This window comes from Roseivirga misakiensis (genome assembly GCF_001747105.1).
Lineage (GTDB): Bacteria > Bacteroidota > Bacteroidia > Cytophagales > Cyclobacteriaceae > Roseivirga > Roseivirga misakiensis.
On record NZ_MDGQ01000002.1, the window covers coordinates 1 to 115,343 of the forward strand.

The window sequence follows — 115,343 nt, forward strand, 5'->3', positions numbered from 1 at the left end:
GCAGATTTCAACTTAGATGGAGAGATTAATGCGGTAGACCGCAACGATTTTCAACAAAAGAACACCGGCAAAACCAGACAAGTACCAACCACCTAGGGCTATGACAGTAATAGAAAGACAACTGGTTGAGCATTTGATCTCAGAGTTACAAGGTTCCACATCAAGCTGGCAAAACCAGATAAAACAAAGATATCCTAACCTGACGGCCTACGACCTCCGGCTATGCACCTACCTGAAGACCAACCTATCGACCAAGGAGATCGCCACCATCCTCAACATCACCCCAGATAGTGTCAAGAAGGCCAAACATCGGTTAAGGAAGAAGCTCAAGATGTATCCCAATCATACCTGGGGGGTATTCTTATCAGACTAAAGCTCATTCAAGCCTTGCAAATACTTGATTAGGTTTTGCTCCTTTTCAAGACCTAATTTCTGCCTTAATCTATACCTAGCGGTAGTAGCACTGCTCGCCTCAATACCGAGAAAGGAAGCTATTTCCTTCGTGCTAAAGTTAAGATTGACTAGCGCACAGATTTGTTCCTCTCTCGGGCTCAAGGATGGATGAAGATCTCTGAGGTTTTTATAAAAATTGGGATTGGTTTCTTCAAACTGTATAGTAAATAGTTCCAGCTTCTTTTCAGAGTTGATTCCCTCTTTTGCTAGTCTGATAAGTTTGGATAAGTCAGTGTTTCTAGAAGTCTGGATAATTTTCGTTTCTGTCAGCAACGAATCCAAAACCTGGTTTTTACGAGCGTCCTGTAAGGCTTTGGTCGTGAGCTGTCTATTCTTTTGTATTAACTCATCTTGAAGTTTTTCTGATTCTAATTCTTTAAGTTTCCGCGATGACTTGAGTTTTCTAACACTCAGCACCGCGATCAGCACCATAATCATGGCAATTGATCCAAATGCAATTGTCAGTAGCTCATTTCTGGACTTTTTCTCTTCAATTTCTATAGTTAGCAATTCGATCTCGCCTTCTCTTTTTTCTATTTCAGCTTGCTTATTCGCAGTTTCGATCTCAGATCCTAATCGAATTAAATCACCTCTTTTTTCTAAGTTTCTAAGACTATCTCTCAGATTGTTACTTCTTTCTAAAGCATCTAAAGCATTAGTTAATTCACCTATCTCACGATAGTACAAGTACTTCATGTATGATACCTCGGCACGCTGCTTTGGTCCCAAGACCATACTTGCTAACGAATCAGCTTTAACCAAATAATCGAGGGTCTCCATATGTTTTCCTTCTAAGTTTTTGAGCTTTACTCTCAAAAGAAGGTTGCTGAATTTTGGGAAGTTTCTTTCATTAATTAGGGCAAGACTATCCGATATATTCAAGTAAAAAAGGGATGAATCTATATCATTTTTCTCTAACCAAAGCTTAGATAGGTTATTGGTTATACTGGATATGTTTGCTGCCTTTAAACCTAAACTCTTCCCTCTATTGTATGCAGCGTTTGCAATGACAATAGCATTATCGAAATCCTTTTTTTGGTTGTATGCCCGAATTAACTCTAATTCTACTTTTATCGTTCTTGTTGGATTCCCTAATTGTTTTTCTTCTTCATAAACAGGTAAAAGTCGATTTATTGCTAGATCAGCGTTGTCAATCGCCGAATAGACTCTAGCAATACCTAATTGACTGTCTATTTCTACTGGTCTATAGTCCATTGCTGTGGCTATTTCGAAAGCTTTTTTATGCGCATCTAAGGCTTTAGGATAGTCATAAATATCAAAATATGCGCTCGCCATATTATTACTAATCACTGCTGTAAAGCCAGGCAATTGAATTCTTTCCATAGTTTTAAGCGCTTTGTCCCAATAGAAAAAAGCCGAATCATAAAGTAGATCATCATGAAAAAAACTAGCTCGATTTATATTCAGCCGTGCATTAAAGTAATCTGAATATTCATTGGTTTTTGGAGCTAATTCATAGCCCATTTTGAAATATTCATCTGCTAGTTTTGAATCTCCTTTTTCCCTAGTTGCTACGATTAATTCAATTAAGATTAACATTGAACGTACAGTGTCTCCTGAAACTAAGGCTTCTTCAAAAGCACCTTGATATGCGTTTATCGCTCGATCAATCTCTCCTTTAAAAGTATATGCTGCTGCCAAAGACTGTTTACTATTTAAAATGCCAAAAGAGAACTTCAGTTTCTCAGAGAGTTCAATGCTCCTTTCTAGGTAGAGTACCGCAGAATCTAGGTCTACCCTGAGATAGAAACTACCCAGACGTGACAAAACTCGAGCCCCAGCTGTATCCTCTTTGATATGTGGAAGTTGACTTAGTAAGGTATCAATGTTTTGTCTTCGTGTTTGTTGTGCTTGAGAGAAAACGCCTATCAATAAGAATAAGAGAACTATAATATGTTTTTTCATCTTACTGCTGAATAGTATAAACTCTTGATGGTTGGTGAAATAGAATCCTATAACTGATTCAAGCCTTGCAAATACTTGGTCAGGTTTTGCTCCTTTTCAAGACCCAATTTCTGTCTTAATCGATACCTCGCAGTGGTGGCGCTACCAGCCTCTATTCCAAGAAATGATGCGATTTCTTTTGTGCTAAAATTCAGATTTACCAACGCACAAATTTGTTCTTCTCTTGGACTTAAGGAAGGATGAAGATCTCTAAGGTTTTTATAAAAATTGGGATTGGTTTCTTCAAACTGTAGAGTAAATAGTTCCAGCTTTTTTTCAGAGTTGATTCCCTCTTTTGCTAGTCTGATAAGTTTGGATAAGTCAGTGTTCTTAGAAGTCTGGATATTTTTCGTTTCTGTCAGCAACGAATCCAAAACCTGGTTTTTACGAGCGTCCTGTAAGGCTTTGGTCGTGAGCTGTCTATTCTTTTGTATTAACTCATCTTGAAGTTTTTCTGATTCCAATTCTTTAAGTTTTCGAGCAGATTTTAACTTTCTAACTCTTAGAATAACCATCAATATGGCGATGACTGCTGTGCATATTAAGACGATGGTAACCTGAGCGTTTTTAGACCTTCTCTCGTCAATTTCCATTGTCAACGTCTCAATCTCACTTTCCCTTTTTTTGATTTGTGCTTGCTTGTTAGCTGTTTCTATTTCTGATCCTAACCGAATTAGGTCACCTCTTTTTTCCAGGTTTTTAAGACTATCTCTAAGATTATTACTTTTTTCCAGTGCCTCCAAAGCACTTGTCAAATCACCTACTTCTCTGTAGTACAAATATTGCATATAGGATACCTCTGCACGCTGTTTTGGTCCTAAAACGTTACGAGCCAGTGAGTCGGCCTTTTCTAGGTATGCAAAAGTTTCACTATGCTTTCCAGATAAGTTTTTATGCTTTGTTCTGAGAATGAGGTTTCTAAATTTTGAATAGTCTTTCTCGTAAAGATTCGCAATACTGTCCGATACATTTAAGTAAAACAGAGAAGAGTCAAGTTGATTAAGTTTAAGCATAATATCAGCCACTGTGTTGGCAGACCTCGATACATTGCCATCTTTGGCTCCAATTTTGAAAGCTCGCGTATAGGCCGACTTGGCATATATTAGAGCATTTTCATAGTCTTCTTTCTGGTAGTATGCATTAGCTAATTCCATTTCGACAGGTAACATTCTAAATGGATGCCCGTATTGTTTTTGCTCCTCATAAACTGGAATCAATGTTTCAATAGCCAAGTCAGCATTATCTATAGCAGCGTATACTCTGGCGATTCCTCTCTGTGCTTCTAGTTCAACCGGCCTGTAGTCAATCGCTGTGGCCAATTCTAGAGCTTCTTTATTTGCTTTAAGGGCATTAGGGTAGTCGTACAGGGCAAAATAAGCCGTTGCCATATCATTGGTGATAATGGCTCCATAAGCCCTGAAATTAATTTTCATCATGTAGTCCCGTGCTCTCTCCCAATAGAAAAATGCGGAATCATATTTTGCATAAGAATAGTAGAGTTTTGCATGTGTGATATCATAGAGAGAGATAAAATATGAGCTATCAGAATCTACCTTTGGAGCAAGAGCATAGCCCTCTCGGAGAATAGTCTTCGTTTTGAGTGAGTCCCCTTTTCTGTTCACATTTACCATTAAATCATTCAGTACATAAAGAGCCCCATAAAAGTTTTCGGTTGTGAGGGCTTCTTGATAAGTTTCTTCATAGATGGCTATGGCTTTATCAAGGTCACCAATGTATCCGTATGTCGTTCCTAGCCCCTTCTTAGTAGCTACAATATTTTCTGAGTACTCGAGTTTCTCTGATAGTGCTAAGCTCTTATTAAAAAAGAATAAGGCCGAATCAAGGTTTACGTCAATGTAGCGGGCACCTAGTAAGTATAAGATTTGTGCACCAGCTTCGTCTTCTTTTAGGGTTGGTAGTTTCTGTAAGAGCGTATCAATTTTAATTCTCCGAGTTTCCTGAGCATGGGCGTTGGAGGTCACTAGAATAATAAGCCCAGCTATTAAAAGTGCTAATGCAGTCTTTTTTGTCATGATGTGAAATTATAGAAAACAACATATTGTCTATATAAAATGTGTCCCCTTGTTTGCCATGTTCATTTCATGTCTATATGAATTTCAAGGGATTTGATACGCTAAAATACTTATTGCAGTAGTTCAAATTCTGTGATATATGCATCGAAAGTTATTGATTTTCAAAAGATTACTAGTGCCGTTCTTTTTTTCATTCCTATGTGTTCCTCTTTTGTATGCACAAGGCCTTTCTAAAGGAGATTTAGTCGTTGTGGGTTTTAATGGAGATGCTGATCCGGATGAAATCGCCTTATTGGCACTAGCAGATATTAGTACTTCGGAGACCTTTTACCTTACCGATTATCCTGTTACCAGTACTGGAGGGTTCACACTAGATGTCTCGAATGGAACGAATGGATCATTGGGTATAACTCCGACTTCAACCATTACCGCAGGCACTATTTTCACAATCTCAATTGCTAGTGGCACCGCTTCAGTTTCAGTATCGGGAGCGTCAGTATCGACAACAATTACAGGGTGGACGAGTACGAGCTCTGCTGCTCCTTCAGGTAATGCAGGTGATGCTTGGCATCTATTTCAAGGATCTGGACTGACAAGCCCAACTAATTTTATATTTGCTTTTGCAAATACTTCACCTCATAATTCTGTTTGGAATCCACTTTCGTCAGGAGGCTTTGCTAGTACAGAATCTTACTTGGGTAATGGCCTTACCAATGGGGTAAATGCGATTGATATCGGTGGCTCTAATCATACAGATAACCTTTACTACTCCGGTTCATTTGCATCGGGTACTGCCGCGGATATTCTGGCCAGAGTAGTGAATACAGGTAATTATACAGGTGACAATTCCACTACTTTTGACATTACTGTAGATGGATCTAGTGTTTTTAATGGGGGAGGGGTAACTAGCAATCCCGGTTTTACCATTTCTGGAGGAGCGCCAACCTCCCTTGCTGTAGCATCAACAGTATTCCTAGAAGGGGCCTATAACGGTACCAACCTAAACACAACAATCAACAGCCAAATCCCTGACCAACAACCCTACAATGGTGTAAACAGTCACTCCCAAAGTACAACAGGGACGAGTATCCCATCAGGAGCAGTAGACTGGGTATTAGTAGAGCTAAGAGAAGCAGGCACAGCAGCAGGAGCAGTAAATAGCACGAGGAAGGGATCAACGGCAGGCTTTCTGATGAATGACGGAACGATCAAGGCAACAGATGGCACCAGCAACCTAACGATCAACCTAACGGGTAATACAGGCACAGCTTACTATGTAGTGGTCTACCACCGGAACCACCTACCGATCATGTCAGCCAATGCGATAGACGGTTCAGGAGGAACGCTAACAATAGACTTCACCAGCAACTCAGCGAACACCTACCAGACGACGACCGCCCTAGCAAGCCTAACCAATAACAAGTTTGGGATGCCATCAGGAGATGTGAATCAGGATGGTAGTATCAACAGCACAGACCTGAGCACATGGCGCACCAACAACGGAGCAGCCTATAGCTACTCAGGCAACGGCAGTGCCGACTTTAACCTAGATGGAGAGATCAATGCGGTAGATCGCAATGATTTCCAACAGAAGAATACAAGTAAGACCAGACAAGTACCAACCACCTAGGGCTATGACAGTAATAGAAAGACAACTGGTTGAGCATTTGATCACAGAGTTACAAGGTTCCACATCAAGCTGGCAAAACCAGATAAAACAAAGATATCCTCACCTGACAGCCTATGACTTGAGGCTATGTACCTACTTAAAGGCCAACCTATCGACCAAAGAAATAGCTACGCTACTGAACATCACGCCCGACAGTGTGAAGAAGGCCAAACATCGCTTAAGAAAAAAAATCATCATGAGACCAGAAGACTCATGGGGTGACTTCCTTTTCAGGTACTAATCCTTTTTTGCCACAATAGAGCCCCATTTATTCAATGAATAAGAAAACTACTCAATTACCTGATGATAGAATTTAACTTAATCAGGACGATGACTTGTGTCCCGTATCATTCTTTGATTTAAGATAGGTCTACATGATTTGACGCTGTCAGGGGGACAGGTCTTGCTCTATTTTTACTTCAAGTTTATATATTGGGGGACATAGTTTAAGTAAATCCTTAATGAAAGGTTGTTTAACCGTATTCCTTTTCCTGTTTGTATTCATAAACAGTCAAGCGCAGATAAATGTCGATAGTTTAGAGTTGGTTATAGAGAAACGACCTGGTACAAGTCGGGTCGTTTTCTTAAATGAAACAGCTACTAAATTATTCAATCAAGATCCGCTGCTCTCCGAAAAATATGCTAATCGCGCACTTTCGCTTGCCAAAAGACTGGATTATAAAGAAGGTCAAGTCGAAGCTTTAACCGTATTAGGAGCCCTCTGTAATATTAGGTTTCAACTGTCCGAAGGCAGAGAACTCTTGAGTCAGGCTTTGGCTCTGGCCGAAGAAATATCCTATGATAAAGGAATAAGTTCTGCTAACTATAGTTTAGGTTCTAATTATATGAAATCTGGATTTTATGAACTAGCAATAGAATGCTTCATCAAAGGTTTAGAGGACGCAAAGAAGAAGAAAGACTTCTCCCGAGAAATGCAAAATTTATTGGATTTAGGGATAGCAAAAACGGTAATAGGGGAGTTTGATACGGCTGAAAAGTATTTCAAAGAGGGTATTGACAGGATAAAGTCAAAAAATTCCTCTTCGAAGCCGATACATTTTATGGGTAGCCTGGGCAATCTGGAAATGGCCAGAGGTAACTACGGTTTAGCAGAGAATTATTGGTTAGAAGCGTTGAATTACATCAAACAAAGCAAAGCGGAAAGGCTATTGATTAACTGTTGGATACAACTTGGCACGATCTATTCAAAGCTTAGCTCCGAAAAACTTGCTATACAATACCTTGACAGTGCTCAAGTATTAAGTTCTGAATTAGGTTTAGTCAGCGAGAGGTTGAATATCATGCGAAGTAAGGCTAGAGTTTATCTGGATTATGGAAATATAGATAATGGTATTAAAGTTTTGGATAGTGCGATCGCTTTGAAATCGGGGTATCGGGAGGACCCTAGGTTTAAAATGGGACTCTATTCGTTGAAGGCAGATTTTAATGAAAGAATAGGGAATTATCAGGAAGCGTTTAATGCCTACAAGATTTTCACTAACATAAAAGATAGTCTATTATTTACACAAAACTATGAGAAGATAGCCGAGGTAAATGCCAAATATGAGTTCGATCAACTTAAGAGTGAGGCTGAGGCCGAAGCACAGCTAAACGAAATAAACCAGTTAAGGATTAACCAACGAAATCTGGTGATTTTAGTCCTCTGTATTCTCTTTATGGTGAGCATATTAATCTTTCTTTGGAATAAAAAGAGGCTTGAAAATCGACTTTTACTAACCCAAAAAGAGCAAGAAATCCTTGAAAGAGAGTCTGCTTTAAAAAACCATGAAATAAAGGATCAAGGAAAACGCATATTAGATTATAAAGAAAAGCTAGAACAAGCCGAACAACAGGCAGTTAAAGAGGGCCAAGAAGATAAACTAGTTGATTTTTTGAGGACAAGTAGTATGCATGCTGTGGATTGGGTAGCCTTTAGAATTGCATTCGATGAAAAATTTCCTTCTTTCTTTAACGCACTCGAAGAACACGTGCTCACTGTAAATGAAGAACGTCTTTGTAGTTTGATTAAACTTGGGCTAGTTACAAGGGAAATTGCAGAACTACTGGCCATAAGTCCAAATAGTGTCATCAAAGCTAAGTCTAGACTAAACAAAAAGATGAAACTCACCAACAAACAGCATTTAGATACCTATCTAAAAGAAGTCGACTTAGCCATAAAATAGCTCGATTTAGCCTTTTTATTGAAATGTCATGGTTTTTCATGGCTTATGTGATTGAAATGTCACACCTAAACTCACTCTACCCAGTAGATCATCAAATAGATTAGTCAAATAGAAAAGAATACTTGCCGTAGAGGATTCGATAGTTTTTGTGGACATGCTATTTGAGCGGCTGATTGTGATTTCTAAAAGCGAATCGGGAGTATTCATTTCTATTTAATTGATTGATGATGATTCGAAATAAGAAATGGATTTTAGGCTTTGGACTCTACTTAGTGGGGTCACTTAGTTTGTTTAGTCAAACCGATTCTAATGATAATTCTTCCAGTCAGGGCATCAGACTTAACGAGGTAGAGGTTGCTTTCTCGTCTGATGCCCTTTATGTCTCTCCAGTGAGTGAATTTAATATTGTTTCTGATCCAGAAGAGAAAGAGATATCTGGCACAATTTTGTCAGCAAGAGATATCTGTGTTTTTGAGCTCGGTGCGGATATTACGGATCAATTTCAGTTCATCACATTTGTAGATATTGCTGAAAATACTGTCATATATTTTTCGGCGGTAGGAGTTAATGCTTCGGGAGTATTTCAAGCTGGGAATACAAGCTCCAGCGATGGTACTTTTGCTTATACGGTTCCTGCTGGGGGGTTAAGTGCAGGAGACATTGTAAAATGGGTTTTGGGTGCGAATTCCCCAAACTTTTCCGTATATACTGATAATATTAGTACGAGAACAGCTGAGACTAACCTTAGTTCAGGAGGGGAAAGCATTATCGTTTTTCAAAAAAGAAACGCACCACTTGGAGGTGCTAATGCTTTATCAGATCCAACGTTCATATCTATAACTTATACAGGTTCTACACAATTTGGAGGTGATCCTTCCGATACTAATGACACACATCTACCTTCTGGATTACAGACTTCTACTCCGGTCAGTGCAATGGCATTTGGTGTAGGCCCAAATCCTAGTGACGAGTATGATAATGTTATTTACAATGGAGGTTTTACATTCAATAGTGTCGATGAAGCTAAGGATGCTTTTTTTAATACCAGTAACTATCTGCCAAGTCAACTTAATAATTCATCAACTTACATAACTGCCAAAAACAATGTGCCCTCAAGAATTACATTGGCTGTGGCTGACACCGACCCTCCCACCTTCGACGTAACTCCCTCAGTGAGTTCAGTGACGAGTTCAGGTTTTATGGTAGGAGCCAGCATTGATGAAAGAGGAGATATTTACTATGTAGTAGTAGCAGATGGAGCAACAGCTCCTACATCAGTCAATGTAATCGCTGGTCAGGCCAACGGAGGAGGTTCGCCTATCGCTTCAGGCAATGGTCAAGGGCTAACAGATCCCTTTACCCTGTTTTCAGCAGTAACAGGCCTTACTGCTGGTACAGCCTATGATGTTTATGTAGTGGCTAGAGATGACGAAGGTACACCCAATGTACAATCATCTCCAATTAAAGTAGATGTGACTACCCTAGCTCCAAGTTCATTACAAATAGCAGCCACAGTATTCCTAGAAGGCGCTTATAATGGCACCAACCTAAACACTGCAATCAATAGTAGCATCCCTGCCCAACAGCCTTATAATGGAGTCAATAGCCATAGCCAAACAACCAATGTAAGTATACCTGCTAATGCAGTAGACTGGGTGTTGGTAGAACTAAGAGAAGCAGGCACGGCGGCTACAGCGACAAACGGAACAAGAAAGGGCTCAACAGCTGGTTTTTTGATGAATGATGGGACGATCAAAGCGACAGATGGTACCAGCAACCCAACGATCAACCTAACAGGAAACACAGGGACAGACTACTATGTGGTGGTCTACCATAGAAACCACCTACCGATCATGTCAGCCGCTGCGATAGATGGTTCAGGAGGCACACTGACCATAGACTTCACCAGCAACTCAGCGAACACCTACCAGACGACGACCGCCCTGGCAAGCCTAACCAACAACAAGTTTGGGATGCCATCAGGAGATGTGAATCAAGATGGCAGTATCAACAGCACCGACCTGAGTACTTGGCAAACTAATAATGGTGCTGTTTACAGCTACTCGGGAAGTGGCATAGCAGACTTCAACCTAGATGGAGAGATCAATGCCGTCGACCGCAATGACTTCCAACAAAAGAATACCAGCAAAACGCGACAAGTACCAACAAGCACTTTATGACAGTTCAAGAAAGAAATATGGTGAATAACTTAGTTTTAGAGCTTCATGGAAAATACACCACATTGCGCCAGAAGCTATCATCTAAATATGCAGCACTGACGGAATATGACCTGCGATTATGTATAATGCTTAAAGCAAATATTCCCACAAAGGATATCGCTCTTCTATTAAACATTACACCGGATAGCGTTAAAAAAGCAAAGCATCGGCTAAGGAGAAAAATGAAAATGCATCCGAGGCTTTCCTGGCATGAGTTTTTGGATTCTATTAACTGACCCAAAATTCCATGAATGTTTGTAATTGTTTTTAATCAAGAATAAGTATTTAAATAATTATTTTAATACGACTTGATTAAAAATTAAATACAGAAATTAAGCTTCATGTTGTATTTCATAATTTTGAATTCCTATATTTATTTCGTTATTACAAAGATACAGTAATACGAGTAACAACAATTATGTGGTAAAGTAGACTGTTTTACCGGCTGGCGCCAAGTTGTGAAACTCTAGGATCATCGATTGATGAGCAAGAGTTGAAAACAATTACCAAAGGGCCAGTGAAAAGCTTAGAGATTCTTTCAAGGTTATTTTTAATTCATTCCGCTAGGAGTCAAAGCGCTGTTTTATCCAGTATACAGGGTAGCAAAGCTATACTTAGATCGGTTGAATTTCATTTAGAACCCTATTACCTCAAGCGCACTTTTGCGAGGAGTCTATTCTTCTTTCGTGCTTCACTTCCTACCGAGTTAAAGTCATTACCATCAGGAGAACTTTCTAAAATGAGCCTAATAGCCATTGATGAACCATTGTTTTTTGAAGGAAATGGACGAAGTACGAATTATAAAGAATTGCAAAATGACTCCAATTACAGAAGATAAATCTGAAAAGAGATTTACAAACATCTGGGGTTTTGCCTATCAAGATAATACCTCTCTTTCCTATCAAATCCGTCGAATATGGCGGCCACTTTTTGAGTTGATTGGCTTAGAAACAAACCTCACTATTCAGCTCAATAATCTAGTAGACTTCAAAATTGAAACAGGCCGGTTCGGCTCCCGATTGATAATCCAAACACATCTGCATAAGTCTAATAAAAAGATTAACCCGATCGAATCTAACCCGATTTGGCTTCCAGATGAGAAATTTCTTAATGCTCTGACTGATAAGTTTGAGTACATGATCGAATTAAATAAGCAAGGAAAAAATATCGCACTAATCTGTGTTAATCCTTCAAGTATCAGCGAATTCTACGAGGCTAGAGACTCAAAACTGGAGAAGTCAAAGGTTTCAGAATTTGCAAGTTATAAATCTTCAAAACAGCATAAGAGAGCATTCGAACTCTCTATAAAAAGTGAAAAGAAACTGAATGAAATGTTTAGGTAGTTCGAACATGTGAATCGTCAATTCAAAGAATTGATTTGCAAATTTCCGGGAGACGCCTGGTTTAAGCAAGAGTAATTGTTAGGGTTACTGGTTTCACATTTACAAGCAAGAAGGTCTTCGGAGAGGAACATATAGATCTTCACTTGTCGGTCGAATTCGATTTAGAACCCCACAGAGATGTGGGGTTTTATTTTTTACATGATTCATAGTCTAGTGACGACCAACAGAATGGAATGCAATCGAAGTTCTAATTTTCTTGATTCTGTAAGCGTTAGTCTTTTGAACTCAATTATATTTGAGCATAACTCAAAGCAATCATGAGAAAGAAGATAATCGCTGGAAACTGGAAAATGAATAAGAACCTAGAGGAAGGCCTTGCGCTAGCTTCTGAGGTAGTGAACATCGCAAAGGATGAAGCACCGAACGATGTCACAATTGTAATGTGTACACCAGCTATTCATTTGTCGCAAGTAAGTGCTATGACCGCCGATTCTGCCAATGTATTTGTAGGCGCTCAAAATATGAGTGAACATGAATCAGGTGCTTATACAGGCGATCTAGCAGCAGATATGATCACTTCTACAGGTGCATCTTATGTTATTATCGGTCACAGTGAAAGAAGAGAGTATCATTTTGAGACAAACGAGCAATTAGCAGCTCGAGTAAAACTTGCCCTTGCAAAAGGATTAACGCCACTATTCTGCTGTGGTGAATCGCTTGAAGTTCGTGAAGCAGGAAATCACGTTGAATTCGTGACTAATCAGTTGAAGGAGAGCCTATATGACTTTGGGGCTGAAGATTTAAAGAAAGTTGTTATTGCTTATGAACCAATCTGGGCTATCGGTACAGGAGTAACCGCAAGCGCTGAACAAGCGCAAGATATGCACAAGAGTATCAGAGCTTCCTTGGCTTCAAACTATTCAGATGCCGTTGCTGCCGAAATCTCTATCCTTTATGGAGGAAGTATGAAGCCAACTAACGCGCAAGAACTACTCGGTCAACCAGATGTAGATGGAGGCCTGATTGGCGGGGCATCTCTAAAATCTAGAGACTTCATTGATATCACTAAATCCTACTAATGGATTTTATCCAAATTAATGTTCAATGCGATGCCCCATTCGGCGAAATACTCACTGCCGAAATGGGTGAACTGGGGTTTACGTCTTTCGTTGAGACCGAACTTGGATTTGAAGCCTATATAGAAGAAGAGGAATTCAGTCACCCTGCAGTTCAAACACTTTTCAACAATTACCGAAAGCAAACCAGAATTTGGTATGAGTTGAAAAAGATTCCCAAGGTGAACTGGAATGAAGAATGGGAGAAAAATTACGACCCCATAAACGTAGATGACAAAATTTATGTGAGAGCTACTTTTCATGAGTCAAAACCAGCGTTTGACTATGAAATTGTAATTAACCCCAAAATGTCGTTCGGAACAGGCCATCATGAGACTACTCATCAGATGCTGGCCCTCCAATATGATATTGATCACAAAGACAAAAGCCTGATCGATATTGGATCAGGAACCGGTATTTTGGCCATTATGGGAGCAAAACTCGGTGCCAAAAGTGTAGCTGCCACCGATGTAGACGAGTGGTGCATTGAGAATTCGCAAGATAATTTTGACTTAAATGAAGTCAAGCCTGAATTCATTAAAAAGGGTACAATTCATCAGCTTGCATTAACAGAAACATACGATATAGTACTCGCGAATATCAACACGAACGTGCTGCTAGAAGAAATCCCAGAGTATGTGAAAATACTCAATTCAAAAGGCCATCTTTTCTTGAGTGGATTTTATGAAACAGACCTCCCGCAAGTAAATGCGTTAGTCTTGGAACACGGTTTAGTAGAAGTTAAGCATACCACTCGGAAAAATTGGGTGGCGATAGTCTATCAGAAAGTCTCTTAACTTTTCACTATTCTCCCCATTTCTTCGTTCATTTATTAAGTCAAGGAAGATTTCATCTGATATGCTTACTGGTCAAAAGTTCATCTTCGGGATATTCGTACTCTTTTTTTTGTGTGGTTCTCTCCATTCACAAGACACCCCCTCAGCCCCTGTTGAATTAACGCCAAACGTAAAGGCAATCTTAAAAGATAACGATGTTGCTGACTTTGCCCCAGAATATAAATTCTTTATAGAAAACTACCGACAAGGCCGTTTTTCACCAGAGGTGAAAGAAGATTTCAAGATCAGTCTTCTCAAATTAGAGGCTATGAGAATTCGGGTTCGCTACGATCTGCGTGACCTTTTTGAAGCCATTCAATTTGCCAAAGAGAAACACAAGTTTGATGGAGAGCAAATGAAGAACCTATCCCACGCGATCAGAGGGGCGTCGGAGCAATTTAATCGGGTGAAATTTTTAGCTTATCTCAAAACGCTCCATGGCTTTATGAAAGATACAGCCATATATACCGATCGCTACCAATCTGTATACTTTAGAAATGCTACTTATCAGGTATTACTCAATGAAGATGGTACGCAGAACGACGAGGTCTTGGTTGTAAAATCAAGTTCGAATCTGACCGTCGAAGAGGCCTTAGCAAGGTCAAAAGCAGGGTATAAAGCGCCTGAGCCAAAACCAAGAGACCCAATGACAGAAGAGTTGCCCGAGCAATTCAAAGAGTTTGGCCAAGTAATTCACCTAATAAAAGGAGATTTGGTATTGGCAAGCACTACGGATACCGCCGTAATTGAAGGAACATCAGGATATTTCAGGTTCGACAAAAATGTCTTTATCGGCCAAGATGGACTCGTTGATTGGTCTGATTTAGGTATGCCGCAGAGCGAGATGAAGGTGCGACTTAGAAACTATGAGTTAGCAGTAAACCAACGGTCGTTCAAGTTTGAAGACGTTCTATTTAATCAACCTGCCAAAATAGAGAGTCCAATCGGTGGAGAATTATACCTAAACATTCGTCCGTCAAGAAACGAAAGAGGAACCTACCCGAGATTCGTTTCTTATAATGCAAATACACCAATTAAAGGGCTAGGATCAGAAAAAATAACATTCAAAGGAGGTATAAATTACGAAGGGCTTGATTTCTATTCTCGATCACTTTATGAGGAAACAGCCGTTATTACGGGTACAATTGACGGAGTTAAGCGTTTTACAGCACGCAGTAAGGACTTCACTTTTAACAATAATGATTCTACAGTTTCTTCAAAAGATGCTGAGCTGACTATATATCATATGTCGGACTCCGTATATCATCCAGCAGTAGAATTTGACTACGACTATGAGAAAGATCTACTACAACTTGAAACGAGTGTAAAAGGCTACAAAACTACCCCGTTCAGGTCTTCATATTACAACATGGATATCTCCGGTGACGCGTTAAGTTGGGACCTCAACTCCGACTCCCTCAACTTTGCGATTAACTCCGCTCGTGCCGATGTTCCTTTGATGCTTGAGTCGAAAGACTTTTATAGCAATGCAAAGTTTGAGGACTTAGCCCAAATATTCAATTTCCACCCCTTACTGATGGCGGTAAATATGGCCGAAAATGCTAAGGGAGATGTTTTTTATACCAGCCAAATGGCTCGCGATAAGAACTTGGACGAATCACTTGTGAAAAAGACCATGGAATTGTTGATGTCACGAGGTATGGTCAAATTCGATCGGCTTACGGGTAGAGTAGAAGTACTCGAAAAAGGCTATCACTATGCAGCGGCAGGTAGAAAAGACCCCAATTACGACGATATTCTAATTCCTTCGATTATTGATAATGCACCGAACGCCACCATGAGTTTCAAAGATTCTGTTTTAACAGTAAGAGGCGTTCAGCGGTTCGTAGTTAGCGATTCCTTAGATGTTCTTATTGCACCTGAAGACGGAGTAATGCGTGTTTTGAAAAACAGAGATATTGAGTTTAACGGATCACTAAATGCTGGAAACTTCCAATTCAACGGAACCAATTTTAGGTTTAGATATGACAGTTTTTTAGTGAATATGGAAAAGATTGATTCCATTAAACTACAAGTGATTAATGAAAGAGGCCAGCGAGAAGAATTGAGCAATAAACTAGTTGGAACATCAGGGAAGATTTTAATTAATGAACCTGATAATAAATCCGCTTTCAGATCACTACCCGAATATCCCATCTTTTCATCAACCAAAAGTGCCAACGTGTATTTTGGTAAAAAGGACGTTCTAAAAGGAGCCTACGACAGTACCGTTTACTTTGATGTACCGCCATTTGTTTTGGACAGTGTAGCCGACGCAGACCCCTCCAAATACGCCTTCCAAGGAACCTTCTATTCAGGTGGAATTTTACCCGTATTCGAGGAGAGCTTAAAACTTATGAAGGATAAGAGTTTTGGTTTTCAGCATGCTATCCCAGATAGTGGTTATAACCTCTACAGCCAAGGGGCGCGACTTTATGGAGATCTGAAGATGGATGAAAACGGATTGTCTACACCAGGAAATATAGAGTATTTGACGGGTACATTTACCCAAGAACGAGCCACCCTATTCTTAGATTCCTTAGTAGCACCAAAAGGTATTAAGGCGACCCTTACAAGAGGTATTGTTGATACCGTTTCCTTTCCGTCCATGAGTTTGGAGGCTTATGATATGAACTTCTTGGCTAAGCGCGATAGTATGGTCTTAAAAAACCTGGAATTCAAGAAACCTTTCCAAATATTTGACAATCAGGCCCAGCTGAGGGGGGAAATGGTCTTAAGAAAAGTAGGCCTATTTGGTGCAGGCGAAATGGAAATTAATGGTGCGAAACTTACATCAGACTCTATTTCATTTAACGCAGATTCATTTAAATCTAGGCACACGGAATTCACCTTGGCGGCCCCAAATACCCGCAAACCCATATTGACGACTAGTAACTCCAATGTAAATTTTGATGTTGACAATGCCCTAGCGACAATTGAACCGGGAATTGCCGGAGAAGCATCTTTAGAATTTCCGTTTGCACAATTTAAAACCTCTATACCAACGGCACTTTGGGATGTAAATCAGAAGTCCGTGACCATGACTAAACCTGAAAGTGTACCCATCGAACAATCGTTCTTTTACTCGACAAATAAACGACTCGATTCATTGGCCTTTAGTGCTACGGCTGGCTTCTACGATATTGAGAAGAAGGAATTAAATGTAAAGGGAATCCCATTCATTAAAGTAGCCGATGCCAAAATTACGCCACAGGGAAATGAATTAACGATATTAGAAAATTCGCGAATTGAAAAGCTCGAAAACGCAGTTATCCTAATTGATACAGCCAATGCCTACCACAGGATATTCAATGCAGAAGTAGAAATTCTATCGAGAACTCAGTTTAGAGGCCAAGGAACTTACGAGTTAGTCAATGCCCAAGCCGATACTTTTTCAATACAATTCGATCAGTTTCAGTTTGTAGAAAATGATGAGGTCCATGGCCCTCACACAAAATCTTCGGGGAGAGTTTTAGCTTCGCAAGAAGTAGTGATTTCTCCAGGGTTTATATATGAAGGAGAGCTTACCATGTATGCCTACAAAAAAGCGCTCGAACTAAATGGAGCCGTTAAACTAGATCTTCAGAAATTATCGGAGCGAAATGTTTGGATAGAACACGCGTCAAATGACGATGTAGAAGAAGTTGTTATTCCATTCGATCAAGCCGTAACACGTGAAGGGTCGCCATTAAATGCTGGGTTGCATTTCGATAGCCGTAGAAATCCATATATGTCATTTATCACTGAAAAACGTGATCCTGCTGACGATGACTTTTTTGTACCAAGAGGAGGTAACCTATTTTATGACAATGATCGAGGAGCATATAAAATCGAAAATCCTGCAAAGTCTCAAAACCCAGAGCTAAACTATGCTGGCAGCATGTTTTCGTATCAAGAAAGTACCCAAGATGTAACTTTTGAAGGTCGACTAAACTTTCTAGCGGGCCCAAAAGGCACGAATGTGCAAGCTTCAGGTAAGGGAGACGGAAACTTAGAATCGATGGAATTTGATCTGGATGCTATGTTTGTGCTCTCTTTTGGGTTGCCAGTGGAAGGTCTGGCAGCCATTGGCCAAAACTTAACGGATATGGCAGAGAACTTAGGGGTTACGAGAGCTTTATCAGATCGATCGGAGCTTATTTACCGAGTTGCTGAGTTTATCGGAGATGATGCCACCCGTGAATGGGACGAAAGCTATGGCACAGTTCCAATTCCTTTGGCTACAGCTTCGCCAAACGGAGAGTTGATCAAAGACCTTGTGATTTCCAATGTGCACATGAAATGGTCTAAACAAACCAATTCCTTTTACAGCGAAGGACCGATTGGTGTCTCCAATGTCTCGAATATCGATTTGAATATGGAACTGCAAGGATTTATAGAAGTTCGCAAAACTAGAGAGGGCGACATCATTACCATTTTACTTCAAATGACCGATGGAACTTGGTATTTCTTTAATTATGATGGTTTTAGCTTTACCTCGTTCTCTTCAAATGAGATTTATAATGCCACGGTACTGAATACAAATAAAGGTAAAACTCAAATTGGGTCGTTTAAAGTATCGTTAGGTAGTATACCTCAAATCAGTAATTGGGCGAGAGATTTCCGAAAACTATACTATGGGATTGATGAGCCTTACAAATTGCTCATGTCCACAGAGTCTAGTCAAACGCTCAAGAAGAAAAAAGCCGTTACAGGCGATGGCTTTTAGCCCTACTACTACCGCCAATTGATTATCCGTAAAGGCATTCGCACTTTGGCAGTTTTTCAAGTAAATTGCTTCAAAATCTAAATGCATGACGGCGATCAATAACTATATAGAATCCAACAAAGACCGATTTTTAAACGAACTATTAGACCTCTTGAGAATACCATCAGTTTCTGCTGACAGTAAATTCAAGGACGATGTTCGGAAAGCCGCTACATTTATTCAAGAGAAATTAATCTCTGCTGGTGCGGATAAGGCAGAAATCTGCGAAACTGCTGGCCACCCGATCGTCTACGGAGAGAAAATGGTTAGTGAAGATGCACCGACGGTTTTGGTATATGGGCATTATGACGTCCAACCTGCCGATCCCTATGAATTATGGGACTCGCCACCGTTTGAACCCGTAATCAAAGAGACAGAATTACACCCGGATGGTGCCATTTTCGCACGTGGTGCTTGCGACGACAAAGGCCAGATGTACATGCACATCAAAGCCTTTGAGACCATGATGGCTACCGGTGCTTTGACTTGTAATATTAAATTCATCATTGAGGGAGAAGAAGAAGTTGGTTCGGATAACTTGGGTATTTTCTTAGAAGAGAATAAGGAAATGGTCAAGGCCGATATAGTCTTAGTTTCTGATACAGGAATAATTGCAAACGATGTTCCGTCGATTACTGTCGGACTAAGGGGCCTAAGTTATGTAGAAGTAGAAGTAACGGGTCCAAATAGAGATTTACACTCAGGGCTTTATGGTGGAGCTGTACCTAATCCGATCAATATTTTAGCTGAAATGATCGCTTCCCTCAAGGATGATAACCAAAGGATCAACATTTTAGGGTTCTACAACGATGTAGTAGAGCTCTCAGCTGAAGAACGCGCGGCCATGGCAAAAGCACCTTTTAAGCTAAGCGAGTTTAAAGACTCAATTGGTCTTAGTGACATAGAAGGGGAAACTGGATACAATACCATGGAACGCGCTTCTATTAGACCGACTCTCGATGTCAACGGTATTTGGGGAGGCTACACTGGAGAAGGCGCCAAAACGGTGATCGCTTCAAAAGCATATGCGAAAATATCTATGCGTTTGGTACCGAACCAAGATCCTGATAAAATCACTAAACTATTCGAAGAGCACTTTAAATCGATCGCGCCAGAGTCAGTCAGCGTGAAAGTGACTCCGCACCACGGAGGTCAGCCGGCTGTAACACCAACAGATTCTGTAGCTTACCAGGCCGCGGCCAAAGCAATGGAAACCACATTTGGCAAGGAGCCTATTCCTTTTAGGGGTGGAGGCAGTATCCCGATTGTGGCGCTTTTTGAACAAATTTTGGGATCGAAAACCGTGCTCATGGGATTCGGTTTAGACTCAGATGCCATTCATTCGCCAAATGAGCATTATGGATTGTTTAACTACTTCAAAGGAATAGAGACGATCCCACTCTTTTTTCAAAACTTTGCAGACATGCAGGACTAGGTTGAATTTCATTAAAATGGATTGAATCTTAACCAAGAAGAATGCGTTCATAAAATGGCCATGAAAAAATACCTCTTTTTACTCATCTTAGTATTTATAAGCATAGATAGCTTTAGTCAGTTTAAACAGACTACTGAATGGACCTTCGATGCAAATAAAAAGCAGGTAAGTGTTGGTGACGAAATTGAGCTAATTTTCAAGGTTAAAATAATCGATGACTGGTACCTCTATTCAAGTGACCTTGAAGAGGATGTCGGGCCGATGCCGACCGAGATTACCTTTGAAGAAAGTGAGTCTTTTGAAATTATAGGTGATCTAATCCCCATCAAAGCCAAGAAAAAGTACGACGATATTTGGAAGGCAGATGTCACCTATTTTACGGGAGAAGGTGAGTTCAGACAGCGGATTAAAGTTCTTAAAAAAGACCTAGATATTGCTGGAGAGCTTTCTTTTCAAACCTGTACCGACGTCAATGGCCTATGTATCCCAGGTTACCAAGACGTCGATTTTTCATTTATCAGCGTGGTCGAAAAGCAGCGCGCCCCTAAACCGATCCAATTAGGTCAGCGCATAGACAAAAGGACAAAATGGTTTTACAGCGCCAGTCAAGAAACCGTTAAAGCTGGAGATGAAATAGACCTCATATTAGATGTGGAAATTGTTGATGATTGGTACTTATACTCCAGTGATATCGAAGAAGGTGTTGGGCCAATCCCAACGACTATTGAGTTTGAAGAGAACGGTACATTTGAGGTAATCGGCGATTTGATTCCTATAAATCCAAAGAAGAAATATGAGGAGGCATGGCAAGCAGAGATCACTTATTTCACGGGAAAAGGACAATTTCGGCAACGTATTAAAGTCTTGAGTGATGATTTGAATATAGCAGGTGAGATTTCCTTTCAGACCTGTTCAGATGTAACAAAACTATGTGTTCAGGGTGATGATACGCTTGATTTTAGCTTCTTAAAAACTGCTGGCGGCAATAGCACTTCTTCAGAAACCACTATTTCCGCTTCGGAAGACTACAGCGAACTATTGAACGCCGATAGCGGCAGCTCGCTTTGGGGGTTTTTTATAGGCGCTTTCCTTTTTGGATTAGCCGCACTGCTCACCCCATGTGTTTTCCCAATGATACCAATGACAGTTGCGTTTTTTACCAACAACTCACAATCAAAAGGGCAGGCAAAAATTAAAGCATTGAGTTATGGCCTTTCAATTATTGCCATATACATACTGATCGGTTTAGTATTTACAAGTTTTTTCGGAGTAGGCCTAGCCAATGATCTAGCGACAGGGGCCATCGCGAACATTATCTTCTTCTTGGTTTTTGTCATTTTTGCCATTTCATTTTTTGGTTATTTTGAAATCAATCTGCCGACAGGTTTTATCAATAAAATGGATAAAAAGGCAGAAAAAGGAGGTTTTCTAGGTGTCTTTTTTATGGCATTTACGCTGGTATTGGTGTCATTTTCTTGTACGGGTCCCATTGTAGGAACGGTCTTGATTCAGTCCTTTCAAGGAGAAGTGATCAAACCAGTCGTAGGGATGCTAGGCTTTTCTTCAGCCTTTGCCATACCATTTACAATTTTTGCCTTTTTCCCAGGTATGCTAAAGGACCTACCTAAGTCGGGTGGCTGGCTAAACTCGGTAAAAGTGGTTTTAGGATTTATAGAACTAGGCCTAGGCTTCAAGTTTTTAAGCGTGGCCGATCAAGCTTACCATTGGGGTTTGTTAGATCGAGAAGTTTACATAGCCATATGGTTTGTGCTGGCCGTACTGTTGGCGCTGTATCTATTGGGAGTGATCAGCTTTCCGCACGATAGTAAAGAAAGACGATTGAAGCCAGTCGCACTGGTGGTAGCCGCTTATAGCATTGCCTTTTCAGTATACCTGTTCCAAGGATTTGGAAATGCCCCATTAAATGCCCTAGCAGGATATTTACCGCCAGAGAAAAGTACGGATTTCTCATTTCAAGAAGCCTTAGGACTGGCAGAGTTTGAAGGTAAAGTGGATGTAGCACCCAAAGGATTTAAAGGAGAAGTGAAATATGCCGACTTTCTTGAGTTGCCGCATGGCCTTAAAGGATTTTTCGATTACGACCAGGCGATCGCTTTTGCCAAATCTGTAAAAAAGCCGCTTTTCATAGATTTCACGGGCCACGGCTGTGTGAATTGTAGAAAAATGGAGCAGAATGTATGGTCGGATCAAGAAGTATTAAAAAGGCTCAAAGAAGATTTCGTGGTCGTGGCGATCTATGTGGATGACAAGACCAAACTTCCCGAAAACGAATGGTATACCTCTACTTTCGACAATAAAGTCAAAAAAACGATCGGTAAGCAGAATTTCGATTTCCAGATCGTTCGATTTAACGGAAATGCTCAGCCCTATTACGTATTACTCGATAATGATGAGCAACCGCTCGTCTCCCCCTTATCCTATGACCCAGACGTCGATAATTTCATCAATTTCTTAGACGAGGCGAAAGCCGAATTTGCGAAACGATAAGCTACCGGTATATGAATGAAACGACCAATTCATATACACTCCCTGTTCAAGGTATGACCTGCGCCGCATGTGCGAGCACAGTTGAGAAAGCCATTAACAAAGAAGAAGGTGTTCAATCTGCCCATGTGAACTACGCAACGCATGCTGTACATCTTGAGCTTTCGGACAACACAAAACTTTCCAAGGTCAGAAAAGCCGTAAAAAAAGCAGGTTATGACCTAATTTTAGATCAAGAAAACGGAGCCAATGACCAAAATCAAGAACTCCGAAAGCTCAAAGCAGATCTACTTATCGCCCTACCGCTAACGATCGTCATAGTAGTGCTTTCTATGTTTGTTGGCGATTTTCAATTCAAAGAATTTCTACTTCTTGGCCTGACAATCCCTGTTTTATTTTGGTCAGGCATAAGGTTTTATAAAAGCGCTTTTCGGCAATTAATCAGAATTCACGCGAATATGGATACACTCATTGCCTCAGGGACAGGGGCGGCTTTTGTATTCAGTCTCGTCACCACGTTTTTCCCCAGCTGGATCGCTTCTCAAGGAGTTGTGCCGCATGTTTATTATGAATCAGCTGCTGTTATTATTGCATTTATCCTATTAGGTAAGTTTTTGGAGGAAAAAGCTAAACGAAAAACGAGTGATGCCATAGAAAGCCTGTATAAGCTCAAGGTAAATCATGTGGTGAGAGTAAACAATGGCGCAACTGAAACCATTAATTTGGAAGAAGTAGTACTGGGGGACACGCTTTTAGTGAAAGCAGGCGAACGTTTTCCTGTCGATGGTGTGATTGTGGAAGGTACTACCACAGTAGATGAAAGCATGCTTACTGGAGAGTCCATTCCTTTGGAAAGAGGAGCTGGTGATGAAGTTAAAGCGGGTACGATTAACCACACAGGTTTGGTACAAATGACTGCCGAACGCCTTGGTGCGGATACAGTTTTGGGTCAGATTATTAAACTTGTATCTGACGCAATGGGAACGAAAGCACCAGCGCAGCAACTTGCCGATAAGATAGCCTCGGTTTTCGTACCGATCGTTTTGCTGTTGGCTGTTGGGACATTTTGTGTTTGGTATTTTTTAGTCCCAGAAACCTCCGTTGGTTTGGCTTTTGTAAACACTTTTAACGTGCTGATCATTGCCTGTCCGTGTGCCTTGGGTTTAGCAACTCCTACAGCCATTATGGTAGGCATAGGTAAGGCTGCACGGCAAGGGATTCTGATAAAAAGTGCTTTAGCCCTAGAGAAAGCACAGAAAATGACACGGCTGTTTTTGGATAAGACCGGGACGGTTTCGAAAGGAAACCTTGAAGTAACTTCCGCTAAAACCTATTTCAATGAGGAACAGTCATTAGAAATACTCAGCATTTTAAATGGTCTTGAATCAAGCTCATCGCACCCAATGGCATTGACCATAGTCAATCATTTAAGTGAAAACTATCAGCTTTTTCCATTTATGATGAAAGCTGTGGAGACACTACCGGGTATAGGGTTAAAAACCACTTTAGACGGTAAAGAGTATACTGTTTCTGGCGCTAAAAATATTGATAGCGATTTAACCAAGCCACAGTTGCAGGATTTGAACCAAATGAAAGAGAGAGGCTTAAGCATTGTTTTATTTTGGGAGAATAAGACGCTGTTGGCCATGTTTGGTTTGAAAGACAACGTAAAATCTACTGCGCCGAGTTTTATAGAAGCCTTAAAAAGAAAAGGCATTAAAACTGAGATTCTTTCGGGCGATCATGAAGCGGCAGTGGCGGCAGTGGCACATGAAACGGGTGTCGATTCCTATCATGCACGATTATTGCCTCAAGATAAGGCACACTTGGTTTCTGCCTCAAAGCAAAAGGAAGTGACAGGTTTTGCGGGTGATGGAATAAATGACGCGCCAGCACTTGCCGAAGCAGATTTAAGTATCGCCATGGGTACTGGAACCGATGTGGCCATGCAAAGTGCGGATGTAACATTGATTCGCGGAGACCTCTCTAAAATTCTCACACTGATCAATATTTCTAGGAAAACGGTCAGAACGATGAATCAAAACCTTTTTTGGGCATTTATATACAACCTAATTGCAATTCCTATTGCTGCAGGGGTACTTATACCAATCAACGGTTTCACGCTAAACCCAATGCTTGCTGGGGCGGCCATGGCCTTCTCTTCGTTAAGTGTAGTGCTGAATAGTTTAAGGCTAAAAGCTGCTAAATAGTGGGATAAAGCTTTTTTTGAATGTTTTACACCTTAAAAATGTTATTTTCGCGTTAAGGCAAAAAAGTTATTCATGAACAAACGTTTGGTCGCTATTATCGGAGTTGCTCTGATTGCCACTTTCACCCTAGTATACATACTCACTCCTTCCTCATCAAACTTTGAGGATAGCGAGGTTTTTCCTGAGGAAACCCTGGTGGAAGAAGCAGCTGAAGGCGAACCATTATTCAAGTATGGCATCCCAGTCGATTTGTTTAAAACCCAAGAGGGGAGAATAAAGCGAAATCAGACATTTGCAGATATTCTTCTTCCATACAACATTAGTCGACAGGATATCTTTAACATGGACAAGATTTCGCGAGATGTATTCAGCGTCAGAAATCTGGTGACTAACAAAAAATACACGGTTTTCTACACCGATGATTCTTTCAAAAAAGCCTCCTATTTTGTTTATGAACCCAACGATTTAGAATATGTCGTTTACCAGCTTACGGACTCGTTAGGCGTATTTAGAGAGTTACGCGAAATAGAAATAAGAGAACGAACTATGGCTGGTGTGATCAGTCAAACATTAGATCACTCTATCCGAGCCGAGGGAGGCTCTCCTGCTTTAGTTAACGCGATGGCTGATATTTTTGGCTGGCAAATAGACCCAAGAACGCTCCGAAAGGGGGATTGGTTTAAGATTATCTACGAGGACAGAATAGTCGATGGAAAGTCAGTTGGAATAGGTAAAATCATCAGTGCTCAGTTCAATCATATCAAAAATGATTACATGGCCTATGGTTATGATATGGGTGATGGCCTAGAGTATTTTGATGAAGCCGGTGAAAGCGTTCAAAAGGCGTTCTTAAGATATCCAGTAGAGTTTTCTAGAATTTCTTCACGTTATAACCCAGCCAGATACCTAAAGATGTACGGAAGAGTAAAACCGCATTTAGGTACCGACTTCGCAGCCAGTAAAAATACACCAATAAAAGCCGCTGCTGATGGCGTGATTGTGGCCAGAGGCTTCACTCGGCCTAACGGAAACTATATTAAGATTAAACACAACGGCACTTACACTACAGGTTATTTGCACATGAACCGCTTTGGCAAGTTTAAGCTTGGTCAGCGGGTTAGAAAAGGACAAACAATTGGTTATGTAGGTAGTACAGGAAGTAGTACGGGTAACCATTTATGCTTCCGTTTTTGGAAAAGAGGAAAGCAAGTAGACTTCTTAAAAGAGAAACTACCTGCTGAAAAACCTTTACCAACTGATGAGTTGGTGCGCTTTAGTGCACTGATGAGTTTGATGGACAAAAGACTTGAGGATATACCAAATACTTGGTCCGATAAGTCTGTAAGCGCAAGCAATCGGTAATTTTTTATAAAAGCTTATTAAGCGGAAGAAACCGTTATTTTTCACTTCCCTTTTCCAATATGAAGACGCTAGCTTCTATAGGATTAATGTTGTTGACCGTCACTATGTCAGCACAGCGTGTTGGGCTGGTATTGAGTGGTGGTGGAGCCAAAGGGAGTGCCCATATCGGAGTGATAAAGGCCCTCGAGGAAAATGAAATACCTATAGATTATATAGTTGGAACCTCGATGGGTGCCGTAGTTGGTGCGCTCTACGCCGCAGGTTTTAGTCCAGAAGAAATGGAGGCTATTGTCCGTAGTCCAGAATTTCAGCACTGGATGAATGGAACATCTACCGAGAAGTATCAATATAATTACACAAAGGCTGAGGACAACGCCTCATGGCTAAGCTTGGATTTGATCATAGACGAAAAGTCTAGAGCTAGTTTCAATACGCCTTTGGCCAATGACTTGATTATCAATTTCGTGTTGAATGAGTATTTAACACAAGCAGCTCAGCAGGCGAAGTTTGATTTTGATAGCCTCTTCATACCATTTAAATCCGTAACAGCCGATGTTTTTACCCAAAAGGCAGTCGCCCTAGACTCTGGCTCATTGATGCAAGCCGTAAGAGCTTCCATGGCTGTTCCTTTCTTCTACAGGCCTATAAAGTACAATAACCAATACCTCTTTGATGGTGGTATCTATAATAATTTCCCAGTAGATATCATGTTAGATGAGTATAAACCAGATATGATTATTGGTTCTAATGTGGCCACTAAAAAGGATAAGTCTTATCCATATGATACGGATGAAGAAGTTATTAATAATGCACTCTTATTCATGTTTTTAGATCGCTCGGACCCTGAAGAATTAAGAGATCAAGATGTCTATATAGAGCCTAATGTAGAGAGTTATACTGCGCTGGATTTCGATAAGGCAGGAACATTAGTTGATATCGGATATGAGGCTACTCAAAATAAAATAGCACAGCTTAAACAGAAGGTCAGTAGGGTTATGAGTAAATCTACGGTCAACTCCAGAAGGAAAGCCTTAAAGCAGTCCTTTTTACCAATGGAGTTTGGGGCACTTGAACTACACGGTTTTGATAATGAGCAGAAAAAATTTGTTCGTAGGTTAATCAATTTTGAAGAGGGTAAAAAGGACCTGGCTTACGTTCGAAAGTCCTATTTTCAACTGGTATCCGAGCCGTATTTTAAAAATGTATACCCAAGTTTTTCTTTTGATAAAGTAGCGGGCCATTTTGTCTTTGGGTTATACCTGAAACCAACGGCCAAAAATGCTTTGACTTTGGATTTTGGCGGAAACATAGCCACAAGACAAGTCAGCGTATTACAACTAGGAGCTAAACTGAACTCGTTTAAGAGAAAGCTAAATACCTATAAGTTGAGACTTTCGACGGGTAGGTTTTATGAGGCAGTCAATTTTGGAACAAGGTTCAATATGAACCCAAAGAATAGATTGTTTCTAGAGCCTAGTTTTACATTCAATCATTGGGACTATTTCAACACTGGCGATGTCCTCGATAAAGATGTGGAGCCAATTGTAGTGAATCGTATTGATAGGAGCATTGGTTCTACATTAGGCATTGGTACAGGAAGTAGAAGCGTAATTACTTTAAACACCAGATTTATAAGAAATACCGATGAGTATGGAAATACTAATGTTGTTTCTTCCAACGATGTGCTAGATAAATTGGATTTAACTTCATTCGTTACCGAAGTAGCTTATGAACGAAACAGTCTCAATAAAAAGCAGTTTCCCTCTTCCGGTACACGTTTCTATGCTTCGGCTAAGTATTTTAATGGGTCATTAAACTACAGCCCAGGGACTACATCAATAATTTTCAATCCAAACGCACCAACTGAACTATCGAGAAATGCGAATTGGCTAGCACTTGACGTTGGCTTTGATGAATATTTTGAAGTAAGCAAGACATACACTTTCGGTTGGATGTTCAATGCACAGTACTCCACATTTGATAGGCTCTATAATTACAGAGGGAGTCAAATGTATCTACCAGTTTTTGAGCCATTATTTGATTCTAAAACCTACTTTTTGGAAAATTATCGTGCTCCAGGATTTTTAGGGGCAGGAATAAGGCAAATATGGAGACCGAAAAGATCACTAGAGATGAGGCTAGAACTCTATGCCTATAGCCCATTTGAACAAATACTTGAAGGACCAAATCAAGAGGCGCTAGTAAAAACAGGATTCGATTCAATATCATTTTTGGGAATGGCGGCGTTGGTTTATAACACCTTACCAGGGCCGATAAGTCTAAGGCTGAACTACATAGAACAGAATAATGTGCCTTTTGGTCTGATGTTATCGTTCGGTTATCTTATCTTTGAGCGTAAATCTCACTAATTGGATTAGATTACCTAGACTATAAGTTTAATTTAGCAAGGAGATTAAGGCTTCTTGCCATACGTTTAAGTACTCTCTTCATTGATGAAGCATATATTCAGACTACTCATTTTCAGTGCAGTAATTCAAACTGCAATGGCACAGACAACCGTTCAATGGGCAACACGGGTGGTAGAGGCGTCATCAGAATTTACGGAACTAGAGCATTCAGCTCGACAAGCCCTTTTGAAACCTAATATTCTACCAAGTGGCGGTGATAACCCAAATGCTTGGAGGCCATATAAGCCAAATACGCAAGAGTTCATTAAGGTAGAATTCGATCTGCCGATGCCAATTGAACAAATAGCTATCGGTGAAACCTACAATCCTGGAGCTATCTCAAAAGTCTATGCTTACGATCCAGATGGTAATGAGTATTTGGTTTTTGAACAAGACCCAGGTCCGATTCGGGAGCTTTGGCGAATGTTTAGAATATTCATCGATGAGACAGATTATAACGTCAAAGAACTCAAAATCGTCATAGAAGGCGCTGCAGTAGATGGTTTTTCGGATATCGATTGTATAGGAGTCTCCAATGGAAAAGAACCTATTCAGGCTAAAATTAACTTAATGCCTGATATCAATACCAAGCTTCAAGTTTATCGCTTAAACGACTTGATTAACAGTGACAAGCGAGAAATTAAACCACTCCTTACAAGAGATGGAAAAACACTTTATTATAGCCGTCGTGGTCATGAAGGTAACGTTGGAGGCCTTGATGATCTTGAAGATATCTGGTATTCAGATTTTGATAACATTACACAAGATTGGTCGCTCGGACTAAACATTGGTGAACCACTCAATAACCTTGATCCTAACTTCATCAGTGGGTTTTTACAAGAAGACGAGGAGTACATAGTTTTAGGAAACGAGTACCTATCTGGTCGAATGAATTACGGAATTTCTAAAAGCCGAAGACTTAACAAAACAACTTGGACATATCCACAAAACATGCGGATATACAATGATTTGAATGTCCATGAGAACGTAAACTTTGGTATAACTACAGATAGTGAAGTGCTGATAATTTCCGAGGAAGGAAGAGGCACCGAAGGGCAAAGAGATTTGTATGTAAGTTTCCTACAAAGAGATGGTTTATGGACCGAACCGATCAGTATGGGACCAATTATTAATACAGCTGGTGAGGAAGAAGGCCCTTTCTTAATGCCGGATAAAAAGACACTTATATTCTCTTCTAACGGGCATAGTGGCTATGGTAGAAAAGACTTGTTTATGACCCGTCGTTTAGATAACTCTTGGAAGAGTTGGACCGAGCCAGAGAACTTGGGTCCGGTGATTAATTCAGAAGAAGATGATATGTTCCTCTTCTTGCCAAAAGATGGTTCTTTTGGGTACTTCTGTCGCGAAGTAGAAGGTAACGACTTAGATATTCACTCTTTAACGCTTCCATTGGTAACAAGACAACTGAGGCTTGTTACGCTTTGCGGAAAAATTACTGACCCCGACAACGGCGATGCGCTGGATTCCGAAGTTGTATTTTCTAGACTCAGAGATGGAGTTGAGGTAGGTCGTGTAAGAACAGATGCCAATGGTAACTACTGTATTGAATTACCAGCAGATGAAATCTATAGTTACAAAGCGGTAATTCCAGGCTTTATTCCAGTAGGGTCAACGATCGACTTATTAGATATTTCCGACCTGAACGTATACGCTGTCAACCTCGATAGACTTGATATTGATAGTACACGATTAGATCTTGGACAACCAATCGAGGTACCAGAAGATGTTATCAAAGCTGTCGCTATTACCCTAGCGCTGCCTGAATTAAAAAGAGATACTTTCGAAATTCTCAATGCTCAACGGCGCGAACTTGGATTACCAGATTTAAGTCCAAATGCTGTAATCAGTGGAGTTCAGCTACCTCAGTTGCCAATATCACCACAAATTGTCAAAGCGGTTCCTGGGCAATCCTTTATCATTAAAAATGTATTCTTTGATTTCGATCTGGCCGTGCTGAAACCCGAATCCTGGATTGAAATACGCAATCTGGCGGAGTTTATGAATGATTATCCGAATGCGATTGTGGAACTTTCAGGACATACTGATGCCTATGGAACGGATGATTATAACATAAGGCTTTCGAAACGAAGAGTGGAAGCAGTGAAAGGAGCGATGGCCTCTTTGGGTATTAGTTCTGAAAGATTACGATTTGTGTGGTACGGTGAAAAGTATCCGATTGCTACTAATTACACAAGGGCAGGGCGGGCCTTAAATCGACGGGTAGAGTTTCAAATATTGGAGCTGGACTAGCGGAGCTTACTTTGTTTGGCTAATTTTCTGCTTTTTTACTCGTGTGATGTATTGTTTTAGGTACTTGTTTTTAAGCTCCTCTTTAATCTGATCGTATTTCAATATTTTATTGATAACTAATTGCATAAGCTTCTCATTTCTTTTTGATGGGTAGCGCTCATAGGCTGCTGAGATCATCTCCATCGACTTTACATATTCTTCTTGAATGTAGTAGCGAACCGACTCGTTAAAGTATTGGAGTCCCGCTAATTCTTGAAGGTTGATCTTAACATGTCCTTCAAATAAGTCCCACTCATCTACACTTCCTTCGCCTACAGTGGTTAACATTGGTAGCTTACGTGGATCAAAGCCAATTTGTTCCATGCTCTGTGCCAATTCCTTGCTTATGCTTTTTAGCCCGCTTTCAGGATCAGTAGATTCGACGATTAGGTCTTGCCCATTCAGCTTCATTTTTATGAACACATGGTTTGGTAGTTCTATTATCTCATAATCATAATTGAAGTGTGATAAAACAAGCGCATAAATGGCGGTTCCAGTAAGGCAACCAAAGTTTCCGGTTGCCATGGTCTCAGACATGGTAGCTTGCTTACTATAATTGATAAGAAGCTTTTTGTGCACTCTGTAGAAAATTGACCTTAAAAAAGCCTTCTCTGATCTTTTCCGTCCCCGAATAACTTCAAGTTTACGGATCAAATCATCATATACTTCAAAATCATTGACTGATTTGAGGCCTTTTTCTTGGGTTTCGTCAGAGATAATGAACCGACTAATTGGGTGTGAATTTGGGTTTATATCAAGGGCGGGTACATTTTCATTCTGCCCGAAACATAACGTTTCTAGGCCGATCAAAAACACTGTTAATATGGTAATTCTTCCCTTCATCAAGTCTTCACAAACTGTCTTTTATAGCTATCCTATAAAGCCAACATAACATTAAGTTAACATTAAGATAACATTAAAGCAAATATGTCAAGTGATTAATACCTAAAACAGCTCTATAAACGATTTATATGTGTGTAGATAACATTATGTTAACATTAAACTTAGACTTGCGCCAAAATGCTTTTTTGTACTTATTGCGCACTGATTCAGAATATGAGCACGAGAACAATTGCGAAGTCGATAAGAGGGTATAGAAAGATTCATCGTTATCTAGGCTTAGGTATTGCTTTACTCTTGGTCATTAGTGCTATTACTGGTATTCTTTTGGCTTGGAAGAAAGATGTCGACTTACTTCAGCCGCCAACCCAAAAGGGAGCGCAATTAGCGATTGCCGACTATCAGCCAGTTGAGGAACTCGCAAATGTGGCGCTAGCCGCAGTAGACTCGTTGAATTTAAGTGCCGATAATCTAGACCGGATTGAGTATCGCCCCACTAAAGGCATCGCTAAGGTAATTTTCGATACAGGGAGTTGGGAGGTACAGGTAGATGCTACTTCGCTCAAGGTTTTATCAGTTGCCAAGAGACACTCTGATTGGATTGAAAGTCTGCATGATGGGTCAATCGTCTCTGATTTCTTCAAACTCCTGTCCATGAATGTACTCGGAATTGGCCTACTTTTTCTGATTGTAACGGGATTTTGGCTCTGGTGGGGACCTAAGAAGATTCGCGGCCTTAAGAAAAATTCCTAGTATTAAATCTTCTTGAAGAATGCCTTGTTATGCGCATAGCCTTCTATAAATTCCTAAATTCGATTAAGCACAATACAGGAGGTTGATGAAAAAGGTTGGCAAAGCATTATTAATCATATTCGGCGTACTTATACTCGCTATTATTCTTATACCAATTTTTTTTAAGGATAAAATCAAAGAATTGGTCATTAGTGAATTTGAAAAAAGCACCGAAGCAGAGCTTTACTTCGGGGATGTGAGCTTGGATTTGTTCAGGAACTTTCCAGATTTCACTTTGGGGCTTTCTGACATGGGAATCACAGGGAAAGGCGTTTTTGAAGGAGATACGCTTTTAAGTGTTTCTAATTTGAGCGCTTCGATCGATTTGCAAGAGGTTTTATTTGGCAGCAGAATTAACCTAAAGTCCATTGAAATGGTTAAGCCTGATATCACGATCATTACGCTGCTCGATGGCACAGCCAATTACGATATCGCTAAAGAAGGTGAGCCTTCGGTAGCGGCAGAGCCATCCGATGAAGAAGCTTCAGAAGTTACTTTCGGAATAAAATCTTTCAGTATAGAAGAGGGAGAATTTGTCTATTACGATCAAACGATCGGGTTCTTTACGCAACTAGGGGATATAAATGTCGAGGGGTCAGGTGATTTTGCCGCAGATATATTCGATCTCGTCACAAAAGGAGACTTAAACCTGATTGATCTAAACTACGAAGGGACGGATTATGTAACTGATAAGTCAGTGGATATTGACGCAACACTATCAATGGACCTGACGAATTCTAAGTACACCTTTAAGGAGAATGAAATCTCAATCAATTCATTTCCGTTGGTCGTCGATGGCTTTTTTGCCCTTTTGGACGATGGTTTTGGCATGGATTTGAAATTTAATGCGCCTAGGTCGGAGTTCAAGCAGTTGCTTTCTTTGATACCAGGTGTTTATAGCGATTCTTTTAAAGACCTTAAGTCAGAAGGTACCTTAACATTCGACGGGAATGTTACTGGCACATACAACGAAAGTACGATGCCCGCTTTCGGCTTGAATCTAGCGGTGAATAACGGAATGTTTCAATATCCCGATCTACCAGATGCAGTCAGCAATGTTCAAATGCGACTTAATGTTGAGAACAAGACCGGAATTATTGAAGAAACTCGAGTCGACCTAAGTCAAATGCATCTTGAAATGGGGTCTAACCCAGTTGACGCGAAGCTACTAATTGAAAACCTGAAGGACTACCGCTTAAACGCTGATATGAAAGGGAAACTCAACTTAAACGAGTTAATGAATTACTTCCCGATGGAGGGCTATGACTTGAACGGTACGCTGGATATTCAGGCACAAGCTGAAGGCGTTTATGATAGCCTGAGGAACCTTATTCCAAGGCTCAATGTGGCTATAGATTTGAAAGACGGCTATATCAAAACACCTGATCTACCATCGCCAATCGAGGACTTTTTGGTAAAAACAAAAATAACCAACCAGAGTGGACAGCTAAAAGATACCAAGGTCATCGTTGACAATATATCCATGCAGCTCGATGGGCAACCATTTCAATCCAACATGACACTTGAGAACCCAGATAACTTAGCATGGGATGTTAAAATGCAAGGAAATCTTGATTTGGATAAGCTAATGAAACTCTATCCGATGGAAGGGATGCAGTTAAAAGGCCAAATTACCACAGCGCTTTCTAGTAAGGGAAAAATGAGTGACCTAGAGGCGCATCGCTATAATAGAATCCCTACAAAAGGATCCTTGACCCTAGAGAACTTTGATTATCAAGGAGATGGAATAGACCAACCGATTACAATTTCCAAGGCAGAAGCAAAGTTTACTAACGAACAGATAGAACTCTCTGAATATAGCGGAACCGCTGGTTCAACACGCTACAATATGACGGGTAAATTGACAAATTATTTAGGCTTTGCTTTGAAAGATGAAGTTTTAGAGGGCGCGTTGTCTGTAACCGCAGATCAATTGGCGATCAGTGAGTGGATGATCAGCGAAGAGGAAGAAGGGACTTCGGTATCGGAAGCTGGCGATGAGCAACCAATGGAGGTAGTAAGAATACCTGAGAATGTTCAATTCAATCTACAGACGTCAGTAGGGAAAGTTACCTATAACAGTCTAGAGATGAATAATATGAAGGGTCAGGTTGTTGTAAGTAAAGGAAAAATAAACCTGAAAGGCGCTGGCTTCAATGCCATGAATGGTCGCGTAGATGTAAATGGAGAATACGATAGCAAACCAGATCAACCGACGTTTGATTTTAAATTCGGAGCGAAGCAAATCTCAATTCCATCCTCATTTCAAGCCTTGGATATGGTACAAAAAATGGCACCAGTAGCTGAAAAAATGACAGGACAGTTTACATCTAATTTCAGCTTAAAAGGAATATTGGGAGCGGATATGATGCCTGATTATACATCATTGACTGGTGGTGGTTTGATACAAATTTTGGAAGCAAGCCTGGGTGGTAATTCAGACTTACTATCAGGTCTATCATCGGTGACCAAGTTGGCCAAAGTTGGTACGGCTACTTTAGATAAAATCAAAATGACTGCTGAAATTAAAGAAGGTAGGTTGTTCATTAAGCCATTTGATGTGAAGCTTGGAGATTATCAGACGCAAGTTTCAGGAAGTACAGGAATAGACGGGTCTATCGATTACATTTTGAAAATGGATGTACCCGCTGGTAAAGTAGGAGGACAGCTAAACTCACTTGTTTCATCCTTTACGGGAGGGCAGAGTATTGTCGGTGAAAATATCACGTTGAACATAGGGATGGGCGGTGTTTTTTCAAAACCTGAATTTTCTCTAAGAAGTGTAAGTTCAGAAGAAGGAAAGAGTGTGACTGGAGCTGTCACAGGTCTTGTATCTGATAAAGTGGATGAAAAGAAAGAGGAGGCAAAAGCCTTGGTTGATAATAAAGTGAATGCTGCAAAAGACACTGCACAACAAGTCATTGAAGCTCAGAAAGATTCCTTAAAACTAAAAGCTGATGCCTTGTTAAAGGCTCAAAAAGATTCTATTTCAGCGCTTGCAGCTGAAAAATTGGGGCTTAATAAAGACAGCACGGACAAAAAATTAGAGGAGGTTAAAAATAAAGCTAAAGGAGCACTGAAAGGATTGCTTAAAAAGAAGAAGAAAAAGGATAACTAACCAAAGAGTTAATCTATTGAATCCTTTACACACCGAAAACCATATTTGATGATGTCCTTCAGCACGGACCGCTCTTGAACTAAGAGTGTTTCGGTGATTTTTGTGTATTCAGAGGCCAACGAGTGAAAAGCGGTAGTCTGAATATACCTTTCGCCATTAAGTATAATTGGGGTAGCCAAAAACTCAGAAACATTACCATATAGATTCTGTATTCCTTGACGGTTTGCTGGTGACGTACTAACATTTTTTAATATACCCGTGGAAAATTTTCTATGCCAGCCATCTTTTTTTGAATTCTGAGCGCTCGCTATCCACTGTTCTAGGGTTGGAAGTTTCATATTGGCCCATTTTGCGTAAGATTTAGCGTCCATCCACGTAATATTTATCACAGGAAAATCCATTTCCGCCTCACTCCTAAGCTCACCGAATTCGTCATGTCGCCAATTAATACCGGATTTTTCTACTAATCGAAATTTCCGTTCCCATCCTTGAAATCGCTTCTTTTTTGCTTTCTTAAACGGCTCTTGTTTTATAGTCTTGAATCTTGTTAAGTATTTATTAGTAGCATTTTGTAATTCTATGACCGACACTTTTAAGTCTTGTGCTTCAACTTCTGTGATATAATCTGTCTCTCTAATAAACTCTCTAAATTGTCTAACCGTAACCTCATTCTTCTGAATTAGAAATCCTTTTACCTGTCTAGCTGTCCCATTAATATTGATAGAAGTTTTTTCAACTTGAATGAGCACTTTTTGAATATATGGTTCGGAAAATACCACAACGACGGCCCCAAGTTCACGAGTATGCTCATCAAGTTGAATAAGGTTTTTACCAAAAAAGTCTATTGAATCAGAACGGATTATTTTTGATTTATAGCTAACATGGGATAATAATAAATTAGAGTTGGCTAGAGTTAAACTGTCAAATGGTAGCAGCGCTATTCCTTGGTCATCGGTTATTGCCTTAAGCCTGAGCTTTACTAAATCGCTGCCCTTAGGAAAAATGCTAATGTGTGCTCCACTAATCGGGGTACTGGTTGATTGATTAACTACTTTTAGCAGTATGTCCTGGCTGTGGATTAAGCTCACATTGCAGAGAATGAATAGTAAAGGAATGAATATTTTTTTCATTTAGACCGCTTAAATTTCTTGGCAATTGATCTTAGATATAAGTCACTGAATTTAGTGGTAAAGAGGGTAGGCTGATATAAGAAATGGGCTGATGCCTGGTCTGTCTTTAAATAGAAAAAGGTAGGTTGGTCAAATAGGCTATCCTCTATTTCTATGACCTTGCCAGCGTATGGAATGATAACTATTCCGTCAAGGTTAAAGCGATAAATAAATGATCGTAAAAGTCTTGAATCTTTAAAGTTTGAGACTAAAATTATATCTGTTTTAAGAAATAGCTTTTCTTTGATTATCTGACTCAGTACCTGCATATTTTTAGATATACAATCCAGACAATGGCTGTCTGAGAAAGCAAAAACTAGTTTGTTTCCTTCAATATTATTTTTCTGAACGAGTCCCGCGTTTACAGGTACTCCATCTAGAGTAATGAACTGATTTAAATGATATTCCAGGTTGGCCAACTCCTCATTAACCGCACTGTCATTTGAACAGCTTAGAAATAAAAAAAAGACAATTAGGAGGTTGAGTTTGACTTTCAATGGAAACTTAATTTCATGATTATTGGATTAGATGATTCAGTAATTGTACTCAGGAGATTTTGAAGTTCACTCTCGTTTTCATTGATTTTGTCTCCGTACTTTTCGAAAACATCTAAGAGTTCTTGAGGGTCTAGAAAAGCTAATAATGTATCGTCTTTCGTACCGACCACATTTATAGGCAGTAGTAGTTCTACACCTATATCGAAAACTATATTTTTAATAACTAGACTTGACTGGCTAGCTTTATTTTGAAGAAAATAATATTGATCGGCTCCATACTTAAAACTAAGGAATAGGCTTGTCTCATTATTAAAGAGGTTATCCATATGATAACAGAGTCGTTCATTCTGAGCTTTGATGAGGAAACCTTCAATTGAACCGAAGTACTTTTTAAGCAAATCTTTTGGTACTCCGAATTCACCAAAGTCAATCTTTAGGTCATTCTCCAATTTGCCCGTACTAGGGTCTACACTCACTATATTAGTTTGACCATAGGAGAGGGCAGATGTGGTTGAATTTGTGATAGAAATGGGTGAATTCGGCTCAAACCAGAACTGTTCGTAAAACTTATTTGGCTTATGTGTTTTGGATATTACGTTGAGACTTAAATCGGTTGTAAAAAGGTCATTACAAAATGTATCATTACATTGATTCGAAGTGGAAAAGATTAGGTGTTCTGAAGGTAGGTAATCGATGAAATCTGCGATTAGGGTCGATTTCGTTTTAGCTAAGAATTTCCCTTGAAGGTCGTACTTCAAAATGGATAGATAACTATTAGCATTGTCGAGCATCCAGACTTGTTCAATGCCCTTGATTGTGGCTATGGTAAAATCGTTTATATCTCCGTAATCAGTAGGTCCGTCACCCTCATTACCTATTTTCCTGACGTAAGCGCCGTTTTCATTAAAAACATATAACCCATTGGTATAATCCTTATCAAGAACATAATAGTGTCCATTTTTAAACAGGACTTTATCAATTGAACCAATAAAGCCATTCTTATTGTCTAGCGCTAGGAAGTTGACTGCTTTGAAAACTTGGCTGATTTGATAATTCGAGGCTAAGCTTGGGTCAATCTTAATTATTTGATTGTAGGAGTTTTCGGTCTCATGACTATTATGACAGGATGTAACTATTTGAATTACCGAAAAGATCAATGCAGCGAATGCTAAATCATAAAGACTTTTTTTCGTGAAAGGTGCCTGTCTCTTCATGAATCTCGAAGTTGTATTTTCTTATTAAGAGAGTTGACAACATAAAGTGTTGCCAACTCTTGATCATTTCTACAGATATTTTTTAGGACATGACTTGCGGTTTCTACTCTTGCAATACCTTACCACCCCTGAGATATTTGTTGATGTACCAATAGAAGCTGATCCACCTTGTTCATTTTCATCTATTTGGACATTGACTTCTACCTTTTTTGTTCCATTCTCTTTTGTTTTCAGCTTATATCCTTGGACTTGCTCTTCATCGTTGCTTTGATAAGCTTGAATACTTGTAAATGCAAAGGCTGTTAATACCAGTGCAATTGACAATAGTGTTATTTTTTTCTTCATGACAATTTATTTAGTATATGATTTATGTTTATAAATATAATAACTAAAAATAGTGAAACAATTAATAATAAATAAAATATAAATATTAAACACGTTACGATCATACACATTGAAGTTGTCACAAGTCTTGTATCTGAGAAGGTGGAAGAAACAGAAGGAGTGGTTATAGCCTTAATTAATCATAAGGAGGATACTGTAAATGGCAATCTGCCTAAGTGATCTATTTGATTATCTAGTTTCTTAACACTACCAACAATTTATTAATGTTTTCTTAAGCTATCTTTTGAGGCTTTAGTCTGTGTTTTCTCCTAGCCTTGTAGTGTGATGAAGAGCGAACACTTACAATCGGATTTGTCTACTGACAGCATTCAAATGTCTCGATTATCAATTGATCAAGCCATCAAACTGCGAAACGCTATTAATTCGAATAATTTAGGTCCAACAACGCCTTTTGGATCGGCTAGTGGAGTTTTTGAGCATGACCAAATCGATTTTTGGATGGATTTTGGCCCGATTGAAAACAATACTGAGATTTAAGCTTTCCAGCCTTTTTGAGCAACCTCATCGATGCTCAGTTCAACCTTATCTTTTAGTGAGGTTTTGTATTCTTGAAGGTGATGCGCTACACTGTCATCTGAGGTTCCAACGATTTGGGCAGCTAGAATTCCAGCGTTTTTGGCACCGTCTAATGCTACAGTTGCGACAGGTACACCGCCGGGCATTTGTAGTATAGATAATACAGAATCCCAGCCATCAATCGAGTTACTCGATTTTACGGGTACTCCTATAACAGGTAGAGTGGTAAGGGATGCAACCATTCCTGGTAAATGAGCCGCTCCGCCAGCACCTGCAATAATTGCTTTGAGTCCTTTGGCTTTTGCGCCTTTAGCATAATCAAACATCCTATCGGGAGTTCTATGGGCTGAAACGATAGTCAATTCAAATTCAACACCTAATTCTTCTAAAACTAATGCCGCCTCACGCATAACACGCAAGTCAGATTGGCTTCCCATAATGATTCCTACGACTGGTTGACTCATGCTTTTACTTTAAGTTGTGCTTTTACGAAGTTAACTTTTTCTCTTAATCGTTCCTTATCCGTATCGGTAATGGTAATGTGGCCCATTTTGCGAAATGGTTTAGTTAGTTTTTTACCATAAAGATGAACATGAACACCAGAAGTAGCTAAAACTTCATCCATACCTTCATACTTCGCTTCGCCTGTATATCCGTCTTCTCCAAGGACATTAAGCATTGCCGATGGGCTTACATTTTCGGTATTCCCCAATGGCCAATTTAAAATAGCCCTTAAATGCTGTTCAAATTGTGATGTTACATTCCCTTCAATGGATTGATGCCCACTATTATGCGTTCTTGGGGCTATTTCATTTACCAATAAAGTACCCTCTTTGGTTAAGAACATCTCTATGGCCAGAAGGCCCACCATCTCTAGTTTTTGAATTAGATCTTTGGCTAATGCTTGTGCCTCGTCTTCTACCTTGCTATCAATTTCGGCCGGAGAAAATAAGTACTCCACTAGGTTTTTCTCAGGGTGAAATACCATCTCAACGGTTGGGAAAGTCTGAATATCTCCCTTTTCGTTTCTAGCTACGATCACAGAAATCTCTTTATCAAAATCTACCAGGTCTTCAATGAAACCTGGTGCGTCGAAAGCCTTACTTAAATCATCCGCCTTTCTGATAACTTGTACTCCTCTGCCGTCATATCCGCCTGTAGCCAGTTTATTCACGAAAGGTAAAGAAGCCTCATTTTTTGCTACATCTTCTCGATTATTGACAACCGTGAAGTCAGCGGTAGGAATACCATTGGCTTTGTAAAATTCCTTTTGATGTAGCTTATTTTGAATAAGCTCTATAATAGCGGGTTGAGGGTAAACCTTTTTGCCTTCGGCTTCGAGTTGTTTGAGCGCTTTCGTATTTACATTTTCGATTTCGATCGTGATCAATTCTTTATCCTTACCAAAGGCATAAACAGTGTCGTAATCAGTCAATGACCCTTTCTGAAAAGTCGTCCCAATGTTTTTGCAAGGGGCATTTTCATCAGGGTCGATCACATGAATATCTAAGTTGAAATCGATGGCAGATTGGATCATCATTCGGCCAAGTTGACCACCTCCAAGTACACCAATTTTTAGGTTAGGATTAAAGGACATAAAGCGTTGCTGTGAAAATTCAAAGTTAGTTAAATAAACTAAAATTGGGACTTACTCAGGTATGTCTATTCCCATCTTTTGCATCAGCTTCGTCGCGTTAAAACTCTTACAGATTCCAGGAGTCAGTTTGTAGTCGAATTTGATTTCATCGCCTGTAATTTCGCTGTTAAAACTATAGTTTTTAACACCATTCAATTCGTTAGTAATGTTGCCCAGTTCTATGTCATGTGTGGACACAAACCCAAAGGCATACGATGCATTGAGCTGTTTAATCAAAGCAAGAGCTCCTTTATGACGATCCTTTGAATTGGTTCCTTTTAAGACCTCATCAATCATAAATAGGATTGGAGTTTCATTGTCAATAGATGCCAATAGCTGTTTTAACCTTTTAAGCTCGGCATAAAATGAGGATACGTTTTCTTCTAGATCGTCTTGACTGCGCATGCTGGTGAAAACATTCAACGGACTCACAGTCATTTTTGCAGCACAAACTGGTGCTCCCATTAGGCCTAAAATACAGTTGACACCCACCGTTCTAAGGAAAGTACTCTTGCCACTCATATTTGATCCGGTGATCAAGCAAATACCACCTTCACCATGAAACTCAAAGTTGTTGGTCACTCGGCTTTCTGATTTGATCAGCGGGTGTCCCAAACTTTCTGCTTCAATATCAAAGTGGTTGGTACTGATTGTTGGGAACTTGAAATCTGGGTTGGAATAGGCAAAACCGGCAATACTTGCAAGAGCATCGATCTCCGATATTGTTTCAAACCATGTCTTGATATCAGCGCTGTTTTCGTTTTTCCAATTGGCAATTTTTATGTACCAGAAGATATCCAAGAGCAAAAGGATGTCTAATACAATATAAAAGACATTGACGCGATTCTGAAGATTGTCCAGAATCATAGTAAGACTCTTAATCGTTTGAGAAGCACTAGTCTTATCGTTTAAGATGGTCTTTTTTAAGTGGGTCAATCTCGGGCTTGAGAATTCGGTGCTTTCAATCATTTGGATTTGGTACCTCATGGCATTCAAAGATTTGTACCCCTCTTCAGTTCGCTGAGTAACATCTCTAACTTTACTAAAAACACCGCCGAGGATAATTAGATTAAAAAAGCCGATAAGAACGGGTATGCCAGATTGCAAGGTGCCCATTGTACTCAAGGCAATAGTGGTAATCATGGCCAAAGGCAACACAGCCAACAAAACTTTGTAAAGACCTATGTTTTTTATGGAAGTATCCTCTTTCAGCCAGTCTAATAATGGTTGATGATCAATATCCGTATCAGCGTTAGCTTTGCCATAAGCTTCAAAATTTTGTCTAAAGTCGAGGTTTGGCGCTAATTCTTCTACGCTCTGTTGTCTGTCTCTTATTTCTTCGACTGACGCACCATAACCGAGCCATTTGGCCAAGGTCTTTTCACCTAAAAAGGTAGATGTCCTATTAATAAGTTGGAACAAAGAGTGTTTACCAAAAACATCAAGGTCTTCATGATAAGGGTGCGAAACATTATAATACTTCTTGCCATCTTCAAACCCTTTCAAATCATTGTCCATCCGTTTTATTTCGTTGGTATTGATCTGCTCTTGAGCTTGTGCTAGCTTTAAATCGAACCTTACCGTGGAGTGCTTTTTTAAAAGTAAAACGTAAGCGACCAACGCAACTACAATTATCGCCAGCATGGAGGCACCATCTTTATTATCGGCAGAAACAATGATACCAATTGTGGCGCCAACAAAAATGAGTACGCGTACCCAAGAAAGAGTTGTGTATTGACTTTTTAGTTTTCCAGCAGATTCAGAGAACTGAGATTGGCGTGATTTATAGTTTTTGTAGATAGCTTCTTTCAAGGCGTCGAGAGTTAAATCCGATTTAACGTAATTATTGAATAAGGGATTTCAAAAAGTCTGCTAAACTAGTGAATTGCCATATTCTTTCTATTTAGAAATTCTTTATATCTTCAAAGCTTACTGAACAGATTATCTGTGGCTATTGAAGAAAGTGAGTTGCTCGAAGCCTTTTCGAAAGGCGATGAAGCAGCTTTTGAAAAGTTATTCTCGGAATATTACGAACCGGCCTGTCGGTACGTGATTCGCATTATTCGCGACCGTGATACGACGGAAGAGATCGTCCAAGCCACGTTTGTCAATCTTTGGGAGAAAAGAGAACTCATTCGATCCGATATAAGCTTTAAATCCTATGTTTTTCGGGCGGCTTACAATACAGCCTTGAATTACATCAAACATCGTAAAGTCGTTTCCACATTTGTGGCCAGAAAACAAGAGCGAATTGTAGAGATTCAAAGAGAATTTGTCAGTCATCAACCCGATTTTGAACTGCAAAACCGAATTAAAGAGGCCTTGAGCGATCTACCACCTCAATGTCAAAGGGTATTTCGGTTAAGTAGGGAAGAAGGGTTAAAGTATCATGAAATAGCTGAAGAGCTAGGTATATCAAAAAAAACCGTTGAAGTGCATATGGGCAAGGCCCTCAAGTTGTTGAGAGCCAGTTTAAAGGACTATCTAGCCTTTTTTCTGCCGATTATCACATTGATGTAGGGGTTATGATAGGCTTGGTTGTTAAGTTTGAGAATAGAAAAAAGTAGAAGATGGAAAAGCTGATGGCCAAGTATTTGGCTAATGAGTTAAGTGAGAAAAAGCGTTCAGAGTTCGAATTGCAACTCGTTGAAGATGAGCAATTAAGAAATGAGTTTGAAGATTATTTGAACTTATGGCACGATTCTGACGGCGCCGATTTGCAATCGTTTGATGCAGATCAGGCTTGGAAGAGTATGTCTATTTCAAAAGCACCGCTTCAGAAAACGGTGCAGCTAGAAAGCAAACCGAAGTATACCTTATTAAAAATAGCAGCCACTTTATTACTGTTATTGGCGGCAGGTTATTTCTTATCGGATACCGTTAAAGAAACATTCTCAAACGAAAGCACTATCAAGACGCTGAGCGAGATTAGTACTGGCGCAGAAACAAAAGAATTCGAATTACCAGATGGATCTTCAATTAGGCTGAACGCCAATTCGAAATTAACCTATGCGCAAGGTTTTGGAGATTCACATAGAAGTTTAATATTGGTTGGTGGTGCTAACTTTGATGTTGAACGAAACGAGAGCTTACCCTTTATTATTAGTGCTGAAACCAGTGAGGTGGAGGTATTAGGAACTAGCTTTGATGTAAATGCTTACCCTGGAAAAGATATCCAATTGAACGTGACTGAAGGCCAAGTTCGCTTTTCATCTAATACGGTAAAAGATCAGAATGGTCTTGTGAAGGCTGGTGAGCGTGCCCAATTGTCTAGTGATGGTACAAGCTTAGAGCAGAGCCAAATGACCGATAGCAATTATGCTGCTTGGTGGACAAGGAAATTATTATTCCAAGAAACTAGTTTCAAGGAAGTTGTAGAAGCTTTAGAAAATACCTATTGGGTTGATATCGAGTTTAGTGAGGCGCTGAAAGGCTGTAAATTGACCTCGACTATCGACAATGAGCCAATGAACACTGCCTTTGAAATCATCAAGGCCTCTCTTCCTGAGAGTCAAATAAATGTCGTTCGTACCAAAGAAAACAAGATAAAATTAGAAGGAAAGGCATGTGCTAATTAAATTGGTACATGCTCAGGAAATTTCTGGTTTCCATTTTATTCCTATCATCTATTCAGGTAATTGCTCAAGAGTCAGGGCAATCGTCACTAGACAGCCGTCTGACGGTACAGTTCAATAGTGTTTCTATACCGAGTGCACTGCGTCAGATAGAAAGGCTGAGCGACGTCAAGTTTTCCTATAACAGTAATATTATTCCAAGAGATATCAGATTCGATCGTGCTTTCATAGATAAGTCAGTGCGCGAAATCTTGGAAGAACTTTTATCTACTGCCAACTTGTACTATCGCGAACTTGGCAGCACGGTAATTATTCTTAAGCGCGTCTACAGCAAACGAAAAATTTCAGGCAGAGTCATAGATAAAGACAGTCAGGCGCCCTTGCCTTATGCGAGTGTTTTTATTGAACGAAGTACTCTCGGCGTAGCCACAGATTTGAAAGGAGAGTTTGAGATTGAAAACATACCTGATATAGGATTTAATCTTGTCATTTCTTATGTAGGCTACAAGCCCAAATCAATCCCGTTTAACTATAAACAGCGAGTCGACAATGTCAATTTTGTGATTAAGCTGGAAATAGATCCAGTTGCACTTGAAAGTATTCAAGTAGTGAGTAAATCTAGAAAGCGGACTACTTACGAAGAGAGAAATCTTCTCAGAAGGTTTAAAACAGCTTTTTTAGGCCGATCAGATAATGCGAAAAAGTGTAAAATCATTAACCCAGAAGTTCTCCACTTTGAGGTGTTGGATTCACTCGGGAATTATAAAGTAACTGCCGACGACATTGTCTTTATCGAAAACCGAGCCTTGGGCTATCGAGTTGGTTATTTGTTGGAAGAGTTTAGGTTTGAGAACGGACTTAAAGTGAATATTGGTAGTGCCAAGTTCGAAGAGTTAGAAGCGCGATCGCGAAAACGATATAACAAATGGGAAACTGCCAGACGCAAAGCCTATAACGGCTCAGTTCAGCACTTTTTAAATGCTATGATTAATGGCAATCCTCAAGAAGAGGGTTTCAGTGTAAACTTAGTCCAGTATGATTCTGTGGCATCCGAATTTACAACTCCGCTAAATCCTCCACCGCTAAATGAAATTATAGAACTCCGAAAAACAGATAAGGACTACCTTTTTACGCTACATGCGGAATCTGATGTGGAGGTTACATACCAAGGAGAATATGAATCTAGCGCGTACAAGAAACTTTATAGAAGTACTTCAAGAAGTGGGAACTATAAGTATACCGATCGGAAAATAAGATCTTCCATAGCACTGACTAACTCGCAAAGCCTTTCGAGTTATCAAACCATTGGTCTTGACGCGAATGAGATTGAGATATTCCAAAAATCGATCATCTTCTTTGTCAATAAAGACACACCAATCGTGTTTCCAGGCCAATTTACAAAACCGCGAGATGTGCTATTCAGTGGCTGGTGGAGATGGGGAGCCTTTTCGGATTTTCTTCCTTTAAATTATCGCCCCGACTAGGAAAAAATATTGTATACCGCCAAGGCTGACAAATAGGCTACTGCAGTCATATAAGCCACCTGAATTAAAGGCCATTTCCAACCTTTGGTTTCTCGATACACTACAGCAATGGTACTCATGCATTGCATAGCAAAGGCATAGAAAACCATCAGCGAAAAACCGAGCGCCATCGTGTACATTGGTTTCCCAGTTTTAGGGTTAATCTCCTTGCTTAGCTTTTCAGTAATGGTCAATTGGTCCTCTTCATCGGCACCGATGCTATAAATAGTTGAGATAGTACCGACAAATACCTCTCTTGCAGCAAATGAGGTGATGAGCGAAATGCCTATTTTCCAATCATAACCAAGAGGAGCGATTACAGGCTCAATAAGTTTACCAAAGGAACCAGCCATGGAGTGCTCTAGTTTGTAAGCATTCAGTTTGGTTTCGAATTCCTGTTCTGAAGTATCATTCGGCAACTCAAGTCTCACGTATTCTTCTGCATTATTAAACTTGTCGCCAAATCCATAAGACGCCAACACCCATAAAAGAATAGAAATAGCGATAATTACTTTTCCCGCCTCGAATACAAAAGTCTTAGACTTTTCAAAAATGGTTAGACCAACATTCTTCCATTTTGGCACTTTATAGCCTGGCAGTTCCATTATGAAATAGCCTTTATGCTTGGTCTTAAGGATTAATTTCATGCCCCAGGCAGAAATTAAGGCTGCAAAAAAGCCTAGTAAATAAAGCGCAGTCAGTACTAGCCCTTTCATGTTGAAAATACCGAGTACGGTTTCATCGGGTACAACCAGTGCAATTAAGAGCGTATATACTGGTAGCCTTGCCGAGCAGCTCATAAAAGGCGTCACGAAAATGGTGATGAGCCTGTCTTTCCAGCTTTCTATATTTCGTGTGGCCATAATAGCAGGAATAGCACAGGCCATGCCTGAAACTAGTGGAACGACGCTTTTACCACTGAGGCCGAAATTCCTCATGAGCCTATCCATTAGGAATACAGCTCTGGACATATATCCCGATTCTTCCAGCAGGGATATGAAACCGAATAAAAGTGCAATTTGAGGGATAAATACAAGTACTCCAGCGAGCCCCGCTATAATTCCATCTGTCAATAGATCATTTAAAACTCCTGACGGAAGACTGGTTTTTACAAGCTCACTTAGACTCCCCAAACTAGCTTCAATCCAATCCATCGGTGTATCTCCCCATGAGAAAATAGCTTGGAAAATGAGCATCAGGATTGCCAGAAAAATTACGTAGCCAAATACCTTATGAGTCGTAATTCTATCTATTCTTTGGGATAAAGTGGCGCGTTTGCTCGGCTCGGATTTCTTGATATTTCTGTCGACTATATCAGAAATTAGCGCATATCGATCGAGTGTTTCTTGGGACTGAGTCGGCAAGTCATAGAAACCATTTTCACGCTTAACGTCCTCTATTTTTGCCTTATTCTCTTCGCTTAAAAACTTTAGTCGTACATTTTGTTGGGCAAATTGATAAGCTCGGTAGTCATCTGCGATATCAAATTCAGCCTTTATGGCATCAATGGTATTCTCGGCCAGGGGTCGAACATCGTAAAATGGGCGCTTTGGTTTTACCAAGGATTGTGTGATTACATCCTTTAAAGTGTCAATGCCATCGCCAGAATGAGAATTAGTAGGTACTATTTTTACACCAAGGTCGATAGAAAGGCCACGTAGATCGATTTTTAGTGCCCTTCTTTCCGCCACATCCATCATATTCAATACAAGAATGATAGGAATATTCAAGTCTCGAATCTGTGTGAATAAAAGTAAGTTTCTTTTGAGGTTAGAGGCGTCTGCTACAATGATGATTAGGTCAGGGTGTTGCGCATGATCGGTATCTAATAGGATTTCTTGTACTACCTGTTCATCCAAGGTTTTTGGATAAATACTGTAGGTGCCTGGTAAGTCAACTAATTCAGATCGTTCGCCATTTGGTAAGTTCAAACGGCCCGACTTTTTGTCTACTGTAACTCCTGGGAAATTTCCGGTACGCTGCTTTAGGCCAGTGAGCAAATTGAAAAGTGTAGTCTTACCTGAATTTGGGTTTCCAACTAAAGCTATTTTCAAATCGCCCTTGGTCGACATATTACATTTCTTCTAACAGTATACAAGAAGCCTCACTTTTTCGAAGAGAAAGCTTATAACCAGCTACTTCGATGGCAATAGGGTCGCCTAGAGGTGCTATTAATTCTAAAGAGATTTCTGCGCCTGGTAAACAGCCCATTTCCATAAGTTTTACTGACAAGGTTTCGTCCGTAAACCCTTTAATGGTTCCCTTTTCTTGGATTTTGAGATGCGTCAGGTTTCGCAATTCTTATTTAGATTAATTATAAAGAGGCGCAATTTAGTCGTCAGAATCTGCTTTACAAAGGGTTGAGACTTATTTGTCAGGTTCTAAAATCCAATCTGCATGTTTTAAAGACTGCCATTTGACTTTGGATAAGTCAACGGAGCTATCGACCAGTTGAAATTTGGGTTGATTATTAAGTTTGGCGTAACCCTCTGCTCTCACTTCAACATCACCAAAACCTTCCTTTTTGTACTTTTTATCAAGGTATTGGGCAAACTGCCAGACCAAGTCTGGTTTGCCAGGCAAAGCTGCTGCCTGTTTTCTGGTAAGGAAATCTCTCGGTTTTACTACCCAAGTAGAATCTTGGGAAGTGATATTATAATTGAGTCTACCAGACTTGTAGCGCAACATCATTCGCCAGGCTAGTCTATGACCCTCTTCAGTGTAAAAGACATCCCCTTTATACAAATGATGACGAAGTGGTAAATAAATTTGAAAGCTGAAATAAGCTAACATTAATAAACAGGTGGCCAAACTTCTTGCCCCAAGGTTCGGTAGGGGAAGGGCATCGTAGTTTACGACAGGTTTATTTTTGAAGAATATCCGCCTAATGGTTTCTTGTTCAAAGAAGAATACACTCAATCCGATCATTAAATAGGGGAAAATGCCTATTTGGAATACTACTGAGTTAAAAAGATGGAAAATCAGTGAAATGATAAAGGCCGGCATTCTAGTTTTCTTAAAAAGTAGAAAATAGATTATCAGCCCGTCGAAAGCGATGCCCCCATAGACGACCATTTTTTGAAGCCACTCTTGAGTGAGCGCGCTGCCAATGAGCCAGTAGTTGGATTTTCCCGCGAAGTTCATCGCTATAAACTCACCTGAAACCCAGCCCGGATAGAACTTGTGCATGGCCGCAAATGTGTAGACAATCCACATTTGCAAAATGAAAATATTGATACACCACCTGGGGCAGGTAGTAGAAACTACCGAATTCTTTCGCCTGGCATCTAATGAGGCATAAGCATGCGCAGGAACTATCAGCATGAATACGCACAGTAAGATCAGGAAGTAGTAATGATTGTTGTAAGATGTTTTTTGCATCCAATACACACAGGTCCATAGTATAGTGAACATAGCCAGTGAGGCACGATAGTAAAAGCCCAACATTACACCAATACCACATAGAGCCATTACACCGAAATAGATGTACATGCTGTAGTTATCGTCTGGAGGTTGAAGCCAGTTGAAGCCAATAAGTGTAAATGTAAATTCAGGCTCTATTAAAACGCGGCGTACCCAACCCGTGAGGATAGCACCGAAAGTTTCGGCGAATAATAAAAACCCAAAAACAATCCTAAATAGAATTAAGGGGGCATTATCTACTGGTTGAAACTGCTTTTTTAGCCAGATCACTAAGTGTGTAATTGAATTTTATGATCTAATTTAATGTTATAAGCGCATGACAAACAAGAAAAAAAAGGCAATTCGACCAACTGATAAGTCTAAAGGGAAGGTAAAAGAGCCTACCAAGACGACCGAGAATGAAGAAATAGACGCCTTTGATTTTGGTGGCTTTCCAAGTGATGTAGATCTGAAAAAGAACCTCGGGTGTGGTGGTTGATTACTCCGTGTAGAATACACGCTTAACACGATTGCTCACGTTGGTCAAGATTTCATAAGGAATTGTTCCAGCCCAATCTGCGAGTTGACTAACCGATGGGTTTTCACCAAAAACAACTACTTCATCCCCAACATTTGCATTCAAGCCAGTTACATCGACCATTGACATATCCATACAGATATTACCTACCGTCTTAGCCTTCTGCCCCTGTATGACCACAAATGCATTTCCATTACCAAATACGCGTAAATAGCCATCGGCATAGCCAATAGCAATTGTTGCGATTTTCATGTCCTTTTTGGCAACACCACTTCTTCCGTAGCCTATCGTTTCACCAGATTTTACATACCTAATTTGTGAGATTACAGTTTTAAGATAGGCCGTATTTTGAAGATCGCCATCCTTTAGGTGGCTTACTTCTATCCCATGCAAGCCGATTCCGAGCCTAACCATATCTTCTTGAAATGAATTATGACGCACAATACCGCCAGAATTTAGGATATGCCTTATCGGTTTATAAGCCAATGCATCCTCTATTTTTTGTGCACCAGACCTAAATTTATCGACCTGATCTTTTGTGAAATCACTATGTTCCAATTCTTCAGAAGCAGCTAAGTGTGTGAAAACACTTTTTACTTTGATTGACTTATTCGAAGTGATATAATCAATGAGCTGATCTAAGTCCTCTGGATTAAAACCGAGTCGGTTCATGCCAGTATTCAAAATCAAATGTGCCTGAAGCTCTCTATCGGCCAAGGCATAGGCTTCGGTAAACGATTTAAGTTGTTCTAGACTGAAAATTTCAGGCTCCAGATTAAATCGCATTAAGTTAAACGGATCGTCATCCGAGGCATTCATAACCATAATGGGTAACGTAACTCCGTTTTTCCGTAGCGCGACACCTTCATCCGCGTAGGCCACCGCTAGGTAGTCGACTTTATGAAATTCCAGCATCTTGCTTACTTCTTCACTGCCAGAACCATAGGCTAGTGCTTTCACCACCACCATTATCTTAGTATCTGGCTTTAATAGACTTCTGTAGAAATTTAAATTATGAGTAATAGCGTCCAGATTCACTTCCAAGACCGTTTTATGACCTTTTTCGGCGAGTAGTTTCGATACCTTTTCCAGGGCAAATTGTCTGGCACCTTTGATCAGGACCAATTCATTTTGGAATTGGTGTATTTCATCCGACTGTAAAAAGCTTTCGGTATTGGTGTAAAAGGTAGCAGGCAGATCAAAGACCTGTTTATGCTGAGATAGTTGTGGCCCTATACCGATTAATCGATTGACATTCTTTTGAAGGAGCAGTTGATTGAGTTCAGTATAAAAGGTTTTCGAATGTTTATTCTGTATGAAATCCGAAAGAATGATCGTCTTGTTGCTTACATGCTTTTGCTGATCCATAAAGTCCAGCGCTTTGTGTAACCCAGCCACATCGTTATTATAAGTGTCGTCGATCAAATAGGAACGGTTAATTCCTTTTTTGAGCTCTAACCTCATTTTGATCGGTTGAATTCTATCGATCCCTTCTTGAATATCTTGAGTCTTGACTCCTAACACTAGGGATGTAATGATGCAATGGACAATATTTTCAAGTGATGCTTTGTCCTTTAAGTTCACACTAAAAGTATATTGTTCTGTCCCTTTTCTGATCGCTAAATGGTGCCCCTCTTTCAATTCTACATTATAAACTCCTTTGCCATTAAACGACCATCCAATCTTTTCACCTATAAATGATTCATTGATTTGACGAGCAATGAGCTCGTGGTCCATACAAAAAACGAGCGCTTCGCTATCCTTGAAAAGCTTCAGTTTTTCTGAAACTTTCTGGTTTTGAGAATCAAAAAACTCTTCGTGAGCTGTTCCAATGTTTGTAAATATGCCGATGGTTGGGGATATGATGCTCGCCAACTTTTCCATTTCTCCAGGCTGGGATATACCAGCTTCAAAAATGCCCATATTAAATTCTGGACCAATTGGCCAAACTGAAAGAGGTACTCCAATTTGAGAATTATAGCTTTTTGGGCTCTTTAAGACAGAGAAACGAGTTGATAAAATATCATAAAGCCATTCTTTAATGATTGTTTTACCATTGCTCCCAGTAATACCGATTACCGGGCTGATAAATCTTTTTCTCTTTACCGTGGCCAAAGTCTGCAGTGCCTTGACACTAGTAGTCACTTTTATAATGTTGATATTTTCGACGGCCTCAACATCTTCCTCAACAATGAAATTTTTAACGCCTTTCTTAATGAGTTCAGGAATAAAGTCATGCCCATTGTGGTTTTGTCCTCTAAATGCTATAAACAAGTCATAGGCGCCATATTCATTCACTCTACTATCAATTGAAATATGATCAATCTCGACGATCGGGCCATGAGATAAAAATCGACCACCAGTAGATTCTGCTATGTGCTGTATGTTCAATTTAGAAGAGTTTAACCCCATTAGGAACTTTTGTATCAGGAGTGCAAAGTACTACTTGTCCATCTGAATTCGGAAATCCAGTAACCAATACTTCAGACATGATTTTTCCGATTTGTTTGGGGGGGAAGTTCGTGATGCAAACGACTTGCTTCCCTAAAAGATCTTCTGGTTGATAAAGTGCTGTGATTTGAGCACTAGACTTTTTTACCCCCAACTTTTCACCAAGATCCACATGTAATATGTAGGCAGGATTCCTAGCTTCGGCATACGTTTCAGCCTTTATGATTGTCCCTACTCTTATCGAAACTTTCTCGAAATCTTTCCAGTCAATGAGGCCCGTCATATGGTTTTGTAAATTAAAATTGACCTAATAAGAAACCTTTTTTTGCTCCTGCCGTAAGGCTAGTTACAAAATTTTGTTATTTTTATGGCCCTTTACTGAGTAAAGTATGTTGAAAAAGGTCTCTATATACGTAGCTAGTTCACTCCTTGGAATGTGTTTTTTGAGCGTTAACGCTCAAGCACAAGAGGAAGGTGGAGTAGAAGAAAGAGTGGTGCCGATAGTCGTAAATAATGACTCATCGACCGTAGAATCAACAATGGAAGACGGAAAAGTGGAAATGACGCCGACTTCTGAGGAGATTAAAGCACCAAAAAACGAAACACTTTCAACTATCCCAATTAAAATCAATACCGTTCCCGCCAAACCATCTGCAACACCGGTTGACAGCGATAAGACGAAAGTCAAAGAAGGAAAATCCGATATTTCTTTCAATATCTTTTATTTACTCTTCTACAAATTCAAGCAAGTCGATATTACCGACTCCTTTTGAGTCTTTTCAATACCGTTTAAATTTATAGTTTGCAATGATGTTGCAAAAACATCTATTATTGCAAAATGTTAGGACGCATTCTCACATTCTTTTTAACCTTTTTGCTATTGGGCTTTGTGTCTAGTGGTCAAAAGTATTGTGACTATGAGATTTCAGGGGTAGTTCTTTCCAGCGAAAATGGAGAGCCTGTGCCTCTGGCCACAGTAGAGATTATTGAAGGCAGCTCAAAACAAACCTTAGTCAATGAGATAGACGGAACTTTTGAAGTCCCGAAAGTATGTGCTCAGAATATTTCGATAATCGTCCGATTTGTAGGGTTCCAGAAATTTGAAAAGACCTACAAACTAAAAAAAGGAAATAATAAGATTGAAGTTCGCTTGGCTGTAGATGTTAAGAACTTGGGCGACGTAACAGTTGAAGAAGAAAAGGTCGAAGAAATAGCCACACTAAAAGTCTCCGAATTAGATGCAGCAGCCTTGGATAGAACGGCAGGAGTTTCCTTGGGAGAGGCTTTAACTAACATCAGTGGTGTAAATATGTTGCAGACAGGCCCTACCATTGCTAAACCTGTAATTCATGGGCTTCACAGTAACAGGATTTTAATTCTTAATAATGGTATCAGGCAAGAAGGTCAGCAGTGGGGCCAAGAGCACGCACCAGAAATTGATCCTTTTGTAGCGAATAACTTGAGTTTAATAAAAGGTGCAGCAGCTGTAAAATATGGTCCAGATGCGATCGGTGGTGTTATTCTAGTGAATCCTTCAGAATTGCCTAGAGAAGCCTCTTTTGCTGGAAAGATCAATGCTGTAGGTGCTTCGAACAGCCGTTTATATGCGACTTCTGTTTTGCTAGAAGGTGGCATTTCAGGACTTGATGGTTTTGGGTGGCGCGTTCAAGGCACGTTTAAAAAGTCTGGAGATGCGAGAGCGGCAGATTATAGGCTCACAAATACAGGCTCTGAGGAACGCAACTTTTCTGTTGGTTTGGGGTATCACAAAGAAGATCGTGGTTTTGAAGTCTTTTATAGCAGTTTCAATACGGAACTTGGCGTTTTAAGAAGCGCCCACATTGGTAATCTCACGGATTTGGCGAGGGCAATTGCGAGTGATAGGCCACTATTTATTGAAGACTTCAGTTATGATATCAATAACCCTTTCCAAGATGTAACCCACCAGCTTTTCAAAGCTAATGGTCATATTGGAGCCTTTTCTGTTCAGTACGGCTTTCAGAGCAATATCAGGAAAGAATTTGATGTCAGAAGAGCAGGTCGTTCTGAAATACCTGCTTTATCATTGAGTCTTAATACCCATACTTTTGATGTTGATTTGGACATGCCTGCAAAGGGAGATTGGAAGTGGGATGTGGGAGCGTCATTTATGTACCAAAGTAATGTCAATGATTCTGAAACAGGAATCAGGCCTTTAATCCCTAATTTCAATAATACCACCGCTGGGGCACATGTGATTAGTAGGTACATTCAGCCGAGATATGAACTTGAAATAGGAGCACGGTATGACTTTAAACACTATTTGATTAAAAGGTTTGATAGGAATAATGTATTGCAAAAGCCAGAGTTCGATTTTAACAATTTAACGGGTTCTGCAGGTGCTATTTTCTTTTTAAACAATTCATGGACGATCAGGTCCAATATTGGAACTGCATGGCGCGCTCCACATGTAAATGAGCTTTACAGTGAAGGATTACATCATGGTGCGGCTGCGCTCGAAGAAGGGAATGATCAGTTGGTTTCTGAAAAATCGATCAAATGGATTACCAGTTTAGAACGGCAAACAAGCAATATGAACCTGAGTATTTCGGGTTATTATAACCTAATCGATGACTATATATTCTTGAGACCAGAGAGCGTGGAGTTAACGATTAGAGGCGCATTTCCAGTATTCAGATATAGACAGACGGATGCATTACTTTATGGATTGGATGTGGATTTAGACTATGATTTTTCGGAGCGTTTGAGTACCAATACAAGATTGTCACTTATTCGGGCCGAAGACCGTAGCCTGAGTAGTCCCCTGATTAATATTCCAACCAGTCAACTAGAGAGCTCGCTCTCCTATCACTTTAGTGAAGGGAAACTGCAAAAGCCATACATTTCTTTTGGCTTTACGGCAGTCTCAGAGCAGCGAAATGCCCCAAGAGTCATATCCATCGATGACGTATTAGAAGCCAATAGGAATGACGTGGATTTATTTGCCAACGACCCTAGTATTTTCGACTTCACTGCACCTCCGAGTGGCTATATCAATTTTGGGTTAAGTGGTGGCTTTGATTGGCCGATAAGTAATGATCACGTGTTGAACGTATTCATGTCGGTTGACAATCTTTTTAACAACAGCTATCGCGATTACTTAAATAGATTTCGGTATTACGCGGATGATTTGGGAAGAAATATAAGCTTGAAACTGAGCTATACTTTTTAGGAGCCTCTACTTCATTAAGCCTTCGATGTCTTTCAAGCTTAGGTTACCTTCATAGTAAGCTCGACCAAAGATTACACCTTTAACACCGATATCTTCTAGTCTCTTAATATCATCGACGGATCTTACCCCGCCGCTAGCTAGGAAATCGACATTTGGAAATTTCTTTACTAAACCCTCGTACATCTCGAAGTTTGGTCCTTCTTGAATTCCATCTTTTTCAACATCAGAGCTCTTTACATACTTAATGCCTCTCATGTAGAAGAAGTCAATATGCTCCTCTAGATCGATATTGGTATTTTTCTGCCATCCTCGTATGGCAATTTTTCCGTTTTTGGCATCTGCACCGAGCGTGATTTTTTCACGACCATAAGACATCATCCAAGAGGAAAAGAGTTCTTTTTTATCGATAGCTATAGAAGCGGCAGTGATAGAAGTCGCTCCGTATTCATAAGCTTTGCTAATGTCACCATCAGTAGAAATACCCCCACTAAAATCGATTTTTAGATTAGTATAACCCGCAATTGCTTCTAGAATGTGATAGTTTATGGGGCTACCTTTTCTAGCGCCGTCTAAGTCGATAATATGAATCTTTTGAATACCATACTCTTCAAACTGACGGGCAATATCAACTGGGCTATCTTTATAGACTTTTTCGCTTGAATAGTCTCCTTGCTTAAGTCTAGTAAGTTTACCGTTGATAATTGAAATTGAAGGTATAATCTGAATCATATTTTTCTCCTGTACAAATCTGAAATGGGCCAAAAATAGCAATTTTTAGACCAGCGAGGGTAAAGTCTGGTTTAAATAATTGTTATGCGCGAAGCCTATGAACATAACGATTATTCAGGAGATTTCCAAGGCAAATCTTAGACTAGCTCAAGATGCTTCGGCATCTGTGATCAACTTAAAGCCAGAACCGTGTAATGTCATGATTTGTACGGAAGGGTCCACCTTTAAATGCTTTCTAAGCTTGGCAATATAAACGTCCATACTTCTGGCGTTAAAGTAACTATCGTCTCTCCAGATTAGCTTTAAGGCTACCGATCGGTCTAACGGCTGATTCATATGCAAGCAAAGCAGCCTTAAGAGTTCAGACTCCTTTGAGGTCAACTTCGTTTGGTTATCACCTTCACTCAGTATTTGTTTGTCATAGTCGAAATGGAAACGTCCAAAATCGAAAGACTTCTGATCTGAAATCTGCGGATTCTTTTCTGCTGTTCGTCGTAAAATAGCTTGGATTCTCAGTAGAAGTTCCTCCATGCTGAAGGGCTTTGTAATGTAGTCGTCGGCACCAATTTTAAAACCTTCCACCGTATCTTCCTTCATCGATTTTGCGGTCAAGAATATGATCGGCGTTACAGAATCATTTTTTCTAATCTCTTTGGCCATGGAAAAGCCGTCTTTCTTCGGCAACATCACATCAAATAGGCACAAATCGTAAGATTCTCTTTTAAAGGCATTAAGCCCTTCCTCTCCATCTCTGCAGAGCTTTGTTTCATACCCTTTCAGGGTGAGGTATTCATTTAAAATTTGACCCAAATTTAGGTCGTCTTCTACGAGTAAGAGTTTGAAACTAGCCATGGTTAAAAGGTAAATATATTTTGAATGTGCTTCCTTTTCCGAGTTCACTTTTTACGTTAACGGACCCTTCGTGCATATCAACGATGTTTTTAACGTAGGATAAGCCGAGGCCGAAACCTTTTACATCGTGAACATTTCCAGTAGAAACTCGGTAGAACTTTTCGAAAATCTTCTCGATGGCCTCTTTAGACATGCCAATACCCTTGTCCGTTATTTTAAGAATTATACCAGACGAAATGTTGTCTGTTCTTATGTGGATATTTGGCGCCTCTGGGGAATATTTATTTGCGTTATCAAGTAAATTGTAAATGATATTTGTGAGGTGGACAGGGTCTGCTTCTAATACAGAATTCGTTGCATGAAGCTGACTGGTAATTTCTCCGCCTCGCTTTTTCACAAGGATATCGATATTGACCAAGGCCTTTTCTATAATGCCATGAATATCTATTTCCTCAAACTTTAGTTTAAAGTCCTTCTTATCTAAACTCGCAATCTGTAATACCTTTTCTACCTGCATACCCAGTCTTTTGTTCTCATCCCTGATGACTTGGACATAGCGATCGACAATAGAAGGATTACTTTTTAAGTCGTCGTCTTGCAGCGCCTCGGTGGCCAATGAAACAGTGGCTATAGGCGTTTTAAATTCGTGAGTCATGTTATTCACGAAGTCATTTTTAATCTCAGATATCTTCTTTTGCTTTAGGATAACCATAATAGCGTAACCAAAACAGCCAATGACTAGAATGAGTAAAAGGCCAGAAGCTGAAAGTGGAATAATGGCTTTATTCATCAAATATCTTTTCTGCTTTGGGAAATCAATCGCAAGAAAAAACTCCTTATCAATTAAATCCATTGGGAAGAGATTCACTTTCAAATCCGAAGTTTTAATACGCTCACGATCACTCTCTTGGTTTGCGTTAAGAAGCTTTAGCTCATTCGAAGGCGCATGAAGAATTCCATAGTTGTAAGGAATATTGACACCGTGGTTCTCTAGACTTTGATCGATCAGTGTATCAAGTTTGACGGGGTCTATTCTGGTGAAAAGTTGTTCGCTACCAGCTAAATGATTGGCCCATCTGCGTTTCAACATGTTGAGTTGTTGTTCCATTTGGCGGCGCTGTTGCCTTGGGTCAATACCTCGGTTTGCATAGTTATTTGGCATGGCTTTCGAGAAGGCCTCGAAATCTATCTCCATTAAAACTTGTCCTGTTCGTTCGTCGAATTGAACACTGAAAAATGCCTGCAAAAACTCTTCTGGTGGAGGCATAGGCGTGGCAGAAATAGTTTCGGGATTGTTGACGTCCGACGCATTCCTGAGTGAGTCTCTAAAAATCGGTGGGCCAGCGGGCTCAAGAGGTGGTCTTACGCCCATATTGTTCTCTAAAAAACTAATGCCTTGTTGTATAGCTAGTTCTTGGGTTACGTCATTGAGCGCTTCGTTTACACTCTGATTAAAGCGTTCTTTATTCACTTTAGTGACCTCCCTAATCCAATAATACTGGAACCCTACTAAGCCCAGAAGGGCAAAGCTAAGTAAGCCAATTAACCATCGGATTCGTACACGAGTCATACCCAAAAGTACTCTAATTATTGCCCTACAGTATTAGGTTAACAATAATTAACATCGTTTAACCGTCCTTTAACATCGTTTTGCATTTGATACAAGTACTTTTATATCAAGTCATTAACGATTATGCATTTATGAATTATTTAAGACAACAAAAATTAAAATTTGCGGCCCTTGCGCTGCTGATTTTGTTTGTAGGGTTTGGTCAAACTGTACAAGCACAAACGGAAAATAGAAGTGAAAGTCAATCGGTATCAATTTCAACGACCGAGGATGGAAAAGTGAAGCTGAAAGTCATCAAAAAAGTAGGCAACGATGAGACGACATTTGAGAAAACTTATGACTCTCACGAGGAAATGAAGAATGATCCAGATTTGGAAAAGTATGGCATTGATCTGAGTTCCTCACTCTCTTTTGGAAGCGGAAACGTTTCACCTAGGATTTTTTTACATAACGGACCTGGTAAGAGTTTTTGGGATCATGACGATGATTTCGATATCGACTCTTTGAGAAGTAGTCTTAGAGGAATGATGAAGGGTTTCGGTCCTAATGTCTTCTCATTCGGTTTTGATGATGACGACTTCATGGACATGGATTCTCTGGTTCAACGTTTCAGTTTCGGAAATAATAACGGGCGCTTCTTCTTCAATGATGACGAAGTTTTCGATATGGATTCCTTGAGAGACGTACTTAAAGATCGCTTTAAAGGGATGAATTTTAACTTTGATTTCGATTTCGACCATGAGGAGGATGGCGCTTTCCGAACTTGGAGGTATAATGGTGATTACGACGACGATGACGTGAAAGTGATTTCTAGAATCAAGGTCTTTGTAAGATCAGCGAATGAAAAAGATAAAGAAACAGCTGGAACGGAAGAAATGGAAAGCCTTGAGCTTAGAGATATCAATTTCTACCCCAACCCGAGCGATGGCCGTTTTGATGTAGAACTTGAGACAGGCAGCGATTCTGAAATTAGAGTAGTGATCATTGATCCAAACGGAGGAGAGGTTTATAACCGTAATGGTAAACCTAGAGATGGGCGATACGATTTCCGAGTTGATTTAAGCGGTGAGGAGCCTGGCATATACATTATGAAGGTAGTCCAGAACAATAAAGCATTGACAAAAAGAGTAATTATCGAATAAAGTAACGCTTTCAATTTGTTTAGCTAGAGGAAGTCAGAAAAGCTTCCTCTTTTTTGTTTTTAAGCCCTTATATTTGCCGCTCAATTTATTGATCATGTTACTTAAAAACGACAGATACAATGTACAGGGTGTAGATTTGGTCGACTTGGCCGAGGCTCACGGTACACCGCTTTACGTTTATGATGCGGACAAGATAAAAGCACAGTTCGATCGCCTCAATAACGCCTTTGGTGACGTAAAGTTGAGAGTTAAGTATGCTTGTAAATCTTTGACTAATCTGTCGATACTTAAGCTTTTGAGGAGCTATGGTTCTGAGTTGGACTGTGTGTCTATTCAAGAGGTTCAACTAGGATTGATGGCTGGTTTTGAACCAGCACAAATTCTTTATACCCCCAATTGTGTTTCTTTCGAAGAGATCAAGGAAGCAGTTGAGATTGGTGTTATGATCAATCTGGATAATATTTCTATTCTTGAGCAGTTTGGGCACGAATATCATGGATCTGTACCGGTTTGTATTCGACTAAATCCGCATATAATGGCGGGGGGCAACAAGAAAATATCAACTGGTCATGCCGATTCGAAATTTGGAATTTCCATTTATCAAATGGCTCATATTCTTCGTGTCGTTAAAACTTACGATTTGAATGTTGTGGGGCTTCACATGCACACTGGTTCGGATATTCTTGACGCAGAGGTTTTTCTTCGGGCTTCTGAGATACTTTTTGACACTGCAAAAAATTTCGAAAATCTTCAGTTCATAGATTTTGGTTCAGGCTTTAAAGTGGCCTACAAGACGGGTGATATTACTACCGATATTGAGGACTTAGGTAACAAGCTTGCCGAATCTTTTAAAAGTTTTTGTGCTGACTATGGTCGAGATTTAGAAATGTGGTTTGAGCCTGGAAAATATATTGTCAGTGAGGCTGGGCTGTTTCTAGTAAAAACGAATGTGGTGAAAACTACCCCAGCTACGGTTTTTGTAGGCGTGGATTCTGGTATGAATCATCTGATCAGACCCATGATGTATGATTCTTACCATGAGATTGTTAATATCTCAAATGCATCGGATACGAAGCGTGTTTACACGATTGTGGGTTACATATGCGAGACAGATACTTTCGGGTTGGATCGTAAACTTGATGAAGTGAAAGCAGGTGATATTTTAGCCTTTAAAAATGCCGGAGCGTACTCCTTTAGCATGGCTTCTAATTATAATTCTAGATTGAGACCAGCAGAAGTTTTAATACTTAATGGCGAAGCTCATCTGATTAGAAAACGGGAGGTATTCGAAGATTTGGTTAGAAACCAGATAGAGATTGATATCTAATCTTTATTTCAAGAATTTATCTGTTTGGCATATTGCTTGTACCAATCGATAAATCAGTATTTTAGCATACAATTGAAACGCAAATAAGTTATGAAAAGATCAATTCAAATCGTTGTCCTTCTTGGAATCATGATGGCTTCATTTACTTTAAAGGAGCAAGACAACGCGCTCAAAAAGAGTATGGAGGCAGGTAAAAGTACGTATAGCGCAGTCTGTTTAGCCTGTCATATGGATAGCGGACAAGGTATACCAACAGTATTTCCTCCATTGGCCAAGTCTGACTATCTCATGAAAGACGTTGATAGAGCTATTGAAGGGTTGATCAAAGGGCTATCAGGTGAAATTGAAGTAAATGGCACTAAATACAACCAAGTAATGCCAGCGAGCGGCCTCAATGATGAGGATATTGCCAATGTGCTCAACTACGTGATGAATTCGTGGGGAAATAAGGCTAAGTCTACACTTACAAAAGATAAAGTAGCTAAGGTAAGAGCAAGTTTGAAGTAGCTACTTCAATACTAAAAATTTTGATAGGCAGTTAATAGCTAAAGTGATGTACAGAAATACTGTAAGCTCAATTAAGTTCATCATGAAAAGGATATTAACTGCCTTAGTCGTTTTATCACTTTGCGCCAACGGTTGCAAAGAATCTGGTCCGGACACCAACCCCCAGTCAGATGATCAAGAAGTAAGTGATTTGTTTTCTGATCGTCAGTCTTTGGGAGAAATCCAAATTTCTGATCTTGATGAAGCCTCAGGATTAGCCCATAGTCGATCCAATTCGAACTACTTATGGTCTCACAATGATAGTGGCGGAAATCCACAGCTCTTTCTTATGGATGAAGCTGGCGCCGATATTGGGCGATTTACCATTGATGGTGCACAAAACCTAGATTGGGAGGACTTGGCAATAGGCCCAGGCCCGACACCAGGTACAGATTATTTATATGTTGGGGATATTGGTGACAATCGGGCTGTTCGGCCTGACAGAACCATTTACAGAGTTCCCGAGCCTGATCTGAATACAGGAAGCATTCCTGCTTCGTCAACACTTTCAGGCGCAGAAACAATCAACTATGTATACGAAGACGGCCCCAGAGATGCGGAAGCTTTGATGGTAGACCCTTCTAACAATGATCTATACATAGTCTCTAAAAGAGAAGCGAGCGTAATCCTATACGTATTGCCATTCCCACAAAATGTTGCTCAAATGGATACGGCTGAAAGGGTTACCGTATTGCCATTTACGCAGATTACTGCTGGTGATATTTCATTTGATGGCAATGAAGTAGTTTTGAAAAACTACCTCAATATCTATCACTGGTCTAAAACAGGTTCAGAGAGTATTAGAGAATTACTAAGTACTACCCCAGAGAGACTAAATTATACAGTCGAACCACAAGGTGAGGCTATCGCATGGCACACCAATGGAAATCAATTTTATACGATCAGTGAATTGGCCAATAACCAACCTGTAGTACTTTATCGGTATACCAGAAACTAACTAGCGCTGATGGTATTCAGAGTTGCGGTGAAGGCATTGTAATAAGACCTTCCTATAGGAATCTTCTTTTCTCCGAGATATACGAAATTAGTATCAATAGCGGTTACCGCTTCTACTAAAACCACAAAAGACTTATGAACCCTTAAGAACCTATCCTTGGGCAGTTTGTCGGTAATCTCTTTCAAAGATTTACGGATAGTATAATCTCTTCCATCGCTAGCATGAATGGTAATGTGATTACCATCAGCTTCTATCCAATGAAGGTCTTCGTATTTTATTTTTTCAAGTAGACTCTTCTTTTTAACAAAGATCGAATCATTGCTGTAAGTGGTCGGGTTAGCCGAGATCATACGATCCTTAGTGGAATTTCCAGCGACTCTATTTTTATTGAAAAGGGCTACTTCTATAGCTGCATAAACATCGTCTTTTGTGAAAGGCTTTACAATGAAGCCAAGCGGTTGCGTATGCTTTGCCCTATTTATAGTTTCTTTATCTGAATATGAGGTAATGTAGACAAATGGAACTTTGTATTGCTCTTTAATAATAGCCCCTAGTTCAATACCATCTTGATCCCCCTTAATTTTGACATCCAGAAGAACTAAATCTGGTCTTGAGCTTTTAATTGCTTTGATAGCTTGATTAGCGGAGTTGGCGACTTCAGTTTCGTCGTAGCCGAAAATACTTAACATTTCTTGCAGATTTTCCGCGATAAACGGCTCATCTTCGACAATCAATATCCTCGGACTTTGGCTATATGCCTGTTCCATGTTAAAAACTTTATTTAGGTGAATATCTGAAATTATTATTTTAATTGGCTCAATACCATTAAAATAGTACTTTAAAAATAATCAATTTCACCCCTGAAGAGGTAATTCTGTGATGGAAAACATTTTTAGAGATACATTAAACGATTTTGCGGATGCAAAGATTAGAGAGGTCGATCTCTCTTCCGTGATCTCTAATTTGACAGAGACCGTTTGGTCCATCAACCTTACCTCTGAGCCATATGAAATCATCTATCATAATGATCCTTTGGCGCAACACGGTAATAAAGAGAAACTTGAAGCACCTCCAAAAACTATTGAAGAATGGCAGCAACTCATTCATCCAGATGACAGAGATCGTGTATTAGAGGAGGTGGTTAATGCGCTCGGGACGGGCCTAGCTAGTTATTCTTATAGGGTTAAAAGAAAGGGTGTTGAGTACCGCTATGCGCGTGATAGAGTAAGTGTATTTTTCGAAGATGGACGACCGATTAGAATCGATGGAATTAGTATCGATATCGATAGTATTCGTAGGTCTCGACTAAACTTAGAACTAAGTCAACAACGGCTGAAGAGTATCGTAGATGCACTGCCAGATCCGGTATTTATTTCGACCAAAGAGGGAGGAACATCAATTTTTGCCAATGAAATCTTATTCAAGGTTTATGAAATGTCGCCGTCGGATTTCTTAGGTAAAAAAGTAATACAGTTTTACGAAAATTTCGAAGGCAGAAAAGCTTACTTAGAAGATTTGGCTCGATATGGGCATGTTCAGAATCACGAACTTCTCCTTACAAATAAGAATGGTGAATCTTTTTGGGTCAGTGCTTCCACAATGCCGCTGGAATTCCAAAACCAAGAGTGTTTTATTACAATACTTCAGGACGTAACGGTTAGAAAAAATCTCGAGAGAGAGATAAAAGAAAGTAACGAGCGCTACCAGTTGGCCGTCGAAGGAACCAATGATGTTATCTGGGAATACGACTTCGTTTCCAAATATTCCTACCTATCACCACAATTTTGGGAAGGTATGGATTTGCCTCCCGTCGACAGGCCTCTCGATGATATGTTAATGTCAAAGTACATCATCGGGGATGAGCAAGAGATATTTACAAACGAGCTTCAAGCGGCCTATAAAGATCAGTTAGGCGACCTTACTTTAGAAATTAAACTAGTGGCTAATAAAGGGCGTATTATTTGGGCGCTTTTCAAGGCTAGGATAATTTATAAGGCTAATGGTCAACCTCAGCGCGCCGTTGGCTCCTTATCAAACATTACTTCCTTAAAAGAGGCACAGTCTCAATTACAAGAGAGTGAAGCCAAATACAAGTTGATTTCTGAAAACTCGAGTGATTGTATTTGTCTACTTGAGCTAACTGGTGAGTTTGTTTTTGTAAGCCCTTCCTCCACCGATGTGTTAGGATATACACCCGAGGAAATGCAAAAACTAGGCTTGGGTGAATTTATTCAGGAAGAATATAGAACGCAGTTAAAAGAGGCTGTTTTACCTGTTATTCAAAAGGAAAAGAAAACTGCATCGCTCGTATACCAAGCTTATGATAAGAACAAAAATCTGCAATGGTTAGAAACAATTGCTGGGGCTATTTTCGATAATGAAACAGGTAGAGCGATTTACCTACAAACGTCTACCAGAAATGTAACTGATAGAATAGAAGCGCAGCAAAAGCTGAAAGAAAGTCAGGAGCGCTATAAGCTGATCACTGAAAATTCGAATGACATAGTTTCTCTTATGGATTTGAAAGGAGATTATATATTTATTTCCCCTTCCATAAAAGATACCATGGGCTACACGCCTGAAGAAATGCTGGGTAGAAACACGACTGAGTTTATTCACCCAGAAGACCTGCCTCAAATAGCCAACTCTATGCAAGAGGCAATTGAAAATAAAGTGAAAGACAGTTCAGCCGAGTTTAGGTTTAGACATAAATCAGGCGAATGGCGTTGGGTAAAAGTTACAGGTGGTATCATCGTGAATGACGATGGTGAGGCGATTTTTATAAGGTCCAATAAAACGGATATTACCGAAAAGAAGATCACTGAAGATAAGCTCAAGAAACAAGAGGAGCAGTATAAGCTCGTATCAGAGAACTCTGGGGATGTCATTGCACTTCACGATTTGAATGGAAGATTCACCTTCGTTTCACCGTCTTGCTACAGATTGTCTGGCCTTACCGTCGAAGAGGTGATGGGGATGACTGATATTTATCAGTATGTACACTCAGAAGATAAAGATAAATTAAAGCATGCCATATCCGACACGATTAAAAACGGTAGGAAGGATACTATTACCTCATTTAGATTAAAGAAAAAAGATGGGGAGTATTTGTGGGTCGGCATATCCATGACGGCAATTTTGGAAGCAAATGGTAGAACTAAATTCATTCAGTCTTCTACCAGAGACATTTCCGAAATTATAAAAGTGCTTGAAAAAGAGCGTCAGTTGAATAAACTGAAGTCAAGTTTCATCTCGATGGCTTCCCACGAGTTTAGAACACCGCTTACGACTATTCAATCAAGTAATGAGCTGATTGCCATGTACCTAGATAAGGCAAATGTTCCGGTAGATATGAAGCTCTCCAAGCATGTTACGAGAATCCGAACCGAGCTTGAGCGACTAAATTCTTTACTTAAAGATGTATTTACGCTAGGTAGGTTAGACGTTGGCAAAGCCAAATTGAATAAGGAGATAACTTCTATAACGGGTATTGCCAGGCAAGTGGTTTTAGAAAATTCGGTGCCATTCAAGAATCGAGAAATCGAAATTAAGACTGAAGGGAACGAGCGACAAGTCTTATTGGATAGCCTATTAATTAGTCATGTACTCTCCAATCTGCTGAACAATGCACTGAAGTACTCAGCCGGTAAAATGAACCCGGAATTACTGATCTCTTTCGAAGAGAAAGCGGTAAAATTATCTGTTACAGATTTTGGTATAGGTATACCTAAGAAAGACCAAGACGGCCTTTTCGAATCATTCTCAAGAGCTTCAAACGTGGGCGATATCGAGGGTACAGGTCTCGGGTTGGTGATCGTGAAGCAATTTGTAGAAATGCACGGCGGCACCATTAATTACAAGACCAAAGTGAATGAAGGGACTACTTTTACAGTGACCCTTCCCGATCTAAACTAACGGTTTTAAGCCTTAGAAGTAGAATCCAAATTTAACCAAAGGCAGTACTGATTCTTCAGATTTCGCCAAAAGTAAGTTCACGGCAAAACTTCCAAAAGGGGTGATGTAAAAACCACCACCGTAGCCATGATGCAGGGTTTCAGAATCTTCACCATCTACCCAAACTTTTCCGATATCATTGAAAAGAATTAAGCCCACTTTAGATGGTAGGATATAGTTTCTCCATTCAAATAAGTCTATTCTCAAGTCTAACTGATGGTAAAAACTGCTTTCTCCTGCAAACCTGAACCTTCGATAACCTCTGAGTGTATTAAAACCATCTAGGCGACTGGCCTGGAAGAATTCAAAGTCACCAATGCTTTTTTGGTATCCGACTCTTGTTGCTAGGGAAGTTCTTTCAAAAGGCCCTAATGCCCAACGAAAAGTTAGGTCCGAATTCCATTGCGCACTATTTTGAGAGTTGTCATTTAACCCTCCATTATAAATCAAAGATGTATTGAAAGTGATGCCTCTTTTTGGTACGAGTTCATCGGTTTTTGTATCAAAATGTAATCCGATACTTCCACCCAAATACTCTTTTCCATCAAACAAACCAATTGCATTAAGACCGTTATTGGTAAAGTCACTGATGAAACGATCTTGGCTCTCCTGAATTTCTATTCTAGTGTAGTGCGTACCTAGATTTAGGTTGGCCTTAGTACCGATATTAATGTTCAATGATGGGCTCAATGAAACTTCTTGGAACCTGGTTCTATAAAATGTTAAATCAATATCGTCGTTGTAATCAGTTTCATTACCTAAGCCAAAGAAGTTGTTCACAAAATTTGGAGCTTTCACACTGGCATCAAAAAGAAAATCAGCCCTGCCAATAGCATCAGTAAATTCTCCACTGTATTCAATGTTGTAAGAAGAGGTTGCCAAAGCATAGTTGGCAGTAAAGCTCTGTTTCGAGGCAAATGGTTCTTTTCTGAAACCATCCTTTTTAAACATCATACCAGCCCCAAGGAAAATTCCATCATCTGGGTTGAAGTTAAAAGAGAGAAGAGGCATTCTCACATCGAAGTCAAACTCCTCCATATTATACCTGTTTATTTCAGGATCGTCATCTGTCCTTAAATCTTTGGTTTCTTTACTTGGGCTTAGTTCGTTTCCTGTAAGTTCGTCGTAAACGATGGTTTTTTTCTTGCCGTTTTTGACATTACTCTGATCTGTAATTATGTCATTATCATCACCAGCAATGATCCTCACCAAAATACTCTTCTTTACATCCCCAGTTACTTTGAAAACATCTTCGCCACCGAAACCGAAAAGCCTTACTTCGTCTGTGATGGAAGTTTTAAAGGTTCGGTCATAAAGGACTTTATCGAGTTTGCCTTTTTTGGTGATTTTCCTGACCAATACCCTTGTATTTTCATCATCAATTCGCTCTACTTCAAATTGCTCTCGTTTGTCACTCCCTAAAACGTCCACCCCTTTAGATATAAATCTGAAATAATCTTCAGCAGATTTGGCGAGCTGATCCCTTCTTGTTTTTAGCTTTCTGATCGTTTCCTCACCGCGAAGGTCATAAATCTCGTCTGGCCAGATTCTAATAGCATCTTCAATGATTTTATCTGTGAGTGCAGCCTTCAACTCATTGGCTTGAGTAATCCAGTCTTCTAGTGAAGGTTCAGTCATGAAATAGCGATCGAACCATCGTATTCTATAGAATCCATAAGCTGGGGTATAGCTGATTTCCTCTTCAAAACCCTTAAAAGCGGGTTGTGCCCATTTTGAGGCAGCGAGCTTCTTAAAGGCGCCTTCGCCAGCAAAAAACACTTGGTCCCTGTCTCTAGGAATAGGCTTGTAGAGCTTCTCGTCATCTTTTCCATCGTACTCAATCCATCGCCATTGGTCATCGTGTCTGTCCCAGTCGCCAAGCCACATATCGAAAAGCCTGTTTCTGACAACAAACTTTTGATCGACCATATTGTCGTTATCCTTTTTCAGTTTGGCATATAAGTCAGGGCTGGAAACTACATCATCAGCAGCCCCAAACATTTCTTCTTTTGCCTGTTTCTTATTCACACGTTCTTCGAATAGGGCTAAAGAATTTGCGAGTTCTTTTCTATAAATTCCAAACCGAGGGTCGTCTGGTATATAAACAATTTTTGGGTTGGCGTGAAAGATTCCTGCCGCATCTGCTAAAGGCGGAACAACGAGCGGAGCATAAGGGTGTGATGCCGAGATACCATCCTGTACCACACTTTTTATAAACGTATTCCTCAACTCTGGCGGAAGTGTCAAGGCTGGATTCTTATCCATAGACCTGAGTACATATTGTTTGCCATCCGCAGCTTCTAATCTCAGCGAAGTAGTTTGGTGACCACCACCTTTTTGCAGAACAGTCAAGCCTCCTTTTTCTGTGGCAATATCGAAAATTGGGAAAGTTAATTCCGCGGCCCACTCTTTTCGATAATTCTCACCAAGTAAGGACTTATGGAACTTAGACCGTCCGATGTATTTCTTACTCGCCGAAAAAACGGTGTCTCTTCCTTCAAAAGATATGTTGCTATAGGCCTCCAAAAGATCCTCTGGTTTTGGACTATATGGTTTTTCTGAAATTACATTGGTATATAAGGATTTTGCCTGTTCATTTTCAGGGGTAAAAAAGTGTAATTCTGTTTTACCATTTTCGTAGTAATCCAGTCTGGCAAAACCCATGGTGTTTTCGGCAAATCGAGCATCACCTTTCTGCTTCACATGAGCGTTGTTTTTAGCGCCAGAGCCACTAACTATATAGTGCATTCCATCTTTCTCAATATGCTCCAGAGCATGTTCGTGTCCTGCCGCATGAACTATATCAGGATGTTCAGACATAAGTGATACCATACCATCTCTAAATCTTTTGTATTGCGGGTGGGAGGTATCTTGAATGTTGCCGAACCACTTTCTGTACAGTGGATATATAGACCCTATTACCGGAAGCGGGATATATAGGTTCTTAAGCTTTTTTGAAGCAGTTAGAGGGAATAAATGATCTTTTGCACTAAATACGCCACCATGGATACCATAAGTGTACATGGGGTGATGCGATGCAACAATTACTTTTTTGTGCGCATTCCTTTTTAAAGCATCTTGGAATAGTGAGGCAACTTGAGTTAAGCTCAAGATTCCGCAGCCAAGTGTGGGCTTGTCACCTTTATGCAAGAACCACTGCGTATCAATAACGATTAATGTAATTTTATCATTTAGATCTACTTCTACTGGTCCTGGGCAACCTCTTGAAGGCAACCAAACATCTGCACTATCTAGTGCATTTTCAACGTACTCTTCTTGTAACTTCAGCCATTCTAACCCATTATCTCTTCCCTGAGCCCAGTCGTGATTTCCAGGAATAAAAACGATATTTCCTTTAAAGCCTTTTACTGCTTCAATCTGACCCTTTGCTGCTTTTTCTGCCTCAGTTCTTAGTGAGTGCCCTACTGGTGGCATACCCTTCGGGTAAATATTGTCTCCCAAAAAAACCACACTTCCTTTGTCACCAACCTTGTCTAACTCCTTTTTTAATAGCGTAAGGACAGGGTTTTCATAAGGTTCTCCGGCATCTCCAATTAAGAAAACAGAATGAATTGGCTTTTCTTGAAAACCGTGGAGGTTAAATCCGATAATAAACAGGAGTGAGAGCGCAATTAGCAGGCGGTTTTTCATATTGATGAGAGGTTTGACTGGTCAATAAACCATTTTAGACTTCAAAAAAGTTCTTCTAAAATTACATTTGCTAATGGAAGATAGCATATAGATTAGTTTAAGCCTTCAAATAAAGGAGAAACTATAGTTTTGGCATATCCATGAAAGTAGGCCTATCGAACTTCAATCCACCTAAAAAATATAGCACTATTTGGCTTTAAACTTTAGAATTATGCCACCTTCTCCGTCTACTTCATTGGAAATAAACATATCCCCATTTGGAGAGAAGGCAATTCCCTCGGGCTGAGGAAAAATTCTGCTTTTCAGCTTGCTTAGATGTAAAGGTTCGCCTGACGGGCTGCATACCAAAAGTGCTTGACCTGCCGCCGCAATGATATAAACCTCTCTGGTAATGGGGTGAACAGCCACTCCAGATGGCTTAAATTTATATTTGTCCCCAAGTACACGCTCAAGGTCTTTGTGCTTAACAACGTGAAGAGGTGTTTTCTTGAATTCTTCACTCGGTAAATGAAAGCCATAAATAGCCTTGCCCTTTACGCTTACTTCTTTAATATCACCTTCGTCTTTCAGGGCGATTAACAGGTGATTAGTCTGTGGGTCATAACCTAGCCCTTCCACATTATTATCGGAGTCAAAAGGCGTCTTAATTTTTTCAACAACACCTTCCATTTTCACATTGAACCGATAGAGCTTTCCATTGCTTTCAATAGCATAGATATAGTCGCCTACGCGTTCAATGCCTTCGAAATCACCGTTTCCCTCAAAGCGTACCCGATGGATTATCTTTTTTGTGTTCAGGTCTAAAACATACATGCGACCCTTTTCATCATTGAGCATGGCCAGCTGATCCTTTTGATAATAAGTAAGGCCAGAAACCTCTTCTAAATACTCGGGTAGAACGAAACGCTCGTCAGGATTGTTGATGTCGTAAGACAACTTGTTTTGCTCTTGACCAATTATCGCAAAAGAATTTATCAGCAATAGTAAAATAAAGAATGTCTTGGTCGTTTCTTTCATGATCAATGGAACAAAAGTACGCAGCTTATGATTCAAGATACAAGAGACTTGATGTCTTATTGTATCGATTAGGTCAAACAAAAAGGGCCATTGTATGTAATTTAAAATGAGCAGCTTATATTTATAAGCTTTATAACCGACTTGTGGCAGGCAAAAATATTGTAGAAAAGACCGAGGCTTACGCCAAGAAAATTCTGGAAAATGAAATTCCAGAAAAGTTCGTATACCACGATGACTACCATACAAGTAGGGTTGTAGAGGCGACTCAAACAATCGGTAAGGAATGTGGATTCAAAGCTGACGATCTTGAAATACTCGCGATCGCAGCTTGGTTTCATGACACAGGATACCGAGAAGGATGTGAAAACCATGAGCAGGCAGGGGCTAAAATTGCCAGAGCCTTCTTAGCCGAAGAGTCCTATTCTGAAGAAAAAATCGAGAAAGTTGTGGGTTGTATAGAGGCAACCAAAATGCCCCAAAGCCCAAAAAGTCTGCTAGAGCAGGTAATTTGCGACGCCGATTTGCATCATTTAGCTTGTAACGACTACCAGAAAATGTCGGCTAAAATGCACAAGGAAGTTGAGCAAATGAAAGGCCAAGATATTGCCGATGATGAATGGAATGAGATGAACTTTAAGTTTTTCAAAGACCATGAATTCTTCACCCCTTACGGGAAACAAGTTTTAGAGCCAATCAAAGACAAGAATCTGCAAACGATCAAAAAAGCTCACAAGAACAAGAAGAAAGAGGCCAAATATATAGCCGAGCTTGAGGCTAAAGTGGCCAAGCTGGAAAAGAAAGTTACGCTTAAGCCAGATCGTGGTGTGGAAACTATGTTTAGAACCACCTCTAAAAATCATTTGGAGCTGAGCGCTATGGCCGACAATAAGGCCAACATCATGATTTCTGTCAATACGATCATTCTGTCTGTAGTGGTGTCCGTTTTGATCCGGAAATTGAACGAGTATCCAAATCTAGTAATTCCAACTATAATGCTCGTCATTGTCTGCTTGACCACAATTGTATTGGCTATATTAGCAACAAGACCCAATGTATCATCTGGAGTATTTACAGATGATGACGTATTAAACAGAAAAACTAACCTCCTTTTCTTTGGTAACTTCCACAAGATGAAACTCGATCGGTATGATTGGGCCATGAAGGAGATGATGAAAAATGCCGATTACCTGTACGGCAGTATGATCAAAGATATTTACTTCTTAGGCGTTGTTCTGGGTAAGAAATATAAGCTTCTCCGCAGGTGTTATACCACATTTATGATCGGTTTTGTACTGTCAATTCTGGCATTTGTGTGCGCTATGTTACTTTTTCCACCGCAGGAACAAGGTGGGTTTTACACTTTTTAGAAAAAGCGTAGCTTAGTTATACTAAGTCTATCGCTATGCTCAAGAACTATTTTTTAATCGTCCTTCGAACGATTCGTAAAAACCCTGGCTATGCCGGAGTCAATATTTTGGGTCTCACCTTAGGAATAACAGCCTTTTTGCTGATTGTATTAGTAGTTCGTTATGAAATGAGTTACGATAAATTTCATGCGGATAGCGATAAAATTTTTCGAATCAACAATGAGCTAAAACTTTCAAGTGGCAATTATAAATACCCAAATTCGGGTTCTGCTTTAGCTCCAACCCTATATAATGAATTGCCAGAGGTAACAGCTTTTACCCGGATTGGCGGGGCAGGGCAGCAAATTATCATTGAAGTTGATACCGAATTATTTAAGGAAGAAAACCACTTCTACGCCGATTCCACATTCCTAGAATTCTTCAATTTCGAACTCCTCAGAGGCGTAGCTTCAGATGTTTTAGACGCTCCTAATACAGTTGTTTTAACGGAAAGTGCTGCCATGCGCTATTTCGGTTCTACTGATATTATAGGCAAAGAATTGACTGTAAAGGGAGGAAACGAAAGAAACTATACTGTGACGGGTCTATTGAAAGATTTACCTCAGAACTCACACATTCAATTTCAGATGCTTCTTTCGATCGAGACTTTAAGAAGCCAAGGTAATGGATTGAATAACTGGGGAGGCCAAGGGTTTTACTCTTACATCATGTTGACAGATCCAAAATTTGCTGATCGGGTTTCGGCCAAGATGATCGAGCTTCGTGATAAAAATGTCCCCGAGGATAACCGAAACACTGTCAACCCTGATTTAACGGCTTTCGAAGATATCCATCTAAAGTCAAATCTAAGAAATGAGATTGTGACCAATGGCAGTATGGACGTGGTCTATATTTTTACTGCCATAGCAGTTTTTGTACTGCTGATCGCTGGTATCAACTATATGAATTTAGCTACCGCCAGATCGGCAAAGCGAGCACAGGAGGTTGGGATTAGAAAAGTCTTAGGGGCTTACAAAAAACAGTTAGTGACTCAATTTTTGAGTGAGTCCATTATGCTCACCGTTATATCAACACTTCTGTCGGTAGGGTTGGTGCTATTACTAATACAGCCTTTTGGAGACTACATTAATAAATCTCTAAGTGCTGATATGATTTTGAATCCAGAAGTTATTGGATTGCTCATCGCAGTGATCGTTATCATTGGGTTTGGGTCTGGATTTTATCCAGCACTCTTCTTATCAGCATTTCGTCCAGCGATTGTTTTGAAAGGGAAGCTTATACCTGGTATGGGAAGCTCGGGATTCTTTAGAAAGGCACTGGTTGTTTTTCAGTTCGTCATAAGCATCGTCATGATGATCGGGACTACAATGGTCTACAATCAGCTTAGCTATATGAAGAACAAATCGTTGGGCTTTCAGAAGGACAATATTTTGGTTGTTTCAAATACCAATCAGGCCGTTACCCCGCAGTTAAACACATTTAAGAATGAACTAATCAATCATCCAAATATTGAAGGTGTAACGGCCACGCTTAGTAAACCAGGTGGTTTGAGGCCGATCATGTTCGTGAAATCAGAAACGGTCATTGACGATGAAGGGGGATTGAATTTAGCTGGAATCAACATCGATTTTGATTACATGAGCACTATGGAAGTGGAGGTTGTTGAAGGACGTGATTTTAACCCACAAACACCGACTGACTCTACAAATGCGATTATTATCAATCGGCAAGCTGCACGTGAATTAAATTTAGATGCCCCAGTGGGTAAAATGATCGAAGTAAGAAATTTCCAGGGTCAATGGGAAAAGAAAAGGATTATCGGCCTCATCGATAATATCAATTTTGAACCACTGCAACGCAAAACAGAATCATGCTTTTATGCCAACTTTCTTCCTAATTTCCAACACCTGTTTATTAAACTAGGTGATAATGATACTAATGAAACAGTTCAGTTTGTGGCCTCTCAATGGTCTAAGTTTGCGCCTGCCCAACCATTCGAATATTCTTTTTTGGAAGACGATCTAAATCAACTGTATAGTACCGAAGAAGAGTTAAGTCAAATCATCATCTACTTTGCCATTTTGGCCATCAGTATTGCTTGCTTGGGCTTGTTTGGTCTAGCTTCCTTTTCGACAGAACAACGAATCAAAGAGATAGGTGTCAGGAAGGTTTTGGGGGCCTCTTTGGGGCAAGTTCTATACCTGCTTTCAAAAGATTTTGCCACTTTGATTATAATCGCCATTCTGATCGCTTCACCCGTCGCGTATTATCTAGCCAACTGGTGGTTGCAGAACTTTGCCTTTGCTGTAAACCTATCGATCACTACGTTTTTGTTCGCTGGTTTGGGAGCTTTGGCCATCGCACTTTTGACTGTTAGTTATAAAACCACAATGGCGGCCAAATCGAATCCAGTAAAAGCATTAAGGTCTGAATGAGAGTGTCATAATCGAACAAGGGTGGTCGGGATCGTACATATTTCGATGCTCGAATATTCGCTTAATCCCGAAAATCAATATATTAGCTCTTGGCATACAAATTGGTAAACGCTTCAGGTCAAAACTTTAAAAAAGACAAATGATAAAACTACAAGACATTGATAAGTATATAGATTCTAAATACCAGCGAACCTTTATCCTTAAAGGAATCGATTTAGAAATCGAACAAGGTGAATTTGTCACCATTATGGGGCCCAGTGGTGCTGGTAAATCTACCCTGATGAACATCATAGGAATGCTCGATGAACCTTCTTCTGGTGAGTACTATTTCTTTGATGAACCCATCCATAAAATGAAAGAACGCAAGCGTTCGGACTTGCATAAGCACCACATTGGATTCGTGTTTCAGGCATATCACCTCATCGATGAACTGACGGTGTATGAAAACATTGAAACGCCACTGCTTTACAAAGGCGTAAAGTCTTCTGAAAGAAAAAGTTTGGTAGCTGAAATGCTCGATCGTTTCCAAATGGTGGCCAAGAAAGACTTATTCCCAGAACAGCTTTCTGGTGGACAGCAGCAACTTGTTGGCGTTGCCAGGGCATTGATAGGTCAGCCAAAACTATTATTGGCAGACGAGCCAACGGGTAATTTACATTCCGATCAAGCCGAAGAAATTATGGAGCTTTTCCAAAAGCTGAATGAGGAAGGTATGACGATCATTCAAGTAACGCACTCCAAAGCCAATGCGGCTTACGGAAAACGTACCATCAATCTGGTCGATGGTGGTATGGATACGGATGATAGGCACTAAATTCACAAAACTTCAAAAAGCCATCTCGTTAAATCGAGATGGCTTTTTTTATGACTTATTGTTATTTGGTTGAGAATTGAAATAGTGCATCAGAAAGGCATTGGAGCTGGCCAAATTGCTGGAATATATTTTGGCGTTTTCTACATTAAAATACCCTGAAAAAATTCCGAGTATGGCGATGACTCGGGCATGTGGCTCATACATATATTGGTTCATAAAAATCATAGGTGCGGCGTCTACAGCGATTAAAATTGCTGCTAAAAGCAAGGCTTCTTTATACTTGAGTCTTGAAAAGATACTTAGTATCAATAGCAGTGCAGGTAATATAAAATGCACGAAATCCGGTATTATCATAGCACTATCCCTCAGATAATAAATAATCCCTGAAGTCAAAAAGGCCATCGGTTGGTCGTTGATTAATGTGTTTATAGCAGAGATTGTTATAGCAATAAACAAGGCGTCGATTAGTATGAAAGACAGTTTCGTAGAAAAGATTGCCTGTTCACTCCATGACTCCCTTTTCGCGTATTTATCATTTTGTTTTTTCGCGTCAATTCGGTTGATCTCATAATCAGGGCAATTTGAATGAAAGGTTGGTTTTTCTTCCGTTAAACCGCATACAACTCCATGATATCTATCGAAACCTTTGTTTTTGCACTGTTTACAAAAGAATAGTTTATCGTCTAGAGATAACTCTTTGGGGTGCTTAGTCATATATTCTTGAAGCACTTCATCAGTTTCATGCGGAGCATTAAATATTCGATCGCTATTCACGATAAGGAGCTTATTGCTCAAATAGTTTTCGAGAAACGAGGTCTCATTTTCAAGTGAAGCCCTAATGACTGTATCCAACTTCTTTTTGTCTCTGTAGTGCCGCCAAATCAAAAGGAAAAGTACAGTGATGAGCCCGATAAAGACGGATATGTTGTTTTGAAATACAACAGAATAAATTCCTCCCAATAGAAGGAGTGTATAAATAATGAATCTGATATGGTAAGTAGGCCGAGTTATGAAGGCACTTAAAGGAAAGGCTAGCAAACCTAAGAGATACCACGGGCTCACTAATATACCACTAGCAACAAATCCAAAAATAACGAAGAGCGGCAGTCGATTGAAAAGTGTATAAATCAAACGTTCTTTGAAAGAAGATTTTTCTTCAAAGTCTTCAGATGATATATCGGCATTGACTAAGAACTCAATATCTCCATTACTGTATTTCTCTATGATTGATTCAAAACTGGTTGCCGGTAAAAGACTTTTTACGTCCGATACGGATAGGTCGGAGAGGTCAACTTCCTTGAATTCTGAAAAAATAGGATAATGAATGTTTTCCATGGCTTAGGTCTAATATAAGCCAAATGTAGAGGGCTTGAAAAGGACCTTAATAAACTTGCTTCTCTTTTACCTTCCAAAGTTGCCACCAAGGAGTTCCAGGGGAGGCGTGGTGTTCGTAGTGATAACCGAAAAAATAGCAGGTGATGAATGCTACAAAATGATTGAGTTTTTGGCTTCTTGATTTATGCTGGTTACCCGTTTCATGAATGCCTCTATGGGGGAGGTATGTCCCAAAATAAAACAACTGCAATGTAGATAGTACCGCTGGTAGCATCCATATCAAGATCAGGTTTTCTACTGGCAAAAAGAGCTTGAGTATGTTGAATGTAATGGCCATTAGCACGATTTGCTGCCAGCTTACATATTGCATCAGAAAGCTGAAATACCAAGCCAAAAAGCCACCATCATGGTAATCAGGGTCTTTATCCGTGGCTACAAATTTGTGATGCTCGTGGTGCTTCGGAAACAGTCTTTTGTAAAAATTATATGAGAAAAGTAATGCGGTAAAATGGCCTATTGTCGTATTGAGCTTTCTGTTTTTAGAAACCGTGCCATGCATGGCATCATGTGCTGTTATGAAAAGACCAGTATATAAATGAGTTTGAATTAAAATCAGCAAATAAACCAGTGGGGATGCAAAATCAAGCGTCAGTGTTAAGCCAAATACTAGCACAGCAAACCATAAAAGGATGATGGCCATCGCAATAATAACACCCATGTGTTGCTGAACTAACTTCACGATGCAATTTAGGGATTATAGCTTTTCTAGATGCGATTTTACATCTTCCATAAGCCACATTGGGGTAGAAGTAGCGCCACAAATACCAACCGATTCGTTTTTCCCAAACCATTCAGAGCGTACATCATCAAGCGATGAAACAAAGTATGTACGTTCGTTCTGGTTCTTGCATACTTTATAGAGCACCTTGCCATTTGACGATTTGGTGCCACTGACAAAGATGATGACATCGAAAAGCTTGGCGAAGTAGTTCAATTCCTTGTTTCGGTTAGAAACTTGTCGACAAATTGTATCATGTGACTTGACAGTGATACCGTTTTGAGAGAGCACTTCATTTATTTCAGAAAACTTCTCGGTGCTTTTCGTAGTCTGACTGTAGAGCGTTATTTCCCTTGGTAAATTTGCTAAATCTAGTTCTTCTAATTCCTGGAATACGGTCGCTTTGTTATTTGTCTGTCCCAAAAGGCCGATCACTTCCGCGTGGCCGTGTTTTCCATAAATGTAGATATGCTCCTCCTTGTCGAAAGAGTTTTTAATTCTGTTCTGAAGTTTAAGTACTACTGGACATGACGCATCAATCAGTTCAATGTCATTTTGCAACGCTAATTGGTACGTGCTGGCAGGTTCTCCATGGGCGCGAATCAAAACCTTGCTGTTTCTGATATTAACAAGGTCATTGTGGTCAATTATATGTAGCCCTTTTGCCTCAAGTCTTCTGACCTCTTCGTCATTATGGACAATATCTCCAAGGCAATACAGCTGACCATCTGTTTCCAGAATATCTTCAGCCATTTCTATGGCATAGACTACCCCAAAACAAAAGCCGGAGTTGTTATCTATATCTACCCTTAGATTGAACATATTGATTAAACAGAAAAATGAATTAGATGTTTGGTCGGTTTGATTAAAAGTATGTTAAATACGACCCAAACCCCATGTTCAGATTTCCAACTAGAAACTTCTTTGGAGATAAGTGCCCAATAGGATCGCGAATTTCCTTGAGTTTGGCACTCTTATTCTTTGTTGCTGAATTTTGGAAGCTGGGCAATTTTTGATCTTCCTAAAAAGTTTTAAGTAGTATTTATAGGCTAGAAAAACTCCCTTCTTTGCCTCATTTGGTAGCCTTTGTATACCCTCAAGGGCATCGTCGAAGTCTTTTTGAATATCGTCTTCGATTTCTTGTTTCGCCGCTTTGGTAAAATTCTTAAAATCGATTCCAGGAAAATATACTCGTCCTCTTTCTTGAAAATCACTTTTGATATCCCGCAGGAAATTCACCTTTTGGAAGGCTGATCCTAGGCTTTTGGCAGCCGGTAATAAGGATTGATAGGAAGCCTCATCGCCATTACAAAAGATTTTTAGGCACATAAGCCCGATTACTTCTGCCGAACCATAGATATATTCTTCATACCCAGCCTGATCATACTCAGTTTCCTTTAGGTCCATTTCCATACTGTGTAGGAAGGCCTCAATTAGGTCATGGTCCAAATTGTATTGGTTAACCACGAGTTGAAAGGAGTGTAATACTGGATTTAAACTGATCTTTTCTTCGATAGCCTGATAAGTGTCTTTTTTGAACCGAGCGAGCAAGTCAGCTTTGTCATGGTCATGGAATGTATCGACTATTTCGTCAGCATAACGCACAAATCCGTAGATGGCATAAATGGGGTAATGGAGTTTTTTATCCAAAGTTTTAATCCCCAGTGTAAAAGAGGTGCTATAGCGCTGAGTGATCAGCTTACTGCACTCTAATGTCGTCTGGTCAAATAATTCCATCATTTAAAAGTAACCAATAAAAATGGCTGTGGTTCAAAACAAATCTTTTTCAACCTCGTCGGCGACAACAATTCCAGATATCAAACTTGGTGGAACGCCCGGGCCAGGTACTGTTAACTGGCCTGTATAATAGAGGTTTTTTAACTTCTTGGACTTGAGTGACGGCTTCAGAATTGCAGTTTGCGTAAGCGTATTGGCCAATCCGTAGGCATTACCTTTAAAAGAATTATAATCGCTGATAAAATCCCTATGGGCAAAACTCCTTTTGTAGACTATATGTGGCTTGATACTTTGGCCCGTGTGATTTTCCATTCGGGTTAAGATCATGTCCAAGTATTTTTCCCTTATCTCATCATTTTCTTCAAGTCCCGGCGCGACCGGAATTAATAGAAACAAGTTCTCGTGCCCCTCAGGCGCCACTGTTGGGTCGGTTTTTGAAGTTAAAGAAGCGTAAAAAAGCGGTTTTTCAGGCCACTTAGGGTCGGTATATATATCATGCGCATGTGGGGTGAAATCCGTATCGAAGAAAAGGTTATGGTGAAGTAGTCCATCCAGCTTTTTATCAATGCCTAAATAGTATAATAAGGAGGATGGTGCCATTACTCTAGAGTCCCAGTACTTATCGGAATAGTTTCGGGTTTCCGAGTCTAGAAGCTTAGTTTCGACATGATGGTAATCTGCTCCTGAGATGAGTACATCCCCGTAAATTTCACCCTGATCAGTAGTGACGGATTTAACCATGCCGCCGCTATGATTTATTTTACTGACGGCATGATTTGTAAGAATTTTCACACCAAGCTCCTCCGCTAATTTGCCCATGGCTTCCACTATCTTGTGCATTCCGCCTTTGGGATACCATGTGCCTAGCGACATGTCTGCATAGTTCATAAGGCTGTAAAGTGCAGGGGTATTTTCTGGCAAAGCACCCAAGAAAAGCACAGGAAACTCCATCAACTGAATGAGTCGAGGGTTTTTAAAGTACTTTCTGACATGTTTACTCATGGACTGAAATACATCCATGCGCACGACGTCGATCAGGAGTTTTAAGCTTGTAAATTCAGTAAGCGATCGGCCTGGCTTGTAAACGAGTTTATTGATACCCACTTCATATTTGTAGGCAGCTTGTTTTAAAAAGGCTCTTAATTGTTGGCCTGAACCGGGTTCAATGGATTCAAAAAGGGCTTCAAGTTCACCCATATCGGCTGGGATATCCATTTCATCGCCGCCTTCATAAGTGACCTTGTAACTGGGGTCTAGTCTGATCAGTTCATAGTAATCAGAAACTGATTTGCCGAACTTGTTAAAAAAGGATTCAAATACATCGGGCATCCAATACCAACTTGGTCCCATATCAAAAGTAAAGCCCGACGCTGAAAAGTGTCGGGCTCGTCCACCAATGGTGTTATTTTTTTCAAGAATGGTTACGTCAAATCCTTTATGAGCCAAATTAATGGCGGCTGACATACCAGCGAAACCAGAACCGATAACTAAGGCCTTCTTCTTATTCATGAAGGCTAAACTAGTATTAGGCTCTATATGTTCTTAGTTTTTCCTTCAATTGTTTTCTAGCAATGTGAATTCGATTTTTCACAGTACCAATTGGAATTTCCAGTCTGTCGGCGATTTCATGATACTTGAATCCTCTGAAGTACATCATAAAAGGAATCTTGTAAACATCGTCTAGCTTTTCTATAGATGTATTGATATCTCTGAGTGCAAAATTACCAGCCGCTCTATTTTCTATTTGCGTACTTGTAGAGTTAATAAAGTGAAGGTTGTCAGTAGTATCAATGAACGTTCCTCTTCTTACCATTCTTTGGTAATTAGTAATGAACGTATTTTTCATGATTGTGTACAACCATGCTTTCAGATTTGTTCCTTCGGCAAATTTTTCTCTGTTATTGTAAGCCTTCATTAACGTTTCCTGAAGTAAATCATTGGCGTCATCATGATCTTTAGTCAACTTGATAGCAAACGGCTTCAATGTCTTAGTCATGTTTGATAGCGAGTAATTGAAATCTACAGTAGTCATGGCTTTCTGTGTTTGTTTGTTCAACAAATATTCTAAAAGATTAAACAAAATACAAACTGCTCATGGAATTTATGAACCCGTAAAAGAACAATATAACCACTCGGTACATTTTAATAGTTATATGTAATTCTATAAAAGTGCCCTAAAAATGGATATTTGGGCGATTCTCGGAAGGTATTGATCCAATATTGGACAACTAGTTCTGTTTATCTTTTTTTAAAAATAAATAAACAAAAAGTCAAATTTGGTTGGATTTCTTAGTTCGGAATTACCTCAACTGTGTTTTCTTCGACGTAATCGATCAGTTGATTTGGGTTGTTAATTTGAACGATATTGTCGTTCAAATCTAGGTCTTCTCCTATGACTTGACTACCAGATACTAGAATGGTTGATTCGGGATACTTCTCAGAAAGCTTATTTAAATAGTCTTGTGGAGAGATGGCAGCATCTCTGGAGGTGACTATCGTGAGTAAGTAGTCTGGTTTATAAAGTTCGTAGGCCACGTTCAAATCATGGAATGGCATACTTTGGCCCAAGTATATCGTCCTGTTGTTTCTTGAACGAATCAGAAGGTTGGCAAATAAAAGGCTGATTTCATGAAGTTCACCATCTGGCAAGAAAAGCATGTATTTTTTACTAGCATCGGTAATTTGGGTATATAAACTATCGATAGCAACAATAAGCTTTTGTCTGATGAGGTGAGACATAAAGTGTTCTTGCGCCGGATTAATGGAATCCGTCATCCACATGATGCCGATTTTAGAGAGGAATGGATAGATCACATTCAGCATGGTTCTCTCAAAACCTAACTTCATGGCATTAGAAGCAATGATTTTTTCAAACCTTTGCTCATCCATGTCAATCATGGAGAGCGTTAGGGCATGGATTTGATCAGTATGGCTGGATAGTTTTTCAGAAACCATCCACACAATCTCGGTCATCTCCTCTTTCGACATTTTGGCGATCTTGGAGATTTTGTATCCGTTGTCTTTTAATAAAGAAACATTGAGCACGAGCTTTAAGTCGTCCTGATCGTAGAATCGAATATTCGTATCCGTTCTTTTAGGATTAATTATTTCGTATCGCTGCTCCCAAATACGTAACGTATGAGCTTTGATTCCCGAAAGGTGTTCCAGATCTTTTATCGAATAATTTGCCACTGCTATCTCTCTTTACCGTCCTCCTTAAAATATTCTCTTGGGATCATAAACAATCCGAAAGAGACTGCATCGTCTTTTTCTTTTGTTTTGTGATGAGCCCTATGTGCCTTTGTAATGGCTCTTAAGTATTTTGTTTTTGGTCTATTGAACCACTTTAGTCTTTTATGTATCAAGACATCGTGTAGTATAAAATAGAGCGTGCCGTACAAACTAATGCCACAGCCAATCCAAAAACGATAATCAAATGACTCAACACCTAGTAGTATGAGTACCACTGCTGATCCGCCAAATATTAAGACGAATACGTCATTCAATTCAAACATACCTTCAGTATGTTCGTGGTGGCTTTTATGAATTTTCCATAAAACGCCGTGCATAATATACTTATGCATCCACCAAGAAAAAGCTTCCGTCAATACAAAACCTAAGAGGCTCCAACCTATTGCTTCTACCATTCTTTTCGACTTTAACTTAATGTGTTACAGATTGTTTAAAGAAATTTTAAATAAAATTCAGCACGACAAAAAATGCTGCTTGTATATATAAAAGCTTAATAGCCAGGGAATTGTTCGAATCCTTCATCAGTCCTCTAAATACCGAATGCAGTAAAACCGATACTACGAACCAGCCAATGTAGTTGCGTAGTGGTATGTCGCCACCATTCCAAGACCAGAAGTCTAAATTGATAGCCACGGGTTCTATGAGTAAATCTAAAGCCACCATTAATATGCTAGCGATAATTACTTGTAGTACAGCAGAATTAGTGATTTTTCGACTTAAGTGTGCACTACAATAAATTAGGACTACCCAATTGATGCCAATCGCCAATGGAACTTCTAATACTTTAAATCCTAATGTTTTTCCGTAGGCATATTCTCCAAAAATATCACCAGTCGCCACGCCAATAACTTCAGCAAAAAAACCAACTAAGAAGGTGATCAAGATGAATAAGCCGTATTTGATCGATTTATCTTTTTCGAAGTGTAATAAAATGGCAGCAGTAGCAAAGAGGTTATAAGGAACCAACATTTTAAACAAGTCGCTTGTGATTTCTAGACTTAAGCCAATAACACCAGATATATGCATGGCCACCAGCAAGTAGAAGGCATTCTTCTCGTTCACAAAAGTTAGGTCATCAATTTTATTCAGCATCTGACTTAAAACAAGGTCTAAGGTTAAATGTTATGAAATCTTAAACCGTAAATTTGCCACAAATATATTCTGATGATCTTGTATAATGTAACTGTTGCGGTAGATAAAAAGGTAGAAAATGAGTGGATTGCCTGGATGAAGAAGACTCATATCCGTGAAGTCATGGAAACCAATCAGTTTGAAGACTATAAATTCTTCAAGGTCTTGAATACTGAAGACCCAGAGGCGTCTTCTTATAGTGTGCAATATTTCGCGGCTGAAATGAAAAATATTCAAATGTATATGGCCGCTTTTGCACCAGAACTCCAGCAAAAAGCACTTTTGGCTTGGCCAAATAAGATCGCTGCGTTTAGAACACTGCTAGAAACGGTTTAGTAATTTTTTATTTGAGCTTCGGTAAGAGTACAATTGATCCATTCTGGGTCTAGATCCGCTCCAAGTTTCTTGTAGAAGTTAATGGCAGGTTCATTCCAATCAAGTACCTGCCAACGCACTTGCTTGGCATTTACTTCTCGAGCTTCTAGGACAATGGCATCCAACAATTTTTTACCCAAACCTTTGCCACGAGCAGGTTCACTAACAACGAGATCCTCGAGATAAAGGGCTTTACCTTTCCAAGTGGAATAGCGATAATAATAGATAGCGGTTCCAGCAATTTTTCCATCCAGTTCGGCGACGAAAAATTCGAAAATTGGTTTTTCTCCAAAGCCATCTTCAAGCATTTGTGCTACAGAGTTTTCTACTTCATGAGGCGCTTTTTCATAGATGGCTAATTCCATGACAAGGTCAAACACTTGTGTAAGGTCTTCCGGGGTTCCTTTTCTGATTAACATAGGTGGTGGTATTTCCCTAAAAATAACTCCTTCAGTTGAAAGGTAATTTTCCAAGCTCGACTACTTTAAATTTCCAACCTTTTGAAGCCAAACGTCGCTTTCCAGTCAAGGCCATAGATAGTCCTAGGTTAACCCCCATATTAACCAACCCTAAAGGACTTAGAGCATCTCCGCCCATAGCAGCACTACGAAGACTATTTCTACCGATCGAATTAACATTACTTTGAACCAACTTTCCATTCGGTTTAATAAATTGGATTGTATTTAAGGTGATTTCTTGGTCGCCAACTAAAAGGTAATCATCGAATACGAGTAATACACCTTTAATTCTTTCGCCAGTTTTTAATTTACAGATGACCTCTCTTCCTGAATTGAGAAAAGTTCTCTTTTTTTCACCATTCTTATAGATCAAAAGAATGTTTTTAGGGTTGAATTCCCTTTGTCCATATAAAGGAAATGTAAAGAGTAGAACAACGAAAAGACAGAGTGCTTTTTTGATCATACCGTTATGTTTATCAGGGGTTTAACGAACGAATGGAGAATAGGAACACATCTATCACTTCCCTGATCAGTTTGATAATCCCTCTCTTTTCGCTCGAAACGCTCTGATTGTTTACTTCAATAGTCCAATTTGCTATGGAACTATATTTTCTGGAGGAGCAGGTTGGCTATTAAATGTTCTGTCCCATGTGCTTAGAGTATTTTAAGTGGAAAAATCACTTGAACCCAAACATTTGTATCAATCCACCATAAGAGACGAAATTGACAAGACAAAGTGCCTAACTCAATCTAGTCTATTAAGTCAAAACCAGTATATGGCACAAGAGCTTTCGGAATGTTAATACCTTCAGCCGTTTGGTTGTTTTCAAGAATTGCCGCCATTATTCTAGGCAATGCTAGCGCACTACCATTTAAGGTATGTAGCAAAGTAGATTTCTTGTTCTCGTCCTTATATCTCAATTTGAGGCGGTTGGCTTGAAATGTTTCAAAATTTGAAACTGAGCTTACTTCCAACCACTTTTCTTGAGCGGCAGAATAAACCTCGAAATCAAAAGTCAATACAGATGTAAAACCAAGGTCTCCGCTACAAAGCCTTAATATCCTATAAGGAAGCTCTAACTTCTTTAGAATACCTTCTACATGGTCACACATTTCTTTCAGGGCATCGTAAGATTCTTCAGGTTTTCTCACCTGTACGATCTCAACCTTATCGAATTGATGAAGCCTATTGAGGCCTCGAACATGAGCTCCCCAACTACCCGCTTCACGACGGAAGCAAGGAGTAAAGCCAACATGCTTCACAGGTAAGTCTTTTTCGTCAAGGATAACGTTTCTGTAAAGATTAGTGATCGGTACTTCGGCCGTCGGAATCAAGTACATATTTTCTGAAGCGATGTGATACATCTGACCTTCCTTGTCAGGTAACTGGCCAGTACCATATCCAGACGCCTCATTTACAACTATCGGTGGCTGTACTTCTGAATAACCTACACTAGAAGCTTCATCTAAGAAGAAGTTAATCAGAGCACGCTGTAGTCGCGCACCTTTATCTTTATATACAGGAAACCCCGCACCCGTAATTTTTATACCAAGGTCAAAGTCAATAATGTCATAATCCTTGATTAAATCCCAGTGCGGTTTGGCTTTATCGTGTAATTCGGGGATATCCCCAGAACGCGAAACCTCCTCATTATCTTCATCTGATTTACCAACAGGTACAGAATCATGCGGAATGTTAGGAATGTTATAGAGCGCTTGCTTGAGCTTTTCTTGAATCCCATTTAGGTGGTCACCTAGATCTTTGCTGATTGTTTTCAGTTCGGCACTTTTGGCTTTTACTTCTTCTGCCTCTTCGCGCTTTCCAGCTTTCATCAATCCACCAATCTGCTTGGATAGTCCATTGGCCTCGGCCAGGTTGGAATCCAATTGGTGTTGAGTCTTTTTTCTTTCCTCGTCTAAAGCAATCACCTCGTTCAGGAGCTCCTCGGCATTATTAATGTGGCGCTTTTGAAGTCCTTTGACAAAACGATCTTTTTCTGCGATAATGTTGGCTACTTGAAGCATTTTAATTCTTGCGTTTTCGGGCGCAAAGTAAACCAATTCCCTTCAATTCTGTATGAATAAGCCTGTTATAACACAAGAAAACCACAAAAATAATGGCCAATCTTTGACAGTCTGGATTGTTTAGTATAATATTGCCGTGTCCTTAGATGATAGGATGCATGTCCAACGTTCATCTCGAGCAACATATCAATAAACTATAATTCATTTTTATAATTCTCTATCTGAGAGGATTCCCAATCCACTTACTATGTACATCATTGACGAATTAAAGCTTATGCTGCTTTCCGAACTAAAGGAAATCGCTGAGAAAATGGGGGTTAAAAACTTCAAAAAGCTGAACAAGCAAGACTTGATCTATGCTATCCTCGATCAGCAAGCCATTACCCCAGAAGATAAACTCCCTGCTAAAAAAGACGATAAAAAAGCAGAAGCATCTACTGAGGAAGGAAGTGACGAAGGCGCAAAACCAAAAGCTAACAAGAGCAAAGAAGACCGTCCAAAAAGAAGACCTAAGCGAGAAAATGTAGCCGAAGCAGCTGCTGAATCTGGCGAAGGCAAAGACACTGAGGAGAAGAAGGCGAGGCCTGAAAGAAAAGACAGTAAAGCCAAGAAGGAGTCGAACGGAGAAGGTAACGGTAAACCTGAAAGAGAAGGCAACGACGAACGCAAGGAAAGAGACGAAAGAAGAAATAAGCGTCAGCAATACAATCAGAACATCAAAGATTTTGACGGGCTTATCGAGAATGAGGGCGTACTAGAAATGATGCAGGATGGCTACGGCTTCTTGAGATCTTCTGACTACAACTACTTAGCGAGTCCTGACGATATTTATGTTTCTCCATCGCAGATCAAACTATTTGGCTTAAAGACGGGTGACACTGTAAAAGGTCAGATTAGACCTCCAAAAGAAGGAGAAAAGTATTTTGCGCTACTCAGAGTGGAATCGGTAAACGGTAAAACAACTGAGGAGATTAGAGATAGAGTTCCTTTTGAATATTTGACGCCACTTTTCCCTGAAGAGTTGATCAAGTTAAGTACCAAGCCTAGCCAAATGTCTACCAGAATTTTAGACATGTTTGCACCAATAGGTAAAGGGCAAAGAGGAATGATCGTAGCGCAGCCAAAAACGGGTAAAACTGTGCTCCTTAAAGAGATTGCAAATGCAATTGCTGAAAATCACCCTGAATGTTATTTGATCATATTATTGATCGATGAAAGACCTGAAGAGGTGACAGATATGGCGAGAAGCGTAAAGGCAGAGGTGATATCATCTACATTCGATGAGCAAGCTGATCGCCACGTAAAGGTTTCAAACATTGTACTTGAGAAAGCAAAGAGAATGGTAGAGTGTGGTCACGATGTTGTGATCTTACTCGATTCTATCACACGATTGGCAAGAGCTTATAATACAGTTGTTCCTTCGTCTGGAAAAATTCTTTCTGGTGGTGTAGATGCTAATGCACTTCATAAACCAAAGCGTTTCTTCGGAGCTGCACGTAACGTTGAGAACGGTGGTTCGCTATCAATCATCGCTACGGCCTTGATCGAAACTGGATCGAAGATGGACGAAGTAATCTTTGAGGAATTCAAAGGAACAGGTAACATGGAATTACAATTGGATAGAAAACTATCTAATAAGCGTGTTTACCCTGCTATTGACGTTCCAGCTTCTGGTACCAGAAGAGAAGATCTACTGATGAGCAAAGAAGAGTTACAGCGTGTATGGATACTCCGTAAGTTTATGAGTGATATGAACTCAGTAGAAGCCATGGAGTTCTTACTAGATAGAATGAAAGGTACTAGGAACAACGATGAGTTCTTGGTGTCTATGAACGGATAAACCTGAATAAATATTAAAAAAAGCCTGTTCGAAATTATCGGACAGGCTTTTTTTGTAAACACTATGGGCCGAAAGTGGTTTTAAATCCCATACTAGGAACACGAATCATTAAACGGCTTCTTGTGACACTTTTAGTTAGATAAATTACTTCCTTTGCAGAATCTATTTTTTTAGCTTTTGCACGGTCAATGCCAGGCTCACACATATCTATGAATTTTATACCCAAATCATTACTTAAGAAACTCTATACCAGAGGAAGTCTGACAAAGGCAGATGAAGGTTTTGTTTTTAACATTAAGAATAGGCTGATCGATGTCCACTTAGAAGGCTTGAGTCAATTAGCTGTAGAAGGAACGGAGATCCAGAAAGATCAAATTTTCGCCGATTTAGGAGATGGAAAGTGGCTTTCGGTAGAAGAAATTAATCAACAAAACGGCTTTGGGTTGAAGTTGGGCAAAAGCTTTAATGTATTAGTCGCATCGCAACTAAATGGTCAGAAAAACCTGAACTTGTCATTTAAGTTTGACACGAAACCTTTCGGAAAGTTAAGCTTTAACATCACCGATCAGGTTAACGCCCATAAAGTAGAACGGGCACTAAAAATCCCGAGGATTATCGATGCCGACTACGGTGAAGAAGCCATGACCCAGCGTCAGGAATTTGTAAAATCCTTTACAGGAACAACTCCGGCTAATATTAGCAACCCGATTAAAGATACTTCAGTTTATCAAGGAAATATTGAGCACCTAACTGGTTTTGCTAAAATCCCAATGGGAATAGCAGGGCCTATTAAAGTAAATGGCGAACATGCCCAAGGTGACTTTTTAATTCCGCTAGCCACAACAGAAGGTACGCTTGTGGCCTCTTACAATAAAGGCATCAAACTCGTTAACGAAGTAGGGGGTGTAAACTGTAGGGTAATTCAAGATAGCATGCAGCGTGCGCCTGTCTTTATATTTGATTCACTGGTAAAAGCCGTTGATTTTGGTAAGTGGATAAAAACTGTCACACAAGACTTAAAAACTCAAGCTGAATTAGGCTCAAACCATCTGAAATATGATCATGTCGAAGTCTATCATGCGGGGAATAATGTCTTTCTGCGCTTTAACTTCTTTACAGGAGATGCTGCGGGCCAAAACATGGTGAATAAGGCTACATTTCAAATCTGCCAATGGATACTAGAAACCTATGAAGGTATTCAGCATTTTTTCCTTGAATCAAATATGGCCAGCGATAAGAAGCACTCCTTTATCAACTCCCTAAACTCTAGAGGTAAAAGAGTGATCGCAGAAGTTACTTTTCCAGAAGAGCTTTTAGTGAAAAACTTTGGCGTAGATGCGCATCAGTTACAGCGACACTTAGGGGTGGCTAATCTGGGAGGTATGATGGCTGGCGTTAACAACAATGGCTTACATACTGCCAATGCGTTGGCCGCAATGTTTATCGCTTTTGGACAAGACGTAGCCAACTTGGCCGAAAGTACTGCTGGATTTTTGCACACTGAAGTTCTAGCCGATGGGAGCCTTTATGGGACGGTTACCTTACCTTCGCTAATTGTCGGTACTGTAGGTGGTGGAACAGCACTGCCAACCCAAAAAGACTGTTTGGAAATGGTAGATTGCTATGGTGCTGGCAAGGCCAAGAAGTTGGCTGAAATAATGGCAGGGGTTGTGCTAGCAGGAGAGATATCCCTCGGTGCTGCTATTTCATCCTTAGATTGGGTAGCCGCGCATGAAGATCTAGGTAGAAACGCTATTCCGTAAATGTCTACAGTCTCCATCATCATACCCACATATAATGAGGCGTCATGTATTGAGGCAACCTTGGAGCATCTTAAAGAACTTGACCCAGCACCTTTTGAAGTAATCGTTGTAGATGGTGGAAGTTCTGATCATACCAAATCAATCGTTGAAGCAAAACAGTATACGGTTATCGACTCTCCGACACTTGGGCGTGCCGCTCAAATGGATTTAGGAGTAAATAAAGCTTCAGGAGAAATTTTATGTTTTTTACATGCCGATACTTTTCCGCCAACCGATCTGGTAAAAACTGTCAGTGAAACCCTAAATGATGGCGTTGTTTTAGCGGGTTTTAGAAGCATAATGAAAGGAACATGCAACCAGCGTGTCACCACCTTCCATAATCGGATTAAAACCTATTACGCTCCTTTTATTTATAACCCCTATAGGGCGACATTTAAAGGTTTAAGACTGCTTTTTGGAGACCAACTAATGTTTTGTAAAAAGGCCGATTATGAGCGTTCTGGAGGCTTTAATACCGATATGCAGATAATGGAGGAGGCTGACTTGTGTATCAAAATGAATCGCATTGGCAGAATCAAGCAAATTGATCAGAAGGTATATTCTTCGGATAGAAGAGTAGCCAAATGGGGTGTTTTTAAGTCGAACATAATATTCATATCAATCGCTACACTCTGGGCACTTGGTGTTTCTAACAAGAAATTAGCACGGATTTATACGCATATCCGCTAGCATTCAATTAACTTCAAAGTCAAGAAATTTTTCGCCCTAACAATATCTTATACTTTTTTTCCTCTCCGAGGCAGCCTTTTTTTCAAGGACTAAGTATTGAGACTATTAAAGTGGGCTACAATCGACCAAGATCGAAAAATATTGGAAGCAATCATCAACGGCTGCAAAGAGAATGATAGGCAAAGCCAGCAGGAATTGTATCGCAATTTCTATAGCTATGGTATGTCTATTTGTCTGCGCTATACAGGTTCGGAAGCGGACGCTGTAGAAGTCCTAAATGACGGCTTTCTAAAGATATTTAAGAACATTAAAAAGTTCGATATCGAAAAATCGTTCAAACCTTGGTTAAGGAGAATACTTGTAAATACATGTATTGACCACATAAAGAAAAACGCAAAGCATAATCATTTAGTAGATATTACTGAAGCAGCAGTGGAAAGCACGCAACAGGAAGCCCCTGATCACGACCTTTCTTATCAAGAGATATTGACCAAAATTGGTGAGTTATCCCCTGCGTATAGAGCTGTGTTTAACCTTTATGTAATTGATGGTTTTAAACACCATGAAATTGCTGAACAACTAGGTATTACAACTAGTACTTCAAAAGCAAATTTGACGAGAGCAAAAGCGGCGCTAAGAGCAATGCTTGGGAAGGAGGAGTACCAATATGGATAAGTCTAAGCCACAAGGAGGGGATCCGTTGGATCAATTAGCAAGAGAGGCGGCTGAAGGAGCTCAATTTGAGTTTAACCCAGCGGCTTGGAATGCTATGGAGGCTAAATTAGCCCCGCCAAAGCGTGTTGTGCCATGGTGGAAAATCGGTGGAGGACTAGGCGCTATCGCTCTGATAATCTTCTTAGTTTTTAGACCTACTGGAGAGTCAAGAGATGTGCTGAATGAAAACGGTGCCACCGAAAAGAATAGCCAAAAAATTGAAGACTCAAGAGCTGCCGATCCAAAAACGGATAATAAGTCTGAAGCAATACAGGGTACCAATGACAATCAAGCACCTACTGATCAAGTAGCAGGTACGACGTCGGAACAATCTGATGACAATGGAACAGCGGATGAAAACACTCAGCAAGGTGAGGCTAACAGAAATAAGACCATCCAAATAGATGAGAAAGCAGCTAAGCCGTTAGACATTGATATTGCTCCTAATAAGGTGGATGATAAAAGTGTAACCAGCAGTGACAATCAGACTTCGAAAAACAATGCAGCTGGTGAGGAGAATGGAAATGTACAAGAACAAATTGAGACGAATAGCGCTACAAACAGCAATAATGTAACGTCCAAGAATTCCGAAAAGGAAGGAGTTAATCCACCAACTGAAGTAAACTATTATGACCTAGCGCAGCCTAATGCTGTCAATGATAGTATTGTTAAGCGAGAGGCCGACTTAGACGGAGTTAGTTTCGAAACCATTACACCTGAGTGGTTCCCGCCAAAGTATCTATTCGATCAGTCAATAAAGCCCATGACTTTAGATTCTGGGAACTTCAAAACGCCCGAGGTTGATAGCATGCAATTAAAAAAGTGGTCGTTCGGTGTAATGGTTTCTTTAGACTTAAGTGCTACAGGGCTAGATGGATTTACCAAACCAGGAAATATGTTTGGTTTAGTAGCAGAATATCGGTTTGCAGATAATTGGACTATACAATCTGGGTTGACATATGCTGTAAAACGATATAGCGCACTGGGCTCAGAATATAATACCTCTTCATGGCCTGGCGGCAGATCCGATAACTTGGTTCGTGCAGAAGCGCTCTGTTTTGTCATCGATATTCCGATTAATCTAAGAAGGTATTTCCAATTGAAAAATGGTAACCAATGGTATGTCGGAGGAGGTTTATCTACCTATTTAATGCTAAGAGAAGACTATGACTACGAGTATACCAGACCAAGTCCAAATTGGGCACCAACAAGTCAAGTCAAAGGTGAAAATAACCACCTCTTAGGTATTGCTAATTTTAGCGTTGGATATGAGACAGGAATCAGTAAAAAATTCAAACTAGGTATAGAACCATTTATGAAGTTACCGCTGACTGGCATTGGTCAAGGTGAAGTAAAGTTCTTAAGCTTTGGTACCAACTTAGTGATAAAATTAAAATAGGTTTAGCACCATTAATCTTATAAAAGACTTCTTTCGAGAAGTCTTTTCTTGTTTTAAGGTAGTTTATCAGTTAATTCGTATTTGGCAATATTATTGATCCAAAACACGCATAATTTACTACCTCGATGAAACTCAAAACAATATTTTTTTGCTGTCTCCTTACTTTAACCTCTATTCAGGGATTTGGTCAAGAATTTTATACTGGACTTAGAATTGGATATGGTTTAGCAGGTGTTCAGTCAGATGGAAACCCTCAATTCGATTTATCTAGAAGGCCTTCTACGAATATTGCACTTGTGCTAAATAATAGATTTAAAAAATCAGCCTTTGGATTTTCAATAGAGCCAGGCTATCACTTAAAAGGCACTAGAGTAGATGATAGAGAACTAGACTACCGGTTCAATTTTCTAAGCACGCCTATACTTTTAGACATTTATCCTACCGAAAAAGTTAAGATTAGCGTTGGCCCAGAGTTTTCATATCTCATGAGTGCCAAAAATAGGTTTAACGATACTACTAAAGTTGATTTAACAGGAACATACACTAGAAAGTGGGAAGTTGCTGGGACTATAGGGATCAGTTTTGCACTAGATTATTTCGTGGACTTTGGACTTCGGTATACAGCGGGCCTGACAGATATGGTAGCATTAGACCCAGCGCTAGACACCAGAAACCTACGAAACCAAAGCTTCCAATTCTTCTTCTTATTCAAGATCGCCAATTGATTATTGCCATCAATTAACGTTCTTAGTTATATGAACTGGGGATTTATAGGTTTTGGCCGAATTGCGAGAAAGTTTTTAGAAAGTTTAGCGTCTGTTGACGGGGAAACACCCTATGCATTTGCTTCTAGGTCGAATGCCGTCGCTTTACAAGAAGAGTTTCCTGAAGTAAAGATTTATGATTCTTATGAGTCGCTACTTGCTGATGATCAAGTGGATATCGTCTACATCAGTACTACACATAATTTTCATTGTGAAAACACCATTGCGGCATTAAATGCAGGCAAACATGTGCTTTGCGAAAAGCCGATGGGCATCAGCACTCAAGAAGTGAAGCTGATGATTGACGCGGCTAAGTCCTCTGGTAAATTCTTGATGGAAGCCATGTGGATGAGGTTTTTACCCGCCTATCGAGAAGCGATTTCATTGGTTAAAGCAGGTGAAATTGGAAAGGTAAATTATATCACTGCAAACTTTGGTTTTAGATCCGAGGATAAACTTTCAAAGGATGGTCGCTTATTAAATCCGGACCTGGCTGGTGGCGCACTTTATGATGTGGGCGTTTATCCGCTCACCATTGTTTCAGATCTATTTGGTTGGCAACCAAAACACTTTTCAGCTCACGCCGTCAAGTCAGATACTGGGGTTGATGAAACCATACAGGTACAGCTTGATTTTGGCAAGGATAAGTTAGCCCAAGTGTTAGGCAGTGTGACATTCCATACCAATAAGGAAGCTTGTATTTATGGCGATAAAGGATTCATACGATTGCCTATGTTTTGGAAAGCTACCACTTATGAAATCGTAAAAGGTGACGATATTAGGATAGTAGAGAAACCCTATAAAAGTACGGGGTATGCCCATGAAATAGAGGAAGTGGTAAAATGTATAAAAGAGGGAAATGTAGAATCTTCATTGTTCAGTCTTAACGATAGCTTAATGAGTGCGCAATTGGTTGAAGATATTCTTTCCACCATCTTCAAAGAAGGATAAAAAGGATATGGCTAAAGGATTTCTAATAGATCAAGACGGAGTAATTTATGTGGAAGACCAGATAATACCTGGTGCAGACATTTTCATTAAGAACCTTCAAAAAGAGAATATACCCTTCACATTTATGACCAATAATAGCCAGCGATCCCCACTGGATGCTGTTCGGAAGTTGGCAAAAATGGGCATCGATGTGGGAGAAGAAAATGTCTATACATCGGCTATGGCTACCGCGCACTTTATGAGTCAGCAGTATCCGAAAGGAACGGCATACGTTTTAGGCGAAGGCGGGTTGATCTCAAGCTTACATGAAAATGGATTTACGCTCGTTCAAAATGACCCTGATTTTGTAGTAGTGGGAGAAGGGATCAATTTCACCCTAGAAATGGTAAAAAAGGCGATCAATTTCATTTTGTCAGGTGCCAAGTTTATAGCCACTAACCTCGACCCCTCACCAAGAAAATTAGGCTGGAATAACCTAGGAATAGCAGCAGTGGTTTCTATGATTGAATCAGCCACAGGCAAAAGAGCATTCTCAGTCGGAAAACCCAGTCCGGTAATGATGAGGCTGGCGAGAAAACATATTGGCTTGGCCACCGATGAAGTGACAGTAATCGGAGATACCCTAGCCACAGATATCCAAGGAGGGGTTCAAGTTGGGTACAATACTATCTTGACGCTCTCCGGAATGTCTAAGAAAGAACAACTGAATGATTTTCCGTTTAAACCGGATATGGTTATCGATTCGATCGCTGACTTAGAATTACCACTGCCCTGGTGGTAAATATGCCCACAATTCATCTGTGATTACCCTCTAGGAATTGCTATATTTCATTGATGTATTTTTTAGGGTATGATATCGGTTCTTCCTCCATCAAAGCCGCATTGGTAGATGCGAAAACACTTGAAGAAATTTCGGTCGCAAAATATCCTGAAAAGGAGATGCCTATCCAATCTGATAAGGAGGGCTGGGCAGAACAAAATCCTGAAGAGTGGTGGGACAATTTAATTTCGGTCACCAATCTGTTACTTGAAAAAGCTCGCGTAAATCGATTTGACATATCCGCTATCGGAATTGCCTATCAAATGCATGGCCTTGTACTGGTCGATCGGCAGCAACAAGTATTAAGGCCTGCTATAATCTGGTGTGATAGCCGGGCAGTATCAATAGGTCAAACTGCTAAAGAGCAACTAGGAGAAGCCTTTTGTTTGAATCACTTATTAAATACACCAGGTAATTTTACTGCTTCAAAACTGAGTTGGGTAAAGGAGAACGAGCCAGGACTTTATAAGAAAATCTACAAGTTTATGTTGCCAGGTGATTTCATCGGAATGAAGATGACTGATGAAATTGTGACCACAATTGGTGGCTTGTCCGAAGGGATATTTTGGGATTTTAAGGAGAAACGAGTCTCCAAAGAAATACTCGATCAGTTTGGTATAGAATCGAAATTAGTTCCAGAAGTCGTAGTTGGTATCGGAATACAAGGGAAACTCTCTTCTGGGGCAGCAGAAATCCTGGGGCTAAAACCTAATATACCGATCGCTTATCGGGCTGGTGACCAACCGAACAATGCGATGGCTTTAAATGTGTTAAAGCCAGGTGAAATTGCTGCTACTGGCGGCACTTCAGGAGTTATTTACGGGATATCAAAGAAACCCCTGTTCGATTTAAAATCACGCGTGAATGGCTTTGCCCATGTTAATTACACCCAAGAAAATGGAATGATCGGCATCCTTTTATGTATAAACGGGGCCGGTATCCAATACAGCTGGACCAGGAGCCTTTTGGGTGAGCAAATGTCATATGAGCAAATAGAGCAGGTTGCGGCAACAGTGCCAATCGGTGCTAATGGATTGAGTTTTCTTCCTTTTGGAAATGGGGCAGAAAGAATCTTTGAAAACCGTATGGTGGGGGCGCATATGTCTGGAATAGACTTAAACCGACATAGTAAACCCGACATTTTTCGGGCAACCATTGAGGGTATTGCTTTTGCCTTTGTTTATGGGGCAAGAATTATGAGAGAGATGGGTTTGACCATCGATAAGATTAGAGTAGGAAATGATAACCTATTTCAATCCGAAATATTCTCTAAAACGATCGCGGTTCTACTCCATGCAAAAATAGAAATCTATGAAACCACAGGGGCATCAGGAGCGGCAAAAGCGGCCGGGGTAGGGGCTGGATTTATTGACTCAATTGAGGAGGCTATGAGTACCCAAAAGATTATCAAAACTGTGTTGCCAGACGATGAAATAACGTCGTATCAAATGGCATTTAACAACTGGGAAAAGGCACTTGAAAAACAATTAAAAAATTAAGACATGAGTATTTTAACAGGCGATAAAGAGTTTTTTAAAGGAATTGGTGCAATTCCTTATGAAGGAAAAGAATCCGATAATCCATTTGCCTTTAAATTCTATAATCCAGACCAAGTTATAGCAGGGAAAGCTATGAAAGAACATTTTAGGTTTGCCGTTGCTTGGTGGCATACGCTCTGTGGGACGGGTGGTGATCCATTTGGACCAGGAACAAAGGAATTTCCATGGAATGCTTCTGTTGATGTAGTTCAGCGCGCTAAAGAAAAAATGGACGCAGGTTTCGAATTCATTACCAAACTTGGGGTTCCTTATTACTGTTTTCATGACTTCGATTTGATTGACGAAGGGCCCACTTTGCTCGAGTCAGAGAAAAGGCTCGAAGTGATTTCGGACTATGCATTAGAAAAGCAAAAGGCATCAGGAGTAAAGGTGCTCTGGGGTACAGCCAATTTATTCTCCAATCCTCGATATATGAATGGTGCTGCCACAAATCCAGATTTTGAGGTAGTCGCTTTTGCAGGGGCACAAGTAAAAAATGCGCTAGACGTGACGATCAAACTCGGTGGTGAAAACTATGTTTTTTGGGGAGGTAGAGAAGGTTATATGTCCCTTTTGAATACCAACATGAAAGCGGAGTTGGATCATATGGCACAATTTCTACATATGGCCAAAGATTATGCTCGAGCCCAAGGTTTCAAGGGTAATTTCTTCATAGAGCCTAAGCCAGCCGAGCCATCGAAGCACCAATATGACTTTGATGCAGCTACGGTGATTGGTTTTCTCCGTGAGTATGATCTCATGGATGACTTTAAACTCAACCTGGAGGTAAACCATGCCACGCTTGCGCAGCATACCTTCGAACATGAAATGCAAGTAGCCGCTAATGCAGGAATGCTCGGTAGTATGGATGCAAATAGGGGGGATTATCAGAATGGATGGGATACAGATCAATTTCCAAACGATATTTATGAAGTAACCCAAGCCATGCTGGTCCTTCTGAAAGCGGGTGGACTGCAAGGAGGAGGTATAAATTTTGACGCCAAGACTAGAAGAAACTCAACTGACTTAGAGGATATATTCTTAGCGCATATTGGTGGTATTGACACTTTTGCCCGCGCTCTAATTATTGCTGATAGGATACTTTCTGAAAGTAAATATCTCCAGTTATTGAATAATCGGTATGCATCATTTAATAATAAGGAGGGTCAGGCCTTTGAAAGTGGAAAACTAAGTCTCACAGATTTGTCTAACTTAGCCCATAGCAACGGCGAGCCTATGCAGAGAAGTGGAAAGCAAGAGCTCTTCGAAAATATCGTCAATCAATACATATAGTTCTAAAATCAATACATGTAGGTACTTACATTTTTTTAACTTGCATGACAACGAATACTAAATTGATTTTAAGTTCTAACAATCAGAATCTAGAAATAGACTTATCTAGAGGTGGAGCTATCACTCACCTTACGCTTTTTTCAAACGGAAAAAGTAGAAAAGTGATATGCCCGAAAAAAGGATATGATAATGAATCCTCTTTGTTATTCCCATTTCCTAACCGACTTGCGAATGGCCAATTTAGTTTTCAAGGAATAGACTATCAGTTTCCTTTAAATGATTATGGTAGACCCAATGCGCTGCATGGTTTTGTGAAAGACATGCCGTTTCAAGTGCTTCAGCAAATGCCAGATGCCATAACTTTACAATGTACCTATACAGGTGATTTAGAGTACTACCCTTTTCCGTTCCGCATGGCACTTACATATCATTTAAGGCCTGGTGAACTTCACGTGTATTTGGAAATTGAGAATACAGGAGCCACTACTTTGCCTTGTGGTTTCGGCTGGCACCCCTATTTTCATTTAGAGGAAGGAGCCGATTCAACGTCTATAGAGCTAAAAAACGTTTCGAAGATCGGTGTTGAAAATCTTTTACCCACTGGAAGAGCAACCCCTTATCGATTGCTGGATAATGGATGCCTCATAGAGGAGCTGGATTTAGACACTTGTTTCGAATTCTCTAAAAAGGGAGTGGTAAATGGTGCAAAGATTCACTACCCTGATGATGCCACTTTGGAAGTATGGCAAGACGAAAATCAGCCTTACGTTCAGCTCTACACCCCGGAAGACCGTAGGGCAATTGCCATAGAACCAATGACTTGTAATATAGATGCTTTGAATAATCAGGCTGGTTTAAAACTCTTGTCGAGTGGTGAATCTTGGTCTATTGAATATGGGGTGAGACTTTATTGATCTAAATCGGATTAGAGTTGCTCAGCCGACTAATAGAAAAGGCATCCCAATAATTAACACCATCATCGATCTTTTTTGTATTAAAAAGACATTGACTATAATCTTTCTTTATAAAATTGGGGGCACAGCTATTAAGTTCTATATTATAAATAAGGTATTATTTGATAATCCATGTGGAACATTTAAAGGCTTCATGTTTTATAGGCAGGTGTAAAATTAAAAGGCATATCGAAAGAATTTCGAAACAGCCTTTTGATCCTCAGCTCTTTAATCATAGAATCCAGTCGGCCTAGGCCCTATTTCTGACGTGATTTATTAGCTAATCCGAGTATTATTGATTTTTACCAGTTTTGGATTAAACACCCAATACTTGGCTAGAAGTAACTTTAACATCGATAGTAATCACGGTTACAGGCAAAAATATATGGAAATAGGTGGTGGACTTAAGAATCGGCAATTATCTTTGACCAGTGTCACAGATGAGATAGACATTCCTAACAGTAAATCTCAGACATCAAGAACGCTGAAAAAGAACTAACTCAGCAAGTTTATTGGCTTATTCAAATCATAGATAGAGCTAAGTAAGTCGGTTGTTCGGTAGACTACATTAACCATATGGCTATTTCATATAGTCAACATAAAGGAATTTAATTCCTTAGCTTCTAGCCTCTCGATATTCTAAGAAATTATTGGCTTTATGCCGAAAGAGTATTGAAATTTTTTAAGGAGAAGAACTTACTAAACATAATTTATTCCTCTTATCACTATTTAATGTTGCCGCGGTCAAGGCGATCAATTTATAGTGTAAAATATAATTAGAATTAAATGTATTAATATGAAGAGATATACCCCTTTTAACAAGTTCTTTTCGAGCGTATTTCACAGTACGTTTTGGATCTTGGCGTTTGCTATTTCTTCAATTCAAGTAAAGGCTCAAGAAATACCAGAGAGTTTTTTCGATGTCTATTTAGCAAGAGTATCTATCCAGTATAACGACTATATCAATTTGTTGGAAGAGCAGCTAGAGGATGCAAAAGAAGGGAGTTTGGCTGAAGCGCGAATCATGGGACAACTTGGCGATTTGTATTTAGAAACAAGGGATTTCACCAAAGCTGATGATTATAAAAAGAAGGTAGAAGGTTACTGGTCCAGTGTAGAAATCAATTCTAGAAACAGAGATTTATTTGGCCAATATTTATTAAGGAAAGTTCCATCTAACTCTTCTAGAGATAATTATATATATCTCGACAGCGCCGCTCAATATTTAGAGAACGAGAATGATCTCGCCTTTGTAAAATATTTGAAATTTATAAAAACCTCCCCAACTGAAGAGAATGACAAGTACGGACCTAGATATAATGACTTACTGAGTACTCCAAATTTGCCGGCTGATATAGCGGCACTGGCACACGTGGCAATGACAGAAATCACTTGGAATACCGGTTTAGCGGATAGTGCTATTGTTGAGAATTCTAGGGTTGATTTAGATAATGTGCAAAGTATGTTCACGATACTCGTTCATCATATGTTTAACTCTTTTCATGAGTTGCTTTTAGGTAACCTTGTTGAAGCAGGCAGAATTGGGGAAAAAATGAAAGCAGTGGTAAGAAAGTATGATGGAGATAAATCAGGCTACGCCAGTGTTTTTTACACCACAATGAACCAGATATATACCATTACTAATCAATATGATTCTGCAGCTTTTTACTCTTTAAAGTCGATAGAGTTGTTGGAGGGAAGTAGAGGTTCTGATATTAGGCGCGTTGAAAGTTACCGGAGACTCAGTGTTACTTACACGCAAGGTGGACAATATTTAAAGGCATTGGAGATGGCGAGAAAATCGACTGAGTTGATTACTGAAAAGCTTAATAAACACCCAGGAATTCCGACAAGCTATACACAATTAATGAATGCTCTTTTTGATGTTTATGATTTAACAAGTGATATCGATGAGAAACGTGCTTTGATGAAAGAGATAGAGCAGCAAATTGTTAATCAAGAGTTGTTATTGCTTGAATATATTAGGCTGAGCGACAAGGTATATTTACAAATTACTAAAGGGCGTCTATGGCTGGAAAGACAACAGCCCAGGATAGCTGAAGGGCTATTTAATGAAGCCATTTCAATCTCTAAAAATTTAAATGACGAGGAATATGTTCGAGAAAAGGCCTCATACTACCTAGCTGTAATTGCCAACAAAAGAAAACAATATAATAAGGCTATAGAACTTGGAAATAAGATTCTAGAGCAACCAAATATAGGTTTTAAGCTTACAATCGATGTTCATAAACTACTCATCAAGTCATATACTAATTTGGGTGTCGTGGGAGAGGTCAATTATCATATTGACCAAATCCAAACGCGCATTGAAGATAGGATGTCTGAGAGGGCCAAATATTTGCTAAGTCAGTCTGAAGTTCAACAAGAACTAGAATCGCAAAAGTCCCTTAATGCTAGTTTAGAGTCAGAACAACTTGTTAAATCCCAATTGATAGAGCGGCAACAGCTAATTATATTAATTGTTGCGGTAAGCGTTGCGCTTATTGGTTTTTTCGTCATTAGGTTGAAATCCTTACATGGCAAAAATTTGCGCCTACTTAAAAAAGTTGAAAATGAGAGTGTTGAACTGCATTCAACTAATTCAGAATTGAGTGATACGATAGCGGAACTTGAATTTCATCAATCAAATAATCAAAAGCTACTGGATACTTTGTCTGACCACCTGACTAAAACGTTTAATGGCATAAAAGGCCTGAAAAGCTTTATTCCTGAGCTCGGAAAGCTAAATAATGAGCAGGAAAAGTATCTCGGCAGAATATCTGATATAGTAGATGAAGAAGAACTGGCGCTAAAGGATCTAATTTCTTTAAATTCTGTATTAGGCAAGCATAAAATTGATATTCGCCGTGTCACGATTTCGACCATGCTTAATAATATCGAGAGCAAAATGCAGAGTAGTTTAAAGTTGCATCAAGCTCAGATGGAGGTTGAAATGCGAAAAGGACTGGTTTTTCTTGCCGATAAAGTGTTGATTGAAATGAGTATCATTTCACTAATTCAGCATGGGCTTAACCAAGGCATTTTAGATAAGAAGTTAAAACTACATGTAGACGCTAACGAAGGTCTTCAAGTCACATTAGAGTTTAAGGGGGCTGCCGTAAATCAAGAGCAAATAGACAAGTGGTTAAAACCAAATGCTGTAGATCCTATGAATTATTTGTCCAAGTTATCCCAATTGAAGGACTTAATGGATGGTGATTTAAATTACTTGGTTATGGGTGATCTGCACAAGATAACCTTAAAGCTTAACCTTATAGAATTAAAATTAGCTGATAGTAAGGATAGCGAGATTGATCAGTTGGAAATTGACACCATTTATGACAAGGTGTATCATTATTTAGTCGCCGAAGGTGGTCTAACAGATGCTGAGTTAACTGCAGGACAACTATCAAGTCATCTAGGTATTCCCAGTAGAAAGCTCTCTTACGCCATAAATACCCGTGAGAAAACCAATTTTAGTAAGTTCCTGTCCAAGATTAGAATTGATAAGGTTAAACAGATGCTTGATAATGGTAACCATAGCCATCTAAATATAGCTGGAATAGGCTATGAGGCTGGTTTTAATTCAAAATCCACTTTTTTCTCATCTTTTAAGGAATTCGTCGGGTGTACACCAAAGGAATACATCAATTCACTAGCACAGGAGGCCTCTTAAAGTCCAGATTTTGGTGAATGATGATTTTTAGGACTCCTTCGTACATATTCGAACCCAATGCCAATAACTTATTTCTTCTTTTGTGAAAGGTCATTGGCTATTTGTGGGTAGAAATATCTCGAATGTCTGTGATTTCCTACAAATCTTTCCTTGTTGTAACTAGTCAGTTCTCCGGTTTGTAATAATTAAAGTATAATCATTCAATTAGAGTGCTTATCGACTTTGGTGTTTAGATGCTGGGTAGTTCAAAATAGCCATTCTTCTAAACTGCATCAATTTATTGGTCGAGTAATAAAGCCCCAAGTTGACTCAACTTTGTTATAAGCTTTGGAAAAAAATCTAGATGGCATATTAGAACAAGTATTCATAGATCAAGTTGTGGCAGACCTCGTTCAAATGAAATTCGATTTCTCCCTTAGACTAAAGTCGGAAAGTTCTGAATCTTCAAAAGAATGGCTGAGTGAAAAACTACTAGTCATCGATGGGCTTATTGCCCAGTTTGATCAAACGAGTCTGGCTCGCGAGTTTAGTTTATTGTTAAATAATGGATTAGATAAGTATTGGACTGACCATTCTATTTTGTCAAAAGATGAAGTTTTGTTTTGTGGAGCTCTCGCCATATTTACTAATACTCTTGAACTTGCAAACTTTCTACAGATAAGTGTGATTCTGTGTTTTGAGAAAGCGACCAAGATTAGCGTAAAATTAAATCTAGCCTGCCCTAATACATTACGAGATTATACGCTTGCATATCTAAAAAAGGAGTTTCAACCCCCAAAAATGCTCTTAGTTTACTCTAAATAAGGTTCGAATTTATGTTTTAGACATAAATCTGTACTTCTAAAACCTTTATCATACTCCATTCAGTAGGAATAGAATCACATTGCTTTCACAAAGTCGTTAAGGCTTTCGCAAAGCAATTAAATGTTAATACTAGAGAGAAATCATACGATAAACGATTACGTGGTGCGTCAAGCGCCATCTATGAAAGTAAGTTTGGCTCAAGGTCGCTTCTTCATATTATTAACGTTTGCCTTTTTTATTACGGCTTCAGTGTTTGGTGACCAACCATCATTGTCAACCGGTTGGGCCGTTCTAGGTTCAAGCCTACTAATCATGCCCTTTTCCTTTAGGGCTTTTTCAATACGGTATGGATTCCACCAAAAAGAAATAATTACTGGCAACTTGGACTTTATGCCTAATTCGTTTTCAAAGCCTCTTAGTATATCAAAATCAAGATGTGATTTTGACGTCAAAGATGATATTATGGTGAATATCGGCACGAACGGAGCATACATAGAGACGAGTGCCAGTGATTTTACAAAATCAAATTCAATTCAATCTTCATTTACAGGAAACCTGGCACTTGACTTATGTCCACTTCTGGGCAGAAAGACAGTGGGTAATCGTTTTGACTTCGCCAGCCAGTTAACTGTTGCTTCAAATAAGAGGTCGGTTATTCTGACTTCATATTTGGTAGGTCCTGTAAATGATTTATTTACAATGAATAATACTGAATTCAAACAGTATCCGGTTGAGTATCGCTCAACTTCTGACTTTAGCGCTTTAACAACTCCGCTTAATGACGTCAAGAAGTCTTACTGTTTGAGAAATAAAGAAATAATTTTTAGCAATCCAGCTTCGGTGACTAGTGCTTTTATTCTGCCATTTAATTCAACAAAATCAGGACGTGATTTTGGTTCAAATGGTGTTAGGGTAAGTTTTGGTTCAGGTGGTGCTGTCACCGATACTGTTGCTAATCAATTCTATAAGCCTGTTTTAGAATTAACAAGAGAGGTTACGGAAAAAAGAGATACAAAACTCGAAGAGGAAAGATATACTAGCGACTGGGATTCAGTGAATGGTACCGTTACTATTTCATTTAATTCAACAAAATCAAGACGTGATTTTGGCTCAAATGATAATACGGTAAGTTTTGGTTCAGGTGGTACTGTCACTGTACCCGGCCCTAGTTTAATTTATTCTTCAACAACATTAAAGATTACCTGAAACTGTACTCTAGTGCAATCATTGCATAGAGTACAGCCAGACAATGGTTATGACTTCGCCAGCCAGTATGCTATTGTCAGGGAATAAAGACTGGATTTCCAGTCTTTATTCCGCAGGTAAAATTAAGATTATTCCACTAATAAGAGAACTTTGTCTCTAAACCTTTAGTGTCTTTTATCATAGTTCAATACAATGAACTCTGCATTGGTAATGAATCTCTCTTGATCCTCTTGATTTTTGAAAATCAAATAGATATCGGATTTAGCCCCTTCAGAGGTGATAAAAATTTTAGTGTCTTTGAAGGATTGCTCTTTTAACTTGTTAAAATCTATTTGTGCCGACCCTAAAAGTGGTCCACTTTGACTGCCCCCTCTTATTTCTATCTCTCCTTGATAATGATAGCCATTATTGTAAAGTCCTCTAAAAGTAATTGCCTTGAGCCCAGTTAAATCAACATTGTTAAATTTCAGAAATTGCCCATTCTTAATGTTGCCCACCACCTTAGATCCAAGGGCCTGCCAAACAGTATTGGATTCATGCATTAAATCAGCCTCCTCAGCTTCAAGTTTTGAAGCTTTAAGAATTGTTTGGGCACTAGTAGATAGGGAAGACACCTCACCGTTTCCGTTGTCATTGTATGTAGCAGTTAAAACATAAGCTCCGTTAAGGTTATTCGGTTGATGCTGGTTAAATATTAACTCACCGGAAATAGGAATCACCTCCTTTTCTTCTTCCAACTGTAGTATATAGTCGACTATTTCTGAAAGCGCTTGATCATCTAATTGTGGGTGGGCCGCCATCGGTGTTTCGCCCCAAACGCCCGATCCGCCATTTTTAATTTTACCCATTAGGTACTCCTTATGCTCTGAATTATACTTTTTAGCGATGTCTAAATAAGATGGGCCGTTAATTTTCTTATCAATCGCATGGCATGCTCTACAATCTGAATTATCAATGAGCCCCCTTCCCTTAGATGCGATTTCCACTTGATGTCCTTTTTCACTGATATTTTGAAGCTCAAGATTCGGGATAAAATCCAGAGTGACCTTTACATTCTCTGGCGCTATAGATCCATTTACTGTACTGCCGTCTTCTTTGTCCGTCACACTCACGGTATAGGCGAGCGGGTCATCGATATTGTATGAGGTATTTTCTGTGCTAAATGATATTTGTATTTCTGGCGGTGCGTTTCCAACGACAACCTTCAAGCGATCTGTACTTTGTTCCCCCTCTGCATCGGTTACCGTCAGTATAACGTCAAAGTTACCCGCCTCGTTAAAAGTGAACTCAGGCTTCATCTGGTCACTTTGGCCCAGTCCATTAGCAAAGTTCCAAGCATATTTTAAAGGTTCACCTTCCAAATCTTCAGAGTCTTCGGCTGAGAATTGTACGGTCAATGGTGCAGCGCCAACGGAATTATCACTTTTAATACGAGCTGTCGGTTTGCGAATGCCAGCCACAAAAGTGATTTTGTTTAATTGAGCATCTAAGTTTCTGGTGTTCCAACTTTCACCGTACTCTAGAATATACAAGTTGCCATCCTTCCCGAAGATCATATCCATCGGATTATGAAATTCTTCATTACTTAAAAACGGTTCGGCCTTTACATAGTCCTGATTTTCATCCATTGTAATCAGGTATATCCAATCCCTCATCCACTCATAGACCAGCAACTTACCATCGAAATATTCTGGAAAGCCTATTTCGGCATATGCTTCCTTATTGAAGATTGGTCCCGCCATAGCAGTTCTACCTCCTTCTCCGACCCACGGAAACTCAGCTGAACGTCCATAGCCATACCAAATGAATGATTTTTGAGCAGGAGGCAGGTTTTGAATTCCCGTATTATTCGGCGAATTATTGACCAGTTTGTTTGGATCGAATGGAGCAATAGGTTTCTTGTTTTTAAAGTCAAAGTCCCAATATGGTTTGTTGTCTCCGCGAGTGTACGGCCAACCCCAATTACCCGGCTTTTTTGCCTGATTTATTTCGTCATGTCCTTTAGGTCCCCGTTCGGGGTTATCATTACCAGCATCTGGCCCAACATCTCCCCAGTATAGAGTGCCGTTTCTCTGATCAACAGAAATTCGAAACGGATTGCGAAGTCCCATGGCGTAAATTTCTGGACGAGTTTTAGGATCGTCATCTTTAAAGAGGTTTCCTTCGGGAATCGAATATGTTCCATCTGATTCGGGTTTAATTCTTAAAATTTTGCCTCTTAAGTCGTTCGTGTTTGCACTTGATTTTTGAGCATCCCAAACCGATCTATTGAGACCTTCGTCGCTTGGTGAATAACCATCTGATTCAAAAGGATTGGTGTTGTCTCCTGTGGACAGATATAGGTTACCTTCTCCGTCAAATTCAATCGAACCACCAGAATGACAACAGTCGTGTGTTGACTGAAATTCAAGAAGTATTTTTTCACTGGACGTATCTAATTGATCACCTACAAAATTGAACCTTGAGAGTCTTTGAAGTTTTCCTTCTATTTGGGCTGAGTAAAAAAGGTAAATCCAATTGTTACTTTCAAAATCTGGGTCAACAGCCAAACCCAATAGACCGTCTTCGGCTATGCGTTTTACATTCAGATGGCCTCCGTCGAGAAGTTCGTCTGCTTTCAGGTCAAAAACCTTTAAATCTCCCGCTCTTTCAATGAATAGAATCTTTTCATCTGGCAGGTAATCCAATTCCATTGGTTCATTAAGATTTATTGCCAATACTTCTCTCACAAAACGATTTTCTTCTGGCACCCTTTCGGAAATCGCCTTACTTAAATCTCTTTTGTTGTTCCCTATGGCGTATTGAATGCCACCGTTTAAATGATCAAGGAACATGGTGTCGGTATAGGCTTCATCGGTATGGCCCAGCCCTGTATAAAACATACGGCCACCATCATATGATCGGTACCATGCGATTGGATGATAGTCGCCATTTTCACCACCCTTGTAACTATTTTCATCCAATGTCATCAATACATTCAGCCCTTCAGCAATGCTTTTATAGTTGTACCACTCATCGAAATGCTGCCAAGTATCGGGCATGTTTTCAGTTGCTGGGTGCTCTTTATCAATTATGTTGATGGTTGCCTCTTGTTGATTTGGGTGACTGAGAAAGTATGCCCCTACCAGCTCGTTATACCATGGCCAATCGTATTCGGTATCGGCTGCTGCGTGAATACCGACAAAACCGCCACCCGATTGAATGAATCTCTCGAAATCGGCTTGCTGATAATGGTTCAGGACATCACCCGTAGTACTCAAGAAAACTACTGCACTATAGGCCGCAAGTTTGTCTTCTGAAAAGAAGGAAGCATCGGTTGTAGTATCTACCGCAAAGCCATTTTGTCTACCTAATTCATTGATCGCTTCTATTCCTTTGTCGATGGAATTATGATGATATCCTTCCGTCTTTGAGAAGACAAGAACTCTTTTCTCTCGCTGCGCACCACAAGAGCTTATTATGAATGCAATTAGGAGTAGAAAAGCGGTTGAAGATCGAGTTGGGTTTAACTGATTGCTCATGGCCTAAAGATTTTTGTAAATGAGTTTACTTCTAAAATCTTCTACCAGTTTTCGCGCGAGGGCTTAATAAGGCCCTCTGCTTCCAACATGCTCCTAGTACTGCTATGACTTTTCCAGAACTGGTCGTTGATCTTTTCAATGGTTAACGAAAATTCTGGATGCCCTGCCATATTTTTCATGATAGGATCATCCGCAATCATCATAACCAACCAATAAAAATAATCTTTTTGCTCAGGAAATTTCTTTAAGTGATCTATACCTTTTTCTGTATCGCCTGTGTACGCGTAATAGGCAGAAAGTAAAAGGTTCTTATAAATGGAATTATCGTTCTCTGCGAACTCTTTGTAGACGGCCAAGTGCTTCTCGGCTTCCTCTAACCGTCCCAATTGCTTATAAGTGTAGGCTATCTTTATTTCCTCATTATCAAAGATGCCCAAACCGAAATTTTCTTTCATCTGAGAAAACACGTCATAATAGAATGCCGCCGACTCATACTCTTCAAGACAATAGTGAACTTTAGCCACTTCAATAATGATGTCTAGCCGCGTAGTGTCCTTTTTAAGTACTGTTTTTAAGGATTCAAGGGTCCCTTCCAAGGTGCCACCTTGAGCAAATTTTATGTAAGGGTATAAATACTGAGGGAAAAGGTTATTCTCATCAAAATTCATGGATTTTTGAGCATAAACTTCTGCTTCTTCAAAGAAACCAGCTTGGGCAAGAGCATTACTTAAATGGAGGTAAGAGATGCTCATGGCAGAAGAATCAACCAATGCCACATTGAGCTTATTGCCTCTTAGTGCATATGTTAAATACTTTTTTGTATTTGGAATGTAACTGGCATAAATGTCAGATAAAAAATTCGTAGCCATCGAGGAATTTGGATTGAATTCCAAAGCCTTTTCAAAATACACAACTGCTAAATCGAATTTCGTCTCATGCATATAGAATAAGCCTTTTGCTATCAAGCTAATCGGTAATTCTGGACTAGCCAGTAAGGCTCTATCGGCATAATTATTAATCTCTTCTGTATGCTGCTTTTGCGATTGGAATAAGTCTAAAAAGTAGTAACACACCGAGGTGTAAGCCTGGGCCTCCGCAAAAAAGGGATCTCTCTCTATGGCGAGGTCGAAAAAATCTATAGCCTCGATCAGGTATTCGTCATCATACCGATTCATTAATTCGAAACCCTTCAGGTAATACTCATAGGCTTGGATATCCTTTGTTGGAATCCTTTCGATTCTTTCCGCTTCGTCAGGTGTTACAATAACTTTAATTTCACCAGCAATATCTTTAGCTACCTCTGCTTGCAGTTGGAAAATATCAGTCACAAGCCTGTTATACTGTTCGGACCATAGGTGACTGTCTTTGGGTGCTTCAATTAATTGCACAGTTAGCAAGATATTATCACCTAACTTTTGACCACTTCCTTCAAGTACATAACTAACCCCTAATTCTTCCGAAATCTCCGAAATGCTTTTCTCACTATTTCTATACTGTTCTACAGAAGTTCTACTGACCACACGCAAATCTTCGATTTTCTGAAGGTTGGTAAGCACTGATTCCATTAATCCATTAATAATGTGCAGGTTACTAGAGTCGTTACTGTCATTTTTAAAGGGAAGCACCGCAATTGATTTTTTCCCAGGAGTATAATCTGACTTTTCGATTCTTGGTAGAATCAATGATAATAGTATGATGACGAGTAATACCCCTGCTGGAATTAACCACTTCTTGGATGTGGCATACCTTCTTTCCTTTTGGACTAAGACTTTCTTTTGCGCTGTGTATTTCGCTTTCTCCTCGCCTGGCGGATAGCCATATTGTTCTCGAAAGCATTTAGTGAAATAGGAGACACTACTGAAGCCTACACGATAAGAGATTTCTGAAGCCGTTAGATCATCACTCCTCAATAATTGTTGCGCATGGTTCAATCGAACTCGCCGTATTAAAACACTAACGGAAATACCCGCAATTTTCTGTGTTTTACGGAGCAAATTGGACCTGCTCATTCCGATACTATCCGCTAAATGAGACACACCGAACTCTTCATCCGACATATGCTCTTCAATAGTCGAGATTAGTTTGTCTAAAAAATCACTTTCAATGTCTAAGAAGTTACCCATTTGGTTGAAAAGCATACTCAATGCTCATACAAAAAAGAGCAGGATACTTGCCAATTCCAAATGCGCATAATGTATTTAAAATGGGCTTTTGCGTCATAATTTATATCGCTGAGTCATAATTTCAAGCTAAAAACCATGGTTGATAGTATTCGAAGCATAGCTGTTTAAGCTACCATGATTGTAATCCTGACCTTTGGGTTATTAAAAAATTTATGAAACGAAAAACATCAAAAGACATGGGTAACAACAAAAGTAATTTAGCGAAACCAGCATTGGCAGTGCTTTTTTTAACCATTGGTTTAATGCTACAATCTTGTAGTAATCAAAAAGAAGGAGAAGACGTTAAGGTCAAAGCACCAAAACAAACACTTTTTGAAGCCGCCTTCCTCGGAAATGTGACTAATGTGAACAAGCATATTGAAGCAGGTACAGCATTGAACCTAAAGGATGATTTTGGGTCTACTGCTCTAGTTATTGCCACTATATTTAATAAGGTGGATGTGGCCATAGCACTCATCGAAGGAGGTGCTGATATTGAGGTAAAGGGTGATGATGGTTCAACAACCCTTCATACTGCTGCTTTTTATGGTAGAACGGAAATAGTAAAAGCTTTACTCAATAAAGGAGCAAATACTGCGGCGTTAAATAACTATCAAAGTACGGCTTTGGCTTCGGTTCAAGTTCCATTCGATCAAGTGAAACCTTTATACGATCAGATTTCAAAAGACCTACGTCCTCTAGGTTTGACATTAGATTATGAAGAATTGAAGTCTGCTCGTCAAGAAATTGCTGAGTTAATCATTAACCAACAGAAATAATGGAGAATTCTTTAACCCACGATCGCCGATTCGATATTGATTGGCTACGCGTCATCGCTATAGGTTTGTTACTGATATATCATATAGCGATAGGATTTCAACCTTGGGGAGGGTTCATTGGTTTTATCCTGTCAAATGAATCGCTCGAGTCGATTTGGGTTCCCATGTCCGCACTTAATGTTTGGCGGATCCCGATCTTGTTCTTCGTGTCTGGGATGGGCGTCTGCTTTGCGATGCGTAAACGAAGCTGGAAAGAATTGATTAAAGAACGAGCTTTAAGAATTCTTATGCCTTTTCTGTTTGGTATGGCATTTATAGTACCGTTACATTGGTTAGTCTGGCAAAGCTATTACGACCAGCCTTTACAATTTTTACCACAACCAGGTCATCTTTGGTTTTTAGGAAACCTGTTTGTCTATGTCCTTCTTTTATCGCCGATTTTTTATTGGTTGAAGAAGAACAGAGAAGGAAAAGTTCATCGATTTTTGGCAATGCTCTTCCAAAATCCATTTGGCCTTATCGTGGTCATGATTCCTTTTTTGCTTGAGGCAATAATTGTTAATCCTGTGAGCTTTGAAACCTATGCTATGACTTGGCATGGCTTTTTTATCGGATTATTAGCTTTCTTTTTTGGCTACTGTTTTATCTATGCTGGAAGTGGTTTTACAGCTACTGTTAAAAGGTGGAAGTGGTTGTTTTTGGCTATTGCTATTGCTCTTTTCAGTTATCGGCTGCTAGTTTTAGAGCTAGTCGTACCGAACTATTTATTATCTATAGAATCTAATTTTTGGATTTTCGGAGTATTCGGAATTGTATTTACATACCTTAATAAACCGAGTCGATTGTTGAGTTATTTAAGTAAGGCTGTGTATCCAGTTTATATTATTCATATGGCATTCCTTTACCTTGGGTCAGTCTTGATATTCCCTTTAGATATTCCCCTAGAAATTCAGTTTGTTCTCCTGATATTGTTCACCGGAATTAGTTGCCTATTGACCTATGAATTTGTCATTAAAAGAGTGAAGTTTTTACGTCCATTTTTTGGGCTTACTTACTAGAAAAAAATTTAAATACATCGAGAATTACTCACTGAAATTCCGGCATTTCAAATGTTGGAATTTTTTTTGCTTCTTGGAAAATCCAGTCTTGTCCCCCTGATTACCTGCCGTTTAGATAATTATTGCCTGCCATTTGTGATTGTCCCCCTTTTGTCACCCAACGAAAGTTTCAAGTCGAGATAGGTATGAACATTTTGCATTTCAACTGGACTTGAACCAAAACACATTTATTTTGAAAAAAGCAAAGAGCCACGCAATCACGAGTAGTTTATTATCCGTTATTGCCTTTAGTCTATTTTTTCTTTTACTCTCCAATACAGTTCTTTCTCAGACCTATGATCTTCGATTAGTCAGAGTTTCAAACAATGGAAGTACTTTGGTGATGAAAGTTCAGGCATCCTTTTCAAGCGCCGAAAATTTGGGTTCCTCAAACCTAGTTTTTACTTACGACGGAGCTGAAGCGAATACTCCTGTTTTGGGTACGATTCACAATTTTAGCGGAGGAAGCTATTCTACAATGACGCTTACTTCTCCAGCGACTAACACAGTCTCTTTAAATATTGAATATACAGGTGCTGACGGTGGAGGAACAGCTGTTCCGACAGGAGGATCATTCATTGATGTAGCTGAGGTTAGTTTTACCATACCGAATGAAACGGGAACTGCGAATTTTCAATGGCAAGAGTCTACTACAACTAAAACTGTTGTTTATCAAGATGACAATAGTACTTTTCTTTCGTCAGGTACATTATCGAATAATAATTTATCACTGGATGCTACGGCTCCTACCTTGATCAATCAAGCCTTAGCACAAACCGACTTTAATGACTTACAGATTACCTATCAGAGTAATGAAACGGGCACGCTTTACTATGTGGTAACGACTAATTCTTCAACACCTACCCAGGCTCAGATCTTGGCAGGTAACGATCAGTCAGGTAATTCTAGCAACGTCGTATCGAGCGGAAATTCAGCAGTGACTGTTACCGGTTCAAACCAGACGATTGCATTGAATGGTCTGACGCTGTCCTCTACGACTTATCACTTGTTTATTTATGAAGAAGATGCAGCGGGCAATCAAAGTTCCGTTGTGACTAATAGTGCTGCGGTGGATGCTACGGCTCCTACCTTGACCAATCAGGCCTTAGCACAAACCGACTTTAATGACTTACAGATTACCTATCAGAGTAATGAAACAGGAACCTTATATTATGTGGTAACGACTAATTCTTCAACACCTACCCAGGCTCAGGTCTTGGCAGGTAACGATCAGTCAGGTAATTCTAGCAACGTCGTATCGAGCGGAAATTCAGCAGTGACTGTTACCGGTTCAAACCAGACGATTGCATTGAATGGTCTGACGCTGTCCTCTACGACTTATCACTTGTTTATTTATGAAGAAGATGCAGCGGGTAATCAAAGTTCCGTTGTGACTAATAGTGCTGCGGTGGATGCTACGGCTCCTAGTTTTGAGAATTCAACTCCCAATGCAGCATCAATTTCAACAACAACATTTACTTTAAACACTGATATTGACGAAGCAGGAACCATCTTTTATGTAGTGTTAGCGGATGGAGCCACGGCGCCAACTTCAACAGAAGTAGTCAATGGAACAGGAAACGGCGGAGCAGCTGCGGTAACTTCTGCCAACGTAAGTGTGACTACAGGAGGTTTTACCAATGCGTTTAGTGTGACAGGACTCACAGCTGGAACAGGTTATGATGTGTATGTAGTCGCAAGAGATCAAGTATCTAACCTACAGACATCACCAATATTAGTGAATGTCTCAACAAGTGTAGTACCATCTTTTTCTGTGAACGACCCAAGTGTGTCAGAAGGAGATGCAGGAAGCACAACCTTAACCTTTACGGTTACCTTAGATTCAGGAGCCCCAGCAGGAGGAGCGACTGTAGATTTTGCAACGAGCGATGGAACAGCAACTGCTGGTTCAGATTATACGTCAGCAACAGGAACGGTTAGTTTTTCAGTAGGTGAGACCAGCAAAACAATAGATGTAACCATCAGCGGAGATGAATTAGTTGAAGTTGATGAAACAATCACCATGACATTATCCAATCCAACAGGGACGAGTGTTGTAATTGGGGATGCCACAGGAACAGGAACGATTACCAATGAGGATAGCGCTACTGTTACGATTGCTAATGTAGCGGTGAATGAAAATGACGGTACGGCAACAATCACATTAACTTTAGACAATGCGGTAGATGGCGGATTTGATG

At 39.8% G+C, this 115,343-nt stretch carries 88 protein-coding genes (1 of these 88 running past the window's edge); 52 read left to right on the plus strand and 36 right to left on the minus strand.

All coding sequences use genetic code 11. The features are described from left to right. Nucleotides 1–100: 100 nt before the first annotated feature. Complete coding sequence (locus BFP71_RS19210; protein ID WP_141719636.1) at nucleotides 101–373, plus strand: helix-turn-helix transcriptional regulator; 273 nt, start codon at nucleotides 101–103, stop codon at nucleotides 371–373. Here the strand turns inward: BFP71_RS19210 and BFP71_RS00045 are convergent. Together BFP71_RS00045 and BFP71_RS19295 are read right to left on the minus strand one after the other, a co-directional pair. Then, nucleotides 370–2,379, minus strand: a complete 2,010-nt coding sequence (locus BFP71_RS00045; RefSeq protein WP_069833417.1) for a tetratricopeptide repeat protein — start codon at nucleotides 2,377–2,379, stop codon at nucleotides 370–372. The two genes, BFP71_RS19210 and BFP71_RS00045, sit on opposite strands and share 4 nt — an antisense overlap. Nucleotides 2,380–2,426: 47 nt before the next feature. Beyond that, nucleotides 2,427–4,451 carry a hypothetical protein gene (locus BFP71_RS19295; protein WP_069833418.1) on the minus strand — a complete coding sequence of 675 codons (2,025 nt, stop codon included), beginning with the start codon at nucleotides 4,449–4,451 and terminating at the stop codon, nucleotides 2,427–2,429. Between the two features lie 139 nt (nucleotides 4,452–4,590). On the opposite strand from BFP71_RS19295, the gene BFP71_RS00055 reads away from it, so the two are divergent. The 3 genes from BFP71_RS00055 to BFP71_RS00065 all read left to right on the plus strand — a co-directional run bounded on the left by BFP71_RS00055 (nucleotide 4,591) and on the right by BFP71_RS00065 (nucleotide 8,303). Continuing rightward, nucleotides 4,591–6,081: a dockerin type I domain-containing protein gene (locus BFP71_RS00055; RefSeq protein WP_141719637.1), complete on the plus strand. Its 1,491-nt coding sequence runs from the start codon at nucleotides 4,591–4,593 to the stop codon at nucleotides 6,079–6,081. Nucleotides 6,082–6,085: 4 nt separating this feature from the next. Further along, nucleotides 6,086–6,361 carry a helix-turn-helix transcriptional regulator gene (locus BFP71_RS00060; protein ID WP_141719638.1) on the plus strand — a complete coding sequence of 92 codons (276 nt, stop codon included), beginning with the start codon at nucleotides 6,086–6,088 and terminating at the stop codon, nucleotides 6,359–6,361. A gap of 220 nt (nucleotides 6,362–6,581) precedes the next feature. Further along, nucleotides 6,582–8,303 carry a tetratricopeptide repeat protein gene (locus BFP71_RS00065; RefSeq protein WP_069833421.1) on the plus strand — a complete coding sequence of 574 codons (1,722 nt, stop codon included), beginning with the start codon at nucleotides 6,582–6,584 and terminating at the stop codon, nucleotides 8,301–8,303. A gap of 36 nt (nucleotides 8,304–8,339) precedes the next feature. Here BFP71_RS00065 and BFP71_RS19300 read toward each other — a convergent pair whose 3' ends face one another. Beyond that, nucleotides 8,340–8,510: a hypothetical protein gene (locus BFP71_RS19300; RefSeq protein ID WP_176723284.1), complete on the minus strand. Its 171-nt coding sequence runs from the start codon at nucleotides 8,508–8,510 to the stop codon at nucleotides 8,340–8,342. 17 nt (nucleotides 8,511–8,527) lie between these two features. Between BFP71_RS19300 and BFP71_RS00070 the strand changes: the two genes are divergently transcribed. From BFP71_RS00070 to BFP71_RS00130, 12 genes are all read left to right on the plus strand, one after another. After that, the gene (locus BFP71_RS00070; RefSeq protein WP_069833422.1) at nucleotides 8,528–10,483 is read left to right on the plus strand and encodes a dockerin type I domain-containing protein; all 1,956 of its coding nucleotides are present in this window, start codon (nucleotides 8,528–8,530) and stop codon (nucleotides 10,481–10,483) included. After that, nucleotides 10,480–10,758: a helix-turn-helix transcriptional regulator gene (locus tag BFP71_RS00075; RefSeq protein WP_141719639.1), complete on the plus strand. Its 279-nt coding sequence runs from the start codon at nucleotides 10,480–10,482 to the stop codon at nucleotides 10,756–10,758. Before BFP71_RS00070 ends, BFP71_RS00075 begins: the two co-directional genes overlap by 4 nt. A 579-nt stretch (nucleotides 10,759–11,337) precedes the next feature. Then, entirely contained in the window at nucleotides 11,338–11,865 is a 528-nt protein-coding gene (locus tag BFP71_RS00085) for a hypothetical protein (protein ID WP_069833425.1), read from the plus strand. 317 nt (nucleotides 11,866–12,182) lie between these two features. Further along, nucleotides 12,183–12,944 (plus strand): triose-phosphate isomerase, encoded by a 762-nt coding sequence (gene tpiA / locus BFP71_RS00090; protein WP_069833426.1) that lies wholly within the window; start codon nucleotides 12,183–12,185, stop codon nucleotides 12,942–12,944. Next, entirely contained in the window at nucleotides 12,944–13,777 is an 834-nt protein-coding gene (gene prmA / locus BFP71_RS00095) for a 50S ribosomal protein L11 methyltransferase (RefSeq protein WP_069833427.1), read from the plus strand. The genes tpiA and prmA overlap by 1 nt, the downstream gene beginning before the upstream one ends. Nucleotides 13,778–13,838: 61 nt before the next feature. Beyond that, a complete protein-coding gene (locus BFP71_RS00100) occupies nucleotides 13,839–18,524 on the plus strand; it encodes a hypothetical protein (protein ID WP_069833428.1) in 4,686 nt (1,561 codons plus the stop codon). 85 nt (nucleotides 18,525–18,609) lie between these two features. Further along, nucleotides 18,610–19,998 (plus strand): dipeptidase, encoded by a 1,389-nt coding sequence (locus BFP71_RS00105; RefSeq protein ID WP_069833429.1) that lies wholly within the window; start codon nucleotides 18,610–18,612, stop codon nucleotides 19,996–19,998. Nucleotides 19,999–20,058: 60 nt separating this feature from the next. Continuing rightward, on the plus strand, nucleotides 20,059–22,506 hold the full coding sequence (locus BFP71_RS00110) for a protein-disulfide reductase DsbD family protein (RefSeq protein WP_176723285.1): 2,448 nt from the start codon (nucleotides 20,059–20,061) through the stop codon (nucleotides 22,504–22,506). A gap of 11 nt (nucleotides 22,507–22,517) precedes the next feature. Then, entirely contained in the window at nucleotides 22,518–24,713 is a 2,196-nt protein-coding gene (locus BFP71_RS00115; protein ID WP_069833430.1) for a heavy metal translocating P-type ATPase, read from the plus strand. Nucleotides 24,714–24,785: 72 nt separating this feature from the next. After that, a complete protein-coding gene (locus BFP71_RS00120; protein ID WP_069833431.1) occupies nucleotides 24,786–26,075 on the plus strand; it encodes a peptidoglycan DD-metalloendopeptidase family protein in 1,290 nt (429 codons plus the stop codon). Nucleotides 26,076–26,134: 59 nt separating this feature from the next. Continuing rightward, nucleotides 26,135–28,444, plus strand: a complete 2,310-nt coding sequence (locus BFP71_RS00125; RefSeq protein ID WP_069833432.1) for a patatin-like phospholipase family protein — start codon at nucleotides 26,135–26,137, stop codon at nucleotides 28,442–28,444. Between the two features lie 84 nt (nucleotides 28,445–28,528). Then, nucleotides 28,529–30,754, plus strand: a complete 2,226-nt coding sequence (locus BFP71_RS00130; protein ID WP_069833433.1) for an OmpA family protein — start codon at nucleotides 28,529–28,531, stop codon at nucleotides 30,752–30,754. A 6-nt stretch (nucleotides 30,755–30,760) separates the two neighbouring features. Here the strand turns inward: BFP71_RS00130 and BFP71_RS00135 are convergent, their stop codons facing one another. Next, complete coding sequence (locus tag BFP71_RS00135; RefSeq protein WP_069833434.1) at nucleotides 30,761–31,636, minus strand: hypothetical protein; 876 nt, start codon at nucleotides 31,634–31,636, stop codon at nucleotides 30,761–30,763. Nucleotides 31,637–31,849: 213 nt separating this feature from the next. On the opposite strand from BFP71_RS00135, the gene BFP71_RS00140 reads away from it, so the two are divergent. Together BFP71_RS00140 and BFP71_RS00145 are read left to right on the plus strand one after the other, a co-directional pair. Continuing rightward, on the plus strand, nucleotides 31,850–32,386 hold the full coding sequence (locus BFP71_RS00140) for a PepSY-associated TM helix domain-containing protein (RefSeq protein WP_069833435.1): 537 nt from the start codon (nucleotides 31,850–31,852) through the stop codon (nucleotides 32,384–32,386). Nucleotides 32,387–32,471: 85 nt separating this feature from the next. Further along, nucleotides 32,472–35,543: an AsmA family protein gene (locus BFP71_RS00145; RefSeq protein ID WP_069833436.1), complete on the plus strand. Its 3,072-nt coding sequence runs from the start codon at nucleotides 32,472–32,474 to the stop codon at nucleotides 35,541–35,543. 8 nt (nucleotides 35,544–35,551) lie between these two features. On the opposite strand, the gene BFP71_RS00150 is transcribed toward BFP71_RS00145, so the two are convergent. From BFP71_RS00150 to BFP71_RS00165, 4 genes are all read right to left on the minus strand, one after another. Further along, nucleotides 35,552–36,673, minus strand: a complete 1,122-nt coding sequence (locus BFP71_RS00150; RefSeq protein WP_069833437.1) for an SUMF1/EgtB/PvdO family nonheme iron enzyme — start codon at nucleotides 36,671–36,673, stop codon at nucleotides 35,552–35,554. Next, entirely contained in the window at nucleotides 36,670–37,209 is a 540-nt protein-coding gene (locus BFP71_RS00155; protein WP_069833438.1) for a hypothetical protein, read from the minus strand. The genes BFP71_RS00150 and BFP71_RS00155 overlap by 4 nt, the downstream gene beginning before the upstream one ends. Then, nucleotides 37,206–38,423 (minus strand): 6-bladed beta-propeller, encoded by a 1,218-nt coding sequence (locus tag BFP71_RS00160; RefSeq protein WP_069833439.1) that lies wholly within the window; start codon nucleotides 38,421–38,423, stop codon nucleotides 37,206–37,208. The genes BFP71_RS00155 and BFP71_RS00160 overlap by 4 nt, the downstream gene beginning before the upstream one ends. A gap of 69 nt (nucleotides 38,424–38,492) precedes the next feature. Further along, nucleotides 38,493–38,768, minus strand: a complete 276-nt coding sequence (locus BFP71_RS00165) for a hypothetical protein (RefSeq protein WP_069833440.1) — start codon at nucleotides 38,766–38,768, stop codon at nucleotides 38,493–38,495. Nucleotides 38,769–39,092: 324 nt separating this feature from the next. Here BFP71_RS00165 and BFP71_RS00170 point away from each other — a divergent pair, with 324 nt between their 5' ends. Then, the gene (locus BFP71_RS00170; RefSeq protein WP_069833441.1) at nucleotides 39,093–39,305 is read left to right on the plus strand and encodes a hypothetical protein; all 213 of its coding nucleotides are present in this window, start codon (nucleotides 39,093–39,095) and stop codon (nucleotides 39,303–39,305) included. On the opposite strand, the gene purE is transcribed toward BFP71_RS00170, so the two are convergent. The 3 genes from purE to BFP71_RS00185 are packed head-to-tail and all read right to left on the minus strand — an operon-like array spanning nucleotide 39,302 to nucleotide 42,792. Then, nucleotides 39,302–39,808 (minus strand): 5-(carboxyamino)imidazole ribonucleotide mutase, encoded by a 507-nt coding sequence (purE, locus tag BFP71_RS00175; protein ID WP_069833442.1) that lies wholly within the window; start codon nucleotides 39,806–39,808, stop codon nucleotides 39,302–39,304. The genes BFP71_RS00170 and purE overlap by 4 nt on opposite strands. Continuing rightward, on the minus strand, nucleotides 39,805–40,941 hold the full coding sequence (locus BFP71_RS00180) for a 5-(carboxyamino)imidazole ribonucleotide synthase (RefSeq protein WP_069833443.1): 1,137 nt from the start codon (nucleotides 40,939–40,941) through the stop codon (nucleotides 39,805–39,807). Before BFP71_RS00180 ends, purE begins: the two co-directional genes overlap by 4 nt. A gap of 51 nt (nucleotides 40,942–40,992) precedes the next feature. Continuing rightward, nucleotides 40,993–42,792 (minus strand): MutS family DNA mismatch repair protein, encoded by a 1,800-nt coding sequence (locus BFP71_RS00185; protein ID WP_069833444.1) that lies wholly within the window; start codon nucleotides 42,790–42,792, stop codon nucleotides 40,993–40,995. 135 nt (nucleotides 42,793–42,927) lie between these two features. Between BFP71_RS00185 and BFP71_RS00190 the strand changes: the two genes are divergently transcribed. Genes BFP71_RS00190 through BFP71_RS00200 form a run of 3 tightly spaced genes read left to right on the plus strand, consistent with a single transcriptional unit; the run spans nucleotide 42,928 to nucleotide 46,039 of the window. Next, nucleotides 42,928–43,500, plus strand: coding sequence for an RNA polymerase sigma-70 factor (locus BFP71_RS00190; RefSeq protein WP_069833445.1), 573 nt, complete (start codon nucleotides 42,928–42,930; stop codon nucleotides 43,498–43,500). A gap of 50 nt (nucleotides 43,501–43,550) precedes the next feature. Further along, the gene (locus tag BFP71_RS00195) at nucleotides 43,551–44,558 is read left to right on the plus strand and encodes a FecR family protein (protein WP_069833446.1); all 1,008 of its coding nucleotides are present in this window, start codon (nucleotides 43,551–43,553) and stop codon (nucleotides 44,556–44,558) included. A gap of 8 nt (nucleotides 44,559–44,566) precedes the next feature. Continuing rightward, entirely contained in the window at nucleotides 44,567–46,039 is a 1,473-nt protein-coding gene (locus BFP71_RS00200; RefSeq protein WP_069833447.1) for a carboxypeptidase-like regulatory domain-containing protein, read from the plus strand. On the opposite strand, the gene feoB is transcribed toward BFP71_RS00200, so the two are convergent. The 3 genes from feoB to BFP71_RS00215 form a co-directional block, all read right to left on the minus strand. Further along, nucleotides 46,036–48,150 (minus strand): ferrous iron transport protein B, encoded by a 2,115-nt coding sequence (feoB, locus tag BFP71_RS00205; protein ID WP_069833448.1) that lies wholly within the window; start codon nucleotides 48,148–48,150, stop codon nucleotides 46,036–46,038. The two genes, BFP71_RS00200 and feoB, sit on opposite strands and share 4 nt — an antisense overlap. 1 nt (nucleotide 48,151) lies before the next feature. Further along, nucleotides 48,152–48,376, minus strand: coding sequence for a FeoA family protein (locus BFP71_RS00210; protein WP_069833449.1), 225 nt, complete (start codon nucleotides 48,374–48,376; stop codon nucleotides 48,152–48,154). Nucleotides 48,377–48,445: 69 nt separating this feature from the next. Continuing rightward, complete coding sequence (locus tag BFP71_RS00215) at nucleotides 48,446–49,771, minus strand: HTTM domain-containing protein (RefSeq protein WP_245701794.1); 1,326 nt, start codon at nucleotides 49,769–49,771, stop codon at nucleotides 48,446–48,448. 46 nt (nucleotides 49,772–49,817) lie between these two features. On the opposite strand from BFP71_RS00215, the gene BFP71_RS19305 reads away from it, so the two are divergent. Then, nucleotides 49,818–49,979 (plus strand): hypothetical protein, encoded by a 162-nt coding sequence (locus BFP71_RS19305; RefSeq protein ID WP_176723286.1) that lies wholly within the window; start codon nucleotides 49,818–49,820, stop codon nucleotides 49,977–49,979. Here BFP71_RS19305 and BFP71_RS00220 read toward each other — a convergent pair whose 3' ends face one another. Both BFP71_RS00220 and BFP71_RS00225 read right to left on the minus strand, forming a co-directional pair. Next, complete coding sequence (locus BFP71_RS00220) at nucleotides 49,980–52,409, minus strand: bifunctional UDP-N-acetylmuramoyl-tripeptide:D-alanyl-D-alanine ligase/alanine racemase (protein WP_176723287.1); 2,430 nt, start codon at nucleotides 52,407–52,409, stop codon at nucleotides 49,980–49,982. It abuts the gene before it with no gap. A gap of 1 nt (nucleotide 52,410) precedes the next feature. Then, nucleotides 52,411–52,752: a tRNA-binding protein gene (locus BFP71_RS00225; protein ID WP_069833450.1), complete on the minus strand. Its 342-nt coding sequence runs from the start codon at nucleotides 52,750–52,752 to the stop codon at nucleotides 52,411–52,413. Between the two features lie 106 nt (nucleotides 52,753–52,858). Between BFP71_RS00225 and BFP71_RS00230 the strand changes: the two genes are divergently transcribed. Beyond that, nucleotides 52,859–53,242 carry a hypothetical protein gene (locus BFP71_RS00230; protein WP_069833451.1) on the plus strand — a complete coding sequence of 128 codons (384 nt, stop codon included), beginning with the start codon at nucleotides 52,859–52,861 and terminating at the stop codon, nucleotides 53,240–53,242. A gap of 65 nt (nucleotides 53,243–53,307) precedes the next feature. Continuing rightward, nucleotides 53,308–55,680: a TonB-dependent receptor gene (locus BFP71_RS00235; protein ID WP_069833452.1), complete on the plus strand. Its 2,373-nt coding sequence runs from the start codon at nucleotides 53,308–53,310 to the stop codon at nucleotides 55,678–55,680. Between the two features lie 6 nt (nucleotides 55,681–55,686). Here the strand turns inward: BFP71_RS00235 and BFP71_RS00240 are convergent, their stop codons facing one another. From BFP71_RS00240 to BFP71_RS00250, 3 genes are all read right to left on the minus strand, one after another. Further along, nucleotides 55,687–56,409: a 1-(5-phosphoribosyl)-5-[(5-phosphoribosylamino)methylideneamino]imidazole-4-carboxamide isomerase gene (locus BFP71_RS00240; RefSeq protein ID WP_069833453.1), complete on the minus strand. Its 723-nt coding sequence runs from the start codon at nucleotides 56,407–56,409 to the stop codon at nucleotides 55,687–55,689. Between the two features lie 147 nt (nucleotides 56,410–56,556). Next, entirely contained in the window at nucleotides 56,557–57,261 is a 705-nt protein-coding gene (locus BFP71_RS00245) for a response regulator transcription factor (protein ID WP_069833454.1), read from the minus strand. Further along, entirely contained in the window at nucleotides 57,254–58,831 is a 1,578-nt protein-coding gene (locus tag BFP71_RS00250) for a sensor histidine kinase (RefSeq protein ID WP_069833455.1), read from the minus strand. The genes BFP71_RS00245 and BFP71_RS00250 overlap by 8 nt, the downstream gene beginning before the upstream one ends. A 131-nt stretch (nucleotides 58,832–58,962) precedes the next feature. On the opposite strand from BFP71_RS00250, the gene BFP71_RS00255 reads away from it, so the two are divergent. The 4 genes from BFP71_RS00255 to BFP71_RS00270 all read left to right on the plus strand — a co-directional run bounded on the left by BFP71_RS00255 (nucleotide 58,963) and on the right by BFP71_RS00270 (nucleotide 62,804). Next, nucleotides 58,963–59,973, plus strand: coding sequence for a T9SS type A sorting domain-containing protein (locus tag BFP71_RS00255; RefSeq protein WP_069833456.1), 1,011 nt, complete (start codon nucleotides 58,963–58,965; stop codon nucleotides 59,971–59,973). Nucleotides 59,974–60,067: 94 nt separating this feature from the next. Next, nucleotides 60,068–61,300, plus strand: a complete 1,233-nt coding sequence (gene lysA, locus BFP71_RS00260) for a diaminopimelate decarboxylase (RefSeq protein WP_069833457.1) — start codon at nucleotides 60,068–60,070, stop codon at nucleotides 61,298–61,300. A gap of 90 nt (nucleotides 61,301–61,390) precedes the next feature. Further along, the gene (locus tag BFP71_RS00265) at nucleotides 61,391–61,807 is read left to right on the plus strand and encodes a c-type cytochrome (protein WP_069833458.1); all 417 of its coding nucleotides are present in this window, start codon (nucleotides 61,391–61,393) and stop codon (nucleotides 61,805–61,807) included. Between the two features lie 82 nt (nucleotides 61,808–61,889). After that, nucleotides 61,890–62,804, plus strand: coding sequence for a hypothetical protein (locus BFP71_RS00270; RefSeq protein ID WP_069833497.1), 915 nt, complete (start codon nucleotides 61,890–61,892; stop codon nucleotides 62,802–62,804). On the opposite strand, the gene BFP71_RS00275 is transcribed toward BFP71_RS00270, so the two are convergent. Then, nucleotides 62,801–63,571, minus strand: coding sequence for a response regulator (locus BFP71_RS00275; protein WP_069833459.1), 771 nt, complete (start codon nucleotides 63,569–63,571; stop codon nucleotides 62,801–62,803). The genes BFP71_RS00270 and BFP71_RS00275 overlap by 4 nt on opposite strands. Nucleotides 63,572–63,683: 112 nt before the next feature. Here BFP71_RS00275 and BFP71_RS00280 point away from each other — a divergent pair, with 112 nt between their 5' ends. Beyond that, nucleotides 63,684–66,719: a PAS domain-containing protein gene (locus tag BFP71_RS00280; RefSeq protein ID WP_069833460.1), complete on the plus strand. Its 3,036-nt coding sequence runs from the start codon at nucleotides 63,684–63,686 to the stop codon at nucleotides 66,717–66,719. Nucleotides 66,720–66,731: 12 nt separating this feature from the next. On the opposite strand, the gene BFP71_RS00285 is transcribed toward BFP71_RS00280, so the two are convergent. Both BFP71_RS00285 and BFP71_RS00290 read right to left on the minus strand, forming a co-directional pair. After that, nucleotides 66,732–70,409, minus strand: a complete 3,678-nt coding sequence (locus BFP71_RS00285; RefSeq protein ID WP_069833461.1) for a metallophosphoesterase — start codon at nucleotides 70,407–70,409, stop codon at nucleotides 66,732–66,734. Nucleotides 70,410–70,595: 186 nt separating this feature from the next. Beyond that, nucleotides 70,596–71,426, minus strand: coding sequence for an SdiA-regulated domain-containing protein (locus tag BFP71_RS00290; RefSeq protein ID WP_069833462.1), 831 nt, complete (start codon nucleotides 71,424–71,426; stop codon nucleotides 70,596–70,598). A 143-nt stretch (nucleotides 71,427–71,569) separates the two neighbouring features. Here BFP71_RS00290 and BFP71_RS00295 point away from each other — a divergent pair, with 143 nt between their 5' ends. The 3 genes from BFP71_RS00295 (at nucleotide 71,570) to BFP71_RS00305 (ending at nucleotide 76,042) form a co-directional block, all read left to right on the plus strand. After that, nucleotides 71,570–72,793 carry a Pycsar system effector family protein gene (locus BFP71_RS00295; RefSeq protein WP_069833463.1) on the plus strand — a complete coding sequence of 408 codons (1,224 nt, stop codon included), beginning with the start codon at nucleotides 71,570–71,572 and terminating at the stop codon, nucleotides 72,791–72,793. 35 nt (nucleotides 72,794–72,828) lie between these two features. Beyond that, on the plus strand, nucleotides 72,829–75,228 hold the full coding sequence (locus tag BFP71_RS00300; RefSeq protein ID WP_069833464.1) for an ABC transporter permease: 2,400 nt from the start codon (nucleotides 72,829–72,831) through the stop codon (nucleotides 75,226–75,228). 139 nt (nucleotides 75,229–75,367) lie between these two features. Continuing rightward, nucleotides 75,368–76,042, plus strand: a complete 675-nt coding sequence (locus tag BFP71_RS00305) for an ABC transporter ATP-binding protein (RefSeq protein WP_069833465.1) — start codon at nucleotides 75,368–75,370, stop codon at nucleotides 76,040–76,042. 48 nt (nucleotides 76,043–76,090) lie between these two features. Here the strand turns inward: BFP71_RS00305 and BFP71_RS00310 are convergent, their stop codons facing one another. From BFP71_RS00310 to BFP71_RS00350, 9 genes are all read right to left on the minus strand, one after another. Next, nucleotides 76,091–77,377, minus strand: a complete 1,287-nt coding sequence (locus tag BFP71_RS00310; RefSeq protein WP_069833466.1) for a hypothetical protein — start codon at nucleotides 77,375–77,377, stop codon at nucleotides 76,091–76,093. Nucleotides 77,378–77,423: 46 nt separating this feature from the next. Then, complete coding sequence (locus BFP71_RS00315) at nucleotides 77,424–78,095, minus strand: fatty acid desaturase (protein WP_176723290.1); 672 nt, start codon at nucleotides 78,093–78,095, stop codon at nucleotides 77,424–77,426. Between the two features lie 36 nt (nucleotides 78,096–78,131). Beyond that, nucleotides 78,132–78,977, minus strand: a complete 846-nt coding sequence (locus BFP71_RS00320) for a 4-hydroxy-3-methylbut-2-enyl diphosphate reductase (RefSeq protein ID WP_069833468.1) — start codon at nucleotides 78,975–78,977, stop codon at nucleotides 78,132–78,134. Nucleotides 78,978–79,067: 90 nt separating this feature from the next. After that, on the minus strand, nucleotides 79,068–79,895 hold the full coding sequence (locus BFP71_RS00325) for a phytoene/squalene synthase family protein (protein WP_394331363.1): 828 nt from the start codon (nucleotides 79,893–79,895) through the stop codon (nucleotides 79,068–79,070). Nucleotides 79,896–79,925: 30 nt separating this feature from the next. Beyond that, nucleotides 79,926–81,401 (minus strand): phytoene desaturase family protein, encoded by a 1,476-nt coding sequence (locus BFP71_RS00330; protein ID WP_069833470.1) that lies wholly within the window; start codon nucleotides 81,399–81,401, stop codon nucleotides 79,926–79,928. Nucleotides 81,402–81,417: 16 nt separating this feature from the next. After that, entirely contained in the window at nucleotides 81,418–81,924 is a 507-nt protein-coding gene (locus BFP71_RS00335) for an RNA polymerase sigma factor (RefSeq protein ID WP_069833471.1), read from the minus strand. Nucleotides 81,925–82,181: 257 nt separating this feature from the next. Further along, complete coding sequence (locus BFP71_RS00340) at nucleotides 82,182–83,084, minus strand: MerR family transcriptional regulator (RefSeq protein ID WP_069833472.1); 903 nt, start codon at nucleotides 83,082–83,084, stop codon at nucleotides 82,182–82,184. Between the two features lie 2 nt (nucleotides 83,085–83,086). Next, nucleotides 83,087–83,539, minus strand: coding sequence for a sterol desaturase family protein (locus BFP71_RS00345; protein ID WP_069833473.1), 453 nt, complete (start codon nucleotides 83,537–83,539; stop codon nucleotides 83,087–83,089). Nucleotides 83,540–83,585: 46 nt separating this feature from the next. Further along, complete coding sequence (locus BFP71_RS00350) at nucleotides 83,586–84,236, minus strand: carotenoid biosynthesis protein (RefSeq protein WP_069833474.1); 651 nt, start codon at nucleotides 84,234–84,236, stop codon at nucleotides 83,586–83,588. Nucleotides 84,237–84,308: 72 nt separating this feature from the next. Between BFP71_RS00350 and BFP71_RS00355 the strand changes: the two genes are divergently transcribed. Continuing rightward, nucleotides 84,309–84,611, plus strand: a complete 303-nt coding sequence (locus tag BFP71_RS00355) for a DUF4286 family protein (RefSeq protein ID WP_069833475.1) — start codon at nucleotides 84,309–84,311, stop codon at nucleotides 84,609–84,611. On the opposite strand, the gene BFP71_RS00360 is transcribed toward BFP71_RS00355, so the two are convergent. The 3 genes from BFP71_RS00360 to serS all read right to left on the minus strand — a co-directional run bounded on the left by BFP71_RS00360 (nucleotide 84,608) and on the right by serS (nucleotide 87,133). Beyond that, nucleotides 84,608–85,069 (minus strand): GNAT family N-acetyltransferase, encoded by a 462-nt coding sequence (locus BFP71_RS00360; protein WP_069833498.1) that lies wholly within the window; start codon nucleotides 85,067–85,069, stop codon nucleotides 84,608–84,610. The two genes, BFP71_RS00355 and BFP71_RS00360, sit on opposite strands and share 4 nt — an antisense overlap. A gap of 31 nt (nucleotides 85,070–85,100) precedes the next feature. After that, nucleotides 85,101–85,571, minus strand: coding sequence for a hypothetical protein (locus BFP71_RS00365; RefSeq protein WP_069833476.1), 471 nt, complete (start codon nucleotides 85,569–85,571; stop codon nucleotides 85,101–85,103). Between the two features lie 287 nt (nucleotides 85,572–85,858). Beyond that, nucleotides 85,859–87,133, minus strand: a complete 1,275-nt coding sequence (gene serS, locus BFP71_RS00370; RefSeq protein ID WP_069833477.1) for a serine--tRNA ligase — start codon at nucleotides 87,131–87,133, stop codon at nucleotides 85,859–85,861. Nucleotides 87,134–87,380: 247 nt separating this feature from the next. Between serS and rho the strand changes: the two genes are divergently transcribed. From rho to BFP71_RS00445, 15 genes are all read left to right on the plus strand, one after another. Then, the gene (gene rho / locus BFP71_RS00375) at nucleotides 87,381–88,973 is read left to right on the plus strand and encodes a transcription termination factor Rho (protein WP_069833478.1); all 1,593 of its coding nucleotides are present in this window, start codon (nucleotides 87,381–87,383) and stop codon (nucleotides 88,971–88,973) included. Nucleotides 88,974–89,182: 209 nt separating this feature from the next. After that, entirely contained in the window at nucleotides 89,183–90,736 is a 1,554-nt protein-coding gene (locus tag BFP71_RS00380) for a hydroxymethylglutaryl-CoA reductase (RefSeq protein ID WP_069833479.1), read from the plus strand. Continuing rightward, nucleotides 90,737–91,465, plus strand: coding sequence for a TIGR04283 family arsenosugar biosynthesis glycosyltransferase (locus BFP71_RS00385; RefSeq protein ID WP_069833480.1), 729 nt, complete (start codon nucleotides 90,737–90,739; stop codon nucleotides 91,463–91,465). Nucleotides 91,466–91,561: 96 nt separating this feature from the next. Then, on the plus strand, nucleotides 91,562–92,140 hold the full coding sequence (locus BFP71_RS00390) for an RNA polymerase sigma factor (protein WP_245701795.1): 579 nt from the start codon (nucleotides 91,562–91,564) through the stop codon (nucleotides 92,138–92,140). After that, nucleotides 92,133–93,578, plus strand: a complete 1,446-nt coding sequence (locus BFP71_RS00395; RefSeq protein ID WP_069833481.1) for an outer membrane beta-barrel protein — start codon at nucleotides 92,133–92,135, stop codon at nucleotides 93,576–93,578. The genes BFP71_RS00390 and BFP71_RS00395 overlap by 8 nt, the downstream gene beginning before the upstream one ends. Before the next feature lie 125 nt (nucleotides 93,579–93,703). After that, entirely contained in the window at nucleotides 93,704–94,303 is a 600-nt protein-coding gene (locus tag BFP71_RS00400; RefSeq protein WP_069833482.1) for a porin family protein, read from the plus strand. Between the two features lie 30 nt (nucleotides 94,304–94,333). Further along, nucleotides 94,334–95,293: a Gfo/Idh/MocA family protein gene (locus BFP71_RS00405; protein WP_069833483.1), complete on the plus strand. Its 960-nt coding sequence runs from the start codon at nucleotides 94,334–94,336 to the stop codon at nucleotides 95,291–95,293. A gap of 7 nt (nucleotides 95,294–95,300) precedes the next feature. Continuing rightward, on the plus strand, nucleotides 95,301–96,074 hold the full coding sequence (locus tag BFP71_RS00410) for an HAD-IIA family hydrolase (protein ID WP_069833484.1): 774 nt from the start codon (nucleotides 95,301–95,303) through the stop codon (nucleotides 96,072–96,074). Nucleotides 96,075–96,127: 53 nt separating this feature from the next. Continuing rightward, nucleotides 96,128–97,612, plus strand: a complete 1,485-nt coding sequence (locus tag BFP71_RS00415) for a xylulokinase (protein ID WP_069833485.1) — start codon at nucleotides 96,128–96,130, stop codon at nucleotides 97,610–97,612. A 3-nt stretch (nucleotides 97,613–97,615) separates the two neighbouring features. Continuing rightward, complete coding sequence (xylA, locus tag BFP71_RS00420) at nucleotides 97,616–98,944, plus strand: xylose isomerase (protein WP_069833486.1); 1,329 nt, start codon at nucleotides 97,616–97,618, stop codon at nucleotides 98,942–98,944. 44 nt (nucleotides 98,945–98,988) lie between these two features. After that, the gene (locus tag BFP71_RS00425; protein WP_069833487.1) at nucleotides 98,989–99,858 is read left to right on the plus strand and encodes an aldose 1-epimerase; all 870 of its coding nucleotides are present in this window, start codon (nucleotides 98,989–98,991) and stop codon (nucleotides 99,856–99,858) included. Between the two features lie 370 nt (nucleotides 99,859–100,228). Next, nucleotides 100,229–100,396: a hypothetical protein gene (locus tag BFP71_RS19310; RefSeq protein WP_176723288.1), complete on the plus strand. Its 168-nt coding sequence runs from the start codon at nucleotides 100,229–100,231 to the stop codon at nucleotides 100,394–100,396. Nucleotides 100,397–100,693: 297 nt separating this feature from the next. Then, on the plus strand, nucleotides 100,694–103,573 hold the full coding sequence (locus BFP71_RS00435; RefSeq protein ID WP_069833489.1) for a helix-turn-helix domain-containing protein: 2,880 nt from the start codon (nucleotides 100,694–100,696) through the stop codon (nucleotides 103,571–103,573). 327 nt (nucleotides 103,574–103,900) lie between these two features. After that, entirely contained in the window at nucleotides 103,901–104,377 is a 477-nt protein-coding gene (locus tag BFP71_RS00440) for a hypothetical protein (RefSeq protein ID WP_069833490.1), read from the plus strand. A 120-nt stretch (nucleotides 104,378–104,497) separates the two neighbouring features. Continuing rightward, entirely contained in the window at nucleotides 104,498–105,583 is a 1,086-nt protein-coding gene (locus tag BFP71_RS00445) for a hypothetical protein (protein ID WP_069833491.1), read from the plus strand. A 164-nt stretch (nucleotides 105,584–105,747) separates the two neighbouring features. On the opposite strand, the gene BFP71_RS00450 is transcribed toward BFP71_RS00445, so the two are convergent. Continuing rightward, nucleotides 105,748–109,104 (minus strand): ThuA domain-containing protein, encoded by a 3,357-nt coding sequence (locus BFP71_RS00450; RefSeq protein ID WP_069833492.1) that lies wholly within the window; start codon nucleotides 109,102–109,104, stop codon nucleotides 105,748–105,750. A 41-nt stretch (nucleotides 109,105–109,145) separates the two neighbouring features. Beyond that, nucleotides 109,146–111,242 (minus strand): helix-turn-helix domain-containing protein, encoded by a 2,097-nt coding sequence (locus tag BFP71_RS00455; RefSeq protein ID WP_088124802.1) that lies wholly within the window; start codon nucleotides 111,240–111,242, stop codon nucleotides 109,146–109,148. A 197-nt stretch (nucleotides 111,243–111,439) separates the two neighbouring features. Here BFP71_RS00455 and BFP71_RS00460 point away from each other — a divergent pair, with 197 nt between their 5' ends. From BFP71_RS00460 to BFP71_RS00470, 3 genes are all read left to right on the plus strand, one after another. Further along, on the plus strand, nucleotides 111,440–112,045 hold the full coding sequence (locus tag BFP71_RS00460; protein ID WP_245701796.1) for an ankyrin repeat domain-containing protein: 606 nt from the start codon (nucleotides 111,440–111,442) through the stop codon (nucleotides 112,043–112,045). Continuing rightward, complete coding sequence (locus tag BFP71_RS00465; protein ID WP_069833493.1) at nucleotides 112,045–113,103, plus strand: acyltransferase family protein; 1,059 nt, start codon at nucleotides 112,045–112,047, stop codon at nucleotides 113,101–113,103. The genes BFP71_RS00460 and BFP71_RS00465 overlap by 1 nt, the downstream gene beginning before the upstream one ends. Nucleotides 113,104–113,335: 232 nt before the next feature. After that, nucleotides 113,336–115,343 carry part of the coding region annotated (locus BFP71_RS00470) for a beta strand repeat-containing protein (RefSeq protein ID WP_317040692.1) on the plus strand (this coding region is incomplete at its 3' end). The annotated region continues 2,003 nt past the right edge of the window, so 2,008 of the 4,011 annotated nt are shown.

Bases quoted from the DNA above. Each gene is read 5' to 3' on its own strand.
- BFP71_RS19210 (WP_141719636.1), top strand. From the start codon at position 101: ATGACAGTAATAGAAAGACAACTGGTTGAGCATTTGATCTCAGAGTTA.
- BFP71_RS00045 (WP_069833417.1), bottom strand. From the start codon at position 2,379: ATGAAAAAACATATTATAGTTCTCTTATTCTTATTGATAGGCGTTTTC.
- BFP71_RS19295 (WP_069833418.1), bottom strand. From the start codon at position 4,451: ATGACAAAAAAGACTGCATTAGCACTTTTAATAGCTGGGCTTATTATT.
- BFP71_RS00055 (WP_141719637.1), top strand. From the start codon at position 4,591: ATGCATCGAAAGTTATTGATTTTCAAAAGATTACTAGTGCCGTTCTTT.
- BFP71_RS00060 (WP_141719638.1), top strand. From the start codon at position 6,086: ATGACAGTAATAGAAAGACAACTGGTTGAGCATTTGATCACAGAGTTA.
- BFP71_RS00065 (WP_069833421.1), top strand. From the start codon at position 6,582: ATGAAAGGTTGTTTAACCGTATTCCTTTTCCTGTTTGTATTCATAAAC.
- BFP71_RS19300 (WP_176723284.1), bottom strand. From the start codon at position 8,510: ATGAATACTCCCGATTCGCTTTTAGAAATCACAATCAGCCGCTCAAAT.
- BFP71_RS00070 (WP_069833422.1), top strand. From the start codon at position 8,528: ATGATGATTCGAAATAAGAAATGGATTTTAGGCTTTGGACTCTACTTA.
- BFP71_RS00075 (WP_141719639.1), top strand. From the start codon at position 10,480: ATGACAGTTCAAGAAAGAAATATGGTGAATAACTTAGTTTTAGAGCTT.
- BFP71_RS00085 (WP_069833425.1), top strand. From the start codon at position 11,338: ATGACTCCAATTACAGAAGATAAATCTGAAAAGAGATTTACAAACATC.
- tpiA (WP_069833426.1), top strand. From the start codon at position 12,183: ATGAGAAAGAAGATAATCGCTGGAAACTGGAAAATGAATAAGAACCTA.
- prmA (WP_069833427.1), top strand. From the start codon at position 12,944: ATGGATTTTATCCAAATTAATGTTCAATGCGATGCCCCATTCGGCGAA.
- BFP71_RS00100 (WP_069833428.1), top strand. From the start codon at position 13,839: ATGCTTACTGGTCAAAAGTTCATCTTCGGGATATTCGTACTCTTTTTT.
- BFP71_RS00105 (WP_069833429.1), top strand. From the start codon at position 18,610: ATGACGGCGATCAATAACTATATAGAATCCAACAAAGACCGATTTTTA.
- BFP71_RS00110 (WP_176723285.1), top strand. From the start codon at position 20,059: ATGAAAAAATACCTCTTTTTACTCATCTTAGTATTTATAAGCATAGAT.
- BFP71_RS00115 (WP_069833430.1), top strand. From the start codon at position 22,518: ATGAATGAAACGACCAATTCATATACACTCCCTGTTCAAGGTATGACC.
- BFP71_RS00120 (WP_069833431.1), top strand. From the start codon at position 24,786: ATGAACAAACGTTTGGTCGCTATTATCGGAGTTGCTCTGATTGCCACT.
- BFP71_RS00125 (WP_069833432.1), top strand. From the start codon at position 26,135: ATGAAGACGCTAGCTTCTATAGGATTAATGTTGTTGACCGTCACTATG.
- BFP71_RS00130 (WP_069833433.1), top strand. From the start codon at position 28,529: ATGAAGCATATATTCAGACTACTCATTTTCAGTGCAGTAATTCAAACT.
- BFP71_RS00135 (WP_069833434.1), bottom strand. From the start codon at position 31,636: ATGAAGGGAAGAATTACCATATTAACAGTGTTTTTGATCGGCCTAGAA.
- BFP71_RS00140 (WP_069833435.1), top strand. From the start codon at position 31,850: ATGAGCACGAGAACAATTGCGAAGTCGATAAGAGGGTATAGAAAGATT.
- BFP71_RS00145 (WP_069833436.1), top strand. From the start codon at position 32,472: ATGAAAAAGGTTGGCAAAGCATTATTAATCATATTCGGCGTACTTATA.
- BFP71_RS00150 (WP_069833437.1), bottom strand. From the start codon at position 36,673: ATGAAAAAAATATTCATTCCTTTACTATTCATTCTCTGCAATGTGAGC.
- BFP71_RS00160 (WP_069833439.1), bottom strand. From the start codon at position 38,423: ATGAAGAGACAGGCACCTTTCACGAAAAAAAGTCTTTATGATTTAGCA.
- BFP71_RS00165 (WP_069833440.1), bottom strand. From the start codon at position 38,768: ATGAAGAAAAAAATAACACTATTGTCAATTGCACTGGTATTAACAGCC.
- BFP71_RS00170 (WP_069833441.1), top strand. From the start codon at position 39,093: ATGAAGAGCGAACACTTACAATCGGATTTGTCTACTGACAGCATTCAA.
- purE (WP_069833442.1), bottom strand. From the start codon at position 39,808: ATGAGTCAACCAGTCGTAGGAATCATTATGGGAAGCCAATCTGACTTG.
- BFP71_RS00180 (WP_069833443.1), bottom strand. From the start codon at position 40,941: ATGTCCTTTAATCCTAACCTAAAAATTGGTGTACTTGGAGGTGGTCAA.
- BFP71_RS00195 (WP_069833446.1), top strand. From the start codon at position 43,551: ATGGAAAAGCTGATGGCCAAGTATTTGGCTAATGAGTTAAGTGAGAAA.
- BFP71_RS00200 (WP_069833447.1), top strand. From the start codon at position 44,567: ATGCTCAGGAAATTTCTGGTTTCCATTTTATTCCTATCATCTATTCAG.
- feoB (WP_069833448.1), bottom strand. From the start codon at position 48,150: ATGTCGACCAAGGGCGATTTGAAAATAGCTTTAGTTGGAAACCCAAAT.
- BFP71_RS19305 (WP_176723286.1), top strand. From the start codon at position 49,818: ATGACAAACAAGAAAAAAAAGGCAATTCGACCAACTGATAAGTCTAAA.
- BFP71_RS00225 (WP_069833450.1), bottom strand. From the start codon at position 52,752: ATGACGGGCCTCATTGACTGGAAAGATTTCGAGAAAGTTTCGATAAGA.
- BFP71_RS00230 (WP_069833451.1), top strand. From the start codon at position 52,859: ATGTTGAAAAAGGTCTCTATATACGTAGCTAGTTCACTCCTTGGAATG.
- BFP71_RS00235 (WP_069833452.1), top strand. From the start codon at position 53,308: ATGTTAGGACGCATTCTCACATTCTTTTTAACCTTTTTGCTATTGGGC.
- BFP71_RS00240 (WP_069833453.1), bottom strand. From the start codon at position 56,409: ATGATTCAGATTATACCTTCAATTTCAATTATCAACGGTAAACTTACT.
- BFP71_RS00245 (WP_069833454.1), bottom strand. From the start codon at position 57,261: ATGGCTAGTTTCAAACTCTTACTCGTAGAAGACGACCTAAATTTGGGT.
- BFP71_RS00250 (WP_069833455.1), bottom strand. From the start codon at position 58,831: ATGACTCGTGTACGAATCCGATGGTTAATTGGCTTACTTAGCTTTGCC.
- BFP71_RS00255 (WP_069833456.1), top strand. From the start codon at position 58,963: ATGAATTATTTAAGACAACAAAAATTAAAATTTGCGGCCCTTGCGCTG.
- lysA (WP_069833457.1), top strand. From the start codon at position 60,068: ATGTTACTTAAAAACGACAGATACAATGTACAGGGTGTAGATTTGGTC.
- BFP71_RS00265 (WP_069833458.1), top strand. From the start codon at position 61,391: ATGAAAAGATCAATTCAAATCGTTGTCCTTCTTGGAATCATGATGGCT.
- BFP71_RS00270 (WP_069833497.1), top strand. From the start codon at position 61,890: ATGAAAAGGATATTAACTGCCTTAGTCGTTTTATCACTTTGCGCCAAC.
- BFP71_RS00275 (WP_069833459.1), bottom strand. From the start codon at position 63,571: ATGGAACAGGCATATAGCCAAAGTCCGAGGATATTGATTGTCGAAGAT.
- BFP71_RS00280 (WP_069833460.1), top strand. From the start codon at position 63,684: ATGGAAAACATTTTTAGAGATACATTAAACGATTTTGCGGATGCAAAG.
- BFP71_RS00285 (WP_069833461.1), bottom strand. From the start codon at position 70,409: ATGAAAAACCGCCTGCTAATTGCGCTCTCACTCCTGTTTATTATCGGA.
- BFP71_RS00290 (WP_069833462.1), bottom strand. From the start codon at position 71,426: ATGAAAGAAACGACCAAGACATTCTTTATTTTACTATTGCTGATAAAT.
- BFP71_RS00300 (WP_069833464.1), top strand. From the start codon at position 72,829: ATGCTCAAGAACTATTTTTTAATCGTCCTTCGAACGATTCGTAAAAAC.
- BFP71_RS00305 (WP_069833465.1), top strand. From the start codon at position 75,368: ATGATAAAACTACAAGACATTGATAAGTATATAGATTCTAAATACCAG.
- BFP71_RS00310 (WP_069833466.1), bottom strand. From the start codon at position 77,377: ATGGAAAACATTCATTATCCTATTTTTTCAGAATTCAAGGAAGTTGAC.
- BFP71_RS00315 (WP_176723290.1), bottom strand. From the start codon at position 78,095: ATGGGTGTTATTATTGCGATGGCCATCATCCTTTTATGGTTTGCTGTG.
- BFP71_RS00320 (WP_069833468.1), bottom strand. From the start codon at position 78,977: ATGTTCAATCTAAGGGTAGATATAGATAACAACTCCGGCTTTTGTTTT.
- BFP71_RS00325 (WP_394331363.1), bottom strand. From the start codon at position 79,895: ATGATGGAATTATTTGACCAGACGACATTAGAGTGCAGTAAGCTGATC.
- BFP71_RS00330 (WP_069833470.1), bottom strand. From the start codon at position 81,401: ATGAATAAGAAGAAGGCCTTAGTTATCGGTTCTGGTTTCGCTGGTATG.
- BFP71_RS00335 (WP_069833471.1), bottom strand. From the start codon at position 81,924: ATGACTACTGTAGATTTCAATTACTCGCTATCAAACATGACTAAGACA.
- BFP71_RS00345 (WP_069833473.1), bottom strand. From the start codon at position 83,539: ATGGTAGAAGCAATAGGTTGGAGCCTCTTAGGTTTTGTATTGACGGAA.
- BFP71_RS00350 (WP_069833474.1), bottom strand. From the start codon at position 84,236: ATGCTGAATAAAATTGATGACCTAACTTTTGTGAACGAGAAGAATGCC.
- BFP71_RS00355 (WP_069833475.1), top strand. From the start codon at position 84,309: ATGATCTTGTATAATGTAACTGTTGCGGTAGATAAAAAGGTAGAAAAT.
- BFP71_RS00360 (WP_069833498.1), bottom strand. From the start codon at position 85,069: ATGTTAATCAGAAAAGGAACCCCGGAAGACCTTACACAAGTGTTTGAC.
- BFP71_RS00365 (WP_069833476.1), bottom strand. From the start codon at position 85,571: ATGATCAAAAAAGCACTCTGTCTTTTCGTTGTTCTACTCTTTACATTT.
- serS (WP_069833477.1), bottom strand. From the start codon at position 87,133: ATGCTTCAAGTAGCCAACATTATCGCAGAAAAAGATCGTTTTGTCAAA.
- rho (WP_069833478.1), top strand. From the start codon at position 87,381: ATGTACATCATTGACGAATTAAAGCTTATGCTGCTTTCCGAACTAAAG.
- BFP71_RS00380 (WP_069833479.1), top strand. From the start codon at position 89,183: ATGAATTTTATACCCAAATCATTACTTAAGAAACTCTATACCAGAGGA.
- BFP71_RS00385 (WP_069833480.1), top strand. From the start codon at position 90,737: ATGTCTACAGTCTCCATCATCATACCCACATATAATGAGGCGTCATGT.
- BFP71_RS00395 (WP_069833481.1), top strand. From the start codon at position 92,133: ATGGATAAGTCTAAGCCACAAGGAGGGGATCCGTTGGATCAATTAGCA.
- BFP71_RS00400 (WP_069833482.1), top strand. From the start codon at position 93,704: ATGAAACTCAAAACAATATTTTTTTGCTGTCTCCTTACTTTAACCTCT.
- BFP71_RS00405 (WP_069833483.1), top strand. From the start codon at position 94,334: ATGAACTGGGGATTTATAGGTTTTGGCCGAATTGCGAGAAAGTTTTTA.
- BFP71_RS00410 (WP_069833484.1), top strand. From the start codon at position 95,301: ATGGCTAAAGGATTTCTAATAGATCAAGACGGAGTAATTTATGTGGAA.
- BFP71_RS00415 (WP_069833485.1), top strand. From the start codon at position 96,128: ATGTATTTTTTAGGGTATGATATCGGTTCTTCCTCCATCAAAGCCGCA.
- xylA (WP_069833486.1), top strand. From the start codon at position 97,616: ATGAGTATTTTAACAGGCGATAAAGAGTTTTTTAAAGGAATTGGTGCA.
- BFP71_RS00425 (WP_069833487.1), top strand. From the start codon at position 98,989: ATGACAACGAATACTAAATTGATTTTAAGTTCTAACAATCAGAATCTA.
- BFP71_RS00435 (WP_069833489.1), top strand. From the start codon at position 100,694: ATGAAGAGATATACCCCTTTTAACAAGTTCTTTTCGAGCGTATTTCAC.
- BFP71_RS00445 (WP_069833491.1), top strand. From the start codon at position 104,498: ATGTTAATACTAGAGAGAAATCATACGATAAACGATTACGTGGTGCGT.
- BFP71_RS00450 (WP_069833492.1), bottom strand. From the start codon at position 109,104: ATGAGCAATCAGTTAAACCCAACTCGATCTTCAACCGCTTTTCTACTC.
- BFP71_RS00455 (WP_088124802.1), bottom strand. From the start codon at position 111,242: ATGCTTTTCAACCAAATGGGTAACTTCTTAGACATTGAAAGTGATTTT.
- BFP71_RS00460 (WP_245701796.1), top strand. From the start codon at position 111,440: ATGAAACGAAAAACATCAAAAGACATGGGTAACAACAAAAGTAATTTA.
- BFP71_RS00465 (WP_069833493.1), top strand. From the start codon at position 112,045: ATGGAGAATTCTTTAACCCACGATCGCCGATTCGATATTGATTGGCTA.